The organism is Pseudomonas mosselii (assembly GCF_019823065.1).
Classification (GTDB): Bacteria; Pseudomonadota; Gammaproteobacteria; order Pseudomonadales; family Pseudomonadaceae; genus Aquipseudomonas; species Aquipseudomonas mosselii.
In genome coordinates, this window is record NZ_CP081966.1 from 2,247,443 (window position 1) to 2,357,069 (window position 109,627).

At 60.5% G+C, this 109,627-nt stretch carries 112 protein-coding genes and 6 pseudogenes (2 of these 118 cut by a window edge); 70 read left to right on the plus strand and 48 right to left on the minus strand.

Features of this window, described 5'->3' with window-relative positions:
* Positions 1–95, plus strand: partial view of a hypothetical protein gene (locus K5H97_RS29575; protein WP_081273217.1) — the end only. Its footprint begins 298 nt before the window's first position; the window shows 95 of its 393 coding nt (coding positions 299–393); its start codon lies off the left edge, out of view; it ends in the stop codon at positions 93–95.
* A gap of 102 nt (positions 96–197) precedes the next feature.
* Positions 198–749 (plus strand): hypothetical protein, encoded by a 552-nt coding sequence (locus K5H97_RS10365; RefSeq protein WP_028692363.1) that lies wholly within the window; start codon positions 198–200, stop codon positions 747–749.
* A gap of 308 nt (positions 750–1,057) precedes the next feature.
* Here the strand turns inward: K5H97_RS10365 and K5H97_RS10370 are convergent, their stop codons facing one another.
* Positions 1,058–1,813: a hypothetical protein gene (locus tag K5H97_RS10370; RefSeq protein WP_155741796.1), complete on the minus strand. Its 756-nt coding sequence runs from the start codon at positions 1,811–1,813 to the stop codon at positions 1,058–1,060.
* A gap of 310 nt (positions 1,814–2,123) precedes the next feature.
* Here K5H97_RS10370 and K5H97_RS10375 point away from each other — a divergent pair, with 310 nt between their 5' ends.
* From K5H97_RS10375 to K5H97_RS10415, 9 genes are all read left to right on the plus strand, one after another.
* A complete protein-coding gene (locus tag K5H97_RS10375; protein ID WP_028692361.1) occupies positions 2,124–2,486 on the plus strand; it encodes a histone-like nucleoid-structuring protein, MvaT/MvaU family in 363 nt (120 codons plus the stop codon).
* 337 nt (positions 2,487–2,823) lie between these two features.
* On the plus strand, positions 2,824–5,082 hold the full coding sequence (locus K5H97_RS10380) for an nSTAND3 domain-containing NTPase (protein ID WP_028692360.1): 2,259 nt from the start codon (positions 2,824–2,826) through the stop codon (positions 5,080–5,082).
* A gap of 32 nt (positions 5,083–5,114) precedes the next feature.
* A complete protein-coding gene (locus K5H97_RS10385; protein WP_051555745.1) occupies positions 5,115–6,293 on the plus strand; it encodes a restriction endonuclease in 1,179 nt (392 codons plus the stop codon).
* Between the two features lie 517 nt (positions 6,294–6,810).
* Entirely contained in the window at positions 6,811–7,134 is a 324-nt protein-coding gene (locus K5H97_RS10390; protein ID WP_081273221.1) for a hypothetical protein, read from the plus strand.
* A gap of 14 nt (positions 7,135–7,148) precedes the next feature.
* A complete protein-coding gene (locus K5H97_RS10395; protein ID WP_028692357.1) occupies positions 7,149–8,108 on the plus strand; it encodes an MvdC/MvdD family ATP grasp protein in 960 nt (319 codons plus the stop codon).
* Positions 8,101–8,775, plus strand: a complete 675-nt coding sequence (locus K5H97_RS10400) for a hypothetical protein (protein ID WP_028692356.1) — start codon at positions 8,101–8,103, stop codon at positions 8,773–8,775. The genes K5H97_RS10395 and K5H97_RS10400 overlap by 8 nt, the downstream gene beginning before the upstream one ends.
* A 516-nt stretch (positions 8,776–9,291) precedes the next feature.
* On the plus strand, positions 9,292–10,488 hold the full coding sequence (locus K5H97_RS10405; RefSeq protein ID WP_155741795.1) for a phospholipase D-like domain-containing protein: 1,197 nt from the start codon (positions 9,292–9,294) through the stop codon (positions 10,486–10,488).
* Positions 10,489–10,642: 154 nt separating this feature from the next.
* Positions 10,643–11,293, plus strand: coding sequence for a GMC oxidoreductase (locus K5H97_RS10410; RefSeq protein WP_222578004.1), 651 nt, complete (start codon positions 10,643–10,645; stop codon positions 11,291–11,293).
* A 111-nt stretch (positions 11,294–11,404) separates the two neighbouring features.
* The gene (locus K5H97_RS10415; protein WP_028692355.1) at positions 11,405–11,716 is read left to right on the plus strand and encodes a helix-turn-helix domain-containing protein; all 312 of its coding nucleotides are present in this window, start codon (positions 11,405–11,407) and stop codon (positions 11,714–11,716) included.
* A 93-nt stretch (positions 11,717–11,809) separates the two neighbouring features.
* Here K5H97_RS10415 and mauJ read toward each other — a convergent pair whose 3' ends face one another.
* From mauJ to K5H97_RS10430, 4 genes are all read right to left on the minus strand, one after another.
* Complete coding sequence (gene mauJ, locus K5H97_RS10420; protein ID WP_028692354.1) at positions 11,810–13,150, minus strand: methylamine utilization protein MauJ; 1,341 nt, start codon at positions 13,148–13,150, stop codon at positions 11,810–11,812.
* Between the two features lie 100 nt (positions 13,151–13,250).
* A complete protein-coding gene (locus K5H97_RS10425) occupies positions 13,251–14,975 on the minus strand; it encodes a hypothetical protein (RefSeq protein ID WP_155952722.1) in 1,725 nt (574 codons plus the stop codon).
* A gap of 161 nt (positions 14,976–15,136) precedes the next feature.
* Positions 15,137–15,268, minus strand: a complete 132-nt coding sequence (locus tag K5H97_RS29580; protein ID WP_155741794.1) for a hypothetical protein — start codon at positions 15,266–15,268, stop codon at positions 15,137–15,139.
* 9 nt (positions 15,269–15,277) lie between these two features.
* Positions 15,278–16,279 carry a metallophosphoesterase gene (locus K5H97_RS10430; protein WP_028692352.1) on the minus strand — a complete coding sequence of 334 codons (1,002 nt, stop codon included), beginning with the start codon at positions 16,277–16,279 and terminating at the stop codon, positions 15,278–15,280.
* A 319-nt stretch (positions 16,280–16,598) separates the two neighbouring features.
* Here K5H97_RS10430 and K5H97_RS10435 point away from each other — a divergent pair, with 319 nt between their 5' ends.
* Both K5H97_RS10435 and K5H97_RS29585 read left to right on the plus strand, forming a co-directional pair.
* The gene (locus tag K5H97_RS10435) at positions 16,599–16,973 is read left to right on the plus strand and encodes a hypothetical protein (protein WP_028692351.1); all 375 of its coding nucleotides are present in this window, start codon (positions 16,599–16,601) and stop codon (positions 16,971–16,973) included.
* Positions 16,974–17,043: 70 nt separating this feature from the next.
* Positions 17,044–17,259, plus strand: a complete 216-nt coding sequence (locus K5H97_RS29585; RefSeq protein WP_028692350.1) for a hypothetical protein — start codon at positions 17,044–17,046, stop codon at positions 17,257–17,259.
* A gap of 257 nt (positions 17,260–17,516) precedes the next feature.
* Here the strand turns inward: K5H97_RS29585 and K5H97_RS10440 are convergent, their stop codons facing one another.
* The gene (locus K5H97_RS10440) at positions 17,517–17,762 is read right to left on the minus strand and encodes a hypothetical protein (protein ID WP_036986654.1); all 246 of its coding nucleotides are present in this window, start codon (positions 17,760–17,762) and stop codon (positions 17,517–17,519) included.
* A 129-nt stretch (positions 17,763–17,891) separates the two neighbouring features.
* Between K5H97_RS10440 and K5H97_RS10445 the strand changes: the two genes are divergently transcribed.
* Both K5H97_RS10445 and K5H97_RS10450 read left to right on the plus strand, forming a co-directional pair.
* Entirely contained in the window at positions 17,892–18,947 is a 1,056-nt protein-coding gene (locus tag K5H97_RS10445) for a DUF2971 domain-containing protein (protein ID WP_248691166.1), read from the plus strand.
* Positions 18,948–18,977: 30 nt separating this feature from the next.
* A complete protein-coding gene (locus tag K5H97_RS10450; protein ID WP_028692348.1) occupies positions 18,978–19,277 on the plus strand; it encodes a hypothetical protein in 300 nt (99 codons plus the stop codon).
* A 132-nt stretch (positions 19,278–19,409) separates the two neighbouring features.
* On the opposite strand, the gene K5H97_RS10455 is transcribed toward K5H97_RS10450, so the two are convergent.
* Positions 19,410–20,936: a phosphorylase family protein gene (locus tag K5H97_RS10455; protein ID WP_028692347.1), complete on the minus strand. Its 1,527-nt coding sequence runs from the start codon at positions 20,934–20,936 to the stop codon at positions 19,410–19,412.
* Between the two features lie 51 nt (positions 20,937–20,987).
* The gene (locus K5H97_RS10460) at positions 20,988–21,806 is read right to left on the minus strand and encodes a WYL domain-containing protein (RefSeq protein ID WP_081273215.1); all 819 of its coding nucleotides are present in this window, start codon (positions 21,804–21,806) and stop codon (positions 20,988–20,990) included.
* 340 nt (positions 21,807–22,146) lie between these two features.
* Here K5H97_RS10460 and K5H97_RS10465 point away from each other — a divergent pair, with 340 nt between their 5' ends.
* From K5H97_RS10465 to K5H97_RS10480, 4 genes are all read left to right on the plus strand, one after another.
* A complete protein-coding gene (locus tag K5H97_RS10465; RefSeq protein ID WP_028692345.1) occupies positions 22,147–23,091 on the plus strand; it encodes a CBASS oligonucleotide cyclase in 945 nt (314 codons plus the stop codon).
* A complete protein-coding gene (locus tag K5H97_RS10470) occupies positions 23,088–23,579 on the plus strand; it encodes an HORMA-1 domain-containing protein (protein ID WP_028692344.1) in 492 nt (163 codons plus the stop codon). The genes K5H97_RS10465 and K5H97_RS10470 overlap by 4 nt, the downstream gene beginning before the upstream one ends.
* Entirely contained in the window at positions 23,576–24,472 is an 897-nt protein-coding gene (locus K5H97_RS10475) for an AAA family ATPase (protein ID WP_028692343.1), read from the plus strand. Before K5H97_RS10470 ends, K5H97_RS10475 begins: the two co-directional genes overlap by 4 nt.
* Before the next feature lie 154 nt (positions 24,473–24,626).
* On the plus strand, positions 24,627–25,187 hold the full coding sequence (locus K5H97_RS10480) for a 3'-5' exonuclease (protein ID WP_028692342.1): 561 nt from the start codon (positions 24,627–24,629) through the stop codon (positions 25,185–25,187).
* 160 nt (positions 25,188–25,347) lie between these two features.
* On the opposite strand, the gene K5H97_RS10485 is transcribed toward K5H97_RS10480, so the two are convergent.
* Positions 25,348–27,042, minus strand: a complete 1,695-nt coding sequence (locus tag K5H97_RS10485) for a P-loop NTPase fold protein (RefSeq protein WP_028692341.1) — start codon at positions 27,040–27,042, stop codon at positions 25,348–25,350.
* Positions 27,043–27,164: 122 nt separating this feature from the next.
* Between K5H97_RS10485 and K5H97_RS10490 the strand changes: the two genes are divergently transcribed.
* Positions 27,165–27,968: a hypothetical protein gene (locus K5H97_RS10490; protein ID WP_028692340.1), complete on the plus strand. Its 804-nt coding sequence runs from the start codon at positions 27,165–27,167 to the stop codon at positions 27,966–27,968.
* A gap of 208 nt (positions 27,969–28,176) precedes the next feature.
* Here the strand turns inward: K5H97_RS10490 and K5H97_RS10495 are convergent, their stop codons facing one another.
* The 3 genes from K5H97_RS10495 to K5H97_RS10505 form a co-directional block, all read right to left on the minus strand.
* Positions 28,177–28,374 (minus strand): hypothetical protein, encoded by a 198-nt coding sequence (locus K5H97_RS10495; RefSeq protein WP_064491911.1) that lies wholly within the window; start codon positions 28,372–28,374, stop codon positions 28,177–28,179.
* An 829-nt stretch (positions 28,375–29,203) separates the two neighbouring features.
* Positions 29,204–30,265, minus strand: a complete 1,062-nt coding sequence (locus tag K5H97_RS10500; protein ID WP_028692339.1) for a tyrosine-type recombinase/integrase — start codon at positions 30,263–30,265, stop codon at positions 29,204–29,206.
* A 1-nt stretch (position 30,266) separates the two neighbouring features.
* The gene (locus K5H97_RS10505) at positions 30,267–30,509 is read right to left on the minus strand and encodes a DUF4224 domain-containing protein (RefSeq protein WP_036986652.1); all 243 of its coding nucleotides are present in this window, start codon (positions 30,507–30,509) and stop codon (positions 30,267–30,269) included.
* A gap of 185 nt (positions 30,510–30,694) precedes the next feature.
* Between K5H97_RS10505 and K5H97_RS10510 the strand changes: the two genes are divergently transcribed.
* A complete protein-coding gene (locus K5H97_RS10510) occupies positions 30,695–31,324 on the plus strand; it encodes a hypothetical protein (protein WP_028692338.1) in 630 nt (209 codons plus the stop codon).
* Here the strand turns inward: K5H97_RS10510 and K5H97_RS10515 are convergent.
* Positions 31,316–32,071: a hypothetical protein gene (locus K5H97_RS10515; RefSeq protein ID WP_028692337.1), complete on the minus strand. Its 756-nt coding sequence runs from the start codon at positions 32,069–32,071 to the stop codon at positions 31,316–31,318. The genes K5H97_RS10510 and K5H97_RS10515 overlap by 9 nt on opposite strands.
* A 43-nt stretch (positions 32,072–32,114) precedes the next feature.
* Positions 32,115–32,384: a hypothetical protein gene (locus tag K5H97_RS10520; RefSeq protein ID WP_028692336.1), complete on the minus strand. Its 270-nt coding sequence runs from the start codon at positions 32,382–32,384 to the stop codon at positions 32,115–32,117.
* A 524-nt stretch (positions 32,385–32,908) separates the two neighbouring features.
* On the opposite strand from K5H97_RS10520, the gene K5H97_RS10525 reads away from it, so the two are divergent.
* Positions 32,909–33,547, plus strand: coding sequence for a hypothetical protein (locus K5H97_RS10525; protein ID WP_155952721.1), 639 nt, complete (start codon positions 32,909–32,911; stop codon positions 33,545–33,547).
* A gap of 7 nt (positions 33,548–33,554) precedes the next feature.
* Here K5H97_RS10525 and K5H97_RS10530 read toward each other — a convergent pair whose 3' ends face one another.
* Positions 33,555–34,478, minus strand: a complete 924-nt coding sequence (locus K5H97_RS10530) for a DNA cytosine methyltransferase (RefSeq protein WP_028692334.1) — start codon at positions 34,476–34,478, stop codon at positions 33,555–33,557.
* Between the two features lie 62 nt (positions 34,479–34,540).
* Between K5H97_RS10530 and K5H97_RS10535 the strand changes: the two genes are divergently transcribed.
* Positions 34,541–34,825 carry a hypothetical protein gene (locus K5H97_RS10535; RefSeq protein WP_028692333.1) on the plus strand — a complete coding sequence of 95 codons (285 nt, stop codon included), beginning with the start codon at positions 34,541–34,543 and terminating at the stop codon, positions 34,823–34,825.
* Positions 34,826–35,220: 395 nt separating this feature from the next.
* Here the strand turns inward: K5H97_RS10535 and K5H97_RS10540 are convergent, their stop codons facing one another.
* Positions 35,221–35,931, minus strand: coding sequence for a hypothetical protein (locus K5H97_RS10540; protein WP_028692332.1), 711 nt, complete (start codon positions 35,929–35,931; stop codon positions 35,221–35,223).
* A 91-nt stretch (positions 35,932–36,022) separates the two neighbouring features.
* Between K5H97_RS10540 and K5H97_RS10545 the strand changes: the two genes are divergently transcribed.
* From K5H97_RS10545 to K5H97_RS10555, 3 genes and pseudogenes are all read left to right on the plus strand, one after another.
* On the plus strand, positions 36,023–37,126 hold the full coding sequence (locus K5H97_RS10545; protein ID WP_028692331.1) for a hypothetical protein: 1,104 nt from the start codon (positions 36,023–36,025) through the stop codon (positions 37,124–37,126).
* Between the two features lie 395 nt (positions 37,127–37,521).
* A pseudogene (locus tag K5H97_RS10550) lies at positions 37,522–37,644 on the plus strand (phage tail tube protein); the annotation flags it as partial.
* An 86-nt stretch (positions 37,645–37,730) separates the two neighbouring features.
* Complete coding sequence (locus K5H97_RS10555) at positions 37,731–38,255, plus strand: arsinothricin resistance N-acetyltransferase ArsN1 family A (RefSeq protein WP_081791632.1); 525 nt, start codon at positions 37,731–37,733, stop codon at positions 38,253–38,255.
* On the opposite strand, the pseudogene K5H97_RS10560 reads toward K5H97_RS10555, so the two are convergent.
* Both K5H97_RS10560 and K5H97_RS10565 read right to left on the minus strand, forming a co-directional pair.
* A pseudogene (locus tag K5H97_RS10560) lies at positions 38,230–39,273 on the minus strand (flavin-containing monooxygenase); the annotation flags it as partial. The gene K5H97_RS10555 and the pseudogene K5H97_RS10560 overlap by 26 nt on opposite strands.
* A 43-nt stretch (positions 39,274–39,316) precedes the next feature.
* Positions 39,317–39,655: an ArsR/SmtB family transcription factor gene (locus K5H97_RS10565; RefSeq protein WP_028692330.1), complete on the minus strand. Its 339-nt coding sequence runs from the start codon at positions 39,653–39,655 to the stop codon at positions 39,317–39,319.
* Positions 39,656–39,771: 116 nt separating this feature from the next.
* Here K5H97_RS10565 and K5H97_RS10570 point away from each other — a divergent pair.
* From K5H97_RS10570 to arsJ, 8 genes and pseudogenes are all read left to right on the plus strand, one after another.
* Positions 39,772–40,185 (plus strand): annotated as a pseudogene (locus tag K5H97_RS10570) (arsenate reductase ArsC).
* 8 nt (positions 40,186–40,193) lie between these two features.
* Positions 40,194–40,550: a metalloregulator ArsR/SmtB family transcription factor gene (locus tag K5H97_RS10575; protein ID WP_028692329.1), complete on the plus strand. Its 357-nt coding sequence runs from the start codon at positions 40,194–40,196 to the stop codon at positions 40,548–40,550.
* Positions 40,551–40,570: 20 nt separating this feature from the next.
* Positions 40,571–41,041, plus strand: a complete 471-nt coding sequence (locus tag K5H97_RS10580) for an arsenate reductase ArsC (RefSeq protein WP_028692328.1) — start codon at positions 40,571–40,573, stop codon at positions 41,039–41,041.
* An 18-nt stretch (positions 41,042–41,059) separates the two neighbouring features.
* Complete coding sequence (gene arsB, locus K5H97_RS10585; protein WP_028692327.1) at positions 41,060–42,121, plus strand: ACR3 family arsenite efflux transporter; 1,062 nt, start codon at positions 41,060–41,062, stop codon at positions 42,119–42,121.
* 3 nt (positions 42,122–42,124) lie between these two features.
* Positions 42,125–42,841 carry an arsenical resistance protein ArsH gene (gene arsH / locus K5H97_RS10590; protein WP_028692326.1) on the plus strand — a complete coding sequence of 239 codons (717 nt, stop codon included), beginning with the start codon at positions 42,125–42,127 and terminating at the stop codon, positions 42,839–42,841.
* 12 nt (positions 42,842–42,853) lie between these two features.
* A complete protein-coding gene (locus K5H97_RS10595) occupies positions 42,854–43,357 on the plus strand; it encodes a phosphatase domain-containing putative toxin (protein WP_028692325.1) in 504 nt (167 codons plus the stop codon).
* Positions 43,358–43,389: 32 nt separating this feature from the next.
* A complete protein-coding gene (locus K5H97_RS10600) occupies positions 43,390–44,394 on the plus strand; it encodes an ArsJ-associated glyceraldehyde-3-phosphate dehydrogenase (protein WP_028692324.1) in 1,005 nt (334 codons plus the stop codon).
* A 9-nt stretch (positions 44,395–44,403) separates the two neighbouring features.
* Positions 44,404–45,636 (plus strand): organoarsenical effux MFS transporter ArsJ, encoded by a 1,233-nt coding sequence (gene arsJ / locus K5H97_RS10605; RefSeq protein ID WP_028692323.1) that lies wholly within the window; start codon positions 44,404–44,406, stop codon positions 45,634–45,636.
* 23 nt (positions 45,637–45,659) lie between these two features.
* Here the strand turns inward: arsJ and K5H97_RS10610 are convergent.
* Positions 45,660–46,372: pseudogene (locus K5H97_RS10610) on the minus strand (NAD(P)-binding domain-containing protein); the annotation flags it as partial.
* Between the two features lie 71 nt (positions 46,373–46,443).
* Here K5H97_RS10610 and tnpB point away from each other — a divergent pair.
* Positions 46,444–46,803 carry an IS66 family insertion sequence element accessory protein TnpB gene (tnpB, locus tag K5H97_RS10615; RefSeq protein ID WP_003460146.1) on the plus strand — a complete coding sequence of 120 codons (360 nt, stop codon included), beginning with the start codon at positions 46,444–46,446 and terminating at the stop codon, positions 46,801–46,803.
* Positions 46,804–46,822: 19 nt separating this feature from the next.
* A complete protein-coding gene (gene tnpC, locus K5H97_RS10620; RefSeq protein WP_028692322.1) occupies positions 46,823–48,388 on the plus strand; it encodes an IS66 family transposase in 1,566 nt (521 codons plus the stop codon).
* Positions 48,389–48,645: 257 nt separating this feature from the next.
* On the opposite strand, the gene K5H97_RS10625 is transcribed toward tnpC (K5H97_RS10620), so the two are convergent.
* A complete protein-coding gene (locus K5H97_RS10625) occupies positions 48,646–49,146 on the minus strand; it encodes a lactoylglutathione lyase family protein (RefSeq protein ID WP_028692302.1) in 501 nt (166 codons plus the stop codon).
* Positions 49,147–49,243: 97 nt separating this feature from the next.
* On the opposite strand from K5H97_RS10625, the gene K5H97_RS10630 reads away from it, so the two are divergent.
* Positions 49,244–50,119, plus strand: coding sequence for a LysR family transcriptional regulator (locus K5H97_RS10630; protein WP_028692303.1), 876 nt, complete (start codon positions 49,244–49,246; stop codon positions 50,117–50,119).
* 43 nt (positions 50,120–50,162) lie between these two features.
* Here K5H97_RS10630 and tnpC (K5H97_RS10635) read toward each other — a convergent pair.
* A pseudogene (gene tnpC / locus K5H97_RS10635) lies at positions 50,163–51,023 on the minus strand (IS66 family transposase); the annotation flags it as partial.
* 564 nt (positions 51,024–51,587) lie between these two features.
* Here tnpC (K5H97_RS10635) and K5H97_RS10640 point away from each other — a divergent pair.
* The 5 genes from K5H97_RS10640 to K5H97_RS10655 all read left to right on the plus strand — a co-directional run bounded on the left by K5H97_RS10640 (position 51,588) and on the right by K5H97_RS10655 (position 53,630).
* A complete protein-coding gene (locus K5H97_RS10640) occupies positions 51,588–51,752 on the plus strand; it encodes a hypothetical protein (protein WP_155952720.1) in 165 nt (54 codons plus the stop codon).
* Positions 51,753–51,969: 217 nt separating this feature from the next.
* Positions 51,970–52,194: a hypothetical protein gene (locus tag K5H97_RS10645; protein ID WP_051555742.1), complete on the plus strand. Its 225-nt coding sequence runs from the start codon at positions 51,970–51,972 to the stop codon at positions 52,192–52,194.
* A 141-nt stretch (positions 52,195–52,335) separates the two neighbouring features.
* A complete protein-coding gene (locus tag K5H97_RS10650; protein WP_028692304.1) occupies positions 52,336–52,563 on the plus strand; it encodes a hypothetical protein in 228 nt (75 codons plus the stop codon).
* A 148-nt stretch (positions 52,564–52,711) separates the two neighbouring features.
* Entirely contained in the window at positions 52,712–52,984 is a 273-nt protein-coding gene (locus K5H97_RS29595; protein ID WP_028692305.1) for a hypothetical protein, read from the plus strand.
* Positions 52,985–53,315: 331 nt separating this feature from the next.
* Entirely contained in the window at positions 53,316–53,630 is a 315-nt protein-coding gene (locus K5H97_RS10655; protein ID WP_036986624.1) for a hypothetical protein, read from the plus strand.
* 46 nt (positions 53,631–53,676) lie between these two features.
* Here the strand turns inward: K5H97_RS10655 and K5H97_RS10660 are convergent, their stop codons facing one another.
* The 7 genes and pseudogenes from K5H97_RS10660 to K5H97_RS10690 form a co-directional block, all read right to left on the minus strand.
* Entirely contained in the window at positions 53,677–54,366 is a 690-nt protein-coding gene (locus tag K5H97_RS10660; protein ID WP_139121091.1) for a hypothetical protein, read from the minus strand.
* 337 nt (positions 54,367–54,703) lie between these two features.
* Positions 54,704–55,951 carry an IS256 family transposase gene (locus K5H97_RS10665; RefSeq protein ID WP_060489951.1) on the minus strand — a complete coding sequence of 416 codons (1,248 nt, stop codon included), beginning with the start codon at positions 55,949–55,951 and terminating at the stop codon, positions 54,704–54,706.
* Positions 55,952–56,005: 54 nt separating this feature from the next.
* Entirely contained in the window at positions 56,006–57,046 is a 1,041-nt protein-coding gene (locus tag K5H97_RS10670; RefSeq protein ID WP_028691855.1) for a purine-nucleoside phosphorylase, read from the minus strand.
* Positions 57,047–57,069: 23 nt separating this feature from the next.
* Positions 57,070–58,029 carry a nucleoside-specific channel-forming protein Tsx gene (locus K5H97_RS10675; protein ID WP_036986334.1) on the minus strand — a complete coding sequence of 320 codons (960 nt, stop codon included), beginning with the start codon at positions 58,027–58,029 and terminating at the stop codon, positions 57,070–57,072.
* 327 nt (positions 58,030–58,356) lie between these two features.
* A complete protein-coding gene (locus tag K5H97_RS10680; protein ID WP_028691853.1) occupies positions 58,357–58,542 on the minus strand; it encodes a hypothetical protein in 186 nt (61 codons plus the stop codon).
* Positions 58,543–58,839: 297 nt separating this feature from the next.
* Positions 58,840–59,001, minus strand: a pseudogene (locus K5H97_RS10685) (alpha/beta hydrolase); the annotation flags it as partial.
* A 348-nt stretch (positions 59,002–59,349) separates the two neighbouring features.
* The gene (locus tag K5H97_RS10690; protein WP_028691851.1) at positions 59,350–60,261 is read right to left on the minus strand and encodes a LysR substrate-binding domain-containing protein; all 912 of its coding nucleotides are present in this window, start codon (positions 60,259–60,261) and stop codon (positions 59,350–59,352) included.
* Between the two features lie 103 nt (positions 60,262–60,364).
* Here K5H97_RS10690 and K5H97_RS10695 point away from each other — a divergent pair, with 103 nt between their 5' ends.
* The 3 genes from K5H97_RS10695 (at position 60,365) to K5H97_RS10705 (ending at position 62,033) form a co-directional block, all read left to right on the plus strand.
* Positions 60,365–61,069, plus strand: a complete 705-nt coding sequence (locus tag K5H97_RS10695) for an SDR family oxidoreductase (protein WP_028691850.1) — start codon at positions 60,365–60,367, stop codon at positions 61,067–61,069.
* Between the two features lie 71 nt (positions 61,070–61,140).
* On the plus strand, positions 61,141–61,632 hold the full coding sequence (locus K5H97_RS10700) for a GNAT family N-acetyltransferase (RefSeq protein WP_028691849.1): 492 nt from the start codon (positions 61,141–61,143) through the stop codon (positions 61,630–61,632).
* A gap of 47 nt (positions 61,633–61,679) precedes the next feature.
* Entirely contained in the window at positions 61,680–62,033 is a 354-nt protein-coding gene (locus tag K5H97_RS10705; RefSeq protein ID WP_028691848.1) for an SH3 domain-containing protein, read from the plus strand.
* A gap of 2 nt (positions 62,034–62,035) precedes the next feature.
* Here K5H97_RS10705 and K5H97_RS10710 read toward each other — a convergent pair whose 3' ends face one another.
* Entirely contained in the window at positions 62,036–62,596 is a 561-nt protein-coding gene (locus K5H97_RS10710) for a cysteine hydrolase family protein (RefSeq protein WP_028691847.1), read from the minus strand.
* Positions 62,597–63,209: 613 nt separating this feature from the next.
* Here K5H97_RS10710 and K5H97_RS10715 point away from each other — a divergent pair.
* Positions 63,210–63,401, plus strand: coding sequence for a hypothetical protein (locus K5H97_RS10715; protein ID WP_028691846.1), 192 nt, complete (start codon positions 63,210–63,212; stop codon positions 63,399–63,401).
* Positions 63,402–63,522: 121 nt separating this feature from the next.
* Here K5H97_RS10715 and K5H97_RS10720 read toward each other — a convergent pair whose 3' ends face one another.
* Entirely contained in the window at positions 63,523–64,440 is a 918-nt protein-coding gene (locus tag K5H97_RS10720) for a LysR family transcriptional regulator (RefSeq protein ID WP_028691845.1), read from the minus strand.
* A gap of 101 nt (positions 64,441–64,541) precedes the next feature.
* On the opposite strand from K5H97_RS10720, the gene K5H97_RS10725 reads away from it, so the two are divergent.
* Positions 64,542–65,303, plus strand: coding sequence for a sulfite exporter TauE/SafE family protein (locus K5H97_RS10725; protein WP_028691844.1), 762 nt, complete (start codon positions 64,542–64,544; stop codon positions 65,301–65,303).
* Between the two features lies 1 nt (position 65,304).
* Here the strand turns inward: K5H97_RS10725 and K5H97_RS10730 are convergent, their stop codons facing one another.
* From K5H97_RS10730 to K5H97_RS10745, 4 genes are all read right to left on the minus strand, one after another.
* Positions 65,305–66,726: a GGDEF domain-containing protein gene (locus K5H97_RS10730; protein WP_028691843.1), complete on the minus strand. Its 1,422-nt coding sequence runs from the start codon at positions 66,724–66,726 to the stop codon at positions 65,305–65,307.
* A gap of 112 nt (positions 66,727–66,838) precedes the next feature.
* A complete protein-coding gene (locus tag K5H97_RS10735; RefSeq protein WP_028691842.1) occupies positions 66,839–68,668 on the minus strand; it encodes an SLC13 family permease in 1,830 nt (609 codons plus the stop codon).
* A 167-nt stretch (positions 68,669–68,835) separates the two neighbouring features.
* Entirely contained in the window at positions 68,836–69,216 is a 381-nt protein-coding gene (locus tag K5H97_RS10740; RefSeq protein ID WP_028691841.1) for a glycine zipper domain-containing protein, read from the minus strand.
* A 74-nt stretch (positions 69,217–69,290) separates the two neighbouring features.
* Positions 69,291–69,470: a hypothetical protein gene (locus K5H97_RS10745; protein ID WP_028691840.1), complete on the minus strand. Its 180-nt coding sequence runs from the start codon at positions 69,468–69,470 to the stop codon at positions 69,291–69,293.
* A 176-nt stretch (positions 69,471–69,646) separates the two neighbouring features.
* Here K5H97_RS10745 and K5H97_RS10750 point away from each other — a divergent pair, with 176 nt between their 5' ends.
* Entirely contained in the window at positions 69,647–69,997 is a 351-nt protein-coding gene (locus tag K5H97_RS10750) for a hypothetical protein (RefSeq protein WP_028691839.1), read from the plus strand.
* 18 nt (positions 69,998–70,015) lie between these two features.
* On the opposite strand, the gene K5H97_RS10755 is transcribed toward K5H97_RS10750, so the two are convergent.
* Positions 70,016–70,468, minus strand: a complete 453-nt coding sequence (locus K5H97_RS10755) for an Lrp/AsnC family transcriptional regulator (protein ID WP_028691838.1) — start codon at positions 70,466–70,468, stop codon at positions 70,016–70,018.
* Positions 70,469–70,580: 112 nt separating this feature from the next.
* Between K5H97_RS10755 and K5H97_RS10760 the strand changes: the two genes are divergently transcribed.
* Both K5H97_RS10760 and K5H97_RS10765 read left to right on the plus strand, forming a co-directional pair.
* Entirely contained in the window at positions 70,581–71,195 is a 615-nt protein-coding gene (locus tag K5H97_RS10760; protein ID WP_028691837.1) for a LysE family translocator, read from the plus strand.
* A gap of 61 nt (positions 71,196–71,256) precedes the next feature.
* Positions 71,257–71,724, plus strand: coding sequence for a hypothetical protein (locus tag K5H97_RS10765; RefSeq protein WP_028691836.1), 468 nt, complete (start codon positions 71,257–71,259; stop codon positions 71,722–71,724).
* 35 nt (positions 71,725–71,759) lie between these two features.
* Here K5H97_RS10765 and K5H97_RS10770 read toward each other — a convergent pair whose 3' ends face one another.
* The gene (locus tag K5H97_RS10770; RefSeq protein ID WP_028691835.1) at positions 71,760–72,509 is read right to left on the minus strand and encodes an SIR2 family NAD-dependent protein deacylase; all 750 of its coding nucleotides are present in this window, start codon (positions 72,507–72,509) and stop codon (positions 71,760–71,762) included.
* 128 nt (positions 72,510–72,637) lie between these two features.
* Here K5H97_RS10770 and K5H97_RS10775 point away from each other — a divergent pair, with 128 nt between their 5' ends.
* From K5H97_RS10775 to K5H97_RS10795, 5 genes are all read left to right on the plus strand, one after another.
* The gene (locus tag K5H97_RS10775) at positions 72,638–72,850 is read left to right on the plus strand and encodes a PLDc N-terminal domain-containing protein (RefSeq protein WP_028691834.1); all 213 of its coding nucleotides are present in this window, start codon (positions 72,638–72,640) and stop codon (positions 72,848–72,850) included.
* 109 nt (positions 72,851–72,959) lie between these two features.
* Positions 72,960–73,376: a RidA family protein gene (locus tag K5H97_RS10780; protein WP_028691833.1), complete on the plus strand. Its 417-nt coding sequence runs from the start codon at positions 72,960–72,962 to the stop codon at positions 73,374–73,376.
* 97 nt (positions 73,377–73,473) lie between these two features.
* Positions 73,474–73,974: an acetyltransferase gene (locus K5H97_RS10785; RefSeq protein ID WP_036986332.1), complete on the plus strand. Its 501-nt coding sequence runs from the start codon at positions 73,474–73,476 to the stop codon at positions 73,972–73,974.
* Positions 73,975–74,114: 140 nt separating this feature from the next.
* A complete protein-coding gene (locus K5H97_RS10790) occupies positions 74,115–76,214 on the plus strand; it encodes a putative bifunctional diguanylate cyclase/phosphodiesterase (protein ID WP_028691831.1) in 2,100 nt (699 codons plus the stop codon).
* A gap of 227 nt (positions 76,215–76,441) precedes the next feature.
* Positions 76,442–77,320, plus strand: coding sequence for a DMT family transporter (locus tag K5H97_RS10795; protein ID WP_028691830.1), 879 nt, complete (start codon positions 76,442–76,444; stop codon positions 77,318–77,320).
* A gap of 12 nt (positions 77,321–77,332) precedes the next feature.
* Here the strand turns inward: K5H97_RS10795 and K5H97_RS10800 are convergent, their stop codons facing one another.
* A complete protein-coding gene (locus K5H97_RS10800; protein ID WP_028691829.1) occupies positions 77,333–78,241 on the minus strand; it encodes an AraC family transcriptional regulator in 909 nt (302 codons plus the stop codon).
* A 102-nt stretch (positions 78,242–78,343) separates the two neighbouring features.
* Here K5H97_RS10800 and K5H97_RS10805 point away from each other — a divergent pair, with 102 nt between their 5' ends.
* Genes K5H97_RS10805 through K5H97_RS10825 form a run of 5 tightly spaced genes read left to right on the plus strand, consistent with a single transcriptional unit; the run spans position 78,344 to position 82,781 of the window.
* Positions 78,344–78,904 (plus strand): carboxymuconolactone decarboxylase family protein, encoded by a 561-nt coding sequence (locus K5H97_RS10805; RefSeq protein ID WP_028691828.1) that lies wholly within the window; start codon positions 78,344–78,346, stop codon positions 78,902–78,904.
* Positions 78,905–78,951: 47 nt separating this feature from the next.
* Complete coding sequence (locus K5H97_RS10810) at positions 78,952–80,016, plus strand: acyl-CoA dehydrogenase family protein (RefSeq protein ID WP_028691827.1); 1,065 nt, start codon at positions 78,952–78,954, stop codon at positions 80,014–80,016.
* A complete protein-coding gene (locus tag K5H97_RS10815; protein ID WP_028691826.1) occupies positions 80,013–80,834 on the plus strand; it encodes an ABC transporter ATP-binding protein in 822 nt (273 codons plus the stop codon). Before K5H97_RS10810 ends, K5H97_RS10815 begins: the two co-directional genes overlap by 4 nt.
* Entirely contained in the window at positions 80,821–82,026 is a 1,206-nt protein-coding gene (locus K5H97_RS10820; RefSeq protein ID WP_028691825.1) for an ABC transporter substrate-binding protein, read from the plus strand. Before K5H97_RS10815 ends, K5H97_RS10820 begins: the two co-directional genes overlap by 14 nt.
* Complete coding sequence (locus K5H97_RS10825; protein ID WP_028691824.1) at positions 82,026–82,781, plus strand: ABC transporter permease; 756 nt, start codon at positions 82,026–82,028, stop codon at positions 82,779–82,781. The genes K5H97_RS10820 and K5H97_RS10825 overlap by 1 nt, the downstream gene beginning before the upstream one ends.
* Before the next feature lie 50 nt (positions 82,782–82,831).
* Here K5H97_RS10825 and K5H97_RS10830 read toward each other — a convergent pair whose 3' ends face one another.
* The 3 genes from K5H97_RS10830 to K5H97_RS10840 form a co-directional block, all read right to left on the minus strand.
* Positions 82,832–84,997, minus strand: a complete 2,166-nt coding sequence (locus tag K5H97_RS10830; RefSeq protein WP_028691823.1) for a TonB-dependent siderophore receptor — start codon at positions 84,995–84,997, stop codon at positions 82,832–82,834.
* A gap of 115 nt (positions 84,998–85,112) precedes the next feature.
* On the minus strand, positions 85,113–85,961 hold the full coding sequence (locus tag K5H97_RS10835) for a TIGR03915 family putative DNA repair protein (protein ID WP_028691822.1): 849 nt from the start codon (positions 85,959–85,961) through the stop codon (positions 85,113–85,115).
* Entirely contained in the window at positions 85,958–87,178 is a 1,221-nt protein-coding gene (locus K5H97_RS10840) for a putative DNA modification/repair radical SAM protein (protein WP_028691821.1), read from the minus strand. The genes K5H97_RS10835 and K5H97_RS10840 overlap by 4 nt, the downstream gene beginning before the upstream one ends.
* 332 nt (positions 87,179–87,510) lie before the next feature.
* On the opposite strand from K5H97_RS10840, the gene K5H97_RS10845 reads away from it, so the two are divergent.
* The 3 genes from K5H97_RS10845 to K5H97_RS10855 all read left to right on the plus strand — a co-directional run bounded on the left by K5H97_RS10845 (position 87,511) and on the right by K5H97_RS10855 (position 93,210).
* A complete protein-coding gene (locus tag K5H97_RS10845; protein WP_051555719.1) occupies positions 87,511–88,713 on the plus strand; it encodes a TolC family protein in 1,203 nt (400 codons plus the stop codon).
* Positions 88,714–88,818: 105 nt separating this feature from the next.
* The gene (locus tag K5H97_RS10850) at positions 88,819–90,039 is read left to right on the plus strand and encodes an efflux RND transporter periplasmic adaptor subunit (protein WP_028691819.1); all 1,221 of its coding nucleotides are present in this window, start codon (positions 88,819–88,821) and stop codon (positions 90,037–90,039) included.
* Between the two features lie 15 nt (positions 90,040–90,054).
* Positions 90,055–93,210, plus strand: a complete 3,156-nt coding sequence (locus K5H97_RS10855) for a CusA/CzcA family heavy metal efflux RND transporter (protein ID WP_028691818.1) — start codon at positions 90,055–90,057, stop codon at positions 93,208–93,210.
* A gap of 119 nt (positions 93,211–93,329) precedes the next feature.
* Here K5H97_RS10855 and K5H97_RS10860 read toward each other — a convergent pair whose 3' ends face one another.
* The 5 genes from K5H97_RS10860 to K5H97_RS10880 all read right to left on the minus strand — a co-directional run bounded on the left by K5H97_RS10860 (position 93,330) and on the right by K5H97_RS10880 (position 97,309).
* On the minus strand, positions 93,330–93,827 hold the full coding sequence (locus tag K5H97_RS10860) for an HvfX family Cu-binding RiPP maturation protein (protein WP_051555718.1): 498 nt from the start codon (positions 93,825–93,827) through the stop codon (positions 93,330–93,332).
* A gap of 128 nt (positions 93,828–93,955) precedes the next feature.
* Positions 93,956–94,681 carry a hypothetical protein gene (locus tag K5H97_RS10865; RefSeq protein ID WP_036986331.1) on the minus strand — a complete coding sequence of 242 codons (726 nt, stop codon included), beginning with the start codon at positions 94,679–94,681 and terminating at the stop codon, positions 93,956–93,958.
* A 91-nt stretch (positions 94,682–94,772) separates the two neighbouring features.
* A complete protein-coding gene (locus tag K5H97_RS10870) occupies positions 94,773–95,873 on the minus strand; it encodes a hypothetical protein (protein ID WP_051555717.1) in 1,101 nt (366 codons plus the stop codon).
* 24 nt (positions 95,874–95,897) lie between these two features.
* Positions 95,898–96,530, minus strand: a complete 633-nt coding sequence (locus K5H97_RS10875) for a LysE family translocator (RefSeq protein WP_028691814.1) — start codon at positions 96,528–96,530, stop codon at positions 95,898–95,900.
* Positions 96,531–96,532: 2 nt separating this feature from the next.
* Positions 96,533–97,309: a YqcI/YcgG family protein gene (locus tag K5H97_RS10880; protein ID WP_028691813.1), complete on the minus strand. Its 777-nt coding sequence runs from the start codon at positions 97,307–97,309 to the stop codon at positions 96,533–96,535.
* 189 nt (positions 97,310–97,498) lie between these two features.
* Between K5H97_RS10880 and K5H97_RS10885 the strand changes: the two genes are divergently transcribed.
* Positions 97,499–98,419 carry a LysR substrate-binding domain-containing protein gene (locus K5H97_RS10885; RefSeq protein ID WP_028691812.1) on the plus strand — a complete coding sequence of 307 codons (921 nt, stop codon included), beginning with the start codon at positions 97,499–97,501 and terminating at the stop codon, positions 98,417–98,419.
* Here K5H97_RS10885 and K5H97_RS10890 read toward each other — a convergent pair.
* On the minus strand, positions 98,400–99,311 hold the full coding sequence (locus tag K5H97_RS10890; RefSeq protein ID WP_028691811.1) for a LysR family transcriptional regulator: 912 nt from the start codon (positions 99,309–99,311) through the stop codon (positions 98,400–98,402). The two genes, K5H97_RS10885 and K5H97_RS10890, sit on opposite strands and share 20 nt — an antisense overlap.
* A 114-nt stretch (positions 99,312–99,425) precedes the next feature.
* On the opposite strand from K5H97_RS10890, the gene K5H97_RS10895 reads away from it, so the two are divergent.
* From K5H97_RS10895 to K5H97_RS10920, 6 genes are all read left to right on the plus strand, one after another.
* Positions 99,426–100,631: an MFS transporter gene (locus tag K5H97_RS10895; RefSeq protein ID WP_028691810.1), complete on the plus strand. Its 1,206-nt coding sequence runs from the start codon at positions 99,426–99,428 to the stop codon at positions 100,629–100,631.
* Positions 100,632–100,731: 100 nt separating this feature from the next.
* On the plus strand, positions 100,732–103,098 hold the full coding sequence (locus tag K5H97_RS10900) for a DNA polymerase II (protein ID WP_028691809.1): 2,367 nt from the start codon (positions 100,732–100,734) through the stop codon (positions 103,096–103,098).
* Positions 103,099–103,462: 364 nt separating this feature from the next.
* Positions 103,463–104,029, plus strand: coding sequence for a DUF4174 domain-containing protein (locus K5H97_RS10905; RefSeq protein ID WP_028691808.1), 567 nt, complete (start codon positions 103,463–103,465; stop codon positions 104,027–104,029).
* Between the two features lie 167 nt (positions 104,030–104,196).
* On the plus strand, positions 104,197–104,673 hold the full coding sequence (locus K5H97_RS10910; protein ID WP_028691807.1) for an HvfA family oxazolone/thioamide-modified RiPP metallophore: 477 nt from the start codon (positions 104,197–104,199) through the stop codon (positions 104,671–104,673).
* Between the two features lie 93 nt (positions 104,674–104,766).
* Positions 104,767–105,600: an HvfB family MNIO-type RiPP peptide maturase gene (locus K5H97_RS10915; protein WP_028691806.1), complete on the plus strand. Its 834-nt coding sequence runs from the start codon at positions 104,767–104,769 to the stop codon at positions 105,598–105,600.
* The gene (locus K5H97_RS10920; protein ID WP_081791607.1) at positions 105,593–106,393 is read left to right on the plus strand and encodes an HvfC family RiPP maturation protein; all 801 of its coding nucleotides are present in this window, start codon (positions 105,593–105,595) and stop codon (positions 106,391–106,393) included. The genes K5H97_RS10915 and K5H97_RS10920 overlap by 8 nt, the downstream gene beginning before the upstream one ends.
* Here the strand turns inward: K5H97_RS10920 and K5H97_RS10925 are convergent.
* Positions 106,311–107,414 carry a GlxA family transcriptional regulator gene (locus K5H97_RS10925; protein ID WP_081791606.1) on the minus strand — a complete coding sequence of 368 codons (1,104 nt, stop codon included), beginning with the start codon at positions 107,412–107,414 and terminating at the stop codon, positions 106,311–106,313. The genes K5H97_RS10920 and K5H97_RS10925 overlap by 83 nt on opposite strands.
* A 90-nt stretch (positions 107,415–107,504) precedes the next feature.
* Positions 107,505–109,627 carry the 3' portion of a TonB-dependent receptor gene (locus K5H97_RS10930; protein ID WP_028691805.1) on the minus strand. Its footprint extends 4 nt past the window's final position, so 2,123 of the gene's 2,127 nt are visible here — the last part of the coding sequence; the start codon falls outside the window, past its right edge; it ends in the stop codon at positions 107,505–107,507.

The window sequence follows — 109,627 nt, forward strand, 5'->3', positions numbered from 1 at the left end:
CGTCGTTTCGCAGGGATGGCGGCCGGGCTGGATTGCGCGATTTTTTGAAGTTGGGGTCGAAGGGGTTCTTTATTAGCCCTGGCCGCTTGCACTAAAAAATAGTTTTTTGAAATAAGCGGCTTCCTGGTGAAGCTGCTGACGCTCTCCCTTTGCCTGAAAACGGGTGATGGAAGATTTTATGACAGGAGTTAGTCATAGTGATTGCTGATTACATCAAGGTCTCTGGAAAGCTTGAAGATATTCGAGTCTTTGAGCACAGGGAGGGTAGTGTTCAAGTAATAATGAAGATTGATGGTGTTCTGGTGCCGAATACCGTCATTCCAATTCAGCTGTACGAAGAAATCGAAGCTGGTAAGCACTATGATTTTTATTGTGTCTACAAAAAGTCAAGGAACAAACTCAAGAACACGGGTGCGATGTATGGCTTCAGGGAGGAGGGTGGACGGATTCGCACTTTGACGAAGCTCCGCTTGGCGACACCGATTTATATGCTGTTTTACGGAGCTATCTGGTTCGCGGCGGCATACGTAGCAGTGTTTATTCTTGCTCTTCTACCAGTTCTCGCAGATCACCCTAGGACGGGAGCTATGCCTGTATTGCACAGCTATTCAATGCTTGGTGGTGCAGTGCCCGCATTGTACTTTGTCTGGAGCATTATCAATTTCTGGCGCAAGTCTGGGAATCTTGAGGCATGGCCTAGCGTCGCACCAAGCGTCGTGATCGAGCGTTTCAGTAAGCTCCACAAGTAAGCGATCTTGCCTGAGAGCTACAGCTTGGGCGTGCCGCTGCGCGGCCAGGCTGTCGTGAATCGAGCCCGCATTACGGTCTCGACCCTGTCGGGCTTCCATCCTTTCACGTCTTCGGCCTTCCTGGCCTGCGCGCTCCGCTTGCGTAAGTGAGCTGGTTGCAGGCCTGGGTAGGAGGTATGAACCTCAGTTTTGTAGGTGGCCTTTTTCCGAGTTGTTGGTGTAGCCATTTTCTAAGCTTGCCTCAACTAGCCGGGAAAATAAAAAAGCCCGCAATTTTGCGGGCTTAAATTTGGTGTTAGAAGAATAAATTAACGTTTCCAGGCTCGCTCAAATCTTAGTATTGTATCAACGGTCTCTATGGCATCTTTTAGCATTTTCTCATCGGTCGGTGCATGTCCCATTACATGACCTCCATGCTCGCCAGGCGCTTTTGGAGTTGTATCTGGACTCTGGTTGTGGGCGGTCTGCCAAGCCGCATAACATTCATCAATCCAACCATGCAGCTGGTAGAAGACCTTATTTCGATGGGCTGTAGACGGGCTACCCATGCTGAAGTCCCTAGCCAAACCATTCCCTTCCTCTATATAGCTAACCGCACCATGTGCCAAATCATGCAATCCAGCCCCAAATTCTTGATTGTCATCTGGGCACGGCTCCATGAAAGCCCCGAGTTCGTCAAGGGAGCCTGATTTTATCAATTTATCAATTTCTTTACTTCCCGCGTTGACGTGTCCTGCAGATACATTAAAGTTTTTCTCTATGAAATTCGCTACATCATCGGGTATTGAAGTCCATGGCTGGTAACTGATTTTCACGTCAGGAAACTGTTCGAGGAGCCACTTATATTCACGCATCATATCCCGGTGGAAAGTGAGGAATTCTGCACCTGCTCCTGGTTCATCGCGAAATTTTAATGTCGGAAACATTTGCCTAGCAGCTTTCCAGGCAGCTCTGGCGGAAGCGTTTGGCATTTCACTTTCTCGCACCCGTGCGAGGTGCCAGTATGGATGGTGCCCGTCAAATAGTTTTTTGACTGCAGAAAGAAGTGGCTCAGGAAGTTCCATGGTATGCACCTGTCGTTAGAGTTGGCATTTCGGAATGCGGCGGGCCTTGAGCAACTGGCTTGAAACCAGCTGTATAGAAACGCTGCATTCGAGAGAACGATAGACCCAAATCGCCATCATCATGAGGCGCCACTGGAAGCTCTAGCCAAGTCGCCACATTCCGTAGCGCCTGCCCTGACATAGCCCTTCGCAAACAGGAGTCAAGTTCACGCGCAGCTCCGTCTTGCTAGTGAATCCAGCGTTTTTCTGGATAAGCGGTACGGTATCGCTGTACTCTTGCAGCCAGCCAACAACCAACAGGATTCACAAAATGTCGCGCCTTGCCGAGTACCGTCGCCTGGAACAGCAGCTCGCAGCTCAGCTCGCAGAGCTGGAAGCCTTAAAGGAAGACAACGGCCTCAAAGAGGAGATGGAGTTTGAAAGCAAGCTGCGTACTCTCCTGGGCGAATACGGTTTCAGTCTGCGAGATGTCATCAACATTCTCGACCCGCAAGCCAGCAGCCGTCTGGGCGCGGTAGTGGAGCCTGTTAGCACTCGCAAGCCTCGCGAAGTTAAGACGTACAAGAACCCACATACGGGTGAAGTGATTCAGACTAAGGGCGGTAACCACACCGTTCTCAAGTCGTGGAAGAATGAGTACGGCGCAGAAACTGTAGAGACCTGGCGTCAATAAGCTCCTCAGAGGCCTCCTTCGGGAGGCCTTTTCATTTGTCGGCGAATCCTTCGCTGAGGCAGGCTCTAAGCGTGATACGGGCTGCTAGCCTGCATCGACTACTGATGATGACGGCTCCTTTCGGTGGTGGCTTGCGGTTGTCCTGGGCATGGCTGCTAGCTGTTCTCTAGCCGTCAGCCTCTTGGCATCATCGCCATGGCTCACCACTTCCCACCAAAGCTTGATGTCACCAAGCTTTTTGACAACGCTCTGACTGTGATCCAGCTCGGGATCAAGTTGACTTCGCTATGATGGCAATTATCTGGCCTGTGGTTTGGCTGCAAGGATCGAATGCCGTATGACTACTCCAAAATACGACCTCCACCTCTTGGGTTGGCACAGCTTTCAGCAGTTGTGCATGGCAGTGGCTTCCACCGTGTTGGGGCAGACGGTGGAGACGTTTCTTGAGGGGAACGACGGGGGGCGCGACGGAGGATTCAAAGGTAGGTGGTCGCCTCAGCCAAATGAGTTCTATGAAGGTGAATACGTCATCCAGTGCAAGTTCACATCACGCCGTGAGCACAATCTTTCGCTGTCCGATGTGGCAGCAGAGCTCACCAAGGTGCGCCGCCTTGTCGCTCAGGGAGTGTGTGACGTCTATGTCCTCATGACCAATGCTGATTGGACTGGGGAAAGTCATCTCAAAATCAAGCAGGCATTTGAAAGCGAGGGTGCAAAGCACGTTCTCTTGCTGGGCTCGACGTGGATATGCGAAAAAATCCAACTGAACAGTAGCCTCCGCATGAATGTGCCTCGGCTCTATGGTCTGGGCGACCTCAGTCAGATCCTGGATGAGAGACGATACAAGCAGACAAAGGCGCTGCTGACTGAGCTGCCCGATCTGGCAAAGCTGGTAGTGACCGGTACCTATCGAAAAGCCCTTCAGGCTCTGCAGCAGCATGGCTTTGTGCTCTTGGTTGGGGAGCCCGCTGCTGGCAAAACGACGATCGCCTCGCTTATGGCCATGTGTGCGATGGACAAGTGGGAAAGTCTTGTTTTGAAGCTGGAGAGGCCTGAGCAAATACGAGATCACTGGAATACCGAGGAAACATCCCAGCTCATATGGGTTGATGACGCCTTCGGGGCGATGCAGTACGAAGCTGACCTGGTGATGGAGTGGAACCGAATACTCCCGGCGCTCTCGACGATGATTCGAGCTGGCCATCGAGTAGTCCTGACTAGCCGTGATTACATCTACAAAAACGCACGACGCGACCTCAAGAGAACGGCGTTTCCTTTGATAGAGGAGAGCCAGGTGGTCATTGACGTCAAGGAGCTGACCTCCCGGGAAAAGTCAGAGATCCTCTACAACCACATAAAGCTAGGGAACCAATCTCAGCGAGTTCGGACAGCCTTGAAGGAGTTCCTTCCTGCGGTGGCGGCGCACAGCCGGTTCGCTCCCGAGACAGCTCGGCGCTTGGGCAGTGTTGAGTTCACCAAGAGCCTCAAGATCGGCCAGAAAGGTATCGACGAGTTTGTCGCTAAGCAGGAACGATGGCTCGTCGAAACGATGCAGGGTATGGATGACGAAAGCCAAGCTGCATTAGCTGTGCTTTACATGAAGCACGGCGCTCTTGAAAGCCCGGTCAATCTCTCTGTGGATGAGAACCATGCAGTTGGGAGGCTAGGTAGTAGCCAAGCCGGTTGCATACGGGCTCTAGAAAGCCTCCGGGGAAGCTTTGTACAGCTAGCAGATACAGCCGAGGGACGCTTCTGGAAGTACAAGCATCCTACGATTGGAGATGCGTTTGCGTTGATACTTGCCCAGAGTCCAGATCATCTGCAAATTTTTGTGAATGGCACACCCATTGAGCGATTGATGGAACTGGTGACGTGCGGCGACACAGGCGTTCAGAACGCTACGATTTTGCCCTCAAGCATGTTTGCAGTGATCGCGAAACGATGCTGTGAATACGTCACATGTGAGGCTGATGTGGAGCGTGCGAGGCGGGGAAGGCTGTACTCGTTCCTGCTGCGTAGGGCTGACGACGTTTTTCTACGCACCTATTCGAAGCTTGACGGAAAGCTTCACTCCGGTTTGGTTCGTGACTTCGCGAGAAACCTGTTCACGAATTCGTCTGACCTGGCTCTTCGTCTGCTTCGGCAAGGTCTTTTGCCGAAGTCAGCCAGGGATGCAATCTCGATCAAGATCCACGATTTTGTATTTGATGATGATGAGCTAGGGTACATCCACGACCAAGAGATGCACGAGTTCCTTAATGACGAGGAGCGGGAGAATTTCTACAACGATGTACAGAAGTATGTGTTGACTGATTTAGACAGGATTCGCAAGTCTCAGCAGGAGTCATACAGTTATGAGAACGATCCTGACTACCACCTCTCTGAATTCATCGAGGAGCTAGAGGGGATCCAAGCGGCTTTCCCTGAGTGGCCTGGTGTGGAAGATGTGGTCGATACCCAAAGGCGTCGAGTTGACGATTGGGTGAGTGAGGTATCCCAGGAAAGGGGAGACGAGCCTGCGGTCGGCCGAAGCGATTTCATGCGCCCATCTGCACAGAATGGCGGAAGGAATATCTTTGACGATGTAGATTTATAGGCGAAGGGAACGGGGCTAAGGCGTTGCCAGAATTGTCTGATCGCGAGCTGGAGAAGCGAGTAGAGAATGCACAGATCGACATCAAGTCATGGGCGGAGAGAAATGACCTCTGGTACGACAGTGGATTCACATCCTATGCCGAACGCGTAGATGGTGAGCCCGGAGAAGAGGCTGTGGTCTTCATCCTATACAGCAGCGGAGATCTCGCCCGGTTGCTGGATGAGGATCTCGATCCCCGGTTGCGGGCAGAGCTTGACCAGATATGCGAATCGCATGGTTTCTGGTTCGATAACAATGACGGTTGCTCCTACTACTTCTTCGCAACGACGGAAGAAATGCAGGCCGCATACGATCAATACTTCCATTGGAAATGGGTCTGTAGCCTGATCGTCGAAGATTTCAGCGATATCTATGCTGAGCTCTACCAGTATTTCCAAGCTCGTCCCGAGCGCTTGTACAACCTCACCCCCCGGGAGTTCGAGATTCTGCTCTACCGTGTGTTCCAAGCCCAGGGCTATGAATCACAGGTAGGGCCTGGAGTAGGAGACGGCGGTGTCGACGTTCGGTTGCTTCAGCGGGGCCCTCTCGGCGACACGCTGACATACGTGCAGGCGAAGCGGTATTCACCCAGGCATCCTATCCGGCTCGATGCTGTTCAGGCATTGCGTGGCGTGGTCGCGAACGACGGAGTCAGTCACGGCATTTTCGTGACGACATCCAGGTACCTCCCTAGTGCTCATAAGTTCGCGCGGGCTTCAAATGGCGTGCTTGAACTCAAGGATTCAGGTGACGTTGCCGAGTGGTGTAATCAGGCCCAGCAAGGAATCGTCCAGGATAAGTCGACGTTGGTTTCCGACTCGCATGTGCTGTCTTTGTTGCGACGCGTCCAGGCCGGAGAGAAGGCATTGGTAACCCATGCCCATACTGGCTACAGCACCATCACCAATTCGTTCGCACTGGTTCTCAAGGAAACCAAGCAGGCCGCATTGCTCATGTGCTTACCTAGGCGGAACCTGTTCCAAGACGCTCATGGCTTGGAAGGGCATGAGATACCTGTGCTTGATCATCAGATACTGGCGATGAGGCGGATAGAAACTGTATTCCGTGCCAAACGCTCTGTGGATGATCAGGGGAGGGTGAGCTATTGGGACGGCAAGAATCTGTATTCCGCTTGGGATCAACAGCCTTGCCGCTTCAGTCACTTGGATTGACTACGAATGATCGGCTTCCTAGGAGCGGTTCAAAGCCCGCCTGGCTTTCCATTGGTCAGTGATGATTGTGGCCAGGAGTGAACCAAAGACGCCGATGATGAAATCGTAGAAGTAGTTCAAGAAGGTCTCCATGGCGTTGGTGGCGCTAGCAGCCTTTTTGAAGCGGTTGATCTTTTGGTCTGTGAAAGACTTTAGCTTGAGCACCTCTTCGTATGCGAGTTGAGTCCGCGCTGTTCCGGTGGATTTCTATTGAGGCTTGATCTTCATTTACCGCCATGGTGGCCAAATGGTACTGTCAGTCTGTTGTCGCCTTTCGCGACTCGCCGGCATAGGAGAAGCCAGCTTGGGAGCATCAGCAAATGTGCCCGGAACATCGCCATTCCTTTCGAGGTTCGCCACACCAAGGACAGGGGAAGATAAGATTCCCGGCTACTACTCCTCTGAGCTCAACATGTGGGCGGTCGACTCGCCGGCAGGAGTAGTGCCGATCATTGCAGATGGGGCTCTGAATGAGCTCATGACCAAGACCAAGGTCAACGCAGAACAAGATGACGAGGCGTGCTGGCAGGTTGAACTCCTGACCAAGACCTACCAAAAGGTCGAGAGCGACGATGACGACCCTTCTCCCTATCGTGGTCAGTCCTCCGTTGAGCTGCGTGACTTTGATTCCAGCAATCAGCTGCTGCAGTTGGTGACCAAGACAGATGCAAACACCGAGCGCGATGATCGGTGCGAGGCCAATCATATTCTCGAGCTGATCACCAAGACCAATGTCGAGTTGGAGCGTGACGACAATGGCGATCCAACATTCGGGCTCGACACTCGCTACTACTCAGACTGATCTGGACGCGCACCATGTTGCTGCTGGTTACTAATCGTCGTGACATCACGATGGACTATGTCGTGGCAGAGCTCCGTCGGCGCGGTGAACCTCACATGCGACTGAACACCGAGATGCTCCCGCAGGCGCTGTGTACGATGGCGGGGCATCCGCGTGATGCTTGGTCAATTTCACTGGGCGGGGAGGCTGTCCGGGGTTCTCAGATTTCAGCCGCCTATTTCCGTCGGCCAGGCGCACCATCAGTATCTGACCAGGTAGAGGATGCAGGGGAGCGCGCCTATATCGAGGCAGAGTGGAGCAGCTTTCTCAAAAGCTTGTATTCGCGTTTGGAGGGGCGCTGGCTGAATTCTCCCGCCAAGATCTTCATGGCTGAAGACAAGCCGATGCAGTTGCTGTTGGCCCATGAAATTGGCTTCCATGTCCCCCAAGCTTTGATTACAAACGACATCTCATCGGCTCGGGTTATTACTGAGGGCGGCCAGGCCATTGGCAAGCCGCTTCGCCAAGCTGTGCTCACGGGGGAAACTGAGCGTGTCATCTTCACCTCTCGACTCGGGCAGATTGACGACGACCAGGCCGAAGCCATTGCGTTGACCCCCTTCATTGTCCAGACCGAAGTCCTGAAGCAATACGATGTGCGGGTTACGGTGGTTGGTGAGCGAGTTTTTGCAACGGCGATCTGGTCTCAAGAAAACCCCGAAACTGAAACTGATTGGCGCCAAGGCAGTCGTCCTGATCTACGGCACGAAAAAATTGTTCTCCCTGTACAGGTGCAACGGCAGTGCATCGAGTTAGTGGCTCGCCTTGGTCTGCGCTATGGGGCCATTGACTTGATCTGTGATCGCTCCGGCAAGCTCTGGTTCCTGGAGATAAACCCTAACGGCCAGTGGGCCTGGATTGAGAACCTCACGGGGTATCCAATCGCTTCTGCAATCTGTGATGAGCTGACGGGGAAAGCAGTTGTTCATGCTTAAGCAGCGACTCCAGTGGCTCTGGCCAACCATCATTCCTCTGTCATCCGATGAGCAGCAGGGAGACGATGAGTGGCGTCGTAGCATGGCGTTGTCCGTGCGCGATGGTGATTGGTCTCGAGACAGTGATGTGGTTTTAGAAGAGGCCCGACGACTGTTTGATGCGGAGGTTGATCGACGTAAAGGTGCTGATGCTAAAGCAGGTATCTACCTCGCTGCGATCACGGCACTGATACCGGTTTTGGTGTCACTGATACCCAGCTTGTGGAACGACAAATCAAGCAAGTGGCTGAGCTGTCTTGGTCTGTTTGTATTCGCCTGGGCTGTTGCATATCTGTTGAGGGCAGGGGGCTGGGCGTTCAAAACGCTTAAAGTCGATGGCTTTGATGTGGTGAGTCCATCGGATCTAGCTCGTAGCTGGAAAAAAGGATCACCGAAGGCAGCGTTAGCCAAGGAGCTGTCTCACGCTGTGCTTAACAACTACCCCAAGGTGAATCGGAAGGTAACAGGCATCAAAATGACCCATGAGTTTCTGCTCCGGGCGTTTCTGACTTTCACGATTCTGATGGTTTTGCAGGTGGCGTGGCCGGTAGGAACATGGGTTGTCGGAGAGGCTACGAAGCTGGTCAATCCGGAAGTGATAGCCCCCCTGATCATGTGCTTCTCGTGATACTGCGAAGCGGCTGATTCCGAGTCTGAGCAAAGCAAAAAAATGGCCACCACCCGCGTGGGGGTGATGGCCACATGGCACTGAACTCCGTCAGAACAGTGCCAGCCCGGTCAGCAGGGAAGTGCGGCTAGCAGCCGCAATTTTGAGCCGACCATCTGCCAAGGTAGAACTGGCCCACCTCGGCCTGGACTCGGAGTGATGCTCGACAGGCGACCGCGCAATGGGATCTGCTGTCATGCATCACAAGGTGCTTCAGGGAAGAGTTTGCGTATCAAGGTTTCATAGCTTCCGGATGTTACAGCAGGGCATGTTGGCACGGGAAGGCTCGACCAGCGGGTGGAGAGGTGAACCTATCCTTGGATAGAGTCGAGTTGGTTATTTAAGTGGGTGTTTCGGGGGCATAGTCAACGCTGAGCAGAGGAGTGGCGAGACTTGGGCTTGTCGGCGTAGGTATGACGCCTTGTTTGCTCTCAGGGGTTTGTTGCTTAGGTCTACAATTAAGGAATTTTTGACGTCATGGATCTTGTGCTTTTGCCTTATAACAGTGGCTCCGATCTCCAGAGTCTCTATCACCGAGCGCTGCAGGAATCAGAAGAGCTCTACATCCTTAGTGCGTATCTTACTGAGTGGGACACCAGTGTTAAGCTGGGGGCTCAGTGTAAATCCTTCGCGTTTATCGTAGGGAAAGATTTTGGCATTACTAGGAGAGCGGCCTGTGAGAAGGTTATAGGCTGGCTGCCTCGATCGCGACAGGCGCACTTTCTGGTTGCAGAATTGATTGATGGTTTTCACCCCAAGGCTATGTTCTGGCGCGAACCTGGTGGAAGTTGTCATGCGCTCGTAGGTTCTTCGAACCTCTCGAAAGCAGCATTTGCCACTAATCATGAAATTAATGGACATTCTGAGATATCGAGCTCTGTGTTTGAAGCTGCTAAGACATGGGTTTTCGAAGCAAAAAAATCTTGCGTGATCCTTAACAAGAGTTGGCTGGATGGTTATGTGGAGGCAGTTCAGACTAGAAAGCCTGGTTCGGCTCGAAACACTTCTGACCCAGCGGGACGCGTGTTTAACCTTCGTCTGCCGACAAAGAAATCTATAACTGCTATGGGTTCAATTTTGGATTTTCGCAGAACGCAGATGCTTACGTTTAGAAATCTGAAGAAAGAGTTGCGAGCGCATTTTAATAGTGCGGCTGAGGTACAGGCGCGGTACTGGACACCTAAGAAAAATGAAGCGTTCTATCACGAATTACGTAGGCTCTGGGATTTTGGCGACGGAAGCCGATTCCAGGCCAATGGATGGGAGCGTCAAGGTAAAAGCAGTAATTTCCGCGAGCTATCTGTTTCGCTTATGCGCGTCATCGGAGCCGATCCGCGCCATCGGGACGATGTAGTCATGACTGAAATTGATCGTTTGACAGTGTTGGGGGTTGAAACGCGGAGGTCGGTCTTCACTGAAATGCTGTGCCAGTTTTTTCCTAATGCTTATTACCTTGATAATGAGCCGATTCGGGCCTGGATGACGTTAACCGGATGTGAAAGTCCTTATGGTGCCTCAGCTGGATACAAATATCTTCAAACTGCGCTTCTACTGCGTGCAGCTCTACTCGACGCGCAGAACGGTAGAGGAGGTTACCCAGTCGAAAATCTCGGCGTGCTTGATGCAGTTATCTGGGAGGAGACGAGGAGACGCCGAGCCTTGGCATCCGATTAGCCTTGTCACTGCTCAACGAGCGAGCAGTGCGTGTCGGAAGCGGTTAGCCACCAGTGGCAAGGGGCGGGGCACAGCTGATGATGAGAAATCATCATCAGTTCTTCTAGGTAAGGCTATTCATAGCCGCAACATGATGGATCACCCTGGCATCGGGATGAGCTTCCAGTCGGCTGAGCCGATTTGGTCGGGCGGTGGTTCGGTGCAGATGAACTCTATCACGAACTTCGGCGATGGCCCGTTCCGAGCGGATTACTCCGCCATCCAAATCGGGTACAACAACACGGCTCAGAACTCGCGCGCGGGCATGAAGGCTCTGTCGATGGGCCTGGTCGGTCGGAAACTGGACGAAGAGATTCGCCGTAGGACTGCTCATGGTGTCGACATGTACGTCAACCATGAGAGGCTCGCTCATCCTGATAACCGTCTGGTGCTGTCGAAGACTCACCGTGATGCGCTTGGCATCCCGCACCCTGAAGTGACCTACGACGTGGGTGAGTACGTTCGCAAATCCGCGACGCTGTCTCGCGAGCATTTGAAACGAATTGCCGAGGCGCTCGGCGGTACCGAGATCGAGATGACATCATTCTTCACCCCGAACAACCACATTACTGGCGGCACGATCATGGGGCTTGATCCCAAGGACTCCGTGGTAGATGGCTGGTTGCGGACTCACGACCATCCCAACCTGTTCCTCGCAACTGGTGCTGCGATGGCGGCGGCGGGCACTGTGAACTCGACTCTCACAATGGCTGCTCTGTCTCTCCGGGCAGGGGATGCCATTCTGCGAGATCTGAAGCACGTGTAAGCAGTGTTTTCTAGCGTCTGGTCGTAAAAACGCCCGAAGCCAAGTTGTTGGTTTCGGGCTTTTTTGATTCTGCATTGCAGTTGGTGATTGACCAGTTCCAGGCTTCACCGGGTGCTGGATCACATCCATGCGAACTTCGCTCAACAGCTTTCTATCCCGGCGCTCGCCGACATGGCGTGCGTTAGCGTTTCGGCATTCCACCGGATGTTCAAGCGGCATACCCGAAGCAGTGCTCTCGATTACATCGCCAGGCTCAGGGTTGGACGCGCGTGCGCTTTGTTGATGGAGGGCGGTTCAGTGATTGCCCAGGTTTCTGAAGAGGTCGGCTACACCTCGGTGGCCTTCTTCAACCGGCAATTCAAGGCACTGAAAGGCATGACTCCCACAGAGTTTCGCAAGCTCCATGGTCACCATTTCAAGTGACCGCAGGGCGTACCAATCTCTAAACCTCACTGGCAGGATGAGTCCTGTTATCGGGACGCGGCCGGTGTCTTCAGCACTCATCAGACCACCTCGTCAACCTCCCGCCTCGACTTCAATCTCTGGCATGGCCTGCAATCGTTCGTTCAGCTCAATGAGGGTCTGCTGATGGTCTGCGAAGTTCGGACTCCAATTGACGGGCAGTATGTAGGCCTCTGATTTGCCCATCCTGCGTTCTCGGTCGGAAGACCAAATCTCAACCGAACCGTTGCAGTACATGAGGAATCTGAACTCCTGGAGTAAGATCTCGGACTGAATGTCGCTTCGGCTCTCCCTTCTCGCATTGAGTAAGCCACAGCCCCGAATAGGGTCAAAGATAAGCCGCTCATTTGCGAAATCCATCCAGAACACAAAGAACACTCGACCATTGGCGGAATCAAGCTGTATGCCTAACTTTCCCTCGTCCATGCGACTGGCTGTCATGCGCATGAGACCGAGGTGAACAGCAGTCTGCCCCTTACGCGCTACCACATAGAGTTCGTCAGGGAACTCGTAGTCTCGGCCTTCGGTGAAGGCCCCTCCACGAAGCCCTGCTAGCTGCTCGTCATCAAACAAAGCGCGGAACCCCTCTAGCTCGTAGAGGTGATCTCGTTCGTATGCCGACGGAGGTGTTACACCGAGCCGCTCTTCCATTGCCAGCTCCGCGAGATGGCGCATCAGTGGCTTGTCGAGATGAATTCGCTGGTGGTCGTCCGGATCGTCTGGATCGACGATATCCTCACGCTCGGCGTGGGCGATCGCATGACGTCCTTGTGTGGCCAGGTACTCAGAGATGTTGTCACCCTGCGCTTGCAGCTCTTCACGTCGCGAGATTGCCTCTCTGTCCGTCATGCGAAGCAGGGCCTGCTGAATCCATGGCCCTCGCTCCCGGCCATTGGGAAGAGAGCGTGCAAAGGCCTTGTAGAAGCCTAGGAAGGAGTAAAACGGATTACCCAGTGATAGCCCTTCACGGTAGTAGGCCAGCGCTTTCCGAGCCTCCTCGCTCTGTGGGACATGAAGGTTTTCGCCCGAGAAATACTCGGTATAAGCGTTATTGAGCATCCTACCCACACGGTGGGGGTGACTCCCTCCACCCCACATCACGATGTCTACTTTCTTGCTTTCACGCCAAGCGATAGCCGTCGCCAAGCGCATGACAGCTGCACGGCCCTCGTTAACCGTTAGCCCAAAGCCATTTGCTCGAATCGCGATCGCAGGAAGACTGCGGTGCTGGTCATCGACCACTGCCGGCTGCAGAAGGAAATCAAGGCCCTCGAACCTGACGATTTGAGGACGATTTGGCCAGAAGACTTGGGTCTCTAGTCCACCTACCACCCATTGCCCTCGCTGGTTCTGGTACCGCTCGGCCAGTTCGAAAGGATCGTCGGTTGCCAGCATTGAGGAACTCCTTGTTGGTAAGGGGAATAACCCGTGGGTGGACTACAGTATCGAATTGGGTAACAAACACTTAAACTTAGGCCATTTTCAAAATTTGAAGCTAAAGCCCACTCAAATCAAGAGTGCTCATTGGCCGTTCTTCTGCGAGGGCAGGGTATACGATTAGAAGCCAGTCGATCGGTTTGTCTGGAGGGAATGATCTAGCGAATTCTTGAATTTCCAGGATTTCCGGGTAGTCGAGCGTGGCAGATTTTAGTTTCTCGACAGCTTTGGGAAGTTCGCCGGATTCCCTGTAGCGCTCGGCAAGAGCTAGTTCTAGGCAGGCTTCTAATTTGCGTGGTATTTTTATTTCATATGCTTTGTATCGTTTTTTGAAATAGCCCTCATGGTACTTTATTTGCTCAGTGATAGGCCAGTCGATGGCTTCTCCGGTAGCTATGTGCGTTATGAGGGATTCGATCGATGGTGTATTTATTTTGTCGAAATCTGTCTTCTTTAATTTGGTTTTTGGGTGGTTGGAAGCGTGGGTGATCATTGTGAATATTAAGTATAGGCCGATGAGCGATCTGTGTTGCTCCGGCTTCAGCTGGGCGCGTTGCTTTAAACCCGTTTCAAGTAGGCGCTTCACATCATAAGGTTTTTTGTTTGGGAAATCTTCAAAAAACTGATCTAGGAGGGAAATGTATCCATCAAAATAGAATCTGTAGCTATTTGCTGACAAACCGTCAGTCCTGGATATCCACGTGCTTGGGCACATTCTTGCCCTGATAATGTTTGGGCTTTCTAGGGAATAGTTGTACGGTTCTTTGATGATTTTCTCTTGATTAAGTATGAAGGATTGGATTACTGTTTTCGCTATTCTTCGCAAGCCCCTGATTGTAAATATAAGATCGTCACCTATGTGGACGGCCTCTCTAGAATCCGAGAATGCCAAAAATTCGTTAGGCAGAGGTCTTAGAGTGTGTACATATTTAGAGCGAATGTCATACACATTGCTCAATGCAGTTTCAAAGTCGCGCTTGCCCACAGGTGCGGTTTCGCCAGATGCCTGAGGGGAGAAGTGATCATCAGTAATGTGCTTTTTTATGAATGCTTTGAATCTTTTGCTTGCTGCGACATGCTCTACTTTTACTAGAGTATTTTTGATGATGTCGGCTTGAACGGTGTCAACCCCTTCGAGTGCCTTTTCCAGTGGGCGGCGTTTACGCTCTTCGATGTCAGACCAGTTGCTTTCATACCCATCAAAGTCTTGAACCAGTGTTTCAAGTGACATTACCAGAAGCGTATAAGCCAGGTTTACATCTTCTTCCAGGCGGTGGAGTGCTGCTACATATGTCCGGATGGATTTCATTACGCCTGTAAATTTTGCGCGGGGCAGACCTATTAGATCTTTGGTCAATGCTTGAAATTGTGGGATTAGCCCCTGGTGTACATAGATATCTTCTTCAAAGAATTTTGGTAAAAGTTTCTTTGCTGAGTCGCGGCTGCGGCGGCCGCCTTTGTTTAACAGCCTTTCCGCGACTGTTGAGCTCGGCGTGCAAATGCAGTCCAAAGCGAAAGAGATTATGTCGGCGCAATCGTCGATATATGTATCTATGCCGTTTGAGATTAAAATTCCCGGGCCATTTTCAGTCCCCTCCACCTGTTCTGTAAAATTCCAGCTAATGGCGTTGCCATGGCGAGAGTGAGCCAGAGGGGTGAACGTGCCTATAGCAGTTTCCACGCTCGTATCATGGGGTAAATGAACATTTGTGTAGAGCACGCCCCTAAGCAAATTTGAGCGCGCGGGGTGGGTGAAAAGCTTGCCGCTTGCAACCTGAAGCATAACTACTCCATTAGTGTATGACCCAAGCATCGAGCCTATCAAACTGGAGGGTGTCAGACGAGGTTAAGCCGCCATTTAGGCCGTTCTAAGCCTAGCGAAGTGTTTGATCAGCCTGGCTGGTACCGTAGAAGCCGGGTTGGAAGGCACTTGAGGTATTGAGCTCACAGTGGCGGCTCTATTTTGCACACCGGTTTGCCTTGTTTGGTGATCACCACCGTCCAGCCCAGCTCAACCAGCCGTAGGATACGACGCCATCGGCGCCGGGCCTGGCTAAGGCTAATCATCTGTTCCATGTAACCACCTTACCCAAGGAGCCGGCGTAGCAGGCTTTCAGTCTGGCTTCCGGCATGCTTGCTGCAAAGCTCATCGAGCATGGCGCTGCGCCGCTCACCATTCACTAGGCTTAGGCCGTGAAGAGCATTTACCAGCTTCTGCTGCTCAACCACGCCCTCTTGAACCTGCAGCCACATTGAAGTCACCTGCTTCAAGGTCACGTCGACCGTTACGGCATGGATCTGGGATTCAATTAGCTTGTTTCCGTTCAAAGCTGTCTTCAGCTGCTGAGCTTTCTTCCCAAGCATCTGTAGCTTTTCAGTCAGACGCTCTGCTTGATCGAGTGATGCAGGCAACCCGTCAATGTAAGTCATGTCGTCCTGAACGCAGTAGATCGCCAGCGAACCATCCCCGCCCCCTGTGATGTCCAGGGCGAGGACGTTACCGAGCCTCAACGGACGTGGCACCCACGTATGGCCTGTGCACACTCTCCAGGCTTCCGAGACGCCATCCCGAAAGTGCTTTTTCACCCGCTCTCGCCCCCAAAGCGCCACATCCTCAAAGGCTTGGTTATCCAGTTCTGCCAAGAATTTGGGCCATGTGACTCCTGCTGGCACGTCCGCGTGTACGATCCCAACGATCCCGTTACTGCTTTCGATTTCGATCGCGAGAGGAAGGCTACTCAGCTTATCGATGATCATGCCTTTTGATTCATCAGCGATTGTTGGCCACCAGCCGGCGCCATGAGCTGCATAGCGGGCTAACGGGTTTTCACGGTAAGCGTCGATCAGCATCCGTTCGTGATTGCCTTGGACAGTGTAGAACCAGGGCTCACCCAGAAGCTTCAGGCCGTCCAGCACGCCGGGCCCGCGATCAATAAGGTCACCTACTGCGATCACCCGATCCTTCGTTTTATCGAAGCCTAACGCATGCAAGCCACGGTGCAGATCCATCGTTTTAAAGTGAATGTCGCCGACCACAAAATCCCGGCCAGAGGGGTTGATTGGAAGGCGTAGGATCTTCGAACTCATAAGGGAGGGCCGGCTCCAGTCTTCGCTTGCGGTAAATTCTTGATAAGGCTATTTTCCGCCTAAGCAAGGTTGGGGTCTACAAAAAATGCGCCGTGATTAACGTCCTCCGTAATGATCCCAAAATGGCACATTAACGGCGTTTATAGGGATTAATGATCCCAAACGGGATCATTATGGGAAGCGTTGTACTGGCTGCATTTGCTCACTCTCCGTGTTCAATGATCTCGGCGCTACCCCCAACGCTGTGCTCAACCGGGAGGGGAGGACAGTTGAAAATGCCTCCGAATCCAAGGCTCCCCAGAGTGAGGAGGACTAATCCATGGATGATTTAATGGATGGCGAGCGTCTATTACGGCGGCTGCTTTGGGCGCTCTTCGCAATTCAACCTGGCGATCCAAAGGCGATCCCCTTGCTCCAAGAGTTGGATTTGGTTGAGCGAGATCTGGGAGCGGTCGCTGAGTCATGTAGGCATATCCTCTCCCGCGTGAAGACGTCGACTCGTATCTCAGGACGCGAGATTGTCGACGTGCAGAGTATTCCCACGCCATGGCGCGAGCGATTTGCACAAGCGAGCATCGGCTCTACACGGCTCGCTGCTGGGCCCTACCGGAGTGACCTAGAAAAATTCGTGGAGGAGTGGGAGCGGGAAGTCATTCATATTCGTGCGCACCGGCACGCCATGAGATCTGTCTAAATGGGCTTACGGCAGCTATTCCCGTAGATGGCATTCTCAATTCGTCGTATCAAAGTGAGTTGGAGGAGTTATGGGCCGAGACGGCAGAGACACCGTGTACTGCAACATCCAGATGCCTTTGGCTAAAGGGCGAGATCTCGTGCGACTTGTAACAGAGCTACGAGCTTCGGGGACGCATCCAGACCTCGAATCTGTGTTTGAGGAGATACAAGGCGAGCTCGAAATGTCGATCGAGTTTGTTGAGGAGATGCTGACTGGCGGCAGTGTTGATCAACACCGACATTGAGTGCCATGCGGCTTGCTCATGAACCTGTAACTCAAATTTTGGAATGTAACATCGCGAACGTTACATTCCTGAAAGTACGTTACAAAGGCAGTTGGCCGGGCATTTCACGCCAGAGGAACGACGTGATTTCACACCAATCGCACCTACGGCTTGACAGGGTACGATTCCCGGTTCATCGGGCCAGTACGTCGAGTACGTGCCTGCGGAACACCTTACCGCCGTCGACTCCCAAAGCCAGCCGGTCAAATATGGCTGGTCTAGACGTCGAAATCTGGATTTTGTTTGCGATGCAGCGGTGAGATGAGATCCTTATAGGACTCGCGACTCTGCAGTACCTGGTCGCGAATTTCTTCTGGGTCGATCGACATGCGTCCGTGGGAAGTGACCCTGAGCGTCTTGAGCTGATTGACAGCCTGAATGAACTCCCGCTCCTTCTCTTTCTCAGCTTCTGACCTCTTGTCCGGGAAGGCCCAGTCCCAGATTTGCTCGAGAAATTTCAGCATGTTTGTATCAACCACTTACCGGGAAGGAGCTGATGGTATAGCGGCCAAGCTAGGATGGCCAAGCTCGGTTTCTGCCAGGGCGTTGGGTCACACCCAGTCTAGGAGGACAGGCCGTTAGGGAGGCCAGCAGTGAGGGAGAGCGTGGCTCCAGATGTGGTAATTTCTCTGGTTCAAGCGAGTCAGGTAGACAAAGGAATTCGTGTGGATAGGGATTGGATAAGAGATTTCATTGAGAATTTTTCGTCAGCCACTATCGGTGATATGGACATCCCGGAGCTCATCAGCGAGAAATACCTTCACACGCCCAATCAACTGTTCAAGATCAGAGCCTGCAGTGACCTGGCGCTGGAGAACCTAGCTAAGAAAACTCTCTGGTTGAGCTTAGCCAGTGAGTTCAATGACCCTTACGACACGGCGTTCTGGATTGACTACAAGAAGCTCGCTGCGTGGGAGAAACTCGTTGAGCTAGGTTTCAGCGATGATCAGGTCGTCACCGCACTGGCGTGCGAAGATCCCATTTCATCGGCGGTGGCGCTTGCTTCGGCACAAGAGCCGTGTCTCCTAGACGTTGAGCAATGGCGACACGAAGTAGAGGTGTTGACGTCGAATCACCAGGCTGGGCAGCTCTCGACCCTTATTGATCAGGTCAAAAGCAGCTACAAAATCTGCAGCCTGAGTGAGCGCGTGGATTCAGTGCTGATGTGGAGTCACTATGGCCACAACCATACCGGCTTTGCCATGGAGTACGACTTCACAGGCCTTCATCGAAATCACCTTTCGACTCTCACTCTTTGGCCGGTGGCCTACACAAATAAACTGTTCGACGCCACCCACATCCAAAGAGCTCAACGCTTGGGCAAGGACTACAACGCCCTTTTTGGCATTGCGGCATCATTGTGTAAGGCTGTCGATTGGCGGTATGAGCGGGAGTGGCGCTGGGTGGTTCCTGAAGACGACAGAGAGGTCAAAGGTATCAACGTCGCTGCACCCCTCAAGGCAGTTCATCTCGGGGCCAAGATCTCGGAGGCTGATGCGCTCAAGATCTTGAAGATCTGCAGAGACATCGATATACCAGTTTTCAAGGTCACGCTTGAACGCAATGAGTACAAGATGGTCTCGTTGCCTACCAGCCTGGACGATTGGTGTTCCATGGATGGACGGCAGCAGGGCAACATGCCTTGGTAGTCAAAACCCACGAAAATTAAGGAGAGATCCATGGATGTGAAATGGGAGCCACTGGTGGTTCACAACACTGGGCTGGGCGTGCTTCGAGGCTACCTGACAGAAGAAGGGAAGCTGCTTGTAGAGAACACCTCGGAGGCCAAGCTCGTAGGATTCATGCCAGGCGGGGAGCGCCCAGTGGGTGAGCATCTGAAAAATCCCGATAATGCCCTTATCGTTGCTGGCCCGCAGGGGTTTGCGGGGGAGTGGCTGTATGAAGGCCGGGACAACAAAAACGCAGATGCATTTACCCCTCCGTCCTTCATTTTCACGCTTAGGAGTAAGGGCGCCTGACCAAAGTCAGATACTACCCGCTCCGAGCCACCATCAACACTTAACTATTGATGGTGACGGGAGGTACGTCATCGACGTTCTTTCGCAACGGACGCCCCATACAGGGGCGCTCGACATTCTGGGCTTAGCTATTCAGTGAGCTTGGGCCCGGCTCCAGCCGTGAATGATGTAGTCAACGACCACGATGGCAGCAGCATCGGAGGCGACTCGATGGAAAAGATCATCCTTTCTATCGTCGCCGAAATCGCTGATACCCCGGACGACCAAGACTGGCACGTTTTGTTTCTCGCAGGCATCCACTACACCATATGCCTCCATCTCTGCGACGCAGGCTTTGTCGTGGATCTGTCGCAGCCGTGCGAAGAATTCGGAGTCTCTGATGAGCTTTTCCCCGGACACGATCGTTGCAGTTGAAGCTTTGAATTTTGGTGCAACCTCGCCGGCTGTGGACTCTTTCGGCAAGCTTACACCGAGCGCTTTTGCGCGCTCCTGCAAGCGATCAGAGAGTGATGGAGAGGAGAAGTAAGTGCTGAGATCCTGCAATGTTGCCATGCCAGGCCGTTGCATTTCAGGGCGCGCGGCCAGGACTCCATCTGCCAACGCGGCAGCGCTTTCGTAGTACACAACACGCTCCGATACGATGGCTTCACCCAAGGTCATCTTTCCACGCAGGCCGCCAGCGATGCCCATCATCAGCACTTTTTTCGGTTTCAGCTCGGACAAAAGCTGGGTAGTGATGTTGCCGGCGTTCACATTACCTGCCGAGCCAAGCGACGCGATCGCACACGAAACCGGGCCATCGTGTCTGTCCAGGATCGTCGTCCAATAGTGGATATGGTTCGCAGAGCGCCGATGCGGCGTCTCATCCTGAATCCCACAGGCAAGCTTGGCTGCGGCCAGCTCCACTGACAGAGCAGTCAGAATCAGAACATCTGGAGTCCGAGAGGCTTGTTCAGCTTCCCTTTCTGCCTGGAACAGCTCCACGGTCATATCTGCCAGCTCTTCCAGCGGGAAAATAGGTTCCTGCAAAGACAGTGTCCCCAGTTCCCCTTTCACCTGCTCTCCAGTGATCGGGAACATCGAGAGTGGGTCACTGAAGAATGCCTTATGCAAGCCGATCGCCCCGACACCATCATCGCTGAAGCCTCCGAGCTGCAGATCGAAGGGCAGAACGGGTAGGCGCTTCTTGCGCATTTTGTGCGCTCGGTCGGATACTCCACGGCCTCCACCCATGGCAATCATGGCAGTGGCCACATCGACTTGCTCATCCCCGATGTTGCCGCCGGTCACAAGGTCATCATCGATATAGATGATCTCAGCGAACTTCTTAGCCTGCAGTCGCCGAATGAACATCCGCTGTTCTTCGGACATCTTGTCCGACATCGCTTTGAGAGATGTGACGATCTTCAGCTGGCGTGCCGGCGTGTAATTCGAGGCAAGTGCGCTTGCCTCGTTAGCTACCGTCCAATCGAAGGTCAGCAGGTCACCATCATCATTTTTGGGTTCACCGGCAAGGTACACAACAAGTCCGCCGTTAGCGTCCAAGATGCTTTTGGTGAGCGCCCGGGTGAAGGCGTGGGCCCGATCGACGAATCGCTTCTCCGTTTTGGGAGAGATGCTGCCCGCAATCAAAATGAAATCATTTTCAAGGTTTGCCATCGTGACAATTCCGGTAGCTAAGGTGTTAAGTGTTGGCTGATTTTCTAGGTGTTAATACTGGATGAGGTCTTTGATCTCATCCCTATTCTTCAGAGCCAGCTGGATGACCTCGGGCCTCTGATCGGCTTGGTCTTCATTCAGGTTGAGCTGGAACAGGAGGTACAAGAGAAGGGCTCGGCGACACTTCACGTGCATCTCGCCGTTCTCCATCAGGAAGTCGGACTCGATCAATTTGCGCTGGGCTGGGGTGAGACCGGGGTGCGGGATGAGAATCACATTCACGATGGTGTTCCAGGCGTAGTCTTCGTCATCCCGATCCCGATCTTGCCCCACATATTTGCAGTGTTTGATGCGCGTCAGAGAGAAATCCCGGAAAGCCTTACGCTTGTGGCAGTACGCCCGGACGTGCCAGCGGTTACCGTCATGCACCAAGGCATGAGGAGACAGCATCCGCTCACCGCCTTCAGGGTCTGTCAGGGATTGGTAGAAGACCTCGACAAGTTCTTTCTCGCGAATCGCGCGGAGAATTACCCCAACGATGTCTGCGTTCAGGCGCCGACCCAGCTTGGGCACGGCAGCGACAGGGGATTGCCAGCCCAGAAAGCTGCCGTAGGGGATCTCTGGCTGAACGGCGACGCGCAGCAGATCATCCAGGTAGCGCTCAACTGCGCTGGACGGGAAGACTGCTTTGAATGAATCAGTAGCCCTGTAGACCCTGGCTCGGGTGTCGTACTCGAGGTTGCTCTCAGCGAGTTTCGCGTACTCAGTGATGTCCAGTGACGCCTGGGGTACCGAGATTCCGAAGAAGTCAGTAAGACTGCTGCGGTTGATTTGGCCATCCCACCGCAGTCGATAGTCGATGAATTCCAACCGACGTTCCTGGCCCCAACGTGCTCCTTGCCGTCCCTTGCTGATGGGTTGGTTGTCCGTGGGTTTGGACTCGTTTGTCATGCTCGAACCTCGATAGCGTATAAAAACTAGACTACATCTAAAAACTATGCGTATAGTAATCATACGCTAGCGAGCTGAGGTTCGCAATTTTCCTGGCCGGATTCTTCGGATGGTGCGGGATGGTTGAACTGCAGTGAGCCGTAAGGGCGATTCGGGCCTGGTGCTCGAGTGGCCGCGCCATCTCATCCGTCGGCATGTGGTGTAGCTGCTGGTAGGGATGCTTTGCGACTAACACAACATTCTTAGGAGGGGATGGCACATGCCACTCACCAACACTCAGATCAAGTATTACGACAGTAACGTGCTGCGCCTGCCAAAAGAGAAGCGGGAGACCTACAACGCCCAGGTCGATCGCCTGATCGCAGCGCTGAAGGACAGCCTGAAGAAGCAGGACAAAATCACCATCAAGAAGGTGGTGAAGGCAGGCTCCTTTGCCAAGCACACCATCCTGCGGCCTAACGCTCAGAATCCCGCCGACGTGGACGTGGTTTTCTACATCAGTGGGCAGAAGGTGGATGAAGAGACCTTCGCGACCCTGAGCCAAAAAATCTACGACGCGCTGGTCAACCTGTACCCCAACAAGTCTGTTGAAGACTTCGAAATCCAGCGTAAGGCTGCGAAAGTGACCTTCGTGGGTACCGGGCTCGAGGTGGATATCGTTCCGGTTATCGAGAACCCGAACAAGGAAAACTATGGCTGGCAGTTCGACCGGATTGACGGCTCGAAGACTGAAACCTGCGCACCGTGTCAGGTGAATTTCGTGAAGGTTCGGAAGGATGAGGATCCGGACTTCCGCACCTTGGTTCGCCTGGCTAAGCGCTGGCGTACTTGGAAGGAGGTGCCGCTCAAATCCTTCCACATCGAGCTGATCATGGCCCACGTGCTTGAAGTGAACGGCAAGGCTGGCTCGCTGGAGAAGCGCTTCCGGGACTTCCTGCTGTACATCGTTCAATCCGGGCTCAAGGAGGTCATCAAGTTTCCTGAGAACGGCTGGGTGTCTCAATTCCAGGACGCAGTAGTGATCATCGACCCGGTATCCGACACCAACAACGTCGCGAGCCGCATCACCGAGGATGAGCGCAAGGAAATCGTTCAACTGGCCGAGGAATCGTGGGAAACCGCGCACTTCGCCTCGATGGAGGATGATTTCGAGGTGTGGAAAGAGCTGTTCGGTAAAGGCTTCAAGGTGGAGGACGCAGCATGAGTTCTACCTCTACCCAAACCAGCACCTTCACCACGACTGATATTGAAGCGGTCATGCGGCGTATCACGGCTGACCTCGTGATGATCGCTTCCAGCAGCGGCGCGATCACCGAAGCCGAGGCTCGTCAGTGGGGGCACGACATTGAGGTTCTGGCCAAGTACGGCTACCTCGAGTACGTCGATATCACCTTGTTGAGTTACGGAGTCGAGTACAAGGCTGCGCGATTCTACGTCAATGAGTCTGGCTCGCTTGCGAACCAGCGGCCAGGAAATGCCCTCTGGCCAAGACTCTCGAGCCCGGAACTGCGGATCGTTCTCGGCACCGTTGACGCCTACGATGCGAATGCTCAGGAAAAGATGGCCAGCAAAATGAAGTGCAGTTGGTCGACCAGTTACGCGGACATTTCTCACTCTCAGCTGACCCAGAGTGGTGGGCGTGAATACTCCAGCAATGGCTACGGCATGGAACGTAAGGACTACACCCGATGAGCACTACCTCCGTTTTTGACTCGGCCATTGAGCTGCCGGATATCCAGCTGACTGATCGCGAGAAAGTGTTGCTCGGGTTTGCCGGCCGCTATGAGCGTGTGCAGAACCAACTCCAACTGCTGCTGAACCAAGGTCAGCTGTCCGAGTGGAGCAAGCAGCATCATAAAAGTGTGCTGCCGATCTGCAACCTCGTAGCCGATCAGTACCCCCTAGTGATCTTCCATGGCGACGTCGGTACCGGCAAAACCGCAACAGCGGAGTGCATTGCTAACCGTATCGTCCGGGATTCGCGTGCTGAGGACTCGGTGCTGTTCAAGCTGAGCAACCGCGTTCGTGGTTCCGGTAAGGTCGGCGAGATGGGCACGTTGTTGACCCAGGCCTTCGCAGAGGTTGCTGAGGCTGCAGGTAAGAAGCGCCGGGCAATTCTGATCATCGACGAAGGTGACTCGATTGCGGCCTCCCGATCGCAGAGCCAGAGTCACCACGAAGACAAGGTGGCAGTGAACACCTTGATTCAGGGTGTCGATGAGTTGCGTAAGTATGGCGGTCGCATTGTGGTGATCCTGTGCACCAACCGGCTTTCCGTGCTGGATGCGGCCCTTCGCCGTCGTGCTGCCATCGTTGAAGAGTTCACTCGCCCGGATGCTGCGGAGCGGAAGGAGCTGTTCAGCATGGATTTGGCTGGCATGGGGCTTTCGGACAAACAACTGACCGACCTGGCAACTGTCACCGGTGAGCGCAACGGTCAGCCTGCTTGGACTTACTCTGATATCCGGACTCGCCTGTATCCAATGGCAATGGCGAAAGCGTTTCCGAATCGCCCACTGGACTTCAAGGATCTGACCGAGTCCATTCTTTCGATGCGTCCTTCTCCAGTGATGGAAGATAAGTAATCGACCAGGCGTGTGCACGGTTCAATGATTCGGTGGGGGAGGGGCGAACTGCTCTTGCCCTCATCGAGCCTCGTTTCCGATCATTCCAGGCGTTTTGGTGTCTGCTAATGGACGCTGTGGTTGCCAGCCAGGCAGCTGCTCAAACGGAGTAGTTATGAAAGCCGACAAAGAAATTTTCGTCTCCGTAGATATCGAGGCATCAGGCCCCATCCCGGGCAAGTACAGCATGCTGTCGATCGGCGCGTGCCTCACCTCCAACCCTGAGGAGCAGTTTTCTTGCTACCTGAAGCCGATTTCTGAGGAGTTCGTTCCTGCGGCTCTGGAGGTTACGGGTTTGTCCTTGGATAAGCTGCGCGAGGAGGGGATGGAACCCGCTGAGGCGATGTCACAGTTCAAGGCTTGGGTTGAGTCTCTTGAGGGCGCAGACCAGTCCGTAGTGTTCGTGGGGTTCAATGCATCCTTCGACTGGAGCTTCGTGAATTACTACTTCCACCTGTACCTCGGTGAGAACCCATTTGGCATCGCCGCGTTGGACATCAAGTCGATGTTCTTCGGTACCGCTCAGTGCACCTGGAAATCGACTCGGTCGAGTGAGATCGAAAAAATTGTGAGTCCTGAAAGCTCTGGCAATCACGATGCGTTGGACGATGCCGTGTACCAGGCGGAGCTGTTCAATTTGATTCGAGAGAAGCTGGTAGCTAGTAAGCGGTCATAGGCTTTTCTGGAAGCGCTGCTCGGTACCCTATGGTTACGTTTACTGGCAAAGCTCAACCACTTTCCAGGCTTGCAGAGCCAAAAAGCAAGTGTGGTGACCGGGCGCACCCGAGTGTTACCACGGATTAGGTAGCCTCGGGTGCGAGGGCTTTCAGTGGCTTTTAAAGAAGCCCGGCCTGGTTGTGATACTCGAAAAATTTTCGAATGATTCCAGAAAGCCGGGAGCTGGGTTCGGCTCTCAAAATGCTTCGGCATGCCTTAACAAAGCGATCACCCACATCGCCAAAGTCCTGGTATGCAGCCTTGTGAAGCACGAACTGCATGCTTTGATTGAAGATCATTTCAAGGTTACGACCGTTGGCCTTAGAAATCTCAGCTTGGTACTCAGTTGCCTTGATGTGCTTGAGCAGATGCTCCTCAGCGTCGCCCCACCCTTGGGTCTTGCGGATGTGAGAGCATGCCTCGGCAAGGGTTGTTGTGGAGGACAGGCGCGCATATGCGGCGTTCAACACAGCTTCCACCTCAGGGCGAATCGGCCGAGTGGATGGCCACTGTGGAGGTACTAGCCCGTCGGGATGGGCGGCGTCTAGAGCTGTCGACCAGGAAGATAAAAATTCTTCGCTCAATTCCGGGCCGCCTGTAAGCTCCTCTGACAGATCCATGAGGTAGCTGAGAGTCGGTGGCTCGATAAATTCTGCGCCTGGAACCAAGCTGCGTAGCTCAGCTACCAGACGCTCTGTAGTGAGCTCGGGATACCAGTTGTAATGCTGAATGAACTGCGCGACGCCCTTGCCTGAAATCAGCAGCCTGCTGTCGTGTCGGTAGCGCTCGACCAGATCTTGGACTGCCTGTGTATCCAATAGTCCAGTACGAAGAACCTCAACGACCAGTTTTTCGAACTCACCACAGCTGTAGATACCCAAGTCGCTCAGCAGTGAGTCCCACTGTGCATGCTGAGCATCATCTTCGCTTTCATCTTGATCGCCTTGCCGCGCTCGGATGGCTCTGAGGGTTGCCGATACCGTACCGTTATAATCAAGTAGGTACTCGAATGTAGGGCCATCCGGAAGCGATTTAAAATGAATAGTGCTCAGTAGGACTACTGAGGGGATAACTTTCTCGATAACCTCGGCTGGAAGGGGGCCGTGCCCCTCGAGCAGTCGATTGGCGACGCGGATGATTTTGCAAAGGATTCGAATGTTGGTGACGCCGCAGGTGACTGTGGCCTTCTCCAGTGCTTCCTCCCATTCGGTTTTGATGATGCCTTTGGCTATGCCGAACGCTTCTGCCGGAGATGTGTCGAGCCGTAGCTCCTGATCGATTACCTTTTCTCGGAACTGCTCCCAGATTTTCTTATCCGTCAGCTTATCATCGTTGAGCACGAGCAGTACCCGACATTTGTGAACTTGGACGCACTCATCAATGAAACCGAGAATTTCGTCAATGTGCAGCTTGTCGTGCTTGCGCTCAATGTCATCGATAACAAGGAATTTGTTCTTAAGGAGAGTGGGTAGAATGACAAGGGGGAGGTTGTCCATCGCGTTAAAGCTACGATGTAGTCCCTTAGCTAGCTTAGTGAGCCCTTCGAAAGCTTCAGTAATTTGAGTAGCGACACCCTTGTCAACAAGTCTCGGCATTAGGGCGTAAGCAACCTTCGTCTTCAGGTCATTAACTGAACTCACCCCAAAAAGTGAGATGGCAGCTGCTTTTTTTATCGTCTCGTCTACCGAGGTGTCACGAACCTGCTGCCAAAGGTGCGTCTTGCCTGTGCCCCATTTGCCTGTCAGAGCAATGACTCGATTATCCTGAGAAGCAAGGGTCAGCAACAAATTGTGCTTGCAGCGTTCGATGGTCATCTAAACTCCGAATAATATAATGCGTCCTTGTGTAGTGAGGTGGTGGCGGGCTCAAGAATTTCAAGTGTCTCAAGGCGAAATTTTTTGCAATGATGTGGAGCGTTGAATGTCAGGAGGATTTTATGAGTAACCGAGAAGCGGTTGTGAGCTCGAAAAGCAAGGGGATTTTTAAGGCTGCAAACTGGAAAAAAGAAGGTGACGGTCTTTTGGTGGCGGCAAAGGCACTGAGGCAACAGTGTTTATTGAATAAAGAAGAAGTTATTAAGATTATTGCTGATCAGAGCCCTAGGTCTTCTGAGGTATTTATCAAGGACTCCGCTCTGGCTCGGTCATCAATGTTGCTGCTTGGCTATGCGGTTGAAATGTTCTTGAAGGGCGGGGTGGTCAAACTTTATTCACACTGTCCAGAAGACCTGGTTGAGCGTGTAGTTCGCAAACTCGGACATGACTACGAGTGCATGGCCGAGCGGCTGGATATAAACCTTGAGCCTGATCAGTTAAAGCAATTGAAAGATCTGTCTAGAAGTGTCGTTAACGACGCGCGATACCCAATCACACCTTCACTGGGTACAGACTTTTTCGAACAGACCAACCAAGTCACCCGATTCAACAATCGACAGCCAAACTTTGAGAGCCTAGTAGGGCTGGTCGAGCAGATACGCGATTTCGCTCGGAAGATTGACTCGGACAGTTCCAATCCTGCCTGGTTTCAGCATCGCTGGACAGACTGGGGTTACGTGGTTGCAAGGTCGGGTGGGAACTTGCCTCCTACTATCGTATTTAGACATGAAGATCAACTGGTAGGGTCTGATTTGCGCAGTGCAATCGAAGCAGTGGTAACGCTATCTGCAGACTTTGATTGCTTTCAGATTTACGAGGACAGGGGTAATGGTAGAAGTCGTCGATGCGAGCGGTGGAGTCTGTAGGAGTGAGTGGTATGAGAAGAACTATCCGGCATATAAGTTTGCGCCACACAGGTTTCTCGTGATGGCAATTCTTCTGAGACCGAGACACTCAAAGCTTTTCGTGCTTCAACACTGGGGTCGTGTCTGTCTGGAAAGTTACTAACCGTATTTTGGCGATAAAAATTCGCTCAGAACTACCGTTAGGGGAGTACGGTAGAGGTGGTTTTTCTTATTTTTTGGTGGCAAAACCCTTTAGATAAATTTTGGGGATTTCATAGCTTTGGTGTCTCATGATTTTTTTAATCTCTTCTGCCGAAAGGCTAGAGAGTTCGAGTGCATATGCTTTTGCCACGGCCTGTCTCGATTTGTGGTCGGTCAGCTGATGGAGGTGGTGAAAATATGAGGTTTCTGTATTGTCGTATTTCATTAAATGCCTCCAAGGTGAGGGCTCCATTAAAATGGCTTCATGGTGGGCGCGTCAAGAGGTTTAGGAATTTTTCGTGATCGGTCATATATATTAAGAGTACGCTATAAATGTACTCTTAATAATCGTGATGTTGAGTTTTTGGTTTGACATTTCCCTTGGGATGCTCGGCGCATTGGTGACATTTGCGCTGCCGTCAATTCTTCAAGAAATAGCGGGACTTCCTATTCCCGGCTTGATCTAGCTTCACGTTAGGTGCTTGGTATAGGGGCGAAGAAGAAAGGTGCCACGTGGATAGGCAGCTGGAAATTGGTGAAAATTGACACCTGGCTTTCCAAAAGGTTGGCACTACACGTTGGTGCTCCCTTCGAGAGTCATCGTTGGGCATGGCGCGGCCGGCGGAGCCGGCTGAGTCATTTCTACAGTGGTGAAAATGATTGGGCGACAATGGAAATTGAGCCTGTGGTAGGGACGTCCACAAGGGTCAATAGGCAAGCGTCATGACAGGGCTTCAAGCGCTGCGGGCCTTGAAATAAGGCGCAACTGCTAAGGTGCAACGAATTGCATCTTGTGAGACGGCAAGGCTTCAGAAATGGGGTTTCGTTGGAGGCCGCGAATTATTTGGTGTTGACAGCTGAGGTGGGTGAGGTCATCATGTCGTCCAAGGAAAGGGTAATAGGTTGAACCAGATATAACCGTTCGAATCTCTACGCTTCCGCCACATTCAAAGCCCTGATTTTTCAGGGCTTTTTGCGTTTTTGGGGCTTAGTAAAACTACCCATGGGAACACCCTTGGGAATGGTATTATTTGTCAGCGCTGGCAAAACTTTCCCTATTTGGTGGGTTTCGCCAGAGCTCCAACACGGCGGTAGACCCGTTCGGTGATGTCGCCCTTGGTGTGCCCGAGCAGCAGGCTGGCGTGGTCGATGTCAGTGATTTCCGACGCAGCTTTTGGGCGGATGTCTCGGAACTGGAACTGGCTGATCCGGCCGGCCAGGATCTGGTCACCGGCTGCGACTGCTTCCTTCACAGCTTCCTCCCTGGCATCGTCCCATCGATGGCGAAGCATGGCCGCCGAGACCCGTTTGCCTGAATCAGTCAACAGCAGGTAGGGTGATCCATGGGGTGTGTTCCGCTCCAGAATCTTTCTGATCAGACTGCCCAGGCCACTTTCCACTCCGTCCACCTCGAGCATGATCCGCAGCTTCTTGTTGGTTTTCTTCTGTTTCACACCGAGGGCATTGCCCTCGATGTCGTCCCGCCTCATCACCAGCACGTCCGCCGGCCGCTGGCCCGTCAAATACGCTAAGTCCATGGCGTCCTTCAATTCACAAACCGCTTTCGCGTAAACCGCGCTCCAGATTGCGTCGTTCGCGTAGAAGTCCCGCGGCACCTCCTTATTCTTGCGTACACCCTGGCAGGGGTTCTCCCTGTTGGTCAGGCCCCATTCACGGGCGATGTTGAAGATGTGCGACAGGGTGGCGATCTCTCGGTTTGCCCGGACCGGCGCCGTCCTGGCGTCGCGGTACTTCGCTACGTGAGCGGGCGTGATGCCGTCGATTGGAGCCTTCTCGAAGTAGCTGCGCAACTGGCGTATCTCCGCCAGGTTATCTTTCTGAGTGCGCGGCGCCTTCTTCGGGATGATGTCGCGCTCGTATCGGTCAAAGATCGCACCCATGGTGACCAGGTCCTTGGGTTTCTCTTTGGCTTCCAGCTCGGCCCACTTCAGCCTTGCCAGATTCAGGTCAGTACCCAGCGGTACCGGCTTCCCAGACTTATCCAAGTAGAAGTAGCTGATCCACTCCTTGCCAGGGTTTTTCTTGCTCTTACTAGTGCGCTTGCGTCGATACATGCCGGGCGGCAGGTCACGGTTCTCAGTCTTCCTTGGGCGCATTTCACCTCACCTTCGAAATGTCAGGTGTCCACGCAGGGACTACCGGTGGTGGCGACGCCGTTGGCATTATTCCAAGGCTCACGCCCAGCTTCATGCGGACGTAATGGCGGCCAACCAGTGGGCGCCCGCTGCGGGTTTCAACGAACACCCAGCCACGTTCCTCTAGCCAGCGACGCTGATATCCCCTGGCCTTATAGCCAGTCAGCTCGGCGAGCTCTTCGTCTGAAAGAATCTCGGTTTGCATGTGATGGTCTCCACGCCGCTGATTGCGGCAGGTGTGATTAGTTAACTGGCACTTTCGCCAAGTCGCTGCGCTTGATGACGATGTACCGGTCTTCGCGCTGGAAGGGCGCGCCGGTGTTGTTGGATTGGTTTTCTGTGGGCATGGGGAGACCTTTCGGGTAGATTTCGCTTTCTAAAGGAGGTGGTATGCGCTATCTAAAGAGTTTCTGGGTTTTCGGCACTTTGATTATGCTGCCGGTCATAGCTGCGGCTCTTATCTCTTTTTTCTTGTATAGGTCGCAGTTTGATGGTGAGTTTTCTACCGTATCTAGCCGGTGGTCTGAGTTTGGTGGCTACATTGGGGGAGTTTTGGGGCCGGTAGTTTCTTTTTGCACGTTAATCGCAGTAGTGCGGACTGTGTACCTTCAACGAGAATTACTCGATATCCAGAAATCTGAATTCAGAGAGATTTCCAGTCAGCAGCAAGGCCAACTCGTTCTCGCCAAAGAGGAAATGGAAAGTGCTCGTACAGCGTCATACAAGGAAGTTCAGCTTCGATTGGTTGAAATGCTTATAGAGCAAACTAGGCGGCAGGCAGAGCTTATCCAAGATCATATCCGTAAGCACTCGGAAAATAATCCAATATTCAGGCCCGGTGAGTACTTGGAAAAGCTTTCGAAGAAGCATAATAGCTTAATAAAGCAAGAAGGGGATTTGCGGTTAGTGATGGTTGAACTTTCTGTGACTGACTTCTTATCAATAGAGGAGGTTAGAGCTTTTTTGCGGCCGACTTTGACTGAGTTCTTAAAGCCAAATGGTGAGGCGAGATCATCGTAATTCACGCTCTGCCATTTCGCAGAAGAACGAGCAAGAGGGGATCTTCTCGTTGCGCCTCACCGGGCCATCGCCGAGGTCGCGTAGGGAGAAACGGACGTTGGTGGTTCGGTTGCGGAACAGGTAGGAGCCTTCGCCCAGGTCGTCCTGAATTACGCACAGCGCCTCGAACTGCTCCGGGAAATCTTGCCGGATGGCGCGGAAGTAGCCTTCGCCGCCCTTCACACAGCCTATGCAGTTGGCGTTCTCGTATCCCATCCGGTACATCAGCGGCAGCTCGATGCCTGCGCGCAGCAGGATGGCCTTGCAGTCGTCTTTGCCCAAGCCCCTGTCGATCAGAGGGGCGATAACTGGCCGGTCGGGGTTTCGTTCCCTGAAGTCCTCCAGGCGATCGGCCTCTTCGGCCGTGTAACCGAACACCATTACGTCACCAGGCAGCTTCCATGTGTCGAGCAAGCGACGCTTGAGGATCTTGGTGCACGGCGCCCCGGTACGGCCTTTCATGTAGCGCTCGCGGCGGAAGACCTCATGGGCGTCGGCGCTGTACTTCTCATCACGCAGGACGGTGATCGGCTGGCCGAACCAGGCCTCGCAGTCTTTGGCGAACCGGCGGTTGTCTGCTTCCTCGTTGGCGAGGAATGCGTTGATGATCTGCACGTCGTGCGTGCTGCCGTACTCAGCTAGGGCCAGCTTGGTGGCCACCGCCGAAGCGGCGCCGCAACTGAACTGGCAGACGATCCTGGCGTTCATCGCGGAGCCCTCCAGATCAGGTAGGCCATGTAGGCGACGGCAATCATGATGCAGCCTGCTTTGCTGGTGGCCAGGATGCGTATTCTCCCTGCGGCAGCTCGTCGGTCACGTCATGGCCGGCCCACTCCAAGAATTTCTTGATAGGCATGCGCGGATAGTGGCGCCCAGGGGCCACTGATGGTCCGTCGTACTGGACCTCATCCACGCCGACATAGATGACCGTTCGATCATTGATCAGACCGCAGCTGCGCACGCACGCGGGTTTCTTGCCGCGATAGGTGCGGCCGCGCTCCAGTTTGAGTATTTCAGGCATGACGATTCCTTGGCTGCTGTATCGCAGCGGCGAGTTGAGGGAAGAGGTTTTGAATTAGAAAGAGTACAAGTGTGCTCTTTGCGTCATGATCAGGCGTCTGGGCGCACGCCATCACCGTTCAAGTCCTCGCACAACTGTGCATCGCATTCGGGGCAGTCCGTGAGCCGGCAGTGTTCAGCTTCCTCGCAATGCTTACATCCAGGGGTTGGGCCGTATGTGACCTCCGGCTCGGCGCTGGTTTGCATTCCGTCATTTAGCCAAGCTGCGACTTGGTCAGCGCTCAGAACGGCGAGGGTCTCGGAGCATTCATCGCAGCCCAACACCAGCAAGCACTGAACATCTTGTGTGGTGAGCCGGCCATGTTGAGCGTGACCGGCGTTCTTGTTGTGGGTCTGCCAAGTCAGGGAGGTGCTGCCGCATTCGCGACAGACACGGATGCAGAGTTTCTTCTCGGTGTTGGATCGGTTTTCTGTGGGCATGGGGATACCTGCCTGCTATAACGGAGTATTTAAGGGGACTTAGGGATGGATAAGGTCGTACTTGGCGGCTGTGTTTTGTTGGTTGTTTTCGGAGTATTCTTAGGTATTGGTATGGGTGCCGATCCTGCTTCATCTTCTAAGGTAAAAGATGCCTTTGAGATTTTAGGGTTCGTTAGTGCTGGCGTGACGGCGGTTGTTGCAGTGATAGCGTTAAATAGTTGGCATAGTCAGTATAGGCACGCAGAAAAACATAAAATAATTAAACGATTCCAATCTGTGCTGGATGGAGGAGGGGCAGCTGAGGTCTATGTGAGAAAGCTCTTACAGATGTTTGCGGATATGCATAGAGCAAATAAATCTGTGGATATCGTAGAGCTTTTTGACGCGATTCAGGAGTTCCAGAAAGCTTGGCTGAGTCACTGCGCCGAGCTGGAAATGGCTTGGCAGGACGTATGCCTGGTTTTTGAAGATCATGAACTACAGCTATTTTCTTTAGAGCCGAAAGAAATCGAATTTGACGTTAATGTAGAAGTTAAGAATATTCTTCAAGAGGGGTTGGTGGATGGCGAGCCTAACTTGCTTGAGATGCACAGTATTAGCGAGCGATGCGCTTTCATGGTTAGGCAAAAAAGCAGGCAGTTGTACCAAGAGAGCAATCTCGTTATTAAGAGACTCATCGGTTGAGGCAATATCATCCGGCTTTCAACAACGCCTCAATTACCCGCTGCCCAGCCAGAGGCGGTACCGCGTTGCCGGCCATGTGCATGGTCAGCCGGTGGTTGTCCGGCCGCAGGGTGTCAGCCGGGAACGACATGGCGGCCAAGGCCTCACTGGCGCTCAGCATCCTCATGCGATCGCCGTCGACCAGGGCCCAGCGGTCCAAAGTGGTTATGGTGCCGATCGGCCGATTGATATCGCGGCCGGTGGTGCCGGAGCCCTTCCCGTAGTAGGGCATGATGAAGCGGTCGCCGAAGCGTCGGCGACCGTTGCGCACTCTAACGAGAGTAGCCAGGGCTCGGCCTGGTTTCTCGATTGGCGACCAGCGCCCGGCGTCGAAGTCTAGGAAGCTGCTGGCCGGCACGTGCTCGCACTGCTGCAGCTGTAGCTGAATCGGGGCCTTGCTCTTGGTGCAGATCAGGAAAAGACGCACCCGGTGTTGCGGCACTCCAAGGTCGGCGCAATCGACGATGTGCGGTGCGACCTGGTAGCCCAGGCGCTGCATCGCATCCACCCAGCTAGGGTAGAGCACCCAGTTCACAAACTCGGGCACGTTCTCGATCACCCAAGCGTCCTGCTGGAGCACCTCGGCCGCAGACGGGACAGCCCAGGCCGTGGATCTCGACGCATCATGCTCCGGGTTTCCGTTCTTCTTGCCGCGGGCTTTTGCATGGCCTTGGCAGCAGGGAGAGGCTATGCCGATATCGGTTCGCGGCACTGCTGCCCAGTTGGCCTGGTGCAGGTCCTGACATACGTGGTCGGTGTCTTGGTGATTAGCCGCGTGCCACTTCACTGCCTCTGGCCAGTGGTTTGCCGCCCAGAGAACCTGGACGCCTGCGGCGCGCGCGCCGGTGCTCCATCCGCCGAGGCCGGCGAACAGGTCGATTGCTGTAGTCATGAAAATACCTCGCGGCTATATTGGCAGCTTGGAAGACAAAAACGTTTTTAAGGAGAGTGCTGATGTCGAAGGATCCAAATGGAACTGTGAAGCGGATAACCGACGCGCTTGAGTTGGCAGCAACTGAGGTAGAACAGAAATATCGTTTCCAGGGAATCTATGAGCAATTGATGCCTTTGACTCAAGCCGATTTCCCTGAAATGAATGATGGAAATTTATTTGTCGATATTCTCGATAGCGCACAATCTTTGAGTACGGGCAAAAAAAATCCGCAAATGGCTTCTCGTTGCCTTAAGAGACTGTGGGAGCTTTACTGGCGGATGTCTTCTAACCAGCAGTATCAATAACGAAAAAAACGCTCGCCCGCTTTTGAGGGGTTATCTTTCAATAGGGGAAGGCGCTGGCGGGCAGCGCCGTATGTGGCTCAGTTAAGCGAGTGGTATGCTTCGCCGCTTACTTGCAGGGAGAGCGGGCAGTGGTTTTGAAATTCTCGAAGAGGCAGCGATGGTGGGGTGGTATCGCCATTGCCGCTGCAAGCTTGGTTATGGCCGGGTGGATCCCTAAGCCCTGGGCTTGGGGCTTTATGCTTACTGGGGTTGCCGGAGTCAGAATTTGGGGCTCGAGCTGGGATAACTATCTGAACTGTGACCAGGGCTGCCATTCTCAGCAGGAGCATGAGAAGTACTGCCATAGGCCTGAGTCTTCAGACCAGACTTGAGGCGCTGGCGGGCAGCGCCGAAGGTCAGTATTCGTCTGCTTCGGCATAGCGAATGTCGCCGACGTACACCTGCTCGTACTCGACCTGGGTGCCTCCCGTGTACAGGTTCAACACCAGGGCCTCGGCACCGTAGGCGCTGCCGAGAATCAGCGACTTCTTCATGTCGGTCTCGCCAACACGCAGGGAGTAGCACTCACCCTCGCCAGTGAACGCCATCTGCACCTGGCAGGAATACTTGTCCACCCCTTCGTTGGCATCGGCATAGAGGTGCCAGTACTCGGAGGTGGACGAGTAGCCCGTGCCTTTCTCGATGATGAACGTCGGCGCCTCGCTACCATGCTTGTCGCGAAGGTGGCTGTCTTCGAAGGCCCTGGTCAGCTGGTCGATCAGCTCTGAAAGCTTGATGCGAGCGGGCAGTGGCTCAAGCACCTTGGCCAGCTTTTGCGTAATGGTCTGGCGTAGCGCCTGTTCCTGGTAGTCATTGATCATCGCGGAGACGGTCTTGAGCACCAGATCTCCGTAGCGGCCCAGGCCCGCAATCTTGGTAGGCATGGCGCCTGCCAGGCTCTCTTCCAGCAGCTTCTTGAACGGCGAGCTGTAGCTGAACTGCTCCTTGATCGCGCTCGTGACCGCGCTTTCAACGTTCTTGTCGATGATCGGCTGCAGCTTTTCCGGGCTCAGTGCGGCGGCTACCGAGTCGGCTACGATTCCTTCGATGTTGATGTCTAGTTGCATGGAGTGCTCCAGTGGTTCGCTGATATAAGGTGCGGCAAGGCAGAGGTTTGAGATACTCTTAACTGAATATTTTGCTTTGTTAGGGGGAGATATGCAGGGTGACGAAAAAGATGGTGTCAAACAAATGAAGAAGGCGTTTTTTGCTCTGCCGCATAATAAGGATGTGATTCGCCAGGGCGTTGTTAAGTTGAAAGAGCAATACTCGGCTGTAAAGCCGTTAGTGGCCCCGAAGAAAGCTTTCACAATCAAGTTTGTAATTAGTTTGCTTTTTTCTATTGACATGAACTCTGATGTTTTTGATGCTTGCTGTAGATTCAATATTGATGGGGTGGGCGAGCAGTTTCTTCGTAGAGTCGAAGAGTTGCGTATTGATGATGAAATAGCCTTAGATGAGCTTTTTTCCCTAGCCTATCGTTTCGCTATCGAGTTGAAGCTTGTTTCTCCGAGCGCTATTAGTGATGATCTCAGTAGCCTAATTCACGAGATTCCGCAATACACCTTCGCGGAGACGAGTCAGTCGCAGATAATGTACGCGGAACATCAAATGGTGATAGGTGTAGTTGGCATGTATTTGCACCATCCAGACATGGTTGATTTGAAACGGTTGCCCGCTGTCGTAACCCGTAGTGAAGAAGAAAGGGCTAAGGCTGAGAGGATGCTGGCAGAAAAGGAAGCTCGGGTGGAGGCACTAAGGGCAGCACTAGAAAAGTACGAGATAGCTTACAATTTTGTAGGTTTGTATGATGGTTTCAAAATGCTTCGCTCCCAGAAGATGGCTGAGGGTCACCGGGGATTGATGTGGTTGTTCTCGCTTGGGGTGCTTATGTTAGCCCCATTTGTATTTAAGTTTTATACCGTTTTCGACTCTGATTTAGCGGTAAAGTTTGATGTGTATGTGTATGGGACGGTTGTTGGGTTTGAATTGTTGCTAGCATACTTTTTCAGGGTGGGCCTTCATGGGTATCGAGCTGTAAAGGCGCAACTTATTCAAATTGATCTAAGGATGGCGTTGTGTCAATTTATCCAAAATTATGCTGAATACGCCAAAGATATTCGTAAAGATAGTCCGGACTTGCTCGATAGGTTTGATCAATTAATATTTAGCGGTATTGTGAATAATGAGGGTGCCATACCTTCGACATTTGATGGTATGGAGCAGATTGCGAATGTGCTAGATAAGTTAAAATCGAAGTAGGTAGGCAGAATTCGACGATCTGTTCCGGTGCGCTCAGTCGCGCTTACACATTCTGTGTATCTCCAGTGCTTCTATAAAGCGCATGGTCGCCTTGTGGCTGAAGCGGAATCCGTCCCTTCTCAACGATCACCGCTCCTACTCTGGTAATGCATATTTCATTTTCGCTAACCATGTGTGCCTCTACCCGTAACGAAGCAGGAATAACCCATGAGTGAATTCGAACAACGCATGCTGCAGGCGCAGCATTGCGAGCTTCGTGCTGTCCAGCCGGATGAGCAGGGCTGCGTGTGTTCGCGCTGCTGTACCAATTCCGCCTGCAGTACCCGGACGCGGCGTAACCCTCATCGTTCAACCCCAGCCCGCCCAGTGCGGGCTTTTTTATGGGAGTGCCCTTTATGGGTCAGAAAGTCGCGGGCACCTGCTTTGTGAAGGTCGACGGTGATCAGCTGGTGATCACCGGCGGCGTGGAATGCCCGCTGTCGGACACAAAGCGCGAAACGATCATGCCCGCGTTGTACAGTGCTGGTACGCCGGGGGGTGAATAGGCAGTTGCCGAAAGAAAAATGCAGTCCTTTAACCACTAGTTCCCGCGAAAGGAAGTCAGATGCACATCCGCCTTGCTCAACTCAGCGATGTCCAGGCCATTGCCGAGATCTACAACCAGGGGATCGAAGACCGCAGCTCTACGTTCGAGACCCTGCCACGCACCGCCATGGATGTGCAGCCCTGGGTGGCCGACATGTCTCGCCATCCGGTGCTGGTCGTCGAGGTCGACGGCGCGGTAGTGGCGTGGGCAAACCTGAGCAGCTACCGCGCGCGTTCGTGCTACGCCGGCATCGCCGACTTCTCGATCTATCTGGACCGTGACGTCCGCGGACGTGGCATCGGCAAGGCACTGCTCAAAGCATTGCTCGGTGAGGCTGAGGCACGTGGCTTCTGGAAAGTCCTCTCACGCATTTTCACCTTCAACGAGGCGAGCCTCGCGCTCTGTCAGTCCTGCGGTTTCAGGACGGTTGGCGTCTATGAGAAGCACGCTTGTCTTGAAGGCCGTTGGCTGGACTGCGCGATCGTTGAACGGGTGTTTCCGTCGAACCAACCCGGTCCAGATGGCGAAGCAACTGCGGCATGAGATAGCCCGCATCAGCCCCTACACCCCTGAGGGTTGCCGAGGCGAAGCTCCTTTGCTTGGGTAACCCGACGAAGCACAGGCCGGGCACCTGATTTGCCACGCCGTTTCGCTGCAGGACACGCCCTTGCCGGTCGGCGACTGGAAGCTGTGCCAGAAACTCCAGGTTCGGCCGGAAGCCGGTGGCGAAGATCAGCGCGTCGGCCTGGTGGATGGTTCCATCCGGCCAGACAACGCCGTCGGGCAACACCTCCTGGAACATGGCTTTGCACTGGAACCGGCCGGTACGTAAGGCCTGCCGGTACTTGCCGGTATCCAGCACGGGCGTGCTCTGGTCACTCAACCACCGCGTGTGCTCCAACCGGGTGAGTTTCAGCCAGGCATGAAAATCGAGCCCCAGGATCCGCTGGGGGAAGAAGCGGATCTTCTCGCGGGTCGCCAGCACTACCTGCGCAACGCCGGCAAGCTCATAGGCAATTTGAACCGCCGAGTTCGCCGCGCCGACCACGACGACGCGCTGGCCGGCAAAGGCCTCAGGCGTTCGATACGCCGAGCTGTGCAGGCAGGTACCTGAAAAGCTTTCCAGGCCAGGGATGTCAGGCGTGCTTGGACGGCTGAAGCCCCCTGATGCCACGACCACCGCACGCGCCGTGAAGGTCGATCCGTTGGCAGCGCGAACTTCGAATGCCTTGTCCTTCTGCACGACGTCCAGCACTCGGGTGCCGCCCTCAAAGGGCAGTTGAAACTCGGCGGCGTATGCCTCCAGGTACTGCACCACTTCGTCTCGCAGCGGGTAGCCCTGGGGATCGCCGGGAAACACCATCCCCGGTAGCGCTGAATACTCTGCCGGGGAGAACAGTTGCAGGCTGTCGTAGTAGTTACGCCAGTTTCCACCCGGGCGCGTCTGCTCATCCAGGATGAGAAAGTCCAAGCCCTGTTGCTGCAAATGCCAGCCAAGCGCCAAACCCGCTTGCCCACCACCGATGACGATCACATCCACCGCGCGACTCGATTTATTCATATGTGCGCACTCATGCATATATCAGGACAAAAAAGGGCACGAGCTACGGGCAGCACAGCGAAACCAGACCCTTGGTTCGCTGGAGCAGCCCCTCAAGGCGCTCGACGATCGCCCCACCATTCACTTCGTAGAACACCTGCCTGCCCACCTTGGTGGCTTTCACGATCTGGGCATCGTGCAGCACCTGCAGATGCCTGGAGACCACCGAGCGCTCCTGCGGCAGTTCTTTAGCGATTTCGCCGACATCCGCCCGGCCCAGCAGGAGCACGCGCTTGAACACCGCGACCCTGGAGGGCTCGCAGAGTGCTTTGAAGAAGGCTTCGTCCAGCGACTCGATGGCAGCGTCGATGGCTTGGGTGCGGAGGTTCTGGTTGGTCGTCATGCCGCCAATATATGTGCACGAATATGCACATGTAAAGCCACCCATCATCGGAGGGGTTGCGATACATTCGAAAAAGCGTATATTCGAAAAACCATATACACGCAGAGCACCTCGTGATGACTGGCAAGATCCGCGTCCTGTTTGTTTGCACCGCAAACGCTGCTCGCTCCCAGCTCGCCGAAGCATTGCTCCGACACACAGACCCTGTGCGCTTTGAAGCATTCAGCGCCGGTACTCAGCCTGGCGAAGTAGATCCGCGTACCTTCGCGGCGCTTGAGCACCTCGGTATCGATGCCAGCGACCTGCGCAGCAAGTCCATCGATGAGTTCGCCGACGAGCGCTTCGACTACGTCATCACCCTTTGCGACAAGGCGGCGCTGGAATGCCAGTTACTGCCGGCATTGGGCGATCGCTTGGCGTGGCACTTCGAAGATCCGGCCACCAGCGAATAACACGATGCCTTCCGCCATACGCTTCACGAGATCCATGAGCGCATCAAGATGTTCGTCCTCGTGAAAACCCAACACTGAGAATCGTTATGACTGATCCACTGACCCCTACCAAGGTTTTCAAATGCCTCGCCGACGAGAACCGCATTCGGATGATGTTGCTGATCGCCCGCGAGGAAGAGCTCTGCGTCTGTGAGCTGACCTGTGCGCTGGAGGAAAGCCAGCCCAAGGTTTCCCGCCACCTGGCGCAGCTGCGCACGTGTGACCTGCTGGCAGACCGCCGCCAGGGCCAATGGGTTTACTACCGGCTACATCCGGAGCTGCCCGCCTGGGTACGCGAGATCCTGAAAACGACGCTGGAGGCCAATAGCGAGTGGCTGAACAGCAGTTCCACTCGACTGGACGCCATGGGTGACCGCCCACAGCGCGTCGCCACCTGCTGCTGATCACTGCCGAGCGAAAATCGATGAGAGTTCTGTTCCTCTGCACCGCCAATAGCTGCCGCAGCATCCTGTCAGAAGCCGTGTTCAACCACCTGGCCCCGGCCGGTATGAAGGCCTACAGCGCCGGCAGCCAGCCCAAGGGCGAGGTACATCCGCTGTCCATCTCCGCGCTGCAGCGCGCCGGTATTTCCACCGATGGCCTCAGCAGCAAATCCAGCAATGCACACGCCGAGCTGGCACCGGACTTCGTCATCACTGTCTGCGACAAGGCCGCCGGCGAAGCCTGTCCTGTGTTCTTCGGGCCGGCAGTAAAAGCCCATTGGGGGCTTTCCGATCCATCGGACCTGCAGGGTAGCGCCGCCAAATTGGATGCGGCTTTCGACACCACGCTTGAGCAGATCGAGCGACGTATCACGGCATTCCTTGCACTGCCTTTTGAACAACTGGATGCCGGGCAGCTCAAGGTCGAGCTGGCCCGCATCGGAACGCTCTGACGTTTAGGGAGATCCACCATGAGCAAAAGCCGACTTTCCTTCCTTGACCGTTACCTGACGGTCTGGATCTTTCTGGCCATGGGCCTCGGTATCGCCCTGGGCAGCTTGCTCCAGGGATTGCCCGCGTGGCTGAACAGCCTGTCGGTAGGCTCGACAAACATCCCCATCGCGATTGGCCTCATCGTCATGATGTACCCGCCGCTGGCGAAGGTGAAATACGAGGAACTTCCTCAGGTTTTCAAGGACAAGCGCATCCTCGTGCTGTCGCTGGTCCAGAATTGGGTAATCGGCCCGGTACTGATGTTCGGGCTGGCAGTAGTGTTCCTTTCCGACAAGCCTGAGTACATGACTGGCCTGATCCTCATCGGCTTGGCGCGCTGTATCGCCATGGTGCTGGTGTGGAACCAGATCGCCGGTGGCAACAACCAGTACGTAGCGGGCCTGGTCGCCTTCAACAGCATTTTCCAGATCCTGTTCTTCAGCGTGTACGCCTGGATCTTCCTGGGCCTGCTGCCGCCGCTGTTTGGCCTTGAGGGGAGCGCCATCGAGACCAGCTTCCTCGACATCGCTCAGTCGGTGATGATCTATCTGGGCATCCCGTTCCTGGCCGGTTTCCTGACCCGCAAGATCCTGATCAGTAGCAAGGGTGAGACCTGGTACCAGGTGCGCTTCATTCCGAAGATCAGTCCGCTGACGCTCGTGGCGTTGCTGCTGACCATCGTGGCCATGTTCAGCCTGAAGGGCGACATGGTGCTGCAGCTGCCGCTGGATGTGCTGCGCATCGCCATCCCGCTGACCATCTACTTCGTGGTGATGTTCTCCATCAGCTTCTGGATGGGCAAGCTGCTGGAGGCCGACTACCCGCGCACCACCGCGCTGGCGTTCACCGCAGCGAGCAACAACTTCGAACTGGCCATTGCCGTGGCCATCGCCACCTTCGGCCTCGCATCGCCGGTTGCCTTTGCCACTGTCATCGGCCCCTTGGTGGAAGTGCCGGTGTTGATCTCGCTGGTGGGCGTGGCCTTGTGGCTCAAGCGCCGCTGGTTTGATCAGCCCTCTGGTGCCTTGTCTCAGGAGTAAATCATGACCGAACATCACATCCCCAACATCGACAACGATCTGGTCGACCTGCCGACAGCAGACAAACTGGCAGTCGAGCAAAAGTCCACCCATAAGCCTCGCATCCTGCTGCTGTACGGCTCGACCCGCGAGCGCTCCTTCAGCCGTCTGCTGACAGAAGAAGCGGCACGCCTGCTGGAGCACTTCGGTGCGGAGACGCGGATCTTCAATCCCTCCGGCCTGCCACTGGCGGATGACGTGCCCGATGACCACCCCATGGTCAAGGAACTGCGTGAGCTGGTGCTGTGGTCGGAAGGCATGGTCTGGTGCTCGCCTGAGCGCCACGGCGCGATGACTGGTGTGTTCAAGTCGCAGATCGACTGGATTCCACTGAGCATGGGCGCCGTGCGCCCAACGCAGGGCAAGACCCTCGCGGTGATGCAGGTCTGCGGCGGCTCGCAGTCGTTCAACGTGGTCAACCAGCTGCGCGTCCTCGGCCGCTGGATGCGCATGTTCACCATCCCCAACCAGTCGTCCGTACCCAAGGCCTACCTGGAGTTCGACGAGGCCGGCCGCATGAAGCCCTCGGCGTACTACGACCGTGTTGTCGACGTGATGGAAGAGCTGGTGAAGTTCACCCTGCTGCTTCGTGATCGCTCCGACTACCTGGTCGATCGCTACTCCGAACGTAAAGAGTCGGCTGAAGAGCTATCCAAACGCGTTAATCAACGATCCATCTGAGGCTTTCTGAGCATGCAACTGCACCCGTACTCCGTGTTGGCGACTCCTGAGCTGATCGGCCAGCTGATCTTCACACCGTGCCCTGGTACCAAGGACACCTCGGTATCCCAAGCGCTGGCAACGCTGCGCGAAGCCGGTGCGAGTGCACTGGTCACCCTGATGCCGAGTGAAGAGCTGCTGCAGAACGAGATCGACCTGCTGCCCGAGGAGTGCCAACTGCTCGGCCTCGAATGGTTCCACCTGCCGGTAGAGGACGACCAGGCACCCGGCGAACCCTTTGCTGCCGCCTGGGAGATCCACGGGGACCGCCTGAAAGCGTTGGTGATGACTGGCAAGACGATCGCCATTCACTGCAAAGGCGGCTCCGGCCGCACCGGGCTGTTTGCGGCCCGCCTGATGATCGAGTGCGGCATTCCCGTGCAGGAAGCTGTTGCTCAGGTCCAGGCCCTGCGCCCACGTGCGATTCGGAACCCTGCGCACGTCGACTACATCAACCTGTTCGCCAATACCCTCTGACCGTCCGCTGACGGCTACGCGAGAACAACACCATGGCAATCAAAGTAGGCATCAATGGGTTTGGCCGCATCGGTCGCTTGGCGCTGCGCGCGTCTTGGGACTGGCCAGAGTTCGAGTTTGTGCAGATCAATGATCCGGCCGGAGACGCCGAGACCCATGCCCACCTGATTAACTTCGACTCGGTCCACGGCCGCTGGCACCGTGAAGCCCATGCTGAGGGCAGTATGGTGGTGATCGACGGCAAGCGCATTCAGGTCACCGCGAACAAGACCATCGCCGACACCGACTGGTCGGGCTGCGACCTGGTCATCGAGGCCAGCGGCAAGATGAAATCGGTAGCCGAGCTCCAGGCCTATCTGGATCAGGGCGTCAAACGCGTGGTGGTCTGCGCTCCCGTGAAGGAGAAAGGCGCACTGAACGTGGTGATGGGCGTCAACCAGCACCTGTTCGACCCGGCGCAGCACCGCATCGTTACCGCCGCCTCTTGCACTACCAACTGCCTGGCCCCGGTGGTCAAGGTGATTCACGAGAACCTGGGCATCCGCCACGGATCGATCACCACCATCCACGACCTCACCAACACTCAGAGCATCCTCGATACGCCTCACAAGGACCTGCGCCGCGCCCGTGCCTCGGGCATGAGCCTGATCCCGACCACCACGGGCTCGGCCACCGCAATCGCCGAGATCTTCCCCGAGCTGCGTGGCAAGCTGAATGGTCACGCCGTGCGTGTACCGCTGGCCAACGCCTCGCTGACCGACTGTGTGTTCGAAGTTGAGCGTGAGACGACGGCTGAGGAGGTCAACGCGCTGCTGAAGGCGGCGGCCGAAGGACCGCTGAAAGACATCCTGGGCTACGAAGAACGCCCCCTGGTGTCCATCGACTACCGCACCGATCCGCGCTCCTCGATCATCGACGCGCTGTCGACCTTGGTGGTCAATGGCACACAGGTGAAGATCTACGCCTGGTACGACAATGAGTGGGGCTATGCCAACCGTGCAGTTGAACTGGCCCGCCTGGTCGGCGCAGCGGAGTAAATAGCGATCATGAAGGCGTTGTCAGCCCTGTCTGCGGAGGTGCGTCAGTACCTGCTGGTTACCGGCAATTACTGGGCCTTCACCCTCACCGACGGCGCATTGCGTATGTTGGTGGTACTGCATTTCCATTCGCTGGGCTACACACCGCTGCAGATCGCCGCGTTGTTCCTGTTCTACGAAGTGTTCGGCGTGATCACCAACCTGGTGGGTGGCTACCTCGGCGCCCGCCTGGGACTCAACCGCACCATGAACATCGGCTTGGGCATGCAGGTCTTTGCGCTTGTGATGCTCACAGTGCCGGCAGACTGGCTGACGGTGCAGTGGGTGATGGCCGCCCAGGCACTGTCCGGCATCGCCAAGGACCTGAACAAGATGAGCGCCAAGAGCTCCATCAAGCTCTTGGTACCGGGCAGCCAACAGGGGACGCTCTACAAATGGGTGGCCATCCTGACGGGCTCGAAGAACGCGCTCAAAGGTGTGGGCTTTTTCCTCGGCGGAGCACTGCTCGCGTTGCTCGGCTTCACCCTGGCGGTGCTGGCCATGGCGGCAGTACTGGCTCTGATCTGGATTGGCAGTCTGGTGTTGCTGAAAAAGGACTTGGGCAAAGCCAGGGCCAAACCCAAGTTCCGCGACATGCTGTCCAAGAGCCGAGCCATCAACATCCTCTCGGCCGCACGGCTGTTTCTCTTCGGTGCCCGAGACGTCTGGTTCGTCGTGGCGCTGCCGGTGTACCTGAGCACCGCGTTTGGCTGGGACTTCTGGCTGGTCGGCGGCTTCCTCGCCGCGTGGATCATTGGCTACGGCATCGTCCAGTCGTTTGCTCCTCACATCACCGGCAAGAAGCGTGGTCATGTGCCCGACGGCCGAGCGGCCTTCATTTGGGCTCTCGCCCTGGCCGGACTGCCTGCGCTTATTGCCGTGGGCCTATCAGCAGGCTGGTCGGCGCAGGTGGTGTTGCTTGGTGGGCTGATGCTGTTCGGCGTGCTGTTCGCGGTGAACTCCTCGTTGCACAGCTACCTGATTGTCAACTATGCCAAGGAAGATGGGGTCTCGCTGGACGTAGGCTTCTACTACATGTCCAACGCCTTGGGGCGGCTGGTCGGGACACTGCTGTCAGGCTGGGTGTTCCAAGCTTACGGTTTGCAGGCCTGCCTGTGGGTTTCCAGCATTTTCGTACTGGCTGCTGCGCTCATCTCGATCGGGTTGCCCAGACATATCGAGATGGCTCAGCAGACCCACTGAGCACAGGGTAAGAACGGAGGCACTCAAGCCTCCGCTTTCACCAGAAACTGCTCGATCTCAGCGACAGTGCTTCTGGCTGTGCGGGTCAACCCGATCAAGGTGGCGGATGCAGAGCCTGTCCACTCGCCATAACCCACCAGCCATAGGCCTGGCGCATTCACTGCACGTGTACCTGAAACTTCGACGCGATCGTCACCAGTGACTACCCCGAGGCTCGCCAAGTGCCCCAGCGCCGACTTGAATCCGGTGCACCAAATCACAGCATCGACTGCGGTCTCCGAGCCGTCTGCCCAGACCATTCCGTCGGGGGTGAAGCGAACGAAAGGCCTCACTGCATGAAGAACGTCTCGCTTACGCGCCTCGACCACAGGCGGGACCATCACGGTATCGCCCAGCCCACCGACTGGCTGCTCAATCACACGGCCCTCCATCTGCGCTTTCCAGCGCTCTGTCGCCCGTTCGAACAACACTCGACCATCCACATCATCCGGCAGGAAGAGTGGCTCGGTGGGCGTTACCCAGGTCGCATCCGCTACATGGGACACCTCTGCGAGATCTGTGCCCCAGAGTTTCCGCCACCGACGACCAGTACTCGCTTACCCGAGAACGACTGCGGCTCAACATAGTGAGCTGAATGCAACTGCTGGCCACGGAACAGCTCGGCACCGGGATAAGCAGGGATATTGGGGTTGCTCCAGGTGCCGGTGGCACTGACCACTGCTTTGTATGCGCTCCATAGACCCCATCTTCAACTGACCTCTCCGTATCCCGGATGCTGGGCTCCCTATTTTCCCGTGGAGTTCCGTCATGATGCGTCCCGACGCCAAAGTGCAGAAGGTCTATCTCTACCCAAAGCCCGTCGACTTCCGCAAATCCATCAACGGACTGGCCGCGCTGGTCGAGCTGGACATCAAGGTGGAGGTGTTCAACCCGGTGCTGTTCGTGTTCCTCAATCGCACGCGCAGCCAGGTCAAGATTCTCTACTGGGAGCGCAATGGCTTCTGCCTGTGGCTCAAGCGACTGGAAGCCGAGCGTTTCAAGACCAAACCCGATGCGGGTGACGAAGCCATCGAACTGACGGTCGACGAACTGAACTGGCTGCTCGACGGCATCGACCTGTGGCGCAACCGTCCGCACCAGATACTGACGCCGCGCTTCGTAACCTGAGCCGGTATAATCCACGGCCATGATCGCCGTGCCCGAATCTCTTCCTGACGACCCAATCCTGCTGAAGCATTTACTGCTGCTGGCCAGTGAACAGGCGGCGGCGAAAGATGCTCGCATAGAACAACTTCAAGAACAGGTCGCCTTGCTGCGCCACAAGCTGTTCTCGCCCAAGTCCGAGCGCAGCTCTGAAGACGCCGACTCACCGCAGTTGGCCATGTTCAACGAGGTCGAAGAGCTGATCGAAGCGCCGGCCGCCGAGCCAGTCGAAGCCGAAGCCGAAGCCGAAGCCGAAGAAGTCGTTGCGCCGGTCAAGCGCCGTGGCAAACGCAAGCCGCTGCCGGCCAACCTGCCGCGCGTGGAAGTCATCCATGAGCTACCCGAGCATGAGCGCGCCTGCGCCTGTGGTGCCTGCAAGCAGGTGATCGGCGAGGAGACCAGCGAGCAGCTGGAGATCATCCCGATGCAGGTGCGGGTCATCCGCCACATCCGCAAGACCTATGCCTGCAAGGCCTGTGAAACCGCGCCGGTCACCGCCGATAAACCGGCACAACTGATCGAGAAGAGCCTGGCCAGCCCCAGCGTGCTGGCGATGCTGCTGACCACCAAGTACGCCGACGGCATTCCGCTGTACCGCTTCGAAAAGATGCTCAGCCGCCACGGCGTCGACATCCCACGGCAGACCCTGGCGCGTTGGGTGATCCAAAGTGGCGAGCAACTGCAACCGTTGCTCAACCTGATGCGCGACAAACTGTTCGAATACCCCGTGCTGCACTGCGACGAAACGCGCTTACAGGTGCTGCATGAACCGGGGCGCGACCCCTCGGCACAATCCTGGATGTGGGTGCAAAGCGGTGGGCCGCCGGACAAGCCGGTGATCCTTTTCGACTACACAGCCAGCCGCGCGCAGGAGGTGCCGCTACGCCTGCTCGATGGCTACCGCGGCTACCTGATGACCGACGACTACGCCGGCTACAACGCCGTGGCTGCACGCGACGGCATCGAACGCCTGGGCTGCTGGGCGCATGCGCGACGCAAGTTCGTCGAAGCCCAAAAGGTGCAGCCCAAGGGCAAGACTGGGCGTGCCGACGTGGCGCTGAGCCTGATCAACAAGCTCTACGGCATCGAGCGTGACCTGAAGGACGCTGACCATAGCGAACGCCTCGACGTCCGCCAGCAACGCAGCCAGCCCCTGATCGACCAACTCAAGGCCTGGCTGGACAAAACCCAACCGCAGGTCGCTGGGCAGACGGCCCTGGGCAAGGCGGTAAACTACTTGGCCAGAAACTGGAGCAGGCTGGTGCGCTACATCGAAGGCGGGCATCTACCGATCGACAACAACCGCGCCGAGAACGCCATCCGTCCCTTCGTCATCGGCCGCAAGAACTGGCTGTTCAGCGACACGCCGAAAGGCGCTACCGCCAGCGCGCAGATCTACAGCCTGATCGAAACTGCCAAAGCCAACGGGCAAGAGCCTTACGCCTGGTTGCGCCACATCCTTGAACGCCTGCCAGCGGCGAGCCGCGTCGAGGATTACGAAGCGCTGCTGCCGTGGAACTGCTCGCCAGCTTCTGCCTCTGCTTCCTGAAAAAAACCGTCCGCCAGGACGGGGTTCATGGAGCGGTTACACTGCTTTAGCATCCCAGTACCCGCGCTCGGAATGGACACGCAATGTACCGCCCAGGCGCTCGACGGAGGTGACCCGTACTGGCCGCTCAATAGGGAACTGATAGGTAAGCGGGCGGTAGTCACACCTTTTTTGAGAGGTATCCGGTTGTGTGGTGACTATGCGACTGTTGCTGGACATGATGCGGCCCAGGCTCTGTGAGCTTGGGCCGCTGGTCGTCACTTGTAAGCACCAGCCGAATAAATCAGCTCGTAGCTGTGGCTATAGATTTCCAGGATGTTTCCGAACGGGTCTTCCATGTAGACCATGCGGTATGGCTTCTCCCCAGGGTAATACTCACGCACAGGCATGCGTTGCTTGCCACCAGCGGCAACAATCTTGGCTGCCAAGCCTTCAACATCCGGATCTTGGACGCAGAAGTGGAAGATGCCGGTCTTCCAGTATTCAAAATTATTCTGAGGCTTTTCGGCGTTACGGAACTCAAAAATTTCCACGCCGATCCGATCACCCGTGGACATGTGAGCGATACGCAAGGAGCTCCAGCCGGCACCAAACACATCCGTACACATGACGCCTATAGCTGAGTCGTCCTCGGTGATCGTAGTCGGGGGCATGATCAAGTACCAACCCATGACTTCAGTGTAGAACTTCACCGCAGCGTCCAGATCGGTTACCGACAAGCCTAAGTGGGAGAAGCTACGTGGGTAAACTGATGACATAACCTGTACCTCTTCATCGTTGGTGAGGTGGCCAGTCTAGGAAGGCGGAGCCATAATGAAAATGATCATCAGATTATGGTAGTGATAAGAGATTGTTATGCTAAATCCACAATGGCTGAGAACCTTCGCTGCTCTGATCGAACAGGGTAACTTTACTCGCTGCGCTGAGCACCTAGACCTGACGCAGGCCGCTGTCAGCCAGCATGTGCTGAAGCTCGAGGAAAGGCTTGGCCCGTTATTGATACGCCGCCCGCGCCAGCTCGAACTAACACCTGCTGGGCGAGCGCTGGTGAGCTACTGCGAGGAGGTTGGCGCAGCCGATCAGCGCCTGTATCAACGCTTGTCCGAGCATGATGACAAGCACGGAGACGTCGGGTTGATCTGTCCCGGCAGCATTGGACTGGTGCTGTACCCCATGCTGTTGACCGTTCAGCAGACGCATCCTGGCCTAGTTATTCGACAACGCTTTGCCCCTGATAAGGAGGTACTCGAAGCCGTACTGGATAATCGATTCGAGTTAGGCCTTGTCACGTTCAAGCCCGACGATCCGCGCTTGTGCGTGAGTCGCTTCACCGAGGAGCCACTGGAGCTGATCGCACCTGCCTCAGAGCGAGTCGAAGGTTGGGAGGATCTGAGACGCATAGGCTTCATCGATCACCCTGATGGTCGCGCGATGGGCAGTCGACTGCTCAGTCGTTACTACCCTGATGAGTCGGGCATCGGCAGTCTTCCCTGTCGTGGCTTTACCAACCAGATTGGTCTGATTCTTGAGCCTGTTGCGCGAGGGTTAGGCTTTACGGTGCTACCGCGCTATGCACGGTTGGCGTTTCAACGACCGGAAAGTATCCAGGTAATTAAGGGGCCACGATTAGTCGAGGACACGCTATGGTTGATACACCGCTCAGAATGGCCTCTATCTACTCGGGCAGAGCTGGTCGTTCAAAAACTGAAGACTCAGATTAAAGAGATGTAAGCGCGGAACTCCTACTAGCAAACATTTTTCCATGAATCACAAATTAGCGATGTGTCCACTGATGCGGTAGCAACAGATCGATTTCACTAGCCCGCTGCGTAGGCAGCCGTGTCAGCACATTATTGAGGTATGCATACGGATCATGCCCATTCATACGCGCCGACTGGATCAGACGCATGATTGCCGCAGCCCGTTTGCCACTGCGCAGCGACCCGGTAAACAACCAGTTCGAGCGACCGAGTGCCCATGGCCGTATCTGGTTTTCGACCTGATTGTTGTCGATGGGCACAGCCCTATCGTCCAGGTAGCGCGTCAGCGCTACCCAGCGTTTCAGGCTGTAATCGAGGGCTTTGGCCGTGGCTGATCCGTTGGGCACCAGATCGCGCTGGGCCAACATCCACTCATGCAGTGTGCTGCTGATCGGTACCGCCATTTCCTGGCGTATTCGCCAACGGTCTTCGTTGCTCAAATCCCGAGCCTGGCGTTCAACCTCGTATAAACCGCCAATCGAGTGCAGCGCCTGTTCGGCCAGCTGACTTTTATTCGCGACATGCAGGTCGAAGAACTTGCGGCGAGCATGAGCCATGCAGCCGCTTTCAGTGATGCCTTGCTCAAAACCGGCTTTGTAGCCCGCGAAGTCATCGCAGACCAACTTGCCGTTCCAAGAGTCCAGGAAGTTGCGCGCATGTTCGCCTGCGCGGCTTGGGCTGAAGTCATACACCACCGCATTAAGCGCCGAAAACGGCGTCGTGCTGTAGGCCCAGACATAGGCCCGGTGGGTTTTCTTCTCGCCCGGCGCAAGCATTTGTACCGGTGTTTCATCGGCGTTGATCACGCCCTGGCTCAGCACCGCTTCACGCAGTGCATCGACCAGTGGCTGGAGTTGCACGCCAGTTTGCCCCGCCTGTTCAGGATGGCTACCCCTCATGCGAGCATGTCATCGACTACCTGAGCCGCTACGAAGCGCGCTATCAGTACCAAAGCCCTGCCGAGCTAAGGCGCGCCTGGTGGCGCTGAACGCAAACGACTGGTCAAGTCGAATGCAAACAGGTGGTCAAATGAATGCAATTACCCAGTCGGTACACACCCGGGGGCAAGTCCCTGTTTTTGGTCTACCTAGGACGCATTTCACCTCACCTTCGAAATGAGAGGTGTCCACGTAGGGACTACAGGTGATGATGACGCCGGTGGCATAACTCCAAGGCTCCCGCCCAGCTTCAAGCGGACGTAATGGCGACCAACCAGTGGGAGGGTTTCAACGAATACCCAACCTCGTTCTTCTAGCCAGCGGCGCTGGTAGCCTCTGGCCTTGTAGCCGCTAGGGGCGGTCAGCCCTTCGTCCGAAAGCATCTCGGTTTCCATGATGGTCTCTTTGGATATGCAGCCCCGTTACCCGCACCTATCGGGGTAAAGGGGGTATAGTGGGGAGCGAGTCGGCAATCGTCCGGCTCATCGAAGGGGTAAGAACATGTACGAATCCGCGACGCATCAGGCGCATTTGCACCTGAAGCAAAAGATTGAACAGTTCTTGTCTAAAGGCGGGGAAATTCAGAATGTCCCCTCAGGTGTCAGCGGCTTTAACCGAAGCTTACCTAAGGCCCACTGGGCCAAAGGGCAGTCAGTTAAATCGTGATCACGATTCCCAGAGCCGTCGTCAAAAGGCGGCTTTCTAACGTGCAGTGAAAACGCGGGTCGAATAGCTCAACGCAGCCTAAAGGAATGCGATGAGCCACGACCAGTGAAGGATCATGCAGCTAGTACAGGCGCCGCTTGCAACTGTCAGTGCGGTTTATTCGCGTGCTGCGGCGTATTGGTGGCATCCCGGCGCAAGGCCAGAAGGAGCATCACCGATGGAGCGCGAACCTACCAATCGAGAAGTGGCAGCTGAGATTGGCATTACTGAAGCAGAAGTTGAGCGCTACCGTAGCGATACGTTCCGTCTCGATGATGGTTCCTGGTTGATTCACTTCGGCTTCTTGATGCCGAAGGAGCTTCGCAAAGGTCTCACTGGAAGCTTCACCTTTATCCTGAAAGCTGATTGGAAACCGGGCGATTTGAGGCGTCCTGACTGGTGAGGCTGTGTAAGTGAAGCGTAACAGCAGTTGGAGGCGAGGGTAAGGCAGTCGATGCATGGAACAGATTCGGTAAAGGCGCAGTCCACCGTAATGAGCCGTTGAAGCTGATAGCTCATCCATCCCACCACTTAGGTGAGCTACATGCCCAGCGCAAAGGAAGGCCGTTATCAGGCCTATAAGCTATTAAGAGAGCTTGATGCTCAAATTGCCGCCACGATGAACCAGGTGGCCTACGGTCGAATGAGCCGGGTCGACTGGGAGAAGACGTGCAAAGCCCACCGAATTGCCTTTGATGAGTGGATTAAATTCGCTGATCTGCAGACCTGCGAAGAGATCGACTCAGCTGCGAAAAAGCCCGACGATGTGTGACTGATCGTATTGGCAGCGTACCTCGATATCTCGGTTAGGTGCCAAATCTGCCAGGAACTGCCAGTCTTTGGCCGCTGGTCGCATTTCAGCGAAACGGATATCTATCTCTCTGATTACCGCGCCTACTGAGATATCAGAGGAGATCGATATGAGATGTCGCGGTGAGAAATTCTGGACGTGGGCAGACCCAGCGCTTCACCTCAGCCATCATGAGGAAACTCTGGATGACGGCAGGAGTATCGACGTGCAAGCCCGACTCTCGCGGACAGGCGAAACGCAGCTCTTCATCGGGGTGTACGCCAAAAGCGGGGACCGAATCGTAGAGGAGACGTATAGCTCCAGGCCGAATGAAACGATGAGTCGGGCCTTGCTCTGGGGAGTACTCCGAGCGAAGACGTTCGTCGCGAGTGGGTGGAGGTAGATTTACTCTCTGCATACTAGTTTGCAGTAGGCATGGGGATGTTCTCATGCTGGTATCTCCTTCAGTTGAAACTTGATTGGCCCATTCCCCGGGCAGCCGATACGACACCATCCAGTCAGTCCTGTGCAGCGTAGCGGGCCTTGAAGGGCCTTCTTGATCAAACGTCTTGGTGAAGACAAACGGATTGTCTGTGGGCGTGGGTTTGCCTCTCCGTCCATCGCGGCAGTTGTGAAATTTCGTAACCGTTTCAATTTATTTCTGGTGAGACTGAGAAAGCTCTATGCGCTGACCGTTACGTCAACGTTCTTCCATTTTTCTCAAGGGCCCGACCATGCGTAATCGCGGGAAGGTGGACTGGGATTGGGCCGATCCGCAGCTGCATTTCCGCAACTGCGATAAGCGTCTGTCTTGCGGCACCCTGATCAATGTACAAGTGCACACTTCACCTCTCGGGGCTACCCAGCTCTACTTTTGTGTCTACAAAGAGAAGGGCGAAATGCTGCTTGAAGAGAGCCATACCGACTGCAAGGGTCAGACGTTGAGTGCAGCTATGGCATGGGCGCTGCAGCATGCGACGGAATGGGGCGCAACCACCTGTCCGGCGATACCCGTTCAAGCGAGACTGATCCGTACACTGCAGCAATAAGAGGTGCTAAAGCTCAGGGGGCTCCAAAAGTGCAGGCGGCTAGTCCTCATCGAGTACCAAATGTGGCGGCTGTTTTATATATTTCACTAGCCAGGTCGTCCCATTTTACTGGATGTGTTTCGCTTTGTAGTTTTTTGAAAGTTATAGATTTTCGGTCTTTTAGTGCCGCGTGTGGTAGTACATAGAATTTCCAGTTTTCTAGTTCGATGACGGATCGTGCTAATTGGTACTGGTCAGTTTTATGGGCTGGCTTCTGAGCGGGCTGCCAGTTGTGGTCTCGATTCCAGTTTAAATGACGATTTTTGATCCGCTCGCAGAGGGTTTTGTCAAGATTTAAATAAGCAAAAATGTAAATGTCTGACCAGAGGTCTTTATGGGTGTCTTTGTCTTTTATTGAGTCGTAACCCCGCGCAAAAGAAGTTATAAAGCGCTGATCTTTTGAGTAGGAGTCTTTTGATTTGACCTGAATGGTGTATTTTTTGTTTTTAATGAAAAATATGAGGTCGTGTATGTCTCCCTCAATCTTCGTTTTTAAGTGATCGACCGGTACGGACAGTTGAGAATGAGGGTCCAGCATGGATTTGTAAACGAGGTACTCTGCGATGTACCCGCGCAGGTAGGTGTTGTGGAGGGTGGAAAAGCTCCAGGCCCAGAAGTCCTTTAGGAAACCTTTCCCGCTGGGCGCACCCTTGAGGGTAAACGGCAGCCTTCCATCGAGAGGATCGTGCATATGCATCAGAAAACAAACCTAACGAAATGATGTTGAATAGCCATTATTGCAGGCTTGCTATCGTGCCAATAGATCTATACCCGAATGTTGCTCTTCTTGGCTGACGGGGAAGCGCGGACGAGGGTGGAGCCTATCGATGTTCTTTCTCATGGCATGGTCAGTTGCGGCTATGACCGAAATCCCTGTGTGTAGAATCCGCCTTCCGGCGGGTTTCTTGTCCAAGTTGATTCAGCAGGCTTACTGGGTGGACGTGGTTGCCTGCTTAGAATTCCAGATCATTCGGAAGTGTCAGATTTTTTGTGTGCGGGCCGGTAACGGCCTGCCGTCAGGCAGGCCCTGACTTTCACCAGGTCGGCCTGATGAACCGATCTCCGTACAAAATCGCGAATTGATTCATCGCACTTTTCCAATCATGCGCCGCTGAGCCCCAGTTCGCCGTGATGTTTCGCAGCCCCAGCCAGATCAGCTTGGTAGCTGCGTCATCGTTCGGGAAATGGCCTCGGGTCTTGATGATCTTGCGCAGCTGGGCATTGATACTCTCGATGGCGTTGGTGGTGTAGATCACTTTCCGGATGGCTGGTGGGAAGACAAAGAAGGGAATCACTCGATCCCAGGCGCGTCTCCAGGCCGCAACGACCGTTGGATACTGCTTGCCCCAGGGCCCGTTTTCAAACTCATCGAGTGCCTGCTCAGCCGCTTCGGCGTTGATGGCCTGGTAGATCGGCTTGAGCGCCTTGGCCAGTGCCCGCCGCTTGTCCCAGGCTGCAAAGTCCAGGCTGTTGCGGATCAGGTGCACGATGCACGTCTGCAGCGTCGTCTCTGGAAACACGGCGCTGAGAGCCTCTGGCATGCCTTTGAGGCCATCGGTCACGGCAATCAGCACATCCTCGACACCACGTGTCTTGAGATCGTTAAAGACCTTCATCCAGAACTTCGCACCCTCGGTGTTCTCGATCCAGATGCCCAAGATATCGCGCGTCCCGTCGGGTAGAACGCCCAGCGCCAAGTAAATGGCCTTGTTGCGCACCAAGCCTTCTTCGCGGATCTTCACCCGCAGTGCATCGAAGAAAATGACCGGGTACATGGGCTCCAGTGGCCGCTGCTGCCACGCGCCAATTTCTTCCATGACCTCGTCTGTCACAGAGCTGATGAAGTCGGGTGAGACCTCTGTTCCATACTGCTCGGACAGAAAGGCTCGGATCTCTCTGACCGTCATGCCACGGGCGTACATGGCGATGATCTTGTCATCGAAACCGGTGTACCGCCGCTCATGCTTGGGGATGAGAATGGGCGCAAAACTGCCGTCTCGGTCACGAGGAATTTCCAGCCGCAGCGGGCCATCGCCGGTCAAAACCGTCTTGCCACTCTTGCCGTTACGCTGGTTGGTTTCATCCTCTGGGCGCTGCGCGCCCGGCGGATAACCCAGGTGGTGGCCAAGTTCGGCGTGCAGAGCGCGTTCGATCAAGGCCTTCTTGAACGCCGCAGAGGCATCCTCGATAGCCTCTGCGGTCATCAGGCCCTCACCGAACTGCTCCAGCAGCTCTTTGGGGATTTTGGGCAGGTCACGCAAGGGTTTCTTTTTGGTTGGCATACATGCACCTCTTACTCATGTTATGCCCGAACACAAAATTTCTGACACCCTCGATCATTCCGGTATCCCTTTCTCCCAAACCGCCCAATTCTTCAGAATCTCCTGCACCAGCGGATTGGCAGTCCGATAGAGATTCTCCAGCGCCGGAACAAAGCCACCCTGGTCGTCATACTTGAGCAGATTCTCAACCTCACTTCCCCCCGGCTCAGGCCGATCAAAGTCAGACCCCGCCCGCACCACCGCCACCCGCTGCACATCCACCAACCCTTCGCGACTGGCCCGCAGCAGCGCTTCATAGGTGGAGTTATCCTCCTGCTGGGTCGTGCAGTACTCCCCCTTGTTATCCGTCAGCAACCGAGTCCAGACCTCGGCCCGCTCACTCAGGCGCGTCCCGGAAAACCAGGTGTTGCCCGCCACGGTGTCACACCGGGTCACCACCGGCGGCTGGTTGGCCGGCGCCATCGGGTACTTGAGCCGCCAGGCCGCCGATTCCTTGCTCTCGCTCAGGCTCACCCCGTGTGACAGGGCATAGGCCTTGGCTTGCAGCTTCGGATTGAGTTCGAAGACCTCGGTCTTGTAGTCCAGCGGCGGCTTCTCGTTCGGGCCCTGGGTGTTGATCCCCAGGTAGCCCGTCGGCCAGTCCTTGGGCGCATCCCGCGAGTCCAGCTCCCACTGGGTGCCGAACTCCACCAGGTAATGGGCCCAGGCGGTGGTGCCGAGGGTCCCGTGCTTCGGGTTGATCCCGGCAATCCCCGCGACCAGGAAGTAGCTCTTGCGCAGGTCGAACTTCGGCGATAGCGCCAGTGCCAGGGTCGAGGCCGCGGCGTTGGTCTGGCCCATGCCGGTCACCAGCAAGCAGACGTCCTGGCTGTTGCAACGTATCACTGGATACTCCGCCGACAGGCCCGGTACACGCACTTCCTGCTCCAGCTCCAGGCGCTCGATCCAGTGCTGGGCCTCGGGTGCGAACAGGGTGATCAGCATCACCTTGGGCTTGATCGGCGGCGCAGCCGTCTCGCCGGCCTGGGCCGTCGAAGCGAGCAGGATGCCGCAGGCCAGGCCCACGGCGAGGGAAAGACGATGCATCAGGTGCATGCGAGCCTCCATGGCGCAAGTGATCAGAACTGGTAGCCGACCCCGGCGTAATACCCCCAGCCATCGGACCGGCCGCGGAAATCGCCATCGCCGAAATTCAGCTGGCTGCCGTCCTGCCAGTTGCCGCCATTGTGGAAATGGCGGCCCACCAGGGTGAAGCGCAGGTGGGTGAAGGCGTACAGCAATACGTTGGTGGATACCGTGGCATTGGCCGTGCGGTTGGGGTTGTCCTTGTGCAGATCCGAGCCGAAATCGAAGTTGGTGAAGCCGATATAGGTCAGTGAGGCGCCGTTGTCGAACTTGCCGAGGGGCACGATGTACTTGAGCTGGGCCCGGTAGCCGTCCCACGAGTACTCGTTGCTGGCGCCATAGTTTTCCCACTGGTAGCGACCATAGAAGTTGGCCGACAGGTTGACCCGCGAATGGGTGTCGATGTCGGTGCCCAGGCCGCTGTACAGGGTGTTGGCGCGGTTGGCGCTGTTGCTGCCGTGGTCGTAGATCCAGTCGAAGGCTACGTACCACTCCTTGAACGGGCCGACGGCCAGGCTGCGGCCGGCCAGGTAGTCGATGGAGATCCGTGGCTCGTGCTCCATGAACAGCGGCGAGCCGTGGTCCCACGCGCCTTTGTCATGGCTGTTGCCGATGTCGAGGATCTTCGGGATGTCGATGTAGCCGTACAGCTCGAACGGCCCCTTGCGGCCGAAGTACTCGTATTCCAGGTAGATATCGTCGACCGGGCGGGGGCCGAAACTGATGTCCTTGGTGCCGATCAGGGTGAAGTTCTGGTTGTACCAGTCCGACAGGTAAGGGCCGGATTTTACCGGCGCGGCGGCGGGGCTCAGGGCCTCGCCTTGGGCTGACTCGTTGGAGGCAGTGTTCAGGGCGTGGCTGGTGGTGCTGAGTAGTCCCGTAACAGCGCCCAGTAGCAGGGAGGCAGCCAGGGGGGAGCGAGCCGCTGGGCGCAGGGATGCAGGTTGACGCATTGAAAGTCCTTGTTCATGCGGTGGTAGCCCAAAAAGGCTGAGGTGAGCGAAAGCTTCGGCGATTGTTCGCTTAATTGTTTTGAGCAAACGTTTGCATACTCTGTACCAACCTGCCAGAGGTCTTTCAAATAAAGCTGAATTCGGGGTGTTAGCTGACCTTTCGGTTAAAAAGCTGCACGGAAAATGGGCGTGGGATGCAGGCAGTTACACGCAAGGGGCTGCGCGGTAATGGGTGGTCGATTGAACGCGGGTGGTTTAAGCGATGGGCTTGCGGCGCCTCATCAGAAGGACCAGCCGCAACTCCATCGTCATCTTGCTGGCATCACTTCACTGCAGGGTCTCGGGCTTCATCCCTTGGGAGGCTTCCTTCAATCCCTGTTCCATCCGCCCGATCACCTGCGCCAGAATCGCCGCTCTTTCCAGCTCTCCCGCCGCCTTCATCCGTGCATGATCCCGCCGTAGGTTCAGCAGGCATTTCTGCAGTCCAAGTGCCGAGCTGTCGTAGTTGTCCATGTCGTTCTCACAAGCCGTGGGCATCCATGCCGTTGTAGGAAAGGCTCGACGGTATCAGGTCAATTCCCCAGCCAATACTGATTATTCATACACTGGCTCACAAATCCGTTGAAACGTCCTACAGCGATAAAAGAGACATCTCACAGAGTGATTTGGGTGGGTGTTTCTGCATGCTTCCGCTCACTTCGCGGCAGGCCCCGGCGTACAGGGCCTGGCTCGAAACAGATGGGGCGCAGAGGTCATTCGTGCACCCTGTCTCCCTTCGAGGCCTGCCGAAACGATATGTTGCAATTACCCTTACAGATGCTCGGCATCCAACACTGCATTGACGAACGCTTCGGGCGATTCCTGCGGCCGGTTGTGGCCGATACCACCGCTCACCAGGTGATAGGCGTACTTGCCGGTGAAGCGCTTGGCGTAGGCCTCGGCCAATGGGTGCGGTGCGCCGTTGGCATCCGAAGGAAGTGGCCTGGCGAGCTGCGGCACGCGTGCGGGTTTCCTCGGCCTGGCCTGGGGAGGCGGCCAGCAGGGCCAGAGGAGCACGGCGCAGGCGAGCAGGGCTGAGCGGTTGATGCGGTTGGCGGTGGCGAACATGGTGCATCTCCTTGGCGGGCCATCGGTGTGGGCTGGATGGCGTGTAGTTAAGGCGGTGGCTGTGTCCGGGGGGGCGGGTGCTGGCGGGGTGGGCGTTCGTGTGTATCGGAAGGCGGTTGGTACACAGAACGCTACAAAGGCAGGGCCGCATTGCGGTCGATCGCCGGCTTGCCAGCGATGAGCTGCGCAGCAGCCCCACAGGGCGAGACAGGATCAGTCTTGCTTGTTCGCTTGCGCCTGCAGCCAGCGCACCACCTGCTCGGCGGCCGAGCCTGCCTGCGGAGCATGGCCGGCGAGCAGGTGAAAGCCGGCATCGCTTTGCAGCTCATGGTCCTCCAGGGCCAGTACCAAGGTGCCGGCCCTGAGGGCATTTTCTACCAGCAGGCGGGGTACCAGGGCGATGCCCATGCCTTGCTCGGCGGCCTCGATGGCGAGGATGGTCTGGGAGAACACCGGGCCGCTGAAGCGCGTGCCGGGCAGCGCGTAGTGATCGAACCAGCGCTTCCAGTTGTTGTGGCTGTCGGAGATCAGCGGCTGCTGCGCAAGATCCGTGGCTAGCCGCCAAGGGCGCTCGCCGCGCAGTGCCGGCGCGCACACCGGTACCGCCACGCCGGGCAGCAGGGGCATGGCGTAGGCGTCGGCGAAGGGCGGCGCTCCCCAGCGCACGGCAAGGTCCACGGCACCCTTGCCGTTCAGGGGGCGGGTAGTGTCGGAGGCGTCGATCATCAGCGCCACCTGCGGGTGTGCCTGGGCCAACAGGCCCAGGCGCGGGATCAACCAGCGGCTGGCGAAGGCGGGGGTGGTGCTGAGCAGGATCTGCCGGGGATCGCGCTGGCTGTCGCGCTCCAGCAGTTCGCCGGTGGCATCCTCGATGATGTCCAACGCCAGGCGCACGCGGGTCAGGTAGTCGGCGCCGTCCGGGTTGGGTCGCAGGCCTCGGGGCAGGCGTTCGAACAGCGGGCGCCCGAGCTTGTCCTCGAGGGTGCGCACCTGCTGGGCAACGGCGCCGGGGGTGACGTGCAGCTCGTCGGCGGCGGCGCGGAAGCTGCCCAGGCGGGCGGCGGCCTCGAAGGCCACCAGGTGGTTGACGATGGCGGGGGCATTGCGTCGCTTGGGCGCGCTCATCCAGTAGATTTCCTGCAGGCTGCTGCCAGTATTTGTGATTGGTGCGTTAAGCCGGATTCTGGCTTCATGGGCCTACTTGATCAACTCCCTGAAGGAGCAGCAAATGTCTTCGCAGAAAGTCGCAATCATTACCGCAGGTGGCAGTGGCATGGGCGCTGAGGCCGCACGGCGGCTGGCCGCTGATGGCTTCAGGGTGGCGATCCTGTCGTCGTCCGGCAAGGGCGAGGCGCTGGCGGCCGAGCTGGGCGGCATCGGCGTGACCGGCTCGAACCAGTCGGTAGAAGACCTGCAGCGTCTGGTGGATACCGTGATACAGCAGTGGGGGCGGGTTGATGTGCTGGTCAACAGCGCAGGCCATGGCCCGCGCGCACCGATCCTCGAGCTGAGCGACGATGACTGGCACCGCGGCATGGAGGTGTACTTCCTCAACGTGGTGCGCCCGACTCGCCTGGTGACGCCGATCATGCAGCGCCAGGGCGGCGGCGCCATCATCAACATCTCGACCTTCGCCGCCTTCGAGCCGGATCCGGCGTTCCCGACCTCCGGGGTGTTCCGTGCCGGGCTCGCGGCCTTCACCAAGCTGTTCGCCGACCGTTACGCGGCCGAGAACATCCGCATGAACAACGTGCTGCCGGGCTTTATCGACAGCCTGCCGGAGAAAGAAGAATTCCGTAACCGGATTCCGATGGAGCGGTACGGCAAGGCCGAGGAGATCGCGGCCACTGTCGCCTTCCTGGCCTCCGAGGGCGCGGGCTACATCACTGGGCAGAACCTGAGGGTCGATGGCGGCATTACCCGTTCGGTGTAACTGGTGCATGCAGCTGGGCGACGACTTCCGTTAGCATGTCGCCCCTGTTTCCCGCTATCCGGATCCGCCCCATGAGCACCTCGATGTTCCGCCAGGCCACGGCAACCGACGTGGACCGCTGCTACCAGATCGAAACCAGCGCCTACGAAGGCGACGAAGCCGCCACCCGTGAGAAGATCGCCACGCGCATCGCCCAGTACCCGGAGGGCTTCCTGGTGCTGGAGGCCGATGGCCAGGTGATCGGCTTCATCAACAGCGGCTGCGCCGACCAGGTGGTGATGTCCGACGAGGCCTTCAAGGAGCTGGTCGGACACGACCCGCAGGCGCCTAACGTGGTGATCATGTCGGTGGTGCTCGACCCGGCGTACCAGGGCCTGGGCCATGCCAGCCGGCTGATGGCGCGCTTCGTCGAGCAGATGCGCGAGCGCGGCAAGGCGACCATTCACCTGATGTGCAAGGATCGCCACGTCGGGCTGTACGAGAAGATGGGCTACACCTATGTACGCCCGTCGGCCTCCGATCATGGCGGCATGGCCTGGCACGAAATGATCATGGTGCTCTGAAGGGCCTTCGACTAGCATCGACGCTTTTCGCAGCCAGGGAGAGGCCTGTGAACTACGTCGTGATTGCCGCACACCGCAGTGAATACCCTGCGCCCATCACCTTTGCCCAGGGCACGTTGCTGGATATTGGCCAGCGTTACGAGGGCGACGAGCACTGGGAGGACTGGTACTTGTGCAGTTGCCACGGTCAGGAGCCGGGCTGGGTGCCCGGCCAGCTCATCGAGCGGCTGGGCGTCGGTCGAGGCAGGGCAGTGGAGGCCTATTCGGCGCATGAACTGGACGTTGACCCCGGCCAGCCGCTGGAGGGCCTGCGCCCGCTGAACGGCTGGATCTGGTGTCGTCGTGCCGGTAACGGGGAGCTTGGCTGGGTGCCGCTGGCGAAGCTGCGCCTGCTGGATTGAGTTCAGGCCATGGCCAGGACAGCCGCGCTGTCGAGAATCCGCGCATAGTCCATGGCCAGGTTGCCCAGCGCCAGGGCATGGACATCCTCCGCCGGCCACAGTCGGCCCTGCAAGTCGTGCTGGTCGAAGGTGTAGCAGGCATCGGCCACCACTACCGTATCGAACCCCAGGTTACCTGCCGAGCGTGCGGTCGACTCCACCGAGTTGTTGGTGATCACCCCAACGATGACCAGCTGGCTGATGCCGCGCTGGTGCAGCCAGCGTTCAAGCCCACTGTTGCAGAAGGCGTCGGGCACGTGTTTTTCGAACACGGTCTCGCTGGCGTGCGGAGTGAAGGCGGGCTGGAACTCGCAACCGGGTTGGCCCGGCCAGAACACCGAATCGGGATCGCGGGAAACATGGCGCACATGCACCACCGGGCGCATGCTCGCGCGCCAAGAAGCGAGCAGTTGGTTGATGCGCTGTTCGGCTTCGGGGTTGTTGCGACGGCCCAGGCGAGGGTGGTTGATGCCGTTCTGCATGTCGATGATCAGCAGGGCGGCGTTGTTGGCGAGCGCGGTCATCTCCGGTAGTTCTCCTTGTCTGGGCTTCGGACCGTAGCACAGGTGTGTTACCTGCGCAGACGTCATCGCGGGGCAAGCCCGCTCCCACGCCGATCGCCTTACCTCGCGTCTTTTACCCGTGGGAGCGTGCTTGCCCCGCGATGGGAGAAATCATCATCTGATATGCTTTTTTTCCTCGAACCTGAATCTGTAACCGTATCAGCGGCTGCCGGACAATACGTCCAGGCCCAGCCTTCCAACCCGGTGTGCGCTGGGCAGGTTGCCCCGCTGCACTGCCGCAGCGGCCAGCCCCGCCGTTACGACATCACACTGTAGAGGTTCCGATGGGCAAGCTCGCGCTGTTTCTGGGTGGTTTTCTGCTGCTGACTATCATGATTGGCCTGCTGGGTACCATCCCGCCAAGCTGAGCCGTAAAATTTTCTTGTCCCGGCCCGCCTGGCGCAATGGCGGGCCAGACACGTCGCCCGGTTTACCCTGCCCCCTGGCCGCAGTCGTCTAGACAAGCGGTATCTGCAAGTCGTTCTCAAGTACAAGTCGCTCGTGTAATCTCGCGCCCCCAATCCCAGGGCCCGGGCACACGGGCCGTTCACTTGCCTTGGAGACAATACACACTATGGAATGCAAGAAGGGCACTGCAGCGATGCTGGAGTGGCGCGGTCGTTTTCTCGGTGAGGGCATCCTCCACGAAGCGGACTACGATCAGGCACTGCGCCGTGCCGAAGAGTTGGAGCGTTCTGGTGTGATCAGCGCAAGCGAATGGATCGAGTTGGTCAAGCTGGCCAATGCGGCTTTACTGCGCTTGTAAAAATTCCTTCAAGGCTTGTAGAAACTGTCCACAAAAATCGTGGGTAGGTCTGTGGATAAAGCGCTGCAGGCCATTGTTTTCAGGGTCTCTGTTAGATTGAGCAGAAATTGAGCAGCCCTGTTCAGGGCTGTTTCCCACTGCGCAGGCCAGCTTCGCGCAGGGCTTGCAGCAGTTCGCGGACCTTCGCCGGCCGGTCGCCGGCTGGGTACACGGCGTGCATCTGCGGGTCCTGTCCGGTGCTGGATGTCAGGTGGTAGTCGGGACAGACCCGCACCAGGCGCCCGGCACGTACCTCCGGCTCCCCCAGCCAATCCGCCAGCCGGGCGATACCGGCCCCCGCCAGGGTACTCTGCAGCACCGCCACCCCCGAGCCCAGGCGCAGCCGAGGCCGCGGGCGCAGGCTCACGGTGTGTCCATCCTTGCTGAAATGCCAGGCCTTCAGGATGCGCGGCGCGGTGTGCAGAATCAGCGTATGCCGCTCCAGGTCTTCCAGTACCTGCGGTGTGCCGGCCAACGCCAGGTACTGAGGGCTGGCGTAGAGATGGCGGCGGTAACGCCATAGTGGATAGCCGATCAGCTCGCTGGACTGCGGGAAGGCCCCGCGGATCACGAAATCCAGCTTGCCTTGCAACGGGTCGAAAGCCTGGTCGCCGTACTGTACGTCGAGGGTGACGTGGGGGTGGCGCCGGGCAAATTCGGCCAGCACCGATGGCAGCACTTGCAGGGCCAGCACCTCGGGCGCGGCCAGGCGAATCCAGCCTTGGGCGTCGCCGGTCAGCGCCGCCAGTTCGTCGGCGGCATCCCGTTGCACATCCAGCAAGCGTTCGGCGTGGGGCAGTAGCCGCTCGCCAGCTTCGGTCAGGGAAACCGAACTGGCGCTGCGGTTGAACAGCTTGGCGCCGCTGTTATCCTCCAGGGCCTGCACAGCTCGGGTCACCGCGCTGGGCGAACGCCCCAGGGCACGGGCGGCGCTGACGAAGCTGCGCTTGTGCGCGACGCTGACGAACGCCTGTATTTCACGCAGCATGTCCAGTGCCATCGCGGGCCTCCTTGTTGCAGTTTTCGCAATATGGCATTTCAACACACGCGCGCCGCTTTGATTAGTCTGGCAGCCTGTTTTGTGCCGCCCGGACCCTCGAGATGATGGATATCGCCCTGCTTTCGCTGTTCGCCTTCGCCGCTGGCCTGATCGACGCCGCCGTTGGAGGTGGCGGGCTGATCCAGATCCCGGCGTTGTTCAACGTGCTGCCCAACGCCCAGCCGGCGGCCTTGCTGGGCAGCAACAAGCTCGCCTCGGTATGCGGCACCAGCTTTGCGGCGCGTTCGTTCATCCGCAAGGTCACGCTGGACTGGGGGCTGATCGTGCCGGCGGCGCTGAGCGCCTTCGTCATGTCGTTCTTTGGCGCGGCCACGGTATCGCTGGTGCCGGCAAGCGTGATGCGGCCGATGGTGCTGGTGCTCATTGTGCTGATGGCCATTTACACCTTCTGCAAGAAGGACTTCGGCACCTTGCACAAACCGAGGGTGATCGGCCGCAAGGAACAGTGCCTGGCGGTGCTGATCGGTGGCGCCATCGGCTTCTATGATGGGCTGTTCGGGCCGGGCACCGGCAGCTTCCTGATCTTCCTGTTCATTCGTTTCTTCGCCCTGGACTTCCTGCATGCCTCGGCCTCGGCAAAGCTGGTCAACATTGCCACCAACCTGGCCGCGCTGGTGTTCTTCATCCCGTCGGGCAATGTGCTGTGGGCCATTGCGCTGCCGATGGCGCTGTTCAACATCCTCGGTGCGCTGACCGGCACCTGGCTGGCGGTGCGCAAGGGTGCGGGTTTCGTGCGCGGGCTGTTCCTGGTATTGCTGTGCGTGTTGATCACCAAGCTCAGTTGGGACCTGCTGGTCGGATGAGTCACCGCACCTGGCGCTGCCCTTCGGCCTGCTCGACCCGGTTGCGGCCTTGGGCCTTGGCCCGGTAGAGCGCTTGGTCGGCGCTGGCCAGCAGTTCGTCGAGGCTGGGCGCCGGGGTGTCGGCGGCGCAGCCGCTCAGGCCGATGCTGACGGTGATCCGCAGCGCCTGCTCTGGCTGGGCGATATGCAGGTCCTGCACTGCCCGGCGCAGGCGCTCGGCGGTAAACCTGGCCAGCTCCGGCGCCAGCCCCGGCACGATGATGACGAACTCCTCGCCACCGAGGCGGGCGAACAGCTCGCCGTCGTGCAACTGGTCCTGCAGGGTCATGGCGAACTGGCGCAGCACCTGATCGCCGACCCCGTGGCCATGGCGGTCGTTGATGGTCTTGAAGTGGTCGATATCGAGCATCATCAGGGTCAAGGGCAACTGCGGCGTGTGCTGACGGCTGTCCAGCAGGGCGTTGGCGCGGCGGGTGAAGGCACTGCGCGACAGTGTGCCGGTGAGGTGGTCGATGGTTGCCTGATGCGCCAGGCGCGCCATCAGGCTGCGGTTGGCGCTGCTGACGCAGGCCAGCACCAGCGGGCCGAGCACCAGCATGGCGATGCCCAGGCGTGCCGACATCAGGGTGGTGACCCCCGATTCGCTCTGCGGGATGCTGAAGTGCATGAGGTTCTGCGCCACGGCGACGATCAGCGTACTGCCCGCGGTCAGGGCCAGCAGCGCCACCAGGAACGGTGAATAGCTCAGCGCGCACCACAGCAGTGCGGCGATCGGGAAGGCGATGGCCCCGGGGCCGCCGAAGACGATGCTGACCGCCAGCGAGGCCAGCAGTACCAGCAGCGGTGCCAGGCGGATCGGCTGGCTGCCGTGGCCGCTCAAGGCGCGGGGCGAGGGGGCGGTGAGCAGCACGGGCAGGACCAGCACGCTGGTGGAGAACTGTTCGCTGAACCAGGCAAGCCATGTGGCGCGCAGCGATTGTTCGAACCAGGGCGTGGCCATCACACAGGCCAGGCTGGCGGCGACCATGGCACCGACCGCGCAGGCGCCGAACAGGCGCAGGGTGCCGTGGGGCGTACGCAGGCGTCGATGCACGCGTGGCAGGCGGGCCATCAGGTACCAGATGCTGACGATGGCGCCGAGGTTGCACAGGTTGAACCACAGGGCCGGTTTCCAGGCGCTGCCGCAGCCGAGGTCGGCGGCCACCATGGCCAGGTAGATGAGGGCGAATCCGGAGGGGGTGGCCTGGCGCGGATTGCGCAACAGCACCCCGGCGAGCACGGCGTTCACCGGCCAGAACAGCGACAGCGACTCGATGGGGCGGGCGAGGATGCCGGCCAGGGTCAATGCCAGGGTCAGGCCGAACAGGATCAGCGGGGGCAGCAGGCGCGACGGAGCTGATGACACCATGGGCTCGACCGACAAGCGAAGACAGAATCCAGGAAAACGGCCGTAGGCACCTGGGACGATAGTCTGTGAGTGTCTTTCAACTGCCCAATTGATGTCAATTCGCCGCAAATCGCTTGGATCGTGGCGACTACAGGCCGAACACCCACGGCACCATCAGCACGGTGACCAGCATCACCAGGAAGGTGAAGGGCACCCCGACCTTGACGAAGTCCCCGAAGCGGTACTGCCCGGGCCCCAGCACCAGGGTGTTGACCGGCGACGACACTGGCGTCATGAACGCCGCCGACGCCGCCAGGGCCACGGTCATGGCGAACGGGTAGGGCGACATGCCCAGCTGCTGCGCGGTGCTGACCGCCACCGGGGCCATCAGCACCGCCGTCGCGGTGTTGGAGATGAACAGGCCGATCAGCGCGGTGAGGGCGAACAGGCAGGCGAGGATCACGCTCGGCCCTGCGCCGCCGAGGGCGCCGACCAGCGCGCCGACGGCCAGGTCGATGCCGCCGGTCTTCTGCAGGGCGAGGGCGAAAGGCAGCATGCCGACGATCAGCACCAGGCTCTGCCAGTGGATGGCGCGGTAGGCGCTGTTCATGTCGATGCAACGGCCGGCGCCCATCAGCAGGCAGCCGATCAAGGCGGCGATGACGTTGGGCACCAGGCCGCTGACCATCAGCCCGACCATCACCGCCAGGCTGATCAACGCGTAGGGCGCGCGGGCGCGGGCCGGGGCGACCTGGTCGATTTCCGCCGGCAGGCTCAGCACCAGGAAGTCGCGGGGCTTGCCCTGCAGCTGGCGCACCGCTTTCCATGGGCCGACCACCAGCAGGGTGTCGCCCAGTCGCAGCTTCTCTTCCACCAATTGCCCTTCGATCGCTTGCTGGTCGCGGCGCAGGCCGACCACGTTGAGGTCGTAGCGCGTGCGGAAGGTCAGTTCGAGGAGGGTCTTGCCGATCAGTTGTGAGCCCGGAGGCAACGAGATCTCGGCCATGCCCACTTCCTGGGACTGGTCGATGAAATAGGCCGCCTTGAAGTGCAGGGGTTCGAGCAGCATCGACTGGCACAGGCTGCGCAGGTCGTCGCGGTTGGCGAATAGGTCCAGCAGCAGCACGTCGTCCTGTTGCAGCAGGGTACCGGAGTCGGCAGTGATCACCCGGGTGGTGAATTTGTGCTGGCGCTCGATGCCGATCACGTTGGCGCCGTGGCGGGTGCGCAACTCCAGCTCGCCCAGTGTGTGGCCGATCAGCGGCGAATGGGGGCGAATGCGCAGGCGCCGCTCGCGGCCGCTGAGCTTGTAGTCCAGTACCAGGTCGAGCAGGGTGCGGCGGCTTTCGACGCGGCCGTCCTTGCGTACCTCGCCGTTGAGCCAGTGGCGGGTCAGCAGCATGTAGCCGATACCCAGCACCAGCACCACCAGGCCGAAGGGCGTGAAGCTGAAAAAGCCGAAGCCGCTTTCGCCGTGGCGCACCAGCTCGCTGTGCACCACCACGTTCGGCGGGGTCGCGACCAAGCTGAGCATGCCGCTGATCAGGCCGGCGAAGCTCAGCGGCATCATCAGCCGGCTGGGCGAAAGTTGCAGGCGTGCGGCGATGCTCAGCACCACCGGGATGAAGATCGCCACCACGCCAGTGGAACTCATCACCGAGCCCAGGCCAGCCACCGCGACCATCAGCAGCACCAGCAGGCGCGCCTCGCTGTTGCCGGCGCGTTCGCTCATCCATTCACCGATGCGGTAGGCGATGCCGGTGCGCACCAGCCCCTCGCCGATCACGAACAGCGCGGCAATCAGTACCACGTTGGGGTCGCTGAAACCGGCCAGGGATTGCTCCACGGTAAGAATGCCGGACAGCGGCAGCGCGAGAATCACCAGCAGGGCAACCACGTCCATACGTGGACGGTTGATGATGAACAGGACGACGACGACGGCCAGCAGGCCTAGGACCCAGAGCAACTCATGGTTCATGGGGAGGGGATGTTCCTTCACACAGGGGCACGATAGGCGATGGCCCTAGTGTGGCAGCTCGACGCGAATGCGTCGTTGACGTGCTGCAGTGTTTTTGCCGGTTGGCGATCTGCTGCGTAATGGCAGGGCGCTTGGGGCGGGCCCGCGGCCCCCCCCGTACTGCTGAATCAGTGGCGATGCTTGTGCTTGCGGTTGCTGTCGCCCATATGGTTGCCGATCGCGCCGCCCGCCGCGCCGCCCAGGCCTGCGCCGATGGTCGAGCCGTTGGCGCCGCCGAGCTTGCCGCCGATCAGCGAGCCACCGGCCGAACCCAGGCCGCCACCGATGGCGGCTTCGGCCCGGTTGCCCTTGCGGGCGCCCACCGCGCTGCCGGCCGCACCGCCCAGGCCCGCGCCGATGGCTGCGCCGGTGCTGCCGCCGATCTGTTTGCCGACGACGTTGCCCAGGGCGCCACCCAGGCCTCCGCCGATGGCCGCAGTGCCGTCACCGGCGAAGGCGCCCTGGCAGAGCAGCAGGCCGAGGGCGAGGGAAGGCAGAGTCAGACGCATGTTGTGAACCTCAGGGAAGTCATCAGAAGTAGGGTGCCACGTGATTGGCGGCGAGTCAGGGTTGGAATGACGCTTCAGCGGTAGTAGCGGTCACGGTACTGGCGGTCGTCATCGTCACGGTCGTGGCGATGGTGATGACGGTGGCCGCGGTCACGGTCGCGCCAGCCGTCGTCATCGTCGTGGTAGTGATTGCTGTAGCAGCCGCCGAGCAGCAGCAGGGTGGCGATCATCGAAAGGCTGGCAAAGCGTTTCATCACGTTATAGGTCCTTGATCCGCAACGGTTTACGCGGTACCTCCTGAGACCTGTGGCGATCGATTTGGTTCTTTGTCGCGCAAATTTTTATCGCGGCGGCGATGAGCGGCAGCGGTGATTCCCCGGTCGGCCAGGCGGTGCTAGAGTCAGCTTCTTTTTTGTCCCGAGGATGGAACATGCGAGCAATTCTGCCGATCACCGTGGCGCTGCTGCTGGCGGGCTGTGCATCGTCGACCATGGAAGCGGCGCGCAACGGGTCGCCCACCGCACGCCTGGATTCGCATAAGACGCCGGACCTGGTCGCCCAGTGCATCCAGTTCAGCTGGCAAGAGGAAAACACCTTCGGGGTCGATGCCAGCGGTTACCTGGAGGCGCGCAAGCAGGGTGGGTTCACGGTGTACACCCGAGAGGCCGAGTCGTTCGTCGATGTCTACGCCCAGGCCGGGGGCACCCGTGTGGACTACTACGCGCAGAAGGACGACCAGATGGCCCTGCGCCGTCGCGCGGCGGCGGCGACCTGCCTGTAGGGCCATCCCCGCCGGTGGTCACATCGGCAACAACCTGTCCTGAATCACTTCTTTCATCACCAGTGTCGAGCTCAAGCGCTTGACATTGGGGATGCTCGTCAGCTGTTCGTCGTACAGTTTCTGGAACGCCGGCAGGTCCTTGGCCACCACATGCAGCAAGTAGTCCGGATCGCCGAACAGGCGTTGGGCCTCGACAATCTGCGCAATTTCCCCGAGCGCCGCCTCGAAGTCCGCCACCGGCTGGCGGGTCACTTCACGCAGGGTCACGAACACCAGCGCGGCGAAATTCAGGCCCAGGGCCGCCGGGGCCAGGCGAGCGTGGTAGCCGAGGATGGCGCCGGATTCCTCCAGCGCCTTGAGGCGGCGGTGGCAGGGCGACAGGCTCAGGCCCACGCGCTCGGCCAGTTCGGTAACCGACAGGCGTCCGTCCTTCTGCAGCTCGGCAAGGATTTTTCGATCGGTTCGATCCATAGGGGAGAATCTTCCAGTATTCGGCGTGTTGCAGGGAATATACGAAAGAAAATCCCCGGGTGATATCCGTAGTCTTTCTTTCACCGAAACCTGTGTGGAAGGAAGGGTCGACATGACCATGAGTGTATTGGCGGCGTTCTGGGCCGTCTCCCTGCTGTTCGTGATCACCCCTGGTGCCGACTGGGCCTATGCCATCTCGGCCGGCATGCGCGGGCGCTGGGTGGTACCGGCGGTGGCCGGCATGCTCTCCGGGCATTTCCTGGTCACCCTGGTGGTGGCGGCCGGGGTCGGTAGCCTGCTCGCCGGGCACCCGCTGGCGCTCACCCTGCTGACCTTGGCTGGCTGCGTTTACCTGCTGTGGCTGGGCGGCAACCTGCTGCTGAGCCCGGCGGTGCCCGAGGCGGGCGAAGGCGGCGAGCGAGACTCGGGGTCGCGCTGGGCGTTCAAGGGCCTGTGCGTGAGTGGGCTCAACCCCAAGGTCTTCCTGTTGTTCCTGGCGTTGTTGCCGCAGTTCACCGATCCGCAGTCGAGCTGGCCGCTGCCGCTGCAGATCCTGCTGCTGGGGCTGGTACACCTGGGCAGCTCGCTGGTGGTCTACCTGATGGTCGGCTATGGGGCCAAGGCCGTGCTGCGCACCCGGCCTGTGGCGGCGCGGGCGGTGGGGCGGCTGTCCGGCGGCGTGATGATCCTGATTGCCGTGGGGCTGATTGCCGGACAGTTGCGTTGATCCTCTCAACAGCGGCGGCTTGGGCTATGCTGACGACCTTCTTGAACCGGAACCGCCAACCATGAAATACGCCGCCGCACTCTTGCTCAGCCTGCTTCCGTTGCTGGCCCATGCCGTGCAGACCGGGGAAACCCTCGCCCCCTGGACCCTGCTTGACCAGTACGATCAGCCCTACAGTCTGGGCGCCGACACCCACATCCTGCTGGTTGCCCGCGACATGGACGGTGCCAAGCTGGTGAAGGCGGCGCTGGCCGAACAACCCAAGGGCTATCTTGAGGCGCGTGGTGCGGTGTTTGTTGCGGATATCCAGCGCATGCCGGCACTGATCAGCAAGCTGTTCGCCATCCCGGCCATGCGCGACTACAGCTACCGGGTGCTGCTGGACCGTGAAGGCCGGGTCGCCAGCCGCTATGCCGGGGAGCAGGGCAAGGTGTTGTGGCTCTCGCTGGACAATGGCGTACTGGTCGGGCAGAAGAGCTATACCGCTGCCGATGACCTGAAAGCGGCATTGGACCAGGCCAGCCGCTGAAACCTGCGGGCTTGCCCGGCGACAGCACGGCAGGCTCAGGGAAACGCCTGGCGCATCAATTCAGGCAACACCTCGCCTGCCTTGCCGGCCAACGCGAACGCCCGCGGATGCTGCTCACTCGCAGGCTGCGGGTTGACCTGCACCACCGCCGCCCCCGCCGCCAACGCCAGGCGTGGCATCGAGGCCGCCGGCTGCACCATGCCGGACGTTCCCACCGACAACAGCACATCGCATTGCTGCGCGGCGTCGAATGCCCGCGCCAGCGTCTGCTCCGGCAACCTCTCGCCGAACCATACCACCCCGGGGCGTACCGGCCCGGCGCAGTGGGTGCAACGTGGAGGCTCGATGCGCCGGCCTTGCAGGGCGTCCTCGGGCACGGCCACCGGTCCGTCCACCCGGCGCGCGCAGTCCAGGCAGCGGAATGCATCCAGCCGGCCATGCAAATGCAGCACGTTCTGGCTGCCAGCGCGTTCGTGCAGGTCATCGACGTTCTGCGTCACCAGCGTCAGCTTCGGCACCCGCGTCGCCAGCGCGGCGATGGCCAGGTGGGCGGCGTTTGGCGTGGCCTGGGCGATCCCGGCGCGGCGCATCTGGTACCAGCCCCAGACCAGCGCCGGGTCGGCGCGAAAACCTTCGGCACTGGCCAGCTGCGCCGGGTCGAAGCGTTCCCACAACCCGGTCAGCTTGTCGCGGAAGGTGGCAATGCCGCTTTCGGCGCTGACGCCGGCGCCGGTGAACACCACCACATGGCGGGCTTGGGCGAGCAAGGTTGGATCGAACGGCATGGGGGCTCCACGGCGTGGGTGCTGGACAGCTACCCACTGTGCCAGTGGGTGGCAGGCCGGACAAGATCCGAGTGAACCCTTGCTGTGTTCGGTGACCCAACCCAGTACATGCCAATAGGAGAAGACTCATGGAAATCGGAACACTGTGGTTCGTCGTCGCCCTCGTGGTCATCCTCCTGGAGCTCTGGGCCATCTGGCATATCATCGGCAGTGACCGGCGCGCCGAACGCAAGATGCTGTGGGTGGTGTTCGTGGTCTACGCGCCGTTCCCCGGCCTGTTGATCTGGGCTTGGCGCGGGCCGCGGGCAGTGAAGGGGCGGGCGGTGCTGCACGAAAAATAGAGGCGTTGGATATTAAAGGGGGCACGATCCGCGGTGGTTTGAAGGGCTTGACCTCGACTTAACCTGAGGTTTGATACTCGGCCGCTCATTCCATCGACGGAGCGATACCATGACCCAGCCAGCCGCCTTCGCCCTAAGCAACCCCGAAGGCCTCTACGACCCCAGTGGCAATGCCTATTCCCACGTCGCCGAAGTGCGTGCCGGCAGCCGTCTGCTGTACATCGCAGGGCAGGGCGGCGAAGACCTGCAGGGCAACCTGTCGGCGCGTTTCGATGAGCAGGCGCGCCAGGCCCTGGTGAATCTGAAGATCGCCCTGGCCTCCCGTGGGGCTGCCCTTGAGCACGTGTTCAAGCTCACCTTGCTGGTGGTCGACCATTCCGAGGCGCGCCTGAGCCAGTGGGTGGCCGAGGCCCAGCGCGCCTGGGGTGACCGAATGACGCCGACCTGCACGCTAATTCCGGTCCCGCGCCTGGCGCTGGACGGAATGCTGGTGGAAGTGGATGCGATGGCGGCGCTGCCCGAATAACCTGGCCCTACAGGGGGATAGTCCAAACCATCGTGCAAGGGCTTGCCCCACGCTGGGCTGGTAGACTCGCGATTTGCGAATTGATCGAGCCTGCACCATGACTGTCCCTGTCGAGTTGCTCCAGACCGGCCCCGAGCACGCCGAGCTGGTGCGTAACCTCTACCAGTTCTACGCTTACGAATCCTCCGACTGGGAGCAGGAGGACGTCGAGGTGGACGGGCGCTTCTACATTCACGAGCCGCACTTCGCCCGCTACTGGCAAACCCCCGGCTGGAGCGCCAGCCTGATCCTGGTGGACGGCTTCATCGCCGGCTTCATGCTCATCGAGCGCAGCGAGCTGCCCGGCATCGAGGCCTGCGAGCTGGCCGACCTGTTCATCCTCAAGAAGTACCGCCGCCAGGGCGTGGGCCTGGCGGTGGCGCGGCAGACGCTGTGCGAAGGCGACAGCGACTGGCTGGTGCGCTGCTATCCCGCGGATGCCCCGGCACTGGCGTTCTGCCAGGCAGTGCTGGCGGACCTGCCGCGTGCGGTACGGGAGATCACGCTTGATGATGAGCCGCCACTGCGCAACTTCCTGGTGACCCGGCAGCGGCACTGAAGCCTTGCAGATTTTTTGTGACGCGCTTCACAAAAGCCCCGCGTCGAGCGGCATAATGCCAGCACTTCGTAATTTCGGACTGTTCCGACGTACGGTCCGGAGGTTTCCTATTCCTGCTGTGAAGGAGTCAGGTCATTCCCATGTCGCTCGCCGCCAATCCCGACATGATGTACCGGTTGTTGATCCAGAGCGTGGCGGACTACGCCATCTACCAGCTCACCCCCGAGGGCATTGTCGCCAACTGGAACCCGGGCGCGCAGCGGGCCAAGGGCTACCAGGCCGAGGAGATCATCGGCCAGCACTTCTCGGTGTTCTATACCGACGAGGACCGCCATGCCGGGCTGCCGGCACGCAGCCTGGACACCGCGCGCAACGAGGGGCGTTTCCAGGCCGAAGGGCTGCGCCAGCGCAAGGACGGGTCGCACTTCTGGACCAGCGTGGTGATCGAGCCGATCAAGGATGAACACAGCGGCCAGTTGATCGGCTATGCCAAGATCACCCGCGACATTTCCGAGCGCCGCCAGCATGAGCTTGAGCTGCTCAAGGCCAAGGAGTTGGCCGAACAGTACAGCCAGGAGATGACCACCCTGTCGCAGTTCCTCGACTCGGTGATCGCCAACATTCCCGCCAGCGTCATTGTCCAGGACCTGCAGAGCCAGCAGATCCTCCTGGCCAACCAGCAGGCCGAGCGCTTGTTCGGCCGCCAGGGCACACGCATGGTCGGCCAGTTGCCGCGCCAATGCCTGGTGCCGGCGGCCGTCGACTACCTCGAGCAGCAGCTGGCGCGCGGGGCGCGCAGCACCAAGGGCTACGCCGCCGAAACCCGGGTCGACACCGCCACGGGGCCGCGTACGCTGCGCAGCCGGGCCACGCTCTGCGACAATCGTGAAGGGCAGGGGGACTACGTGCTGTTCGTCGCCGAGGACGCCACCGAGGAACTGGCCGCCCATGCCCAGATCCACCACATGGCCCATCACGATGCGCTGACCGGGCTGCCCAATCGAACCCTGTTCCATGAACGTCTCAAGCAGGCGTTGCTGCGCGGCGAGGACAGCGGCAAGCTGACCGCTGCCCTGTGCCTGGACCTGGACAACTTCAAGAACATCAACGACACCCTCGGCCACGCCTTCGGCGACAAGCTGCTGCGCGCCCTGGGCAAGCGCCTGCGCCGCGAGCTGCGCGAGCACGACACCCTGGCCCGGCTTGGCGGCGACGAGTTCGCCGTGGTGCTGTCGGGCCTGGAGACCTGTGACGCCGCGCGCATCACCGCCCAGCGCCTGATCGAGGCGATCTGCCCGCCGTTCCATATCGAAGGGCACCAGTTCAGCGTAGGGGTGAGCATCGGCGTGGCGGTCGCGCCCGATGACCACCACCAGGCCGAGCAGTTGCTGGGCTACGCCGACATGGCCCTGTACGAGGCCAAGCGCAACGGCCGCAACCGCTACGAGTGCTTTCATGTCGAACTGGATGTCGCCGCCCGCCAGCGCCGCCTGGTCGAGACTGACCTGCGCACCGCGCTGCACCTGGGCCAGCTGCAACTGCACTACCAGCCGGTGGTGGACCAGCAGAGCGCCACTGTTACCGGTTACGAGGCCCTGCTGCGCTGGGAACACCCGAGCCGCGGCATGATCATGCCGATGGATTTCATTCCCATCGCCGAGGAAACCGGCCTGATCCACGAGATCGGCGCCCGGGCGCTGAACCTGGCGTGTCAGGAGGCGGCCAGCTGGGGCACCACGCAGACGGTATCGGTCAACCTCTCGGCGGTGCAGTTCAAGAATGCCAACCTGGTGCATACCGTGGCCCTGGCCCTGGCCGATTCAGGCCTGCCGGCCACGCGCCTGGAGCTGGAGATCACCGAGTCGGTGCTGCTGGGCAGCAGCGAGGAGAACGTGCGGACCCTACGCGCGCTGAAGGACCTGGGGGTGTCGATTTCCCTCGACGATTTCGGCACGGGGTATTCTTCGCTGGGCTACCTGCGCTCGTTCCCATTCGACCGGATCAAGATCGACAAGTCGTTCGTCCACGACATGTGCGAAAGCCGCGAGGCGATGTCGATCATCCGCGCCATCACCGAGCTGTCCAACAGCCTGATGATCAAGACCACGGCCGAAGGGGTGGAGTCGGCCGAGCAGATGGAGCGCCTGCTGGCCGAGGGGTGTTCGCATTTCCAGGGCTACTTGTATGGCCGGCCGGCGCCGGCGAGCGAGCGCTTGACGCAGGTGCTGCCGCGAGCCTGACAGGCCGCTGCGCGGTCCTGTAGGCGCGGCCTTGTGTCGCGAAAGTGCCGCAAAGCGGCCCCAGCAATCGTTGCATCACAACTGAGATCCTGGCCACTTGAGTAAAAGTGGTCGATCAGCGAACAAAATGTACCAGCTGGACCACAAGGCTTTGTCGTGTCCCGGGGTTCTCTTCTAGAATCCGCCCATGCCCCGGCACCATGCCGGGGCCCTCGCCCGAGAGCCTCATGAGTTCCAGTTCGTCGCTGTCCGGAGTCAACCAGCCACTGCGCGGCATCGCCCTGGTGGTGGTGGCCACCTTCCTGTTCGCCAGCCACGACGCACTGTCGAAATTCCTCGGTGGGATCTATCCGATCATCATGGTGGTCTGGGTGCGTTACCTGGTGCACACCCTGCTGATGGCCGGGATCTTCCTGCCCAAGGCGGGCCTCGCGGTGCTGCGTACACGCCGGCCGTTGCTGCAGACCCTGCGCGCGTTGAGCCTGCTCAGCACCAGCCTGCTGTTCACCGCCGGGTTGCAGTACCTGCCGCTGGCGGAGGCAACTTCGGTCAACTTCCTCGCGCCGGTACTGGTCACCGCGCTGTCGGTGCCGCTGCTCAAGGAGCGGGTGACGCCGGGGCAGTGGCTGGCGGTGGTGATGGGCTTTGTCGGCGTGCTGGTGGTGGTGCACCCGGGGGGAGCAATGTTCACCCCGGCCATCCTGTTTCCCTTCGGCTCGGCGCTGGGGTTCTGTTTCTACCAGTTGCTGACGCGCAAACTGGCGGCCCACGACAGCCCGACCACCAGCAACTTCTACGCCGGGTTGTGCAACACCCTGATCATGACGGCACTGGTGCCGTTTTTCTGGCAGGCGCCGCAATGGTCCCATGTGCCGCTGATGCTGGCGCTGGGTGGCTGCGGGATGACCGCGCACCTGTTGTTGACCCAGGCGTTCCGCCATGCGGCGCCGGCGTTATTGGCGCCGTTCAGCTATTGCCAGATCGTGTTCGCCGGGTTGCTGGGCCTGGTGGTGTTCGGCCAGGTGCCGGACGGCACGAGCCTGGTCGGCATCGCGGTGATCTGCCTCAGCGGGCTGGGGGCGGCGTGGATGCAGCGGCGGCCCTGAGGGGGCTGCGCCTTATCCCGCACCCTGCTGTTTGCGATAGGCTCCTGGCTGCACGCCGACCGCCTTGGCGAATGCCCGGGTAAAGGCCGCCACTGACTGATAGCCCGCCTGCGCGCCCACCTGTTCGACGGTATTGCCCGTCTTGAGCAATTGGCAGGCATGGCGCATGCGCAGCGCCAGCAGTACCTGCCCGGGCGATTGCCCGGCCAGCTCGTTGAAGCGCTTGAAGAAGGCCGAGCGCGAAAGTCCCGTGCAGGCCGCCATGCTCTCCAGCGTCCAGGCCTGCCCCGGCTCCTCGATCAGGCGTTCCAGCAAGCCGGCGAAGGCCGGCTGGCGGGCGAGGGCGACCAGGCCGCCCAGCGACTGGCCGGCGTGCACCTGCTGGCGCAGCACATACAGGAACAACAGGTGGGTGAGGCGTTCGAGCAGCGCCTGGGAGGGCTGCGGACGACGGCATTCCTCGAGGATCAGCCCGAACAGCGCCCGCGCCGCGCTGCCGGCCGGCTCGCTAGCGCGCAGCAGGATCCAGTCCGCCAGCCCGTCGACGATCAGCGACGACAACCCCGACTGGAAGTGGAAGAACCCGCACACTAGCCCCACGCCGTCTCCGGCTTCGAGGTCCAGCGCCTGCATGCTTCGGCGCGGTTGGGCACAGGCGTCGCCGGCCTCCTCGTCGCCGGACAGCCGATAGGCCAGGTCACGCAAAAGGAACACCGCATCGCCGCTCTCCAGGCGCAGCGGCTGCGCCTGGCCATCGATATGCAGCCAGCAATGGCCCTGCACCACCAGGTGGAAACTGGCCCGGCCCATGCCCTGGGTGCTGGCGTGCCAGCCGCCGCAGTAGCGGCCGACATGGAACAGGCTGGCGTCGAGCTCCAGGCTCTCTAATAACCAATCGACGAGGGGGCTGGAAGAAATCATCTAATGCAAGGACTCTGGAGCAAGGAAAGGCGACTGATGAATATGGATGCTACTTCTTATAACCAACAGACTGTAGCGACCTACATCAAAGGAGACCACTCCATGTCCGCACGCATCACTCTACACAGCCTGCAGACCGCCCCGGAAGCCGCCCGCCCATTCCTTGAGAACGCGCAAAAGAACTCCGGCTTCATCCCCAACCTGCTGGGCATCCTGGCCAACGCCCCGGCGGCGCTGGAAACCTACGTTACCGTCTCGGCGCTCAACGGCAAATCCGAGCTGACCCTGGCCGAGCGCGAAGTGGTGCAACTGATCGCCGCCACCCAGCATGGCTGCGATTTCTGCGTTGCCGGCCACACCGCCGTGGCGCTGAACAAGGCCAAGCTGCCCCAGGAAGTGGTCGATGCCCTGCGTGCCCGTGGCGAGCTGCCCGACGCCCGCTACGAGGCCCTGGCCGCGTTCGCCCGCGAGGTGATCGACACCCGTGGCAACGTTTCTGACACCACCTATCAGGCGTTTCGCGATGCCGGTTTCAGCGAAGGCAACGCCCTGGAAGTGATTCTCGGCGTGAGCCTCGCAACCCTGTGCAACTTTGCTAATGTGTTCGCCCAGACGCCGCTCAACGACGAGCTCGGCAAGTACCGCTGGCAGCCATCGGCCTGATCGGGGCCTGATGCCGGCGCGCCCGGCGTTTCAACAGGAGTAGGGACATGCTTGATCATGCATTTCGACAATGGCTGGATGCCAATGCCGAGGCCATCGACCAGGGCCAGTGCGATCCACACCGGGTGCTGGCGCAGATCGCCGAATCGCAACTGCTGCGCATCGGCGTCGACCCGGCCCTTGGCGGCTCGGGTGGCGACGTCACCGCGGCGGTCGAGGCCATCGCCGCCATCGCCAGCCATTCGCTGGCCGCGGCCTTCGTCTGCTGGGGCCAGCGCGCCTTCATCGAATACTTGCTGCAAAGCCCCAACCGGGCGCTGTGCGAGCGGCTGCTGCCCGACCTGCTGAAGGGCGAGCTGGCCGGAGCCACCGGCCTGTCCAACGCCATGAAGTTCCTTTCCGGCATCGAGGCCTTGCAGGTGCGTGGCCGCGCCGAGAGCGATGGCTGGAACCTGGAAGGACGCCTGCACTGGGTGACCAACCTGCGCCAGCACGGTTTCGTGGTGGCCGCGGCCATCGAGGATGATACCGGTGGCGCACCGTTCGTGGTCGCCATCCCGTCGAACGCGCCGGGCCTGGAGCGCTCCGACGACCTGCAACTGATGGGCCTGCAGTCGAGCAACACGGCGGCGCTGGCCTTCCACCAGGTGCCTTTGGCGCGCGACTGGCTGCTACACGACAACGCCCGCGCGTTTCTGCCCAGGGTGCGTCCGGCGTTCCTGGCGCTGCAGTGCGGCATGGCCATCGGCCTGGCACGCCGCGCCCTGGAGGAGGCACAGGCGCACCTGCAAGGGCGTGGCGCCTTCCTCGAGGAGGCCCGCCAGGTGCTCGCCGAGCGCCTGGAGAACACCGTCGCCGAGCTCAAGCAGGGGCTGCGCGACGACCGCTTCCAGGGCCAGCCGGCCGCCTTGTTCAAACTGCGCATCACCCTCGCCGAATGCGCCGCCGACGCCGTGCAGCTGGAGCTGCAGGCCAGCGGTGGCAAGGCCTACCTGACCGCCTATGGCGAGGGCTTCGCCCGCCGCTGGCGCGAGTCGGCGTTCGTGCCGATCGTCACTCCGAGCCTGGTGCAACTGCGCGCCGAGCTGCAACGCCAGGCGGCCTCTGCATGACCGACGTGCTACTCGAAGCCCGTGACATTAGCCTGGGCTACCCGCGCGAGGGTGGCTGGCAGGCGGTGCTGGAGCAGTTCGACCTGGCGCTGGCGCCGGGGGAAGTGGTCAGCATCCTCGGCCCCAGCGGGGTCGGCAAGTCCAGCCTGCTGCGTGTGCTGGCCGGCCTGCAGCAGGCCCGTGGCGGCCGCGTGCAGTTGCGCGGCGAGCCGCTGCAGGGGCCGCATCCGCGTCTGGCGGTGGCGTTCCAGGACCCCAGCCTGCTGCCCTGGCTGACCCTTGAGAAGAACGTCGCCTTCGGCCTCGACTTCGCCCGCCAGCCCAAGCTGTCGGCGGCCGAGCGGCGTGCACGGATCGACCATGCCATCGACGCGGTAGGCCTGGGCCACGCCCGTGGCCAGTACCCGGCGCAGCTGTCCGGCGGCATGGCCCAGCGCACCGCGCTGGCCCGCTGCCTGGCGCGCCAGCCCGAGGTGCTGTTGCTGGACGAACCCTTCGGCGCGTTGGACGAGGTGACCCGGGCCGACATGCAGCAACTGCTGCTGCAACTGATCGCCACCCACAATACCGCTGCGGTGCTGATTACCCACGATATCGACGAAGCCCTGCTGCTGTCCGATCGCGTGCTGCTACTGGGCAACCACCCGGCGCGCACCCTAGGCCAGTGGCACATCGACCTGCCGCAGCCCCGCGCGCAGCGGGTCGAGGAACTGGGCGCGCTGCGCATCGAGATCCTGAAAACCCTTCGGCGGGCAAGCCGCACAGCCGAACCCACTCCACCCCCCTTGCCCTCGGAGGCTGTCCATGTGCATGGATGACTGCTGTTCCACGACGTCCCGTCGCGATTTTCTCAAGCTGAGCGCCATGCTTACCGCCGCCGGTGCCGTGCCGCTGCTGTCGAGCCTGCAGGCCCGCGCCGCCGCCGAGCCGGACGCGCCCGTGCGTATCGGCTACCTGCCGATTACCGACGCCACACCTTTGCTGGTGGCGCACAACAACGGCCTGTTCGAGGCCGAGGGCATCAAGGCCGAGCGCCCGGTGCTGCTGCGCAGCTGGGCGCAGGTGATCGAGGCGTTCATCTCCGGCCAGGTCAACGTCATCCACCTGCTGTCGCCGATGACCGTGTGGGCGCGCTACGGTAGCAAGGTGCCGGCCAAGGTCGTGGCCTGGAACCATGTCGGTGGCTCGGGCCTGACCGTGGCCCCGGACATCACCGAGATGAAGCAGCTCGGCGGCAAGACCGTGGCCATTCCGTTCTGGTACTCGATCCACAACGTGGTGCTGCAGCAGATGCTCGGTGACAACGGTCTGAAGCCCGTGTCCAAGCCGGCCGACGCGCAACTGGCGGACAACGAGGTCAACCTGCTGGTGCTGCCGCCGTCGGACATGCCGCCGGCCCTGGCCAGCAAGCGCATTGCTGGCTATATCGTCGCCGAGCCGTTCAACGCCCTGGCCGAGAACCTCAAGGTTGGCCGCGTGCAGCGCTTCACCGGTGATGTCTGGCGCAACCATGCCTGCTGCGTGGTGTTCATGCACGAGCACGACCTGAACAATCGCCCGGAGTGGTCGCAGAAGGTGGTCAACGCCATCGTCAAGGCCCAGCAGTGGACCCGCGAGCACCGCGCCGAGGCCGCAGCCCTGCTGTCCAAGGCCGGCCCCAACAAGTACACCCCGCACGAGCCGGCGGTGCTGACCAAGGTGCTGGCGCCTTCCGCCGAAGATCGCGCCGGCTACATCGCCAGCGGCGCGATCCAGCACCAGCAGTGGGACGAGAAGCGCATCGACTTCCAGCCTTACCCCTTCCCCAGCTACACCGAGGAACTGGTCAAGCGCCTGAAGAACACCCTGATCGTCGGCGAGAGCGATTTCCTCGCCGGTCTGGACCCGGCGCAGACTGCCCGCGACCTGGTGGACGAGCGTTTCGTGCGCAACGCCATCGCCGCCGTGGGTGGCCCGGCCGCGTTCGGCATCGCCGAGGACTTCCAGCGTAGCGAGGAGTTCGCGGTCTGATGCGCAGGCATGTCGTGCATGGTGCCCTGGGCCTGGCGGGCCTGGCGGCGCTGTTGTTGCTGTGGTGGGCGGGCGTGCGCCTGTTCGGCGCCGCCGATGGCCTGTCGGCGCGCTTCGCGCCCCAGGCCACGCTGCAAAGCCTGGTGGAGTTGCTGGGGCAGGGCGAGGTCTATGGGCACATCTGGGTAAGCTTGAAACGCATCCTCGTCGGCCTGTTGCTGGCGCTGCTGATCGGCGTGCCGCTGGGCCTGCTGGTGGGCAGCTACCGGCACCTGGAGGCGGCGACCACGCCGGCGTTCCAGTTCCTGCGCATGATCTCGCCGCTGTCGTGGATGCCGGTGGTGGTGATGCTGATGGGCGTGGGCGACCAGCCGATCTACTTCCTGCTGGCCTTCGCCGCGCTGTGGCCGATTTTGCTGAACACCGCCGCCGGGGTGCGCCAGCTCGACCCGCGCTGGTTGCAGTTGAGCCGCAGCCTCAGTGCCACGCGCTGGGAGACCTTGTGCAAGGTGGTCATCCCCGGGGTGATCGGCCATGTGCTGACCGGTGTGCGCCTGGCCATCGGCATCCTGTGGATCGTGCTGGTGCCGTGCGAAATGCTTGGGGTTAGCGCCGGCTTGGGATACTTCATCCTCGATACCCGCGATCGGCTGGCCTACTCGGAGCTGATGGCGATGGTGCTGCTGATCGGTGTGCTGGGGTTCATGCTCGATGCCCTGGCGCGCGGGCTGCATCGGCGGTGGGTGCATGCGTGAAGTCTGTAGAAGCGTGTTAGGCATGGAGGCGCATCCTTGCGCCCTGGGATTCAGAAGCTGTACTTGGCCGTCAGCATCAGGTTGCGCGGATCGCCGAAGGTATCGCCGCCATAGTTCACCGACTTGGAGATCGACGAGTAGTATTTCCTGTCGAACACGTTGTTGGCGTTGAGCTGCAGGTCCAGGTGCTGGGTGACCGCGTAGCCGGCCATCAGGTCGGTGACGGCGTAGGCGCCCTGCTCGAGGCGATAGCTGCTGCCGTCGGCCACGGTGAAGTCGTTGTACATGCGGCTTTGCCAGGTAACGCCGCCACCGACCCGCAGTTTCTCCAGCGGGCCCTGGAAGCGGTAGGTGGTGAACAGCTTCAACTGGTGCTGCGGCGTGTCGGATTCGAACGGCTTGTTGACGTTTTGCGGGTTCTTGGCGTCCTTGACCCTGTGCACACGGGCATAGGTGTAGCCGGCGCCAATCTGCCACTGCTCGGTCAGCGCGCCCTGCAGCTCGAAGTCGATCCCCTGGCTGCGCACCTCGCCTGAGGCTTCGTAGCAGGCGAACTGGCCGGCCCGGCACAGGCTCTTGTCCACCTCGACCGCGCGGTTCTGCTGGTCGATACGGAACACCGCGAGGCTGGCGTTGAGCGCGCCGTCGAAGTACTCGCCCTTGATGCCCACTTCGTAGTTCTTGCCTTCGATCGGTCGCACCGGCGTGCCGCTGGGGTCTTTGTTGTCCTGAGGCTGGAAGATGTCGGTGTAGCTGGTGTACAGCGAGTGGTGCTCGTCCAGCTCGTAGATCAGGCCGGCATAGCGGGTGGCGTTGCGGGTCACCTTGTAGTCGCCCTCGTTGCTGCCGCGCTGGTCGTAGTCGTACCAGTCCAGGCGCCCGCCGAGGATCAGCTTGAGCGGGTCGGCCAGGCTCAGGCGGGTGGTGGTGTACACGCCTTCCTGGTTGATCAGGTAGCGGCTGCTGCCAGTGTGCAGGAAGTCCGGTTTGCCGCCGTCGATGGGGTAGTCCAGGTCGTAGGGGCTGTAGTTGCGCTCGGTCATGTCGTAGATGCGCTTGCTGGCACCGACCACCAGCTCGTGGGTGCGGCCGAAGGCCTCGAACGGGCCGCTGGCGAAGGTGTCCAGGCCCAGCTGGTTCTCGTCGTGGGCCGACTGGTAGACCGTGCGGCTCAGCGGCTTGGCCAGGTCCCAGCGCGATTGGTACGAGCCGCGGAACAGCGCGTTCTGTTCGCTGTAGATGGCGTTGACCTGCAGCTTCCAGTCATTGGCCAGGTGCTGGCGCAGCTCGGCGAACAGGGTGTTGATCTCCTGGTCCTTGACCTCCCAGTCGGTGGCCGGGTTGTACGAGCGTGGCAGGTCCTGGTGGTGGCCGTTGAGGTCGGTGGGGATCGCGCCCCAGAACACGTTGGTCTTGTCCTTCTGGTGGGACAGGCCGAGGGTCAAGGTGGTGTCCTCGCCCAGGTCGGTCTCGGTGATCGCATAGAACAGTCCGTGGTCTTCCTGCTGCCCATCACGGAAGCCGTTGGCGTCGCGGTACGAGGCCACCACGCGGCCGCGCAGTGTGCCGCTGTCGTTGAGCGGGCTGGAGGCGTCGAGTTCGCCGCGGTAGTTGTCCCAGCTGCCGGCGGCGCCGGTGAGCGTGACCTTCTGTTCCGCCAGCGGGCGCTTGCGCACCAGGTTGATGGCCGCCGACGGCGTGCCGGAACCGGTGACCAGGCCGGTGGCGCCGCGCACCACCTCGACCCGGTCGAACATCGCCAAGTTGGGCTGGGCGCCGACCACCCAGCCGGTGTACGCGCTGGGGATGCCGTCGTACATGACGTTGTCGACGTCGAAACCGCGGGCCTTGTAGGTCTGCCGGCCCGGACCGTTGGACTGGTTGAGGAACAGCCCCGGCGTGTACCGGGCCACGTCGTTGATACTGGTCATGCCCTGGTCGTCCATGCGCTGGCGGGTGATCACGGTCACCGCCTGGGGCGTTTCGCGCATGGTCAACGGCAGCTTGGTGGCGGTGGCCATGGAACCAGTGGTGTACGACTTCGACCCCTCGGTGGTGCTGCCCAGGCTGCTGTCGTTGATGGCCGTGGCGCCCAGCTCGATCACGGCCGGCGCTTGTTCCTCGGCCAGCGCGGGAGTGAGGGTTGCCATGCAGATGGCCATGGCCAACAGGTTGCGGGTGGGCGTGAAGCGGTGAGGGGAGATGTGCGGTGACATGCCGAGCTTTATCCTTATTGCTAGTGCTTATGAGAACAATTAGCAATAAGTGTGTCGGATTGTCAGGCCCGCAACAATGCTTTCGAATCGGAAAATGGTGAACTTTTCACAAATTCTATTCGTTTGGTTTGTGGTTCCCTGAAGCAATGCGTTTGCCACGCTGGCGCCCGACCTCCAGCGCCTGCCCGTCGCGCTGTTTGCCATGTCGCGCCTGGCCGACTAGCTCGGGGATCAGTGGGCCCTCCGGCAGGTGGCGCCAGAAGCGCCCGGGCAGGTGCTGGCGCAACGCGCCGGGATTGAGCCGGGCGGGGTTGAAGGTGTGCCGGTAGTAGGCCAGCCACAGCTCGGCACCGGGGTCCTCGGCGTTGCGCGCCCACTGCCGCCATTGCTCCGGGCATTGGCGCCGGTAGTCCAGGTGCTGGCCGTCGAAGCGCACGCCGTCGCGGGGCGTGGCGATCAACCAGCGCTGGCGCCCCAGGCGATCGGCGAAATGCCCGCAGGCGCTGTCGAGGATGTCGTGGGCAGGTTCGTGGTAGGCCACCAGGTCCAGTTGCAACTGCTCGGCCAGTGCCTCGGGCAGTGGCACGAAGCGCACGAAGGCATGCAGGTGATGGGCTTCGCGGCCGACCTGGCGGATGCGCCGCTGCATCTCGCTGCCCAGGCGGTCGCCGGCGAGCATGGCGGTGCGGTCGCCATGGGCGACGCGCCACAGCACTTCGTACAGCAGGTTCCAGCGTTGCTCGCCGCGGTAACGCCCGGCCTGTTCCAGCTGGGCCAGCAGCGCCGCCGGCACGCGGGCGCGGAACGGACCGGGGCCGTCGGGCAGGGGCGTGGGCACGGCCAGCAGGTCGTCCATGCGCGCCTGGCCCCAGGTCACCGTGGCCGGGTCGATGCCATGGCCGAGCAGTTGCCGCGCCTGGTCGCGCCAGGTGGCGAAGTCGTCATCGCAATCCAGCGCGATCATCCCCACAGGCCCATCTGCACCGGTGCCTGGGGTTCGCGCAGGCGGGCGCGCAGCAGGCCGCTGCGCAGCTCGGCCTGGGCCGGGCGGTAGTCGCTGGTGACGATGAACGGGCGGGCCTTGTCCAGCACGCAGCGCAACTGGATCAGGTCGTCGTAGCGGATGCGCCGCTCGCGACGCAGGGCCACCAGGCGCTGCACGCTGCGCAGGCCGATACCGGGGATGCGCGCCAGCAGGGCCGGCTCGGCGCGGTTGACGTCGAGCGGGAATACCTCGCGGTTGGCCAGCGCCCAGGCCAGCTTGGGGTCGATATCCAGGGCCAGGTTGCCGGTTTCGCCCAAAAGCTCGCCGGCCTTGTAGCCGTAGCCGCGCAGGAGGAAGTCGGCCTGGTACAGGCGGTGCTCGCGCAGCAGCGGCGGGGCGGCCAGGGGCACGCTGGAGGGGCTGTCGGGGATCGGACTGAAGGCGGAGTAGTAGACGCGCCTGAGGCCATAGCCCTGGTACAGCGACTCGGCGTTGCGCAGCAGGGCGCTGTCGTCGGTGGCGTCGGCGCCGACGATGACCTGGGTGCTCTGCCCGGCGGGGGTGAAGCGTGGCGCTCGTGGTTCGCCGGCGACGGCCTGCTGGCCGTGGTGGATTACGCCCATGGCCTGGCGGATGGTACTGGCGCGCTTCTCCGGGGCCAGGCGTTCGAGGCTGGCGTCGGTGGGCAGCTCGATATTCACGCTCAAGCGGTCGGCCAGGCGTCCGGCTTCCTCGATCAGCAGCGGGTCGGCGTCGGGGATGGTCTTGAGGTGGATGTAGCCACGAAAGCCATGCTCCTCGCGCAGCAGACGGGCCACCCGGATCAGCTGCTCCATGGTGTAGTCGGCCGAGCGGATGATGCCGGAGCTGAGAAACAGGCCGCTGATGCAGTTGCGCCGGTAGAAGTCCAGGGTCAGGCGCACCACTTCCTCGGGGCTGAAACGCGCCCGCGGCACGTTGCTGGAGCGGCGGTTGACGCAGTACTGGCAGTCGTACAGGCAGAAGTTGGTCAGCAGCACCTTGAGCAGCGACACGCAGCGCCCGTCCGGGGTATAGCTGTGGCAGATGCCCATGCCGTCGGTGGCGCCGAGGCCGTCGCGGCCACGAGAGCTGCGCTTGGGGGCGCCGCTGCTGGCGCAGGACGCGTCGTACTTGGCGGCGTCGGCGAGGATGCCGAGCTTGGCGATGAGCTGCATGGGAGTGTCCGAGATAACTGTTTATTCATACAGTATTTCGGGATTGGGCTGATGGCAAGTGTTTGCGGGTGGTTTTGATTGGGTGATGGCGCAGAGGTGCCTGGCGAGAGTTCTGTAGCGCCTATGAGATCGAGCGCCGCCCGCGCGGCGCTCGATCTCATAGGTGCTGCAACGCTAACGTCGAACACCCTGAAAGGCCCAAATCTCAGGGCGATGCACCCTCGGCATGCTTGATTACAAAATTGTAATCTTCCCGCCACCGCCCCGATAACCACCGCTGCCTACAGTCCCTCGCCAAAGCATTCCGCCGCTTGTCGACGAGGACTTCCGCCGTGCCCATCCCCCGCAAGATCGCCTTGCTCTGCCTGTTGCTGGCCGGCCCTGCCGGTGCCCAGGGCCTGAGCCTGGACCAGGCGCTCGACGCCGCCTTCTCCCAGAACCCGGACTTCGCCGCCATCGGCCGTGAGATCGGCATCGCCGAGGGCGAGCGCCAGCAGGCCGGGTTGATCCCAAACCCCGAGCTGTCCTGGGAGGTCGAGGACACCCGCCGCGCCACCAGCACCACCACCGTGACCCTCAGCCAGGCCCTGGAGCTGGGCGGCAAGCGCGGCGCGCGGATCGAAGTCGCAAAGGCCGGCCAGGCAATCGCCCGGCTGGAGCTCGAGCGCCAGCGCAACAGCCTGCGCGCGGATGTGATCCAGGCCTTTCATGCCGCCTTGCGGGCACAGACCGCGCTGGAGCTGGCGCAACAGTCGCAGGCGCTGACCGAACGCGGCCTGCGGGTGGTGGAGGGGCGGGTGCGCGCCGGGCAGTCCTCGCCGGTGGAGGCCACCCGCGCCCAGGTCCAGCTGGCCCAGGCCGAGGCGGCGGTGCGTCGGGCACGCACCGAACGTGGCGTGGCCAACCAGGTCCTGGCGCGTCTGACGGGCAGTGCCGAGGCCCGTTTCGACCGGCTCGACGCGAGCAACCTCTCACCCGGCCCGGCGCCGCAGGCCGAACCCCTGCTGGCCAAGGTCGAGCAGACCGCCGAATGGCGCCTGGCCGCGGCACAGATCGAGCGTGGCGATGCCAGCCTCGGTTCCGAGAAGGCCCAGCGCATTCCCAACCTGACCGTCAGCCTGGGCAGCCAGTACAGCCGCGAGGACCGTGAGCGGGTCAACGTGGTCGGGCTGTCGATGCCGCTGCCGCTGTTCGACCGCAACCAGGGCAACGTGCTGGCCGCCGCCCGTCGCGCCGACCAGGCCCGCGACCTGCGCAACGCCGTGGAGCTGCGCTTGCGCAGCGAAACCCGCAGCGCCCTGGAGCAGTGGGGCACGGCCATGGGCGAAGTGCAGGCCTACGACCGCACCATCCTGCCCGCCGCCCAGCAGGCGGTGGACACCGCCACACGCGGCTTCGAGATGGGCAAGTTCGCCTTCCTCGATGTGCTCGACGCCCAGCGAACGCTGATCGATGCACGGGGCTTGTACCTCGAAGCGCTGGCCCAGGCGACCGATGCCCGGGCGCAGGTGGAGCGGATCTACGGCGAGCTTTGAGCCTCGACCCATCGCGGGGCAAGCCCGCTCCCACGCATTCCCGCGGGAGCGGGCTTGCCCCGCGATGGGCCCTGAACTGCAACGACTTTTCCAGCAGGAGCAACAATGACCAACCCACGCAAGCTCGCCATCCTCGCCGCTGCCCTGGCCGTTATCGGCCTCGGCGGTGCCGCCTGGACCGGCACCCTCGGTAAGGCCGGCAGCGGCCAGGCCCAGCACGACGACCACGGCGAAGCCGGCCACGGCCACGACGAAGACAAGGACGATGGCCACGGTGAGTCCGCAGGCGAAAGCCATGCCGACGAAGAGGGCCAGTTGCATCTCTCCGCCGAGCAGATCCAGGCCGCCGGCGTGCAGCTGGCCACTGCCGGCCCGCGCACCTTGGGCACTGCCATCAGCTTCCCCGGTGAGATCCGCTTCGACGAGGACCGCACCGCCCACGTGGTGCCCCGCGTCCCCGGCGTGGTCGAGTCGGTGCAGGCCGAGCTGGGCCAGGCGGTCAAGCGTGGCCAGGTGCTGGCGGTGATCGCCAGCCAGCAGATCTCCGAGCTGCGCAGCGAGCAGCAGGCCGCCCAGCGCCGCCTGGAGCTGGCCCGCTTGACCTTCGAGCGTGAGAAGCAGCTGTGGCAGGAGCGCATCAGCGCCGAACAGGACTACCTGCAGGCCCGCCAGGCGCTGCAGGAGGCCGAGATCGCCGCTGCCAACGCCGGGCAGAAGGCCGCCGCCGTGGCGCCGGCCGGCAAGGGCAACCGCTACGAGTTGCGTGCACCGTTCGACGCGGTGGTGGTGGAAAAGCACCTGACCGTGGGCGAGGTGGTGGACGAGACCAGCAATGCCTTCACCCTGTCCGATCTGAGCCGGGTCTGGGCCACCTTCGCCGTGGCCCCGCGCGACCTGGACAAGGTGGTCAGCGGCCGTGGCGTCAGCGTCAGCGCGCCGGACCTCGGCGCCCAGGTGGAGGGCAAGGTCAACTACGTCGGCAGCCTGCTCGGCGAGCAGAACCGCGCCGCCACCGTGCGCGCCACCCTGGCCAATCCCAATGGCGCCTGGCGCCCCGGGCTGTTCGTCAACATCGCGGTTACCGTCGAGCGTTTCGACGCCGCCGTGGTGGTGCCGGAAAGCGCACTGCAGACCTGGGATGAACAGACCGTAGTGTTCGCCCGTACCGACGAGGGCTTTGAGGCCCGCCCGGTGAAGACCGGGCGCCGCGACGCCGGCCAGGTGGAAGTGCGCGAGGGGCTGGCCGCCGGCACCGTGGTCGCCGCCGCCGGCAGCTTCGTCCTCAAGTCCGAGCTGGGCAAAGGCTCGGCCGAACACAGCCACTGACCGGGGACGCCATTCATGTTCGAACGCCTTATCCAGTTCGCCATCGAGCAACGCCTGGTGGTGATGCTCGCCGTGGTGCTGATGGCCGCCGTGGGCATCCACAGCTACCAGAAGCTGCCCATCGACGCCGTGCCCGACATCACCAACGTGCAGGTGCAGATCAACACCGCAGCGCCCGGCTACTCGCCGCTGGAGACCGAGCAGCGCATCACCTTCGCCATCGAGACCGCCATGGCCGGCCTGCCAGGCCTCAAGCAGACCCGCTCGCTGTCGCGTTCGGGGCTGTCCCAGGTGACGGTGATCTTCGATGACGGCACCGACATCTTCTTTGCCCGCCAGCTGGTCAACGAGCGCTTGCAGGTGGCCCGCGAGCGGTTGCCCGAAGGCATCGAGGCGGCCATGGGGCCGATCTCCACTGGCCTTGGCGAGATCTTCCTGTGGACGGTCGAGGCCGAGGAGGGGGCGGTGAAGGACGACGGCACGTCCTATACCGCCACCGATCTGCGGGTGATCCAGGACTGGATCATCAAGCCGCAGCTGCGCAACGTGCCGGGTGTGGCCGAGGTGAACAGCATCGGCGGCCATGCCAAGCAGTACCTGATCGCGCCTGAACCCAAGCGCCTGGCGGCCTACAAGCTGACCCTCAACGACCTGGTCGCGGCGCTCGAGCGCAACAATGCCAACGTCGGCGCCGGCTACATCGAGCGCAACGGCGAGCAGTTGCTGATCCGCGCCCCGGGCCAGGTGGCCTCGGCCGAGGACATCGCCAACATCGTCATCTCCAGCGTCGATGGCACGCCGATCCGCGTCAGCCATGTCGCCCAGGTTGGCCTGGGCCAAGAGCTGCGCTCGGGCGCCGCCACCGAGAATGGCCGCGAGGTGGTGCTGGGCACGGTGTTCATGCTGATCGGCGAGAACAGCCGCACAGTGTCCCAGGCGGTGGCGGCCAAGCTCGAGGAGATCAACCGCAGCCTGCCCAAGGGCGTGGTGGCGATCACCGTCTATGACCGCACCAACCTGGTGGAAAAAGCCATCGCCACGGTGAAGAAGAACCTCATCGAAGGCGCTATCCTGGTCATCGCCGTATTGTTCCTGTTCCTGGGCAACATCCGCGCGGCGTTGATCACCGCCATGGTCATCCCCCTGTCGATGCTGTTCACCTTCACCGGCATGTTCAGCAACAAGGTCAGCGCCAACCTGATGAGCCTGGGGGCACTCGACTTCGGCATCATCGTCGACGGCGCGGTGGTGATCGTCGAGAACGCCATCCGCCGCCTGGCTCATGCCCAGCAGCATCATGGCCGCATGCTGACCCGCTCCGAGCGCTTCCACGAAGTGTTCGCCGCCGCCCGCGAGGCACGTCGGCCGCTGATCTACGGGCAGTTGATCATCATGGTGGTGTACCTGCCGATCTTTGCCCTGACAGGGGTCGAGGGCAAGATGTTCCACCCCATGGCCTTCACCGTGGTGATGGCGCTGCTGGGGGCGATGATCCTTTCGGTGACCTTCGTTCCGGCGGCGCTCGCGCTGTTCGTCACCGGCAAGGTGAAGGAGGAGGAGGGCGCGGTCATGCGCACCGCCCGCCGCCGCTACGCCCCGGTGCTGGACTGGGTGCTGGGCCGGCGCAACCTGGCGTTCGCCGGCGCCGCCACCGTGGTGCTGCTGTCCGGCGTGCTGGCCAGTCGCATGGGCAGTGAGTTCATCCCCAGCCTCAGCGAGGGTGATTTCGCCCTGCAGGCCCTGCGCGTGCCGGGCACCAGCCTGTCGCAGTCGGTGGACATGCAGCAGCGGCTGGAGAAGACCATCATCGCCCAGGTGCCGGAAGTCGAGCGGGTGTTCGCCCGTACCGGCACAGCCGAGATCGCTTCCGACCCGATGCCGCCGAACATCTCCGACGCCTACGTGATGCTCAAGCCCCGCGAGCAATGGCAGGATCCAGGCAAGCCGCGCGATGAACTGATCTTCGAGGTACAGCGTGCCGCCGCCAGCGTGCCGGGTAGCAACTACGAGCTGTCGCAGCCGATCCAGCTGCGCTTCAACGAGCTGATCTCCGGGGTGCGCAGCGATGTCGCGGTGAAGGTGTTCGGCGACGACATGGAGGTACTCAACCGCACCGCCGCGCAGATTGCCGCGAGCTTGCAGCAGGTGCCGGGAGCCTCCGAGGTGAAGGTCGAGCAGACCACCGGCCTGCCGGTGCTGACCATCGATATCGACCGTGACAAGGCCGCCCGTTACGGCCTGAACGTGGGCGATGTTCAGGACGCCATTGCCATCGCCGTGGGTGGTCGCACTGCCGGCACCCTGTACGAAGGCGACCGCCGCTTCGACATGGTGGTGCGCCTGTCGGAAGCGCTACGCACCGATGTCGACGGCTTGTCCGGCCTGCTGATCCCGGTGCCGGCCAGCGCCGCCGCCGGTGCCTCGCAGATCGGCTTCATCCCGCTGTCACAGGTGGCCACCCTGAACCTGCAGCTGGGCCCCAACCAGGTCAGCCGCGAGGATGGCAAGCGCGTGGTGGTGGTCAGCGCCAACGTGCGTGGGCGTGACCTGGGTTCGTTCGTCGAACAGGCCTCGCAGACGCTGATCGACCAGGTGCAGATCCCGCCGGGCTACTGGACTCGCTGGGGCGGCCAATTCGAGCAGTTGCAGTCGGCGGCAGAGCGCCTGCGGGTGGTGGTGCCGGTCTCGCTGCTGCTGGTCATGGCCTTGCTGCTGATGATGTTCAACAACCTCAAGGATGGCCTGCTGGTGTTCACCGGCATCCCCTTCGCCCTGACCGGCGGGGTGCTGGCGCTTTGGTTGCGGGATATCCCGCTGTCGATCTCGGCGGGGGTAGGCTTTATCGCGCTGTCGGGCGTCGCGGTGCTCAACGGCCTGGTGATGATTGCCTTCATTCGCAACCTGCGCGAGGAAGGCCGGAGCTTGCGCGCGGCGGTGGAAGAGGGGGCGTTGACCCGCCTGCGGCCGGTGCTGATGACCGCGCTGGTGGCGTCGCTGGGCTTCATTCCCATGGCCCTGGCCACCGGCACCGGCGCCGAGGTGCAGCGGCCGCTGGCGACGGTGGTGATCGGTGGGATCCTGTCGTCGACGGCGCTGACCTTGCTGGTGTTGCCAGCGTTGTATCAGTGGGCGCATCGGCGGGATGAGGACAACCTGGCAGAAGACGTGTAACGCTATCGCAAGGAGCGGCCTTGTGTCGCGAATGGGCTGCGAAGCAGCCCCCAATGAACCATGCAACAATTGCGTGACCTGGGGCCGCTTTGCGGCCCTTTCGCGACACAAGGCCGCTCCTACAGGTACCGGCGCAGCCAGTGATCCAGGCTCAACCTTCCAGCCCCTTTCAACAGCAGCGGCAGCAACGCCACCAGGTAGATCAACGGTAGCTTGAAGTTGCCAAAACCCTGGTCGGTGATCGCATAACCCCGCCCCAATTCCGCCAGGCTCGACCACTGGCTCGGCCAGTGCACGGTGGCAATCGCCACCACCGTCACCACCATCAGCACTGCCGAGGCCAGACGGGTGCCGAGCCCCAGCAGCAGGAGCAGCGGACAGATCAATTCGGCCCACATCGACAGCTGCCAGTTGAGACCCACCGGCAACAGGTTGAACGGGAATGGAAAACTGCTTTGCAGGTCGGCGAACCAGTTGGTGCCGTTGAACTTCTCCAGGCCCGATTCGAAGAACTCCCAGGCCAGGAACAGGCGCAACGGCAGGTCGGCGCTCCAGTTGCCGGTGTGGTCGAGGGCGTTGAACAGCTTCCAGTCAGTGAACAGTGGCAGGGCTTTCATGAACAGGCATCCCGGTGTAGGCGGCAACGGCGGGCTGCCGTCGCGCTGTCGTGGCCGGGAGTGTGTGGTGGCGGGGTATCGACAGTGTGTCGGGGGTGGTGGGTTTATGTATCGCTGTGTAGCGATCCTCAGCGGTTGCTGGTCAGGCGCTGTTGCGCCGCGGCGCAGCCGTTGATGTCCACCGCCTTCTGCAGGAAGGCCTGGCGCTGGCGCGGGTCGAGCTCACCGAGCAGGCGGTAGATCTCGGCCTGGTAGTCGCGCTGGCGCCCCCACTGCAGTTGCAGGCCCTGGGGCCGGGTACGGTTGCACACCAGGCGGGTGGCCGGCTGCGGATAGTAGGCGGCATACAAGGTGGCCATGCTGGGAACCGCCTCCAGCGCCTCGCGGTAGGCGGGGCTGGCATTGTACGGGGAGCACCAGTGGGCGATGGCCAGCGCGGGTGGGGCGAAGCCTTGCTTGAGGCTGGCTTCCAGCAACGGGCAGGCGGCCTCGGCGATCTGTCCTGCCGGCAGATAGGTGGTGTAGTACAGCGCCAGGCGGTACTGGGCTACCGGGTGGCCGAGTTCCACCGACTTTTTCAGCAGGGCCACCGCCGTGGGCAGCGTGTGGGCCATCGCCTGGCCCTGGCGGCTGAGCTCGGGGTCGCCACTGGCGGTGCGCAGCGGACCGGCGTTGTCGTCCTGGTTGTCGGCCTGTTCCAGCAGCGGCAGGGCCTGGCGATAGAGCAGGTCGGCATGGGGGTCGATGCTCACGTCCAGGGCCTGGGCGCCTGTGGCGGCCAGCAGCAACGGGAGTGTCGCAGCCAGGCGAGCGCGAGGACGGGCCAGGAGCGAGGGGAAGGCAGGAATGGTCATGGCAGTTACACGGTGCCTCGGGCGAATCAGGAGCGACGACGGCCTATTCTATCCATCCGCGTGCCTTTCCCGAAAGCCCGGCGTCCGGTCATCAGACCAGCTTGATCGGTGCGACCTTGCGCAGGGCCTGTCTTTCCTGGGCCAGCCCCAGCTTGGCGGTGATCACCTTGGCCAGCGCATTGTTGCCCAGGTCGTTGAAATGCAGGCGATCGACGAACAGGTGCTCGGCGAACACCGGCGAGCTGCTGAGCATGCTGTTCATGTCGTAGCAGGGGACCGGGTCGGCCTGGCTCTTGATGCGGCGGAAGAAGGCCATGTGCAGCTGGCTGTCGAAGGTGTCGCCGAGCAGGCGGTCGAAGTTCGATGGCTGGCGCTCGAGTTTGGCGAGCATGGCCTGTTCCGCCTTGGGCAGTGCCTCGCGGCACCAGGGCAGCAGCGGTTGCAGGATGAAGGTGAGGGTGGTGTGGCCGTCCGCCAGCAGCCGGTCCCACTGGCGCAGGGTGCGGCCCACGGCATCGGCGGCGCGGATCAGGCGCTTGTCCGGGCTCGACAGCGGTTCCACTGGCGGCCAGTGGGTTTCCCGGGCTGGCGCCAGCAGCTGGCCAAGGCGTTGCCAGAACGACTCGCGGCGCGCTTCGCCGCCGGCATGCACGCCTTCGTTGAAACGGTTGAGAAAATCCTGGTAGGCCTGTGCCCGATGCGGGTCCTGCGCACCGGCCAGGACTTCGGCGAGGGCCTCCTGGGCCAGTGTGTTCAGGCCACTGAGCACCACCACGTGGCCGATCTGGCCAAAGCGGTGCTGGTGAGTGAGGAACATCAGCAGTTCCTGGGTTGCGTTCAGGCCGCAACCTGCGAGGCTCAACCAGATCTCGCCGGTCAGCACCGACAGGTACGAGGCCACGGTGTGTTCGTCGGAACTGGCGCCGATGCCCATGGCGGTGGAACCGCCCACCAGCAGGTTGACCCGCGCCGCGCCGCCGCGCTCGGCCACCGAGAAACGCTTGCCGGCGCAGTGGCTGTAGCGCATGCCCAGGGCGTCGGTGTTGATGGTTGCGCAGCGGTAGCCGCGCTCGTGCACATACAGCGTGTGCGGTGCGCGGCGGCTACCCAGTTGCAGGAAGCGCTGATAGTCCTGCGCCAAGGGGTCGGGCGTGCCCATGCTGCCGGTGGTGGCGGGGGGGATCGGGGTCATGGGCGCTCCTTCTGTTAGGGGGGCTCAGGCGGCCAGCTCCCTGAGGTTGTAGGCCAGGCCGACGGCGGCGATCAGCAGCAGGGCAACGCCGGAGGCCAGGCTGATCAGGCGGTTGCTGCGCGGCGAGGCGATCTTGCCGATGGCGAAGATGTACAGGCTGAGCACGGCGAAATCGATGGCGATCCACAGCAGCGACAGCACCACCATGCTCTTGCCGAACGACTCGGTGATCTGGATGAACTGTGGGAAGAAGGCGATGAAGAAGATGATGTCCTTGGGGTTGGAGATACCGACCATGAAGCCCTGCAGCAGGCCCCCGCGGCCCGCTTGCGCGCTGGCCGGGGCCTGCGGGGCGCTGTCGACCGGGGCCTGCAGCGCTTCGCGCAGGGTGCCCAGGGCGATGTAGCCGATGAACAGGCAGCCCAGCAGGCTCATGGCGCTGAGCCAGGCCTTGTCGATGGCCGCGCTGGTAAGGATGATCCAGGCGGCCGCGCCGATCAGCACCAGCGAGGCCCAGTTGGTGCCGACCGCGGTGAACAGGGCCTTGCGCGAGCCCGAGGCGGCGGCGGTGTTGACGATCAGGGCCACCACCGGGCCGGGCGTGGCGATCAGCAGCAGGACGGTTAGGGCGTAGGTGGCGGTCAGTGCGGTATTCACGATCAGTTCTCGGTGAGGGTTGCAGCGGTTGCGTGGGCATGGAACGGGCAGCGCGCCGGGCTTGGCGAACCGGGCTCCTGCAATTGGTACTGCTTCCATTCGAAGTTGTCGTCCTGGCCGAAGAAGCCCAGGGTCTCGGGCATCACCCCGTCGTTGTAGTGGCGCACCCGCTCGCGGATGCGTGCGCGAATGCGCTGGCCGCTTTCAGTGCTGGCGCTGGCGACCTCGTCGAAGCTCTCCCGCGGGTTGATGACGAAGGCAATGTGCCGGCCCAGGTTGCGGCTTTTCATCAAGCGGTGGGCGGGGAAGCTCATGTTGATGAACAGCGGCATGCCTGCGAAACAGAACGACCAGCGCGTGTCGTGCGGATCCTGCGGTACTTCTTCGGGCCAGGGCTGCGGGTCGCGCGCATGGACCTGATTCAGCACGTCCCAGGCCAGTGCCTGCTGTGCCTGCAGCGTGGTGCCGGGCGCCGTCTCGAGGAACACCAGCAGCGGGTTGCCGATGCGCTGCTTGAGCGGGATCGGCTCGATGGTGCTGATGTAGTCGCCAAGGCCTTGGGCAATATCGTCTGCCAGGCGTTCGGCGCGGGCGAAGACGATGTGGCACGTGCGCGCATTGACCGCCTTGCGCCCGAACAGGCACGGGAAGTCAGGGTTGGCGAGGGTTTCCTTGAAGTCTTCTATGGTCTTGTACGTCCAGTGGTGACGGTTCTGGACATGTTCATCGGCGAGCTCCAGCGCATCCAGGCGGTAGCAGTTTCCATAACCCGTAAACATGATTTCCCCAGGCATATCCGTATGCAGTATTTAATAGAGTTTCTCGTTTAATAGAACGTTTTCGACATATAACGGCAGCTTTGCTATATATAATTGTTATTTACCGGCATTTTCCGAGATGGATCCCGCGTTGTAAAACGCCTGGTTCTATGACCTACTATTAGCTTCACTCATGCTCTGGAAGGCGCCATGTCGGAACGGATTCAAGCCTTGCACGCCCTGCGCGCCTTCGAAGTGGCGTCGCGCTATGGCTCCTTCACCCGCGCGGCCCAGGAATTGGCCCTGACCCAGGGCGCGGTCAGCCACCACATCAAGACCCTCGAAGCCCTGTTCGGCTGCGACCTGTTCGAGCGTCGCGGCCCCAAGCTGCGCCTGACCGAGCACGGTCGGCTGCTGGCCCAGGAACTCAAGGTCGGTTTCAAGATCATCGAGAACGCCTGCGCGCTGTTGCGCCAGGATCGCTACGGCGTGCGCCTGAAGGCGCCGTCCACGCTCACCGTGCGCTGGCTGCTCAGGGCCCTGGACGGCTTCAAGCGGGTCGACAACAGCTGTTCGGTGCAACTGTCGAGCGTATGGATGGACATCGACGCGGTGGACTTCTATTCCGAACCCTATGACTGCGCCATCCTGCTCGGCAACGGACGCTTCCCGGCGGATGTGGAGAGCCTGAAGCTGTTCGATGAATGGCTGATCCCGGTGTGTCACCCAAGCTACCTCGAGCAGGCCCGGCCGGAGCTGTCGGTGCTCTCCAGCTGCGAGTTCCTCCACCCCTCGCCGGACCGGCGTGACTGGCGACGCTGGCTGGCGCGCATGGACGCGCTGGACGTCAGCATCGACCAGGGCCAGGTGTTCGACACCCTCGACCAGGGCATCTCGGCCGCCCAGCAGGGGCTGGGCATCTCGGTGGTCGACCTGGTGCTGGCCAGTGCCGACCTGGCGGCGGGCAACCTGGTCACGCCATTCCCCCACGCGGTGGCCACCGGCGACGGCTACTACATGACCTGGCTCAAGGCCAGCCCCAAGGCCCACCAGATGCACAAGTTGCGCGACTACCTGTTGGCGCAGGTGCCGCCGCTGTCGCACAAGGACATCAGCTACCTGTACGGCTGAGGTCGGTGGCAGGCAGTACCCGTTCGAGCATGAAGTCGATGAACACCCTCAGCTTGGGCGGCATCTGCCGTCCAGATGGCCACAGCAGGTAGAAGCTGCCACGTCGCTCCATGAAGCTGTCGAGCACGCTCACCAGGCTGCCGGCCGCCAGTTCCTTGCGCACGCTGAAGTCCGGCAGGCAGGTGATGCCGCGATGGTTGAGGGCGAAGCAGATGCGCGTCTCGACGTGATTGCAGACCATCGAGATGGGAATCGCGTAGTCCTGCTCGGGGTGTTCCCGGCGCAGCGGCCAGGTTTCCAGCTTGCCGCTGCTGGGGAAGCGGTAGTGCAGGCAGCTGTGCCCGGTGAGCTCACGGGGATGCTGCGGCGTGCCGCGTTCGCGCAGGTAGGCGGGGGACGCCACCAGGCGATGCTGGAAGTGCCCAAGGAACTTGGCGTTGAGGCGCGAATCCAGCGGCTGGCCACCGCGCATCACCACGTCGAAGCCCTCGCCGACGATATCCACCATGCGGTCGCTGAAGTCCAGGTCGAGCTCGATGTCGGGATAACGCGCCATGAACTCGGCCAAAGCCGGCATCACCAACCCGGTCACCTGCGGCAGGCTCACCCGCAGGCGCCCGCGGGGCGCTCCGCTGGCCTGGGACAGCTCCTGCTCGGTGGCTTCGATCTCGGCAAGGATGCGTCGGCTGCGTTCCAGGAACAGCGTGCCCTCGGCGGTCAGGGTGATGCTGCGGGTGCTGCGGTGAAACAGGCGCACGCCCAGGCGTTCCTCCAGCCGTGCCACGCGCTTGCCCACGGCGGAGGCGCTGATCCCCAGCGACTGGCCGGCGGCGACGAAACTGCGGGTCTCGGCGACCCGGTTGAAGACCATGAAGCCGCTGAGGCTGTCCATGCTGCGCTCCGATTGCGGACACTGATGTCCTGACTGAGTGGAATTGTACCCGGCTTTTTCCGCAATGCCCCAGCAGCGCACCATGCCTGCCTAAATCGATAGCCGGAGACAACCATGCATTCACCTTCCCCGGCGGCGTGTGTCGCCGCATCCCCTGCCAGCGCCACGCGCCTGCCCCTGAGCGGGCTGCTGGCCCTGGCCCTGACCGGCTTCATCGCCATCCTCAGCGAAACCCTGCCGGCCGGCCTGCTCGACCAGATCGCCGATGGTATGCAGATCAGCCAGGCCATGGCCGGGCAATGGGTCACGGCCTATGCCCTGGGGTCGCTGCTCACCGCCATTCCATTGGTGACCCTGACCCAGGGCTGGTGGCGTCGCCGCGCACTGCTGCTGGCGATCGCCGGGTTCGTGCTGTTCAACGGGCTGACTGCCGTGTCGCCGGACAATACCCTCACCCTGTGTCTGCGCTTTCTTACCGGCGCCGCCGCCGGCCTGGCCTGGGGCCTGATCGCCGGCCATGCGCGGCGCATGGTGGCGCCGGCCCAGCAGGGCAGGGCCATGGCGGTGGCGATGCTGGGCCAGCCCATTGCGCTGTCGCTAGGTCTGCCAATCGGCACCTGGCTCGGCGCCTGGCTGGGCTGGCGCGCGGCCTTCGTGGTGGTCACGGTCGCGGCGTTGCTGCTGACCGTCTGGGTGGTGCGGGCGGTGCCGGACTTCCCCGGCCAAGCCGCCGGCAAGCGCCCCGCAGCGCTTACGGTGTTGCGCACCCCGGGCGTGGCGCGGGTGTTGCTGGTGATCCTGGCGTGGATTCTCGGGCACAACATCCTCTACACCTACATCGTGCCGCTGCTGGCGGCGGCGGGCATGACGGCCGAGGTGGGCCAGGTGCTGATGACCTTCGGCTTGGCCTCGCTGGGCGGCATCGTGCTGGTGGGCCTGGGTGTCGACCGCCATCTGCGTGGGCTGGTGTTGCTGTGCCTGGCCGGGTTCGCCCTGGCGACGCTGGCCTTGGGGCAGGCCCAGGGCGCCGCCTGGCTGGTGCATGTCAGCGTGGCGCTGTGGGGGATGACCTACGGCGGTGCGCCGACCCTGTTGCAGACCGCCTGCGCCGATGCGGCGGGCGAGGGCGGCGATGTGGCGCAGTCGATGCTGGTGACGGTGTGGAACAGCGCGATCGCCTTGGGCGGGATCATTGGCGGGTTGTTGCTGGTCGGCGCCGGGGTCGAGTCGTTTGGCGCCGTGGTGCTGGGGCTGCTGGCGCTGGCGTGGCTGCTGGTGGTCAGCGGACGGCGGGCCGGGTTCGTCGCGGGCGCACGCTAGCCTGATCGGACGCAATCGCGGGGCCTGGAAACACCCCTTTATGCCAAGAGGAACGGTACAATCCGCCCATGTGAGAACGTAGCGATCCGAGGTCCCCGCAGTGCCGTTGCAACAAGGCTTCGTCTTGACCCGCCACTGGCATGACACGCCCGAAGGCACCTGCGTGGAGTTCTGGCTGGCCACCGACCAGGGCCCACGGCGCCTGCGCCTGGCCGCCCAGCCCTCGGTGGCCTTCATTCCCGCCGCCCAGGCTGCCCACGCCCGGGCGCTGCTGGCCGGTGAACAGGGCGCCGAACTCAAGCCCCTGCAGCTGCGCGACTTCGACCTGCGTCCGGTGATGGGCCTGTACTGCCGCCAGCACCGCCAGCTGATCGCCCTGGAGAAGCGCCTGCGCGCTGCCGGTGTCGAGGTGTTCGAAGCCGACATCCGCCCGCCGGAACGCTACCTGATGGAGCGCTTCATCACCGCCCCGGTGCGTTTCGATGGTCGCCCCGACAGCCAGGGCGTACTGCACGATGCCCAGCTCAAGCCCGACCCGGACTACCGCCCGCCGCTGCGCCTGGTGTCACTGGATATCGAGACCAGCGAACGCGGCGAGCTGTACAGCATCGCCCTGGAAGGCTGCGGCCAGCGCCAGGTCTATATGCTCGGCCCGGCCAACGGCGAGGCGGGCGAGCTGGACTTCGACCTGCACTATTGCGCCGACCGCGCCGAACTGATCGTCTGCCTCAACCAGTGGCTGGCCCGCCACGACCCCGACGCGATTATCGGTTGGAACCTGGTGCAGTTCGACCTGCGCCTGCTGCACGAGCATGCCCAGCGCCTGAACGTGCCGCTGTGCCTGGGCCGCGACGGCGCGCCGATGCACCTGCGCGAGCACGGCGCCCGCAGCCACTTCTTCGCCGAGGCGCCGGGCCGGCTGCTGATCGACGGCATCGAGGCCTTGCGCTCGGCGACCTGGAACTTCCCCTCCTTCAGCCTGGAGAGCGTCGCGCAGCAGTTGCTGGGCGAGGGCAAGGCCATCGACACGCCGTACCAGCGCATGGACGAGATCAACCGCCGCTTCGCCGAGGACAAGCCGGCCCTGGCCCGCTACAACCTCAGGGACTGTGAGCTGGTGACGCGGATCTTCGCCCATACCCACTTGCTGGAGTTCCTCCTCGAACGCGCCTCGGTCACCGGACTGGCCGTGGACCGCAGCGGCGGATCGGTGGCCGCGTTCTGCCACCTGTACATCCCGCACATGCACCGCCTGGGCTATGTCGCGCCGAACCTCGTCGGTGGCGAGGGCGAGGCCAGCCCGGGCGGTTTCGTCATGGAGTCGCGGCCCGGGCTGTACGATTCGGTGCTGGTGCTCGACTACAAGAGCCTGTACCCCTCGATCATCCGCACCTTCCTCATCGACCCGGTGGGGCTGGTCGAGGGCTTGCGCCAGCCGGACGACGCGCACTCGGTGGAGGGCTTTCGCGGTGGCCGTTTCTCGCGCCGCCAGCATTGCCTGCCGGCCATCGTCGAGCGTGTCTGGCAGGGGCGCGAGGCGGCCAAGCGCGCGGGCAACGCCCCGCTTTCGCAGGCACTGAAGATCATCATGAACGCCTTCTACGGCGTGCTCGGCTCCAGTGGCTGCCGCTTCTTCGACCCACGCCTGGCCTCGTCGATCACGATGCGCGGGCACCAGATCATGCGTCAGACCCGGGCGCTGATCGAGGCGCGGGGCTATGACGTGATCTACGGCGACACCGACTCCACCTTTGTCTGGCTCAAGGGGGCCCACGACGAAGCGGCTGCCGCAAGTATCGGCCAGGCGCTGGTGGCGCAGGTCAACCAGTGGTGGCGCGAGAACCTGCGTCATTCCATGGGCCTTGAGAGCGCGCTGGAGCTGCAGTTCGAAACCCACTACCGACGCTTCCTGATGCCGACCATCCGAGGCACCGACGAAGGCAGCAAAAAGCGCTACGCCGGCATGGTACGGCGCAGCGACGGCCAGGACGAAATGGTCTTCAAGGGGCTGGAGTCGGTGCGCACCGACTGGTCGCCGCTGGCCAGGCAGTTCCAGCAGGAACTCTATGGCCGGGTGTTCCGTGGCCAGCCTTACCGCGACTACCTGCAGGCATACGTGCGCCGTACCCTGGCGGGCGAGCAGGATGAATTGCTGGTCTACCGCAAGCGCCTGCGTCGCCCGTTGGCTGACTACCAGCGCAATGTGCCGCCGCATGTGCGCGCGGCGCGCCTGGCCGACGAGCATAATCGACGGGTGGGGCGCCCCACTCAGTACCAGAACGGCGGCTGGATCAGCTACATCATCACCACCTCGGGGCCAGAGCCCCTGGAGATTCTGCAATCGTCGGTCGATTACGAGCACTATGTCGCCCGACAGCTGCAACCCGTGGCGGATGCCATCCTGCCATTCGTGCTGGGGCACACGATCGACCTGGGGCACCTGGATCAACTCGCCTTCGACTTCTGAACAGGTCGGGGCGGGTGCTATCTATCGAGGATGCACCGAAGTTCATGCGCTCGTGTCTCTAATTTCAGCAGAGACGAGTCATGGACAACAACGAGCCGCAAGTGCTTCGCGCGCCAACAGTAACCGGGCACGAAACGTTCCAGGGCGCCCGCTCGCGCTTGGCGCTGGAAGCCGGCGAGATGGCAACGCCACGGCACGGCCCTGAGTGTGTGCAGTATCCTTGGACTATGCTCTGGTCAGGTGTGGGACATGCCCGGTTACTTTTGCCGCGAGCAGGCGCCTGGCCAGTTGGTTTAGGCTCCACGCCGGATCTTTCTCCCTGATCCGCAGTCTTTAGGTTTATAGAGAAAACAAGGAGATGCGCATGCTCGTTCGGTCACTGACCCTCGCTACCCTGTTCGCCTTGGCTAGCCCGCTGTTTGCCGCAGACAGCGATGCACCGTTGGCCAAGGAACTGGGCAAGGCACGGCCACTGGTGGTCATTGCCCCGAGTTCGGCCGACCCGACCCTGCGCGGCCTGGAAGAGGCGTTGAAAGACTCCGCCACCCAGGCCGGATTCAAGGAGCGCAGCCTGGTGCTGTACAGCGTCGCCAACATGATGGGCAAGCGCGAGGACAAGAACCTCGAGCAGCAGACCACCATGGCCCTGATCCGTGAGCTCAAGCTGGGCGCGAGCAAGGGCACCAAGGTGATCCTGGTGGGCAAGGACGGCGAGCGCCACATGCTCAAGGACGACGACAGCGGCGAGAAGCTCGACCCGCAGGTGATCTTCAAGGCGGTCGACGAGCTGCCGGCCAGCGAGAAGGCGGTCACCGCTCCCGAACCCGTCGCAGCCGCACCTGCCGAGCCCAAGGCCAAGGACAGCAAGACCAAGGATGCCAAGGCCAAGCCCGCCAAACCTGCAGCGCCGCCCAAGCCGCTGGAGGACTGACCGCTCTGTCACGGCCCTCTGCGCAACCAGAGGGCCGTTCATGTATCACTGTGTATCTGCGCTTCGCCGCGACCCATTGGCATACAAAATATCGCCTGCCTCGATACATCAGCGACACACCGCTGCGGCTCAATGGCTCCACTTTCCAACCACAGTGGAGCGACACCATGAAAACGACCCGTCAAACCCTCGGCCTGCTCGGCGCCACTTTGCTAGGCGGTATGGTTCTGGGCAACAGTGCCTTCGCCGTAGAACCCCTGGCCCAAGGCTACCAGCTGGCCTCGGCCAAGACCCCGGGCGAAGGCAAGTGCGGTGCCGGTGGCAAGGCCACGCAGAGCGAGGGCAAGTGCGGCGAAGGCAAGTGTGGCGCCAGCGCCAAGGCCGGAGCCGAGGGCAAGTGCGGTGAGGGCAAGTGTGGCGACGCCTCGTTCGCCCGCACTGACAGCAACCGCGACGGCAAGGTCTCCCGCGAGGAGTTCCTGGCCGTGGCCAAGGACAGGGCGGCAGACTTCGACAAGATCGACCGCAATCACGACGGCTTCATCTCCGAGCAGGAGGCCCACGATCACCTGGCGGCGATCTACAAGGCCAACGGCAAGGCCATGCCCGACGGGCTGTTCAGCCATCTGACCGGCCAGTCCTGAAGCGCCTCGCGGGGCCAGCCCGCTTCCACGATGTCATGTGTGGGAGCGGGCTGGCCCCGCGCTGCCGTTCAACGCCCCAGAGCGCCTGCAATCATGCCCCAACCCAAATTGCACACCGGCCTCGGCCTGCGCCGTGGCCTGCTGCCCGACTTGCTGACGATGGAGGCGGGCGCGGTGGACTTCCTAGAGTGCGCCCCGGAAAACTGGATCGGCGTCGGCGGCGCCTTCGGCCAGGGCCTGGCGCGCCTGGCCGAGCGTTTTCCCATCGCCTGCCACGGCCTGTCGCTGTCACTGGGCGGCACCGCGCCGCTGGATCGCGGCTTTCTCGAGCGCACCCGACAGTTCCTCGACCACCACCAGGTACGGATGTACAGCGAGCACCTGAGCTACTGCAGCGACGATGGCCACCTCTACGACCTGATGCCGATCCCGTTCACCGAAGAGGCCGTCCACCATGTGTCCGCACGCATCCGCCAGGCCCAGGACATGCTTGGTCGGCGCATCGCGGTGGAGAACATCAGCTACTACGCCGCGCCGTACCAGGCGATGCCCGAGCTGGACTTCGTCCGCGCCGTGCTCGACGAGGCCGACTGCGACCTGCTGCTGGACGTGAACAACGTTTTCGTCAATGCCTGCAACCATCGCTACGATGCCCGTGCCTTCCTCGCTGGCATACCCCGTGAACGGGTGGTGGGCATGCATGTGGCCGGTCATTACGACGAGGCCCCGGACCTGAAGGTCGACACCCACGGCGCGCCGGTCAAGGAGGACGTCTGGGCGCTGTTCGCCGACGCCTGTCGGCGCTTTGGGGCGCAGCCAACCGTGCTCGAGCGCGACTTCAACTACCCGCCGCTGGCCGAACTGCTGGCCGAGACGGCGCGTATCCGCAGCCTGCAATATGCCCACGGAGTGCCCGGCCATGGCTGAGATCCTGCGCACCCAGCAATTCACCTTGGCGCGCCACCTGCGCGACCCGGCCGCCAATCCGCCGCCGCCCGGCATCGAGGCACGGCGCCTGAAGGTCTATCGCGAGCTGTTCCATGGCGCCATCGAAGGACTGCTGGCCGGCAGCTTCCCAGTGCTGCGCCGTACCTTGGGCGATCAGCGCTGGCATGCGCGGGTGCGCGATTTCTACGCCCATTACCGCAGTCAGACACCGCTGTTCACCGAGGTTGCCGCGGCGTTCATCGACTACCTGCAGGGCATCGAGCCCGATACCCCTTGGCAGCTGGAACTGGCGCACTATGAATGGATCGAGGCGCAGCTGTACCTGAGCGACGCCGAGGACCCGCCGCACGACCCGGACGGCGACCTGCTCGACGGCGAGCCACTGTTGTCGTGCGTGGCGCGGGTGCTGGCCTACCGTTGGCCGGTGGAACGCATCGGCCCGGAGTACCAGCCAGGCGAGGCGCCAGCGCAACCCACCCTGTTGCTGGTGTACCGCGACGCCGACCTGCAGGTGCGTTTCGCCCGCCTGGCGCCGCTGGCCTGGCAATTGTTGGTGGGCCTGCCGGGCAGCGGGCGCGAGCGCCTGCGCGCGTTGGGCGAGCAGCACCAGCAGGCGGGCCTGGAGCTGCTGCGCCAGTTGCGCGGGCAGGGCATCATCGTCGGCACCCGCCGAGGCAACAGGGGGGCTGTCAGGCCACTGGAATCAGTGGATCGGCCGCCGCCAGCGCCGTCGCCCGATCCGCGGCCGGCGGATAGATCCACACCGAGTTGATCTGCTGCTTGAGCTGCTTGGCCTCGGCCGTGTCCGTCGGTGGCGAGACGGTGCGCTCCCAACCCTCGGTGTACACCGCGCCCCAGGCACCGAGGTCGAGGCAGGTAACATACTTGGGCTGGCTGTAGATCATCGGCGCCACGCCGATCAGCTCGGCGGCGGCGTTGTTGCCGGCGTAGCGGCCCAGGGGGATGGCGTGCTGGCAGGACATCACGGCAAAGTTGCCAACCTCGTCGCAGGCCTGCTCGGCCAGCCGCTCGACCGTCAGGCGCGGGTCGCCCAGGTGCTCGTTGAGCCACAGGTGCAGGGCCTCGAAGGCGGCGCTGTCCTCGCCCTGGGCCTTGAGCAGTTCGCTGAACTGCGCCTGGCCGCCGGGGCGCTTGAGGAACACCACCAGCTCGCGGGCCACCTGCATGGCCACCTCGCGGCCACAGTCGGCCTCGACCAGGGCCAGCGCCAGGTCGATGCCGGCACTGACCCCGGCCGAGGTCCACACTTGGTCCTGTTGCACGAAGATCGACTCGGCGTCCACTTCGATGGCCGGGAAGCGCCGGTGCAGCGCATCGCACATCGCCCAGTGGGTGGCGGCCCGGCGTCCGTCGAGCAGCCCGGCGGCGGCCAGCAGGAAGGTGCCGCTGCACACCGAGGCGGTGCGTCGGGCGCGTTGGGCGGCCTGGGCCAGCCAGGCAACCAGCTCGGCATGATCGGGGAGGGTGCGGACGATCTCCGGCGCGCCGGGCACCACCAGGGTGTCGAAGGGTTCGCGCAACCAGGGCGCCAGTGGCTCGGTACCTACCGCCAGGCCCTCGGCGGTCGGCACCAGGCCGCCCTCGAGGCTGGCGGTGACCAGGCGGTAACCTGGCAGGCCGCGGGCGGCGCGGGCCTTGGTCGCGGCCCAGAAGACCGTCTGCGCGCCGGTGAGGTCGAGCAGGCCCATCTGCGGGTAGGCGAGGAACAGCAAGGTGCGCGACTGATCCAGGGCGTGCACGGGTGGGGTGGGGATCGGCGGGATGTCGGTCATGGCACGCTGCTTGTGATGAAGGCGTAGGCCCTAGTCGAGCAGGTGGCACGGTGCTGATCAAGCACCGTGCGACGAACGCTGGAGTCCGCCTCAGAAGCGGTAGTCGACCGTGGCGAAATACGAGCGCGGCGTGCCCAGCAGCCATTGCTCGCCGCTGTAGCTGGACTGGGCGTACTGGCGGTCGAACAGGTTGTTCAACTGCAGGCCCAGGCGCACGTCGGGCAGCACCTGCCAGCCCAGGTTGGCATCGACCACGGTATAGCCCGGCACGCGCTGGTCGTTGGCCGCGCTGGCGCAGCGCTCATCCACGTAGCGCAGGCCGATGCCGGCATCCACGGTCTGGCCGAAACCTTTGCTCAGCCACAGGTTGGCGGTGCGTCGCGGCACGTCCTGCGGACGGTTGCCGGCGCGGTCGTGGACCGTGCCGTTGTCGCCTTCCTCGAGAAAATCATCGTACTTGGCCCGCACCAAAGCGGCATTGGCCGAGAGCTGCCACTGGTTGCCCAGCGCCAGTTCCAGGCTGGCCTCCAGGCCGTCGGAGGTCTGCTGGCCGGCCTGCTGGCTGTCGTGGGTGAGCGGGTTGTACACCGGCAGCTTCTTCTTGACGATGTGATAGGCCGCCAGCGTCCACTCGCCACGGGTATCCCAGAAACGTTGCTTGAGGCCTACCTCGGCCTGCTTCGCTTCGGTCAGTTCCAGGCGCTTGTCCGGGCGCTGGGTGAGCAGGTCGCCGACGCCGTCCTCGCTGGTCGAAAACTGCCCATACAGCGACAGGTCGTCGGTGACAGCGAACACCAGGCCGGCGCGCCAGTTGCCGCCCTGCAGGCTGCGGTCGCTGCGGCTGTTGTTGGCCAGGTCGTCGCGGTCGATGTGATTCTGGTCGCGGCGAATGCCGGTGACCAGTGCGAGGCGGTCGGTCAGCTGGGTGCGGTTTTCGGCGAACAGGGCGAAGGTGTCGACCTTGGACAGCGTTTGTGCGCGGGTTGGGCTGAGGCTATGGAAGCCGCCCGGAGCCGGATGCCACGGGTCGAGCGGGTCGCTGCCGCCATCACGGTAGGGCGAGTTGCTGTCGACGTTGAAGCGGATGCGGTTGTACTCGGCGCCGACCACGGTCTTGCTGTCCAGGCCGAACAGGCCATGGTCGAAGGTGAAGCTCTGGCGATCGCCGAGCTGCTCCTGGTTATGGCGAATCTCGAGGAAGCTGCCGCGCTGGATCACGCCGTTGGCGGCGTCCCAGGTGTAGGACTCGGCATTGCGCCACTGGCGGCGGCTCTTGATGTAGTACAGCTGGTTGCTGGCACTGACGCGGTCGCTGAGGGTCCAGTCGGTGGTCAGGCGCGTCCACTCGTCGTGGTAGCGCTGCTCGTCGTTGCTGACGTTGTAGTTCTTGCGCCGCACGCTGCTGCGCAGGTGCCCATCGATCAGCGGGGTGCCGTAGTAGTTGGCCGGTTGCGCATCGCCGCGTTCGTGGGCGAGGGTAAAACTCAGGTCGTCGCTGGCATCGAAGCGCAGGGCGGCGCTCAGGGCCAGGCTGCGCGAGTCGGTGCGGTCGACCCAGCCGTTGCCGGCCTGCTGGTTGAGGGTCACGCGGTAGCTCAGGCGCTCGCTCAGGCTGCCGCCGCTGTCCAGGCCCAGCTGCTGGCGGTCCCAGGAGCCGTAGCCCAGACGCAGGTGGTTGCGGATCTCGCCAGCGAACGGCTGCTTCGGCACCACGTTGACCACCGCGCCGGTAGCGCCTTCGCCGTACAGCACCGAGGCGGGGCCGCGGATCACGTCGATGCGCTCGAACATCCACGGATCGACCGGGAAGGTCAGGGTGCCGGCACCGGCGTACAGGCGCGAGCCGTCGAACAGGGTCATCACCGAACTCTGCCCGGTGAAGCCGCGGGCCGACAGGCCGGTGCCGCCGTCGCCCGGCGTGCCGATGAAGGTAAGGCCCGGCGAGCGGGTCACGGCGTCCTGCACGGTGAGGTTGTTGCGCTGCTGGATCTGCGCCTCGGTCAGGCTGCTGGTGCTGGCCGGGGTGTCCAGGGCGCTGAGGTTCAGGCGCGAACCGGTCGGGGACGGGGTGGCCAGGTCGATGGCCTGTGGCTCGCGGGTGTCGGTGATTGCCGTGGAGGGCAGGGTGAAGGGCGTTACTTCATGATCGTCGGCCAGCGCCGGCAGGGACACGGCCAGGCAGGCCGCCAGGGTGTGAAGCTTGTTGATTCGGG

Bases quoted from the DNA above. Each gene is read 5' to 3' on its own strand.
- K5H97_RS10370 (WP_155741796.1), bottom strand. From the start codon at position 1,813: ATGGAACTTCCTGAGCCACTTCTTTCTGCAGTCAAAAAACTATTTGAC.
- K5H97_RS10375 (WP_028692361.1), top strand. From the start codon at position 2,124: ATGTCGCGCCTTGCCGAGTACCGTCGCCTGGAACAGCAGCTCGCAGCT.
- K5H97_RS10380 (WP_028692360.1), top strand. From the start codon at position 2,824: ATGACTACTCCAAAATACGACCTCCACCTCTTGGGTTGGCACAGCTTT.
- K5H97_RS10390 (WP_081273221.1), top strand. From the start codon at position 6,811: ATGACCAAGACCAAGGTCAACGCAGAACAAGATGACGAGGCGTGCTGG.
- K5H97_RS10395 (WP_028692357.1), top strand. From the start codon at position 7,149: ATGTTGCTGCTGGTTACTAATCGTCGTGACATCACGATGGACTATGTC.
- K5H97_RS10400 (WP_028692356.1), top strand. From the start codon at position 8,101: ATGCTTAAGCAGCGACTCCAGTGGCTCTGGCCAACCATCATTCCTCTG.
- K5H97_RS10405 (WP_155741795.1), top strand. From the start codon at position 9,292: ATGGATCTTGTGCTTTTGCCTTATAACAGTGGCTCCGATCTCCAGAGT.
- K5H97_RS10410 (WP_222578004.1), top strand. From the start codon at position 10,643: ATGAGCTTCCAGTCGGCTGAGCCGATTTGGTCGGGCGGTGGTTCGGTG.
- mauJ (WP_028692354.1), bottom strand. From the start codon at position 13,150: ATGCTGGCAACCGACGATCCTTTCGAACTGGCCGAGCGGTACCAGAAC.
- K5H97_RS10425 (WP_155952722.1), bottom strand. From the start codon at position 14,975: ATGCTTCAGGTTGCAAGCGGCAAGCTTTTCACCCACCCCGCGCGCTCA.
- K5H97_RS29580 (WP_155741794.1), bottom strand. From the start codon at position 15,268: ATGGAACAGATGATTAGCCTTAGCCAGGCCCGGCGCCGATGGCGTCGT.
- K5H97_RS10430 (WP_028692352.1), bottom strand. From the start codon at position 16,279: ATGAGTTCGAAGATCCTACGCCTTCCAATCAACCCCTCTGGCCGGGAT.
- K5H97_RS10435 (WP_028692351.1), top strand. From the start codon at position 16,599: ATGGATGATTTAATGGATGGCGAGCGTCTATTACGGCGGCTGCTTTGG.
- K5H97_RS29585 (WP_028692350.1), top strand. From the start codon at position 17,044: ATGGGCCGAGACGGCAGAGACACCGTGTACTGCAACATCCAGATGCCT.
- K5H97_RS10440 (WP_036986654.1), bottom strand. From the start codon at position 17,762: ATGCTGAAATTTCTCGAGCAAATCTGGGACTGGGCCTTCCCGGACAAG.
- K5H97_RS10450 (WP_028692348.1), top strand. From the start codon at position 18,978: ATGGATGTGAAATGGGAGCCACTGGTGGTTCACAACACTGGGCTGGGC.
- K5H97_RS10455 (WP_028692347.1), bottom strand. From the start codon at position 20,936: ATGGCAAACCTTGAAAATGATTTCATTTTGATTGCGGGCAGCATCTCT.
- K5H97_RS10465 (WP_028692345.1), top strand. From the start codon at position 22,147: ATGCCACTCACCAACACTCAGATCAAGTATTACGACAGTAACGTGCTG.
- K5H97_RS10470 (WP_028692344.1), top strand. From the start codon at position 23,088: ATGAGTTCTACCTCTACCCAAACCAGCACCTTCACCACGACTGATATT.
- K5H97_RS10475 (WP_028692343.1), top strand. From the start codon at position 23,576: ATGAGCACTACCTCCGTTTTTGACTCGGCCATTGAGCTGCCGGATATC.
- K5H97_RS10480 (WP_028692342.1), top strand. From the start codon at position 24,627: ATGAAAGCCGACAAAGAAATTTTCGTCTCCGTAGATATCGAGGCATCA.
- K5H97_RS10485 (WP_028692341.1), bottom strand. From the start codon at position 27,042: ATGACCATCGAACGCTGCAAGCACAATTTGTTGCTGACCCTTGCTTCT.
- K5H97_RS10490 (WP_028692340.1), top strand. From the start codon at position 27,165: ATGAGTAACCGAGAAGCGGTTGTGAGCTCGAAAAGCAAGGGGATTTTT.
- K5H97_RS10495 (WP_064491911.1), bottom strand. From the start codon at position 28,374: ATGAAATACGACAATACAGAAACCTCATATTTTCACCACCTCCATCAG.
- K5H97_RS10500 (WP_028692339.1), bottom strand. From the start codon at position 30,265: ATGCGCCCAAGGAAGACTGAGAACCGTGACCTGCCGCCCGGCATGTAT.
- K5H97_RS10505 (WP_036986652.1), bottom strand. From the start codon at position 30,509: ATGCAAACCGAGATTCTTTCAGACGAAGAGCTCGCCGAGCTGACTGGC.
- K5H97_RS10510 (WP_028692338.1), top strand. From the start codon at position 30,695: ATGCGCTATCTAAAGAGTTTCTGGGTTTTCGGCACTTTGATTATGCTG.
- K5H97_RS10515 (WP_028692337.1), bottom strand. From the start codon at position 32,071: ATGAACGCCAGGATCGTCTGCCAGTTCAGTTGCGGCGCCGCTTCGGCG.
- K5H97_RS10520 (WP_028692336.1), bottom strand. From the start codon at position 32,384: ATGCCTGAAATACTCAAACTGGAGCGCGGCCGCACCTATCGCGGCAAG.
- K5H97_RS10525 (WP_155952721.1), top strand. From the start codon at position 32,909: ATGGATAAGGTCGTACTTGGCGGCTGTGTTTTGTTGGTTGTTTTCGGA.
- K5H97_RS10530 (WP_028692334.1), bottom strand. From the start codon at position 34,478: ATGACTACAGCAATCGACCTGTTCGCCGGCCTCGGCGGATGGAGCACC.
- K5H97_RS10535 (WP_028692333.1), top strand. From the start codon at position 34,541: ATGTCGAAGGATCCAAATGGAACTGTGAAGCGGATAACCGACGCGCTT.
- K5H97_RS10540 (WP_028692332.1), bottom strand. From the start codon at position 35,931: ATGCAACTAGACATCAACATCGAAGGAATCGTAGCCGACTCGGTAGCC.
- K5H97_RS10545 (WP_028692331.1), top strand. From the start codon at position 36,023: ATGCAGGGTGACGAAAAAGATGGTGTCAAACAAATGAAGAAGGCGTTT.
- K5H97_RS10555 (WP_081791632.1), top strand. From the start codon at position 37,731: ATGCACATCCGCCTTGCTCAACTCAGCGATGTCCAGGCCATTGCCGAG.
- K5H97_RS10565 (WP_028692330.1), bottom strand. From the start codon at position 39,655: ATGACGACCAACCAGAACCTCCGCACCCAAGCCATCGACGCTGCCATC.
- K5H97_RS10575 (WP_028692329.1), top strand. From the start codon at position 40,194: ATGACTGATCCACTGACCCCTACCAAGGTTTTCAAATGCCTCGCCGAC.
- K5H97_RS10580 (WP_028692328.1), top strand. From the start codon at position 40,571: ATGAGAGTTCTGTTCCTCTGCACCGCCAATAGCTGCCGCAGCATCCTG.
- arsB (WP_028692327.1), top strand. From the start codon at position 41,060: ATGAGCAAAAGCCGACTTTCCTTCCTTGACCGTTACCTGACGGTCTGG.
- arsH (WP_028692326.1), top strand. From the start codon at position 42,125: ATGACCGAACATCACATCCCCAACATCGACAACGATCTGGTCGACCTG.
- K5H97_RS10595 (WP_028692325.1), top strand. From the start codon at position 42,854: ATGCAACTGCACCCGTACTCCGTGTTGGCGACTCCTGAGCTGATCGGC.
- K5H97_RS10600 (WP_028692324.1), top strand. From the start codon at position 43,390: ATGGCAATCAAAGTAGGCATCAATGGGTTTGGCCGCATCGGTCGCTTG.
- arsJ (WP_028692323.1), top strand. From the start codon at position 44,404: ATGAAGGCGTTGTCAGCCCTGTCTGCGGAGGTGCGTCAGTACCTGCTG.
- tnpB (WP_003460146.1), top strand. From the start codon at position 46,444: ATGATGCGTCCCGACGCCAAAGTGCAGAAGGTCTATCTCTACCCAAAG.
- tnpC (WP_028692322.1), top strand. From the start codon at position 46,823: ATGATCGCCGTGCCCGAATCTCTTCCTGACGACCCAATCCTGCTGAAG.
- K5H97_RS10625 (WP_028692302.1), bottom strand. From the start codon at position 49,146: ATGTCATCAGTTTACCCACGTAGCTTCTCCCACTTAGGCTTGTCGGTA.
- K5H97_RS10630 (WP_028692303.1), top strand. From the start codon at position 49,244: ATGCTAAATCCACAATGGCTGAGAACCTTCGCTGCTCTGATCGAACAG.
- K5H97_RS10640 (WP_155952720.1), top strand. From the start codon at position 51,588: ATGTACGAATCCGCGACGCATCAGGCGCATTTGCACCTGAAGCAAAAG.
- K5H97_RS10645 (WP_051555742.1), top strand. From the start codon at position 51,970: ATGGAGCGCGAACCTACCAATCGAGAAGTGGCAGCTGAGATTGGCATT.
- K5H97_RS10650 (WP_028692304.1), top strand. From the start codon at position 52,336: ATGCCCAGCGCAAAGGAAGGCCGTTATCAGGCCTATAAGCTATTAAGA.
- K5H97_RS29595 (WP_028692305.1), top strand. From the start codon at position 52,712: ATGAGATGTCGCGGTGAGAAATTCTGGACGTGGGCAGACCCAGCGCTT.
- K5H97_RS10655 (WP_036986624.1), top strand. From the start codon at position 53,316: ATGCGTAATCGCGGGAAGGTGGACTGGGATTGGGCCGATCCGCAGCTG.
- K5H97_RS10660 (WP_139121091.1), bottom strand. From the start codon at position 54,366: ATGCATATGCACGATCCTCTCGATGGAAGGCTGCCGTTTACCCTCAAG.
- K5H97_RS10665 (WP_060489951.1), bottom strand. From the start codon at position 55,951: ATGCCAACCAAAAAGAAACCCTTGCGTGACCTGCCCAAAATCCCCAAA.
- K5H97_RS10670 (WP_028691855.1), bottom strand. From the start codon at position 57,046: ATGCACCTGATGCATCGTCTTTCCCTCGCCGTGGGCCTGGCCTGCGGC.
- K5H97_RS10675 (WP_036986334.1), bottom strand. From the start codon at position 58,029: ATGCGTCAACCTGCATCCCTGCGCCCAGCGGCTCGCTCCCCCCTGGCT.
- K5H97_RS10680 (WP_028691853.1), bottom strand. From the start codon at position 58,542: ATGGACAACTACGACAGCTCGGCACTTGGACTGCAGAAATGCCTGCTG.
- K5H97_RS10690 (WP_028691851.1), bottom strand. From the start codon at position 60,261: ATGAGCGCGCCCAAGCGACGCAATGCCCCCGCCATCGTCAACCACCTG.
- K5H97_RS10695 (WP_028691850.1), top strand. From the start codon at position 60,365: ATGTCTTCGCAGAAAGTCGCAATCATTACCGCAGGTGGCAGTGGCATG.
- K5H97_RS10700 (WP_028691849.1), top strand. From the start codon at position 61,141: ATGAGCACCTCGATGTTCCGCCAGGCCACGGCAACCGACGTGGACCGC.
- K5H97_RS10710 (WP_028691847.1), bottom strand. From the start codon at position 62,596: ATGACCGCGCTCGCCAACAACGCCGCCCTGCTGATCATCGACATGCAG.
- K5H97_RS10715 (WP_028691846.1), top strand. From the start codon at position 63,210: ATGGAATGCAAGAAGGGCACTGCAGCGATGCTGGAGTGGCGCGGTCGT.
- K5H97_RS10720 (WP_028691845.1), bottom strand. From the start codon at position 64,440: ATGGCACTGGACATGCTGCGTGAAATACAGGCGTTCGTCAGCGTCGCG.
- K5H97_RS10725 (WP_028691844.1), top strand. From the start codon at position 64,542: ATGATGGATATCGCCCTGCTTTCGCTGTTCGCCTTCGCCGCTGGCCTG.
- K5H97_RS10735 (WP_028691842.1), bottom strand. From the start codon at position 68,668: ATGAACCATGAGTTGCTCTGGGTCCTAGGCCTGCTGGCCGTCGTCGTC.
- K5H97_RS10740 (WP_028691841.1), bottom strand. From the start codon at position 69,216: ATGCGTCTGACTCTGCCTTCCCTCGCCCTCGGCCTGCTGCTCTGCCAG.
- K5H97_RS10745 (WP_028691840.1), bottom strand. From the start codon at position 69,470: ATGAAACGCTTTGCCAGCCTTTCGATGATCGCCACCCTGCTGCTGCTC.
- K5H97_RS10750 (WP_028691839.1), top strand. From the start codon at position 69,647: ATGCGAGCAATTCTGCCGATCACCGTGGCGCTGCTGCTGGCGGGCTGT.
- K5H97_RS10755 (WP_028691838.1), bottom strand. From the start codon at position 70,468: ATGGATCGAACCGATCGAAAAATCCTTGCCGAGCTGCAGAAGGACGGA.
- K5H97_RS10760 (WP_028691837.1), top strand. From the start codon at position 70,581: ATGACCATGAGTGTATTGGCGGCGTTCTGGGCCGTCTCCCTGCTGTTC.
- K5H97_RS10765 (WP_028691836.1), top strand. From the start codon at position 71,257: ATGAAATACGCCGCCGCACTCTTGCTCAGCCTGCTTCCGTTGCTGGCC.
- K5H97_RS10770 (WP_028691835.1), bottom strand. From the start codon at position 72,509: ATGCCGTTCGATCCAACCTTGCTCGCCCAAGCCCGCCATGTGGTGGTG.
- K5H97_RS10775 (WP_028691834.1), top strand. From the start codon at position 72,638: ATGGAAATCGGAACACTGTGGTTCGTCGTCGCCCTCGTGGTCATCCTC.
- K5H97_RS10780 (WP_028691833.1), top strand. From the start codon at position 72,960: ATGACCCAGCCAGCCGCCTTCGCCCTAAGCAACCCCGAAGGCCTCTAC.
- K5H97_RS10785 (WP_036986332.1), top strand. From the start codon at position 73,474: ATGACTGTCCCTGTCGAGTTGCTCCAGACCGGCCCCGAGCACGCCGAG.
- K5H97_RS10790 (WP_028691831.1), top strand. From the start codon at position 74,115: ATGTCGCTCGCCGCCAATCCCGACATGATGTACCGGTTGTTGATCCAG.
- K5H97_RS10795 (WP_028691830.1), top strand. From the start codon at position 76,442: ATGAGTTCCAGTTCGTCGCTGTCCGGAGTCAACCAGCCACTGCGCGGC.
- K5H97_RS10800 (WP_028691829.1), bottom strand. From the start codon at position 78,241: ATGATTTCTTCCAGCCCCCTCGTCGATTGGTTATTAGAGAGCCTGGAG.
- K5H97_RS10805 (WP_028691828.1), top strand. From the start codon at position 78,344: ATGTCCGCACGCATCACTCTACACAGCCTGCAGACCGCCCCGGAAGCC.
- K5H97_RS10810 (WP_028691827.1), top strand. From the start codon at position 78,952: ATGCTTGATCATGCATTTCGACAATGGCTGGATGCCAATGCCGAGGCC.
- K5H97_RS10815 (WP_028691826.1), top strand. From the start codon at position 80,013: ATGACCGACGTGCTACTCGAAGCCCGTGACATTAGCCTGGGCTACCCG.
- K5H97_RS10820 (WP_028691825.1), top strand. From the start codon at position 80,821: ATGTGCATGGATGACTGCTGTTCCACGACGTCCCGTCGCGATTTTCTC.
- K5H97_RS10825 (WP_028691824.1), top strand. From the start codon at position 82,026: ATGCGCAGGCATGTCGTGCATGGTGCCCTGGGCCTGGCGGGCCTGGCG.
- K5H97_RS10830 (WP_028691823.1), bottom strand. From the start codon at position 84,997: ATGTCACCGCACATCTCCCCTCACCGCTTCACGCCCACCCGCAACCTG.
- K5H97_RS10835 (WP_028691822.1), bottom strand. From the start codon at position 85,961: ATGATCGCGCTGGATTGCGATGACGACTTCGCCACCTGGCGCGACCAG.
- K5H97_RS10840 (WP_028691821.1), bottom strand. From the start codon at position 87,178: ATGCAGCTCATCGCCAAGCTCGGCATCCTCGCCGACGCCGCCAAGTAC.
- K5H97_RS10850 (WP_028691819.1), top strand. From the start codon at position 88,819: ATGACCAACCCACGCAAGCTCGCCATCCTCGCCGCTGCCCTGGCCGTT.
- K5H97_RS10855 (WP_028691818.1), top strand. From the start codon at position 90,055: ATGTTCGAACGCCTTATCCAGTTCGCCATCGAGCAACGCCTGGTGGTG.
- K5H97_RS10860 (WP_051555718.1), bottom strand. From the start codon at position 93,827: ATGAAAGCCCTGCCACTGTTCACTGACTGGAAGCTGTTCAACGCCCTC.
- K5H97_RS10865 (WP_036986331.1), bottom strand. From the start codon at position 94,681: ATGACCATTCCTGCCTTCCCCTCGCTCCTGGCCCGTCCTCGCGCTCGC.
- K5H97_RS10870 (WP_051555717.1), bottom strand. From the start codon at position 95,873: ATGACCCCGATCCCCCCCGCCACCACCGGCAGCATGGGCACGCCCGAC.
- K5H97_RS10880 (WP_028691813.1), bottom strand. From the start codon at position 97,309: ATGTTTACGGGTTATGGAAACTGCTACCGCCTGGATGCGCTGGAGCTC.
- K5H97_RS10885 (WP_028691812.1), top strand. From the start codon at position 97,499: ATGTCGGAACGGATTCAAGCCTTGCACGCCCTGCGCGCCTTCGAAGTG.
- K5H97_RS10890 (WP_028691811.1), bottom strand. From the start codon at position 99,311: ATGGACAGCCTCAGCGGCTTCATGGTCTTCAACCGGGTCGCCGAGACC.
- K5H97_RS10895 (WP_028691810.1), top strand. From the start codon at position 99,426: ATGCATTCACCTTCCCCGGCGGCGTGTGTCGCCGCATCCCCTGCCAGC.
- K5H97_RS10905 (WP_028691808.1), top strand. From the start codon at position 103,463: ATGCTCGTTCGGTCACTGACCCTCGCTACCCTGTTCGCCTTGGCTAGC.
- K5H97_RS10910 (WP_028691807.1), top strand. From the start codon at position 104,197: ATGAAAACGACCCGTCAAACCCTCGGCCTGCTCGGCGCCACTTTGCTA.
- K5H97_RS10915 (WP_028691806.1), top strand. From the start codon at position 104,767: ATGCCCCAACCCAAATTGCACACCGGCCTCGGCCTGCGCCGTGGCCTG.
- K5H97_RS10920 (WP_081791607.1), top strand. From the start codon at position 105,593: ATGGCTGAGATCCTGCGCACCCAGCAATTCACCTTGGCGCGCCACCTG.
- K5H97_RS10925 (WP_081791606.1), bottom strand. From the start codon at position 107,414: ATGACCGACATCCCGCCGATCCCCACCCCACCCGTGCACGCCCTGGAT.